Origin of the sequence: Leptospira sanjuanensis (assembly GCF_022267375.1) — a bacterium.
In the GTDB taxonomy this organism is placed as follows: Bacteria; Spirochaetota; Leptospiria; order Leptospirales; family Leptospiraceae; genus Leptospira; species Leptospira sanjuanensis.
Genome location: NZ_JAIZBH010000001.1, coordinates 1,735,948 through 1,835,000 on the forward strand (window position 1 = coordinate 1,735,948; position 99,053 = coordinate 1,835,000).

The 99,053-nt window shown below is 46.2% G+C and carries 87 protein-coding genes and 4 tRNA genes (2 of these 91 only partly in view); 44 read left to right on the top strand and 47 right to left on the bottom strand.

Annotation, left to right across the window (positions count from 1 at the left end; translation table 11 throughout):
- From LFX17_RS07760 to LFX17_RS07780, 5 genes are all read left to right on the top strand, one after another.
- A protein-coding gene (locus LFX17_RS07760) for an adenylate/guanylate cyclase domain-containing protein (protein ID WP_238729758.1) crosses the window boundary here: on the top strand, positions 1-296 show its final stretch. The gene continues 1,183 nt to the left of window position 1, outside the view; the window shows 296 of its 1,479 coding nt (coding positions 1,184-1,479); its start codon lies beyond the left edge, outside the window; it ends in the stop codon at positions 294-296.
- 63 nt (positions 297-359) lie between these two features.
- Entirely contained in the window at positions 360-893 is a 534-nt protein-coding gene (locus LFX17_RS07765; RefSeq protein WP_238729759.1) for an ATP-binding protein, read from the top strand.
- 1 nt (position 894) lies between these two features.
- Positions 895-1,266: a hypothetical protein gene (locus LFX17_RS07770; RefSeq protein WP_238729760.1), complete on the top strand. Its 372-nt coding sequence runs from the start codon at positions 895-897 to the stop codon at positions 1,264-1,266.
- Between the two features lie 4 nt (positions 1,267-1,270).
- The gene (locus LFX17_RS07775; protein ID WP_238729761.1) at positions 1,271-2,653 is read left to right on the top strand and encodes a class I SAM-dependent methyltransferase; all 1,383 of its coding nucleotides are present in this window, start codon (positions 1,271-1,273) and stop codon (positions 2,651-2,653) included.
- 14 nt (positions 2,654-2,667) lie between these two features.
- Complete coding sequence (locus LFX17_RS07780; RefSeq protein WP_238729762.1) at positions 2,668-4,062, top strand: PP2C family protein-serine/threonine phosphatase; 1,395 nt, start codon at positions 2,668-2,670, stop codon at positions 4,060-4,062.
- Between the two features lie 8 nt (positions 4,063-4,070).
- On the opposite strand, the gene LFX17_RS07785 is transcribed toward LFX17_RS07780, so the two are convergent.
- From LFX17_RS07785 to LFX17_RS07795, 3 genes are all read right to left on the bottom strand, one after another.
- On the bottom strand, positions 4,071-4,373 hold the full coding sequence (locus LFX17_RS07785; protein WP_238729763.1) for a hypothetical protein: 303 nt from the start codon (positions 4,371-4,373) through the stop codon (positions 4,071-4,073).
- 75 nt (positions 4,374-4,448) lie between these two features.
- Positions 4,449-4,787 carry a hypothetical protein gene (locus tag LFX17_RS07790; protein ID WP_238745952.1) on the bottom strand — a complete coding sequence of 113 codons (339 nt, stop codon included), beginning with the start codon at positions 4,785-4,787 and terminating at the stop codon, positions 4,449-4,451.
- Positions 4,788-4,917: 130 nt separating this feature from the next.
- Positions 4,918-5,538, bottom strand: a complete 621-nt coding sequence (locus tag LFX17_RS07795; RefSeq protein ID WP_238745954.1) for an adenylate/guanylate cyclase domain-containing protein — start codon at positions 5,536-5,538, stop codon at positions 4,918-4,920.
- Between the two features lie 168 nt (positions 5,539-5,706).
- Here LFX17_RS07795 and LFX17_RS07800 point away from each other — a divergent pair, with 168 nt between their 5' ends.
- From LFX17_RS07800 to lsa20, 3 genes are all read left to right on the top strand, one after another.
- On the top strand, positions 5,707-7,149 hold the full coding sequence (locus LFX17_RS07800; protein ID WP_238745957.1) for a M20/M25/M40 family metallo-hydrolase: 1,443 nt from the start codon (positions 5,707-5,709) through the stop codon (positions 7,147-7,149).
- Positions 7,150-7,379: 230 nt separating this feature from the next.
- Positions 7,380-8,945: an NADase-type glycan-binding domain-containing protein gene (locus LFX17_RS07805; protein ID WP_238745958.1), complete on the top strand. Its 1,566-nt coding sequence runs from the start codon at positions 7,380-7,382 to the stop codon at positions 8,943-8,945.
- 13 nt (positions 8,946-8,958) lie between these two features.
- Positions 8,959-9,642, top strand: a complete 684-nt coding sequence (gene lsa20 / locus LFX17_RS07810) for an LIC11469 family lipoprotein adhesin Lsa20 (protein WP_406600667.1) — start codon at positions 8,959-8,961, stop codon at positions 9,640-9,642.
- 100 nt (positions 9,643-9,742) lie between these two features.
- On the opposite strand, the gene LFX17_RS07815 is transcribed toward lsa20, so the two are convergent.
- From LFX17_RS07815 to LFX17_RS07840, 6 genes are all read right to left on the bottom strand, one after another.
- Positions 9,743-10,462 carry an MORN repeat-containing protein gene (locus LFX17_RS07815; RefSeq protein WP_238729768.1) on the bottom strand — a complete coding sequence of 240 codons (720 nt, stop codon included), beginning with the start codon at positions 10,460-10,462 and terminating at the stop codon, positions 9,743-9,745.
- Positions 10,463-10,507: 45 nt separating this feature from the next.
- Positions 10,508-12,217, bottom strand: a complete 1,710-nt coding sequence (locus LFX17_RS07820; RefSeq protein ID WP_238745959.1) for a glycosyl hydrolase family 67 — start codon at positions 12,215-12,217, stop codon at positions 10,508-10,510.
- Positions 12,218-12,220: 3 nt separating this feature from the next.
- The gene (locus LFX17_RS07825) at positions 12,221-13,087 is read right to left on the bottom strand and encodes a DMT family transporter (protein WP_238729770.1); all 867 of its coding nucleotides are present in this window, start codon (positions 13,085-13,087) and stop codon (positions 12,221-12,223) included.
- 206 nt (positions 13,088-13,293) lie between these two features.
- Positions 13,294-14,376: a fatty acid desaturase gene (locus LFX17_RS07830; RefSeq protein ID WP_238745960.1), complete on the bottom strand. Its 1,083-nt coding sequence runs from the start codon at positions 14,374-14,376 to the stop codon at positions 13,294-13,296.
- A 67-nt stretch (positions 14,377-14,443) separates the two neighbouring features.
- A complete protein-coding gene (locus LFX17_RS07835) occupies positions 14,444-15,577 on the bottom strand; it encodes a helix-turn-helix domain-containing protein (protein ID WP_238745961.1) in 1,134 nt (377 codons plus the stop codon).
- A gap of 127 nt (positions 15,578-15,704) precedes the next feature.
- A complete protein-coding gene (locus tag LFX17_RS07840; RefSeq protein WP_118956799.1) occupies positions 15,705-15,980 on the bottom strand; it encodes an RNA recognition motif domain-containing protein in 276 nt (91 codons plus the stop codon).
- 558 nt (positions 15,981-16,538) lie between these two features.
- On the opposite strand from LFX17_RS07840, the gene LFX17_RS07845 reads away from it, so the two are divergent.
- The 6 genes from LFX17_RS07845 to LFX17_RS07870 all read left to right on the top strand — a co-directional run bounded on the left by LFX17_RS07845 (position 16,539) and on the right by LFX17_RS07870 (position 30,019).
- Positions 16,539-20,087 (top strand): hypothetical protein, encoded by a 3,549-nt coding sequence (locus LFX17_RS07845; protein ID WP_238745963.1) that lies wholly within the window; start codon positions 16,539-16,541, stop codon positions 20,085-20,087.
- 348 nt (positions 20,088-20,435) lie between these two features.
- The gene (locus LFX17_RS07850; RefSeq protein ID WP_238745965.1) at positions 20,436-23,798 is read left to right on the top strand and encodes an Ig-like domain-containing protein; all 3,363 of its coding nucleotides are present in this window, start codon (positions 20,436-20,438) and stop codon (positions 23,796-23,798) included.
- A gap of 254 nt (positions 23,799-24,052) precedes the next feature.
- Positions 24,053-25,645, top strand: coding sequence for a BTAD domain-containing putative transcriptional regulator (locus tag LFX17_RS07855; RefSeq protein ID WP_238745968.1), 1,593 nt, complete (start codon positions 24,053-24,055; stop codon positions 25,643-25,645).
- Positions 25,646-26,088: 443 nt separating this feature from the next.
- A complete protein-coding gene (locus LFX17_RS07860; RefSeq protein ID WP_238729776.1) occupies positions 26,089-26,964 on the top strand; it encodes a hypothetical protein in 876 nt (291 codons plus the stop codon).
- Positions 26,965-27,009: 45 nt separating this feature from the next.
- On the top strand, positions 27,010-28,011 hold the full coding sequence (locus tag LFX17_RS07865) for a putative solute-binding protein (RefSeq protein WP_238729777.1): 1,002 nt from the start codon (positions 27,010-27,012) through the stop codon (positions 28,009-28,011).
- A gap of 19 nt (positions 28,012-28,030) precedes the next feature.
- The gene (locus tag LFX17_RS07870; RefSeq protein ID WP_238745970.1) at positions 28,031-30,019 is read left to right on the top strand and encodes a TRAP transporter large permease subunit; all 1,989 of its coding nucleotides are present in this window, start codon (positions 28,031-28,033) and stop codon (positions 30,017-30,019) included.
- 396 nt (positions 30,020-30,415) lie between these two features.
- Here the strand turns inward: LFX17_RS07870 and rktP are convergent, their stop codons facing one another.
- From rktP to LFX17_RS07885, 3 genes are read right to left on the bottom strand one after another with little or no spacing between them, the layout of a single operon-like run.
- Positions 30,416-31,507 (bottom strand): Arg-Lys translocation region protein phosphatase RktP, encoded by a 1,092-nt coding sequence (gene rktP, locus LFX17_RS07875; RefSeq protein ID WP_238729779.1) that lies wholly within the window; start codon positions 31,505-31,507, stop codon positions 30,416-30,418.
- A 1-nt stretch (position 31,508) separates the two neighbouring features.
- Positions 31,509-32,303 (bottom strand): twin-arginine translocase subunit TatC, encoded by a 795-nt coding sequence (gene tatC, locus LFX17_RS07880; protein ID WP_238747713.1) that lies wholly within the window; start codon positions 32,301-32,303, stop codon positions 31,509-31,511.
- Between the two features lie 14 nt (positions 32,304-32,317).
- Positions 32,318-32,569, bottom strand: a complete 252-nt coding sequence (locus LFX17_RS07885) for a Sec-independent protein translocase subunit TatA/TatB (RefSeq protein WP_238729780.1) — start codon at positions 32,567-32,569, stop codon at positions 32,318-32,320.
- Positions 32,570-32,732: 163 nt separating this feature from the next.
- Between LFX17_RS07885 and LFX17_RS07890 the strand changes: the two genes are divergently transcribed.
- The 7 genes from LFX17_RS07890 to LFX17_RS07920 all read left to right on the top strand — a co-directional run bounded on the left by LFX17_RS07890 (position 32,733) and on the right by LFX17_RS07920 (position 39,459).
- Positions 32,733-32,906, top strand: coding sequence for a hypothetical protein (locus LFX17_RS07890; protein WP_238745972.1), 174 nt, complete (start codon positions 32,733-32,735; stop codon positions 32,904-32,906).
- Positions 32,907-33,024: 118 nt separating this feature from the next.
- On the top strand, positions 33,025-33,840 hold the full coding sequence (locus tag LFX17_RS07895; RefSeq protein ID WP_118956786.1) for a hypothetical protein: 816 nt from the start codon (positions 33,025-33,027) through the stop codon (positions 33,838-33,840).
- Between the two features lie 50 nt (positions 33,841-33,890).
- On the top strand, positions 33,891-34,205 hold the full coding sequence (gene trxA / locus LFX17_RS07900; RefSeq protein ID WP_118956785.1) for a thioredoxin: 315 nt from the start codon (positions 33,891-33,893) through the stop codon (positions 34,203-34,205).
- 25 nt (positions 34,206-34,230) lie between these two features.
- Positions 34,231-36,384, top strand: coding sequence for a cAMP/cGMP-dependent 3',5'-cyclic-AMP/GMP phosphodiesterase (locus tag LFX17_RS07905; protein ID WP_238729782.1), 2,154 nt, complete (start codon positions 34,231-34,233; stop codon positions 36,382-36,384).
- A gap of 18 nt (positions 36,385-36,402) precedes the next feature.
- The gene (locus LFX17_RS07910; RefSeq protein ID WP_238729783.1) at positions 36,403-37,533 is read left to right on the top strand and encodes an acyl-CoA dehydrogenase family protein; all 1,131 of its coding nucleotides are present in this window, start codon (positions 36,403-36,405) and stop codon (positions 37,531-37,533) included.
- 42 nt (positions 37,534-37,575) lie between these two features.
- Complete coding sequence (locus LFX17_RS07915) at positions 37,576-38,730, top strand: Lsa36 family surface (lipo)protein (protein ID WP_238729784.1); 1,155 nt, start codon at positions 37,576-37,578, stop codon at positions 38,728-38,730.
- A gap of 117 nt (positions 38,731-38,847) precedes the next feature.
- Positions 38,848-39,459 (top strand): hypothetical protein, encoded by a 612-nt coding sequence (locus LFX17_RS07920; protein ID WP_238729785.1) that lies wholly within the window; start codon positions 38,848-38,850, stop codon positions 39,457-39,459.
- Positions 39,460-39,593: 134 nt separating this feature from the next.
- Here LFX17_RS07920 and LFX17_RS07925 read toward each other — a convergent pair whose 3' ends face one another.
- From LFX17_RS07925 to LFX17_RS07985, 13 genes are all read right to left on the bottom strand, one after another.
- Positions 39,594-40,889, bottom strand: a complete 1,296-nt coding sequence (locus tag LFX17_RS07925; protein WP_238729786.1) for an MFS transporter — start codon at positions 40,887-40,889, stop codon at positions 39,594-39,596.
- A gap of 76 nt (positions 40,890-40,965) precedes the next feature.
- Entirely contained in the window at positions 40,966-41,325 is a 360-nt protein-coding gene (locus tag LFX17_RS07930; RefSeq protein WP_406600485.1) for a phasin-related domain-containing protein, read from the bottom strand.
- Between the two features lie 37 nt (positions 41,326-41,362).
- Positions 41,363-41,935 (bottom strand): bifunctional nuclease family protein, encoded by a 573-nt coding sequence (locus LFX17_RS07935; protein ID WP_238729787.1) that lies wholly within the window; start codon positions 41,933-41,935, stop codon positions 41,363-41,365.
- A 55-nt stretch (positions 41,936-41,990) separates the two neighbouring features.
- Positions 41,991-43,862 (bottom strand): alpha/beta hydrolase, encoded by a 1,872-nt coding sequence (locus LFX17_RS07940; RefSeq protein ID WP_238745974.1) that lies wholly within the window; start codon positions 43,860-43,862, stop codon positions 41,991-41,993.
- Between the two features lie 279 nt (positions 43,863-44,141).
- Positions 44,142-44,444, bottom strand: a complete 303-nt coding sequence (locus LFX17_RS07945; protein WP_238745976.1) for a DUF6968 family protein — start codon at positions 44,442-44,444, stop codon at positions 44,142-44,144.
- Positions 44,445-44,575: 131 nt separating this feature from the next.
- Positions 44,576-44,649 (bottom strand) — tRNA-Ile (locus tag LFX17_RS07950).
- A 103-nt stretch (positions 44,650-44,752) separates the two neighbouring features.
- Positions 44,753-44,862, bottom strand: a tRNA-Met gene (locus LFX17_RS07955).
- A 58-nt stretch (positions 44,863-44,920) separates the two neighbouring features.
- Positions 44,921-45,526: an acyltransferase gene (locus LFX17_RS07960; RefSeq protein ID WP_238745978.1), complete on the bottom strand. Its 606-nt coding sequence runs from the start codon at positions 45,524-45,526 to the stop codon at positions 44,921-44,923.
- Positions 45,510-46,037, bottom strand: a complete 528-nt coding sequence (locus LFX17_RS07965) for an LIC_11959 family protein (RefSeq protein ID WP_238745980.1) — start codon at positions 46,035-46,037, stop codon at positions 45,510-45,512. The genes LFX17_RS07960 and LFX17_RS07965 overlap by 17 nt, the downstream gene beginning before the upstream one ends.
- 3 nt (positions 46,038-46,040) lie before the next feature.
- The gene (locus tag LFX17_RS07970) at positions 46,041-47,372 is read right to left on the bottom strand and encodes a HEAT repeat domain-containing protein (RefSeq protein WP_238745982.1); all 1,332 of its coding nucleotides are present in this window, start codon (positions 47,370-47,372) and stop codon (positions 46,041-46,043) included.
- The gene (locus LFX17_RS07975) at positions 47,308-47,796 is read right to left on the bottom strand and encodes a response regulator (RefSeq protein ID WP_118956773.1); all 489 of its coding nucleotides are present in this window, start codon (positions 47,794-47,796) and stop codon (positions 47,308-47,310) included. The genes LFX17_RS07970 and LFX17_RS07975 overlap by 65 nt, the downstream gene beginning before the upstream one ends.
- 116 nt (positions 47,797-47,912) lie before the next feature.
- Positions 47,913-49,157, bottom strand: a complete 1,245-nt coding sequence (locus LFX17_RS07980; protein WP_238747715.1) for a 6-hydroxymethylpterin diphosphokinase MptE-like protein — start codon at positions 49,155-49,157, stop codon at positions 47,913-47,915.
- Between the two features lie 165 nt (positions 49,158-49,322).
- Positions 49,323-49,832 (bottom strand): DNA primase, encoded by a 510-nt coding sequence (locus LFX17_RS07985; RefSeq protein WP_406600668.1) that lies wholly within the window; start codon positions 49,830-49,832, stop codon positions 49,323-49,325.
- Between the two features lie 445 nt (positions 49,833-50,277).
- Here LFX17_RS07985 and LFX17_RS07990 point away from each other — a divergent pair, with 445 nt between their 5' ends.
- From LFX17_RS07990 to LFX17_RS08030, 9 genes are all read left to right on the top strand, one after another.
- On the top strand, positions 50,278-50,853 hold the full coding sequence (locus LFX17_RS07990) for a TlpA family protein disulfide reductase (RefSeq protein ID WP_406600669.1): 576 nt from the start codon (positions 50,278-50,280) through the stop codon (positions 50,851-50,853).
- Positions 50,850-51,533, top strand: coding sequence for a type 1 glutamine amidotransferase (locus LFX17_RS07995; RefSeq protein ID WP_238745988.1), 684 nt, complete (start codon positions 50,850-50,852; stop codon positions 51,531-51,533). Before LFX17_RS07990 ends, LFX17_RS07995 begins: the two co-directional genes overlap by 4 nt.
- Before the next feature lie 51 nt (positions 51,534-51,584).
- Positions 51,585-54,305, top strand: a complete 2,721-nt coding sequence (gene secA, locus LFX17_RS08000) for a preprotein translocase subunit SecA (RefSeq protein WP_238745990.1) — start codon at positions 51,585-51,587, stop codon at positions 54,303-54,305.
- A gap of 56 nt (positions 54,306-54,361) precedes the next feature.
- Entirely contained in the window at positions 54,362-54,802 is a 441-nt protein-coding gene (locus tag LFX17_RS08005) for a hypothetical protein (RefSeq protein ID WP_238731546.1), read from the top strand.
- Between the two features lie 102 nt (positions 54,803-54,904).
- Positions 54,905-55,282, top strand: coding sequence for a hypothetical protein (locus LFX17_RS08010; RefSeq protein ID WP_238745992.1), 378 nt, complete (start codon positions 54,905-54,907; stop codon positions 55,280-55,282).
- Between the two features lie 156 nt (positions 55,283-55,438).
- Positions 55,439-56,848, top strand: a complete 1,410-nt coding sequence (locus LFX17_RS08015) for a TolC family protein (RefSeq protein ID WP_238745994.1) — start codon at positions 55,439-55,441, stop codon at positions 56,846-56,848.
- Positions 56,849-56,858: 10 nt separating this feature from the next.
- On the top strand, positions 56,859-57,857 hold the full coding sequence (locus LFX17_RS08020) for an efflux RND transporter periplasmic adaptor subunit (protein WP_238745996.1): 999 nt from the start codon (positions 56,859-56,861) through the stop codon (positions 57,855-57,857).
- 97 nt (positions 57,858-57,954) lie between these two features.
- Positions 57,955-58,692, top strand: a complete 738-nt coding sequence (locus tag LFX17_RS08025) for a hypothetical protein (protein ID WP_238747717.1) — start codon at positions 57,955-57,957, stop codon at positions 58,690-58,692.
- Positions 58,689-62,051, top strand: a complete 3,363-nt coding sequence (locus tag LFX17_RS08030) for an efflux RND transporter permease subunit (RefSeq protein ID WP_238745998.1) — start codon at positions 58,689-58,691, stop codon at positions 62,049-62,051. Before LFX17_RS08025 ends, LFX17_RS08030 begins: the two co-directional genes overlap by 4 nt.
- Before the next feature lie 284 nt (positions 62,052-62,335).
- Here the strand turns inward: LFX17_RS08030 and LFX17_RS08035 are convergent, their stop codons facing one another.
- The 6 genes from LFX17_RS08035 to LFX17_RS08060 form a co-directional block, all read right to left on the bottom strand.
- Positions 62,336-62,521 (bottom strand): hypothetical protein, encoded by a 186-nt coding sequence (locus tag LFX17_RS08035; RefSeq protein ID WP_218741119.1) that lies wholly within the window; start codon positions 62,519-62,521, stop codon positions 62,336-62,338.
- 72 nt (positions 62,522-62,593) lie between these two features.
- On the bottom strand, positions 62,594-64,249 hold the full coding sequence (locus tag LFX17_RS08040; RefSeq protein ID WP_238747719.1) for an outer membrane beta-barrel protein: 1,656 nt from the start codon (positions 64,247-64,249) through the stop codon (positions 62,594-62,596).
- 193 nt (positions 64,250-64,442) lie between these two features.
- Positions 64,443-65,741, bottom strand: coding sequence for a CCA tRNA nucleotidyltransferase (locus tag LFX17_RS08045; protein ID WP_238746000.1), 1,299 nt, complete (start codon positions 65,739-65,741; stop codon positions 64,443-64,445).
- Positions 65,734-66,084, bottom strand: a complete 351-nt coding sequence (locus LFX17_RS08050) for a hypothetical protein (RefSeq protein WP_406600488.1) — start codon at positions 66,082-66,084, stop codon at positions 65,734-65,736. The genes LFX17_RS08045 and LFX17_RS08050 overlap by 8 nt, the downstream gene beginning before the upstream one ends.
- 79 nt (positions 66,085-66,163) lie before the next feature.
- On the bottom strand, positions 66,164-66,553 hold the full coding sequence (locus LFX17_RS08055; protein WP_238729800.1) for a ribonuclease HI family protein: 390 nt from the start codon (positions 66,551-66,553) through the stop codon (positions 66,164-66,166).
- Positions 66,550-66,867 carry a hypothetical protein gene (locus LFX17_RS08060; RefSeq protein ID WP_238747721.1) on the bottom strand — a complete coding sequence of 106 codons (318 nt, stop codon included), beginning with the start codon at positions 66,865-66,867 and terminating at the stop codon, positions 66,550-66,552. Before LFX17_RS08060 ends, LFX17_RS08055 begins: the two co-directional genes overlap by 4 nt.
- 124 nt (positions 66,868-66,991) lie before the next feature.
- Between LFX17_RS08060 and LFX17_RS08065 the strand changes: the two genes are divergently transcribed.
- The 5 genes from LFX17_RS08065 to LFX17_RS08085 are packed head-to-tail and all read left to right on the top strand — an operon-like array spanning position 66,992 to position 72,717.
- The gene (locus LFX17_RS08065) at positions 66,992-67,759 is read left to right on the top strand and encodes an arginyltransferase (protein WP_238746002.1); all 768 of its coding nucleotides are present in this window, start codon (positions 66,992-66,994) and stop codon (positions 67,757-67,759) included.
- A 59-nt stretch (positions 67,760-67,818) separates the two neighbouring features.
- The gene (locus LFX17_RS08070; protein ID WP_238746004.1) at positions 67,819-68,547 is read left to right on the top strand and encodes an SDR family NAD(P)-dependent oxidoreductase; all 729 of its coding nucleotides are present in this window, start codon (positions 67,819-67,821) and stop codon (positions 68,545-68,547) included.
- A gap of 26 nt (positions 68,548-68,573) precedes the next feature.
- The gene (locus LFX17_RS08075; RefSeq protein WP_238746007.1) at positions 68,574-70,079 is read left to right on the top strand and encodes an FAD-binding oxidoreductase; all 1,506 of its coding nucleotides are present in this window, start codon (positions 68,574-68,576) and stop codon (positions 70,077-70,079) included.
- Between the two features lie 6 nt (positions 70,080-70,085).
- A complete protein-coding gene (locus LFX17_RS08080; protein WP_238746009.1) occupies positions 70,086-71,561 on the top strand; it encodes a glycosyltransferase family 39 protein in 1,476 nt (491 codons plus the stop codon).
- Positions 71,562-71,583: 22 nt separating this feature from the next.
- Positions 71,584-72,717, top strand: coding sequence for a glycosyltransferase family 2 protein (locus tag LFX17_RS08085; RefSeq protein WP_238746011.1), 1,134 nt, complete (start codon positions 71,584-71,586; stop codon positions 72,715-72,717).
- Between the two features lie 355 nt (positions 72,718-73,072).
- On the opposite strand, the gene LFX17_RS08090 is transcribed toward LFX17_RS08085, so the two are convergent.
- The 3 genes from LFX17_RS08090 to LFX17_RS08100 all read right to left on the bottom strand — a co-directional run bounded on the left by LFX17_RS08090 (position 73,073) and on the right by LFX17_RS08100 (position 78,522).
- Positions 73,073-74,695 (bottom strand): LA_3751/LA_3752 family putative glycosyltransferase, encoded by a 1,623-nt coding sequence (locus LFX17_RS08090; RefSeq protein WP_238746013.1) that lies wholly within the window; start codon positions 74,693-74,695, stop codon positions 73,073-73,075.
- A gap of 6 nt (positions 74,696-74,701) precedes the next feature.
- Positions 74,702-76,696 carry an O-antigen ligase family protein gene (locus LFX17_RS08095; RefSeq protein WP_238746015.1) on the bottom strand — a complete coding sequence of 665 codons (1,995 nt, stop codon included), beginning with the start codon at positions 76,694-76,696 and terminating at the stop codon, positions 74,702-74,704.
- Between the two features lie 110 nt (positions 76,697-76,806).
- Complete coding sequence (locus tag LFX17_RS08100) at positions 76,807-78,522, bottom strand: hypothetical protein (protein WP_238746017.1); 1,716 nt, start codon at positions 78,520-78,522, stop codon at positions 76,807-76,809.
- A gap of 105 nt (positions 78,523-78,627) precedes the next feature.
- Between LFX17_RS08100 and LFX17_RS08105 the strand changes: the two genes are divergently transcribed.
- Positions 78,628-79,911, top strand: a complete 1,284-nt coding sequence (locus LFX17_RS08105; protein ID WP_238746019.1) for an EAL domain-containing protein — start codon at positions 78,628-78,630, stop codon at positions 79,909-79,911.
- Between the two features lie 78 nt (positions 79,912-79,989).
- Here the strand turns inward: LFX17_RS08105 and LFX17_RS08110 are convergent, their stop codons facing one another.
- Positions 79,990-81,153 carry a DUF1577 domain-containing protein gene (locus tag LFX17_RS08110; protein WP_238729810.1) on the bottom strand — a complete coding sequence of 388 codons (1,164 nt, stop codon included), beginning with the start codon at positions 81,151-81,153 and terminating at the stop codon, positions 79,990-79,992.
- Positions 81,154-81,233: 80 nt separating this feature from the next.
- Here LFX17_RS08110 and guaB point away from each other — a divergent pair, with 80 nt between their 5' ends.
- Genes guaB through LFX17_RS08125 form a run of 3 tightly spaced genes read left to right on the top strand, consistent with a single transcriptional unit; the run spans position 81,234 to position 84,258 of the window.
- Positions 81,234-82,760: an IMP dehydrogenase gene (gene guaB / locus LFX17_RS08115; RefSeq protein WP_238729811.1), complete on the top strand. Its 1,527-nt coding sequence runs from the start codon at positions 81,234-81,236 to the stop codon at positions 82,758-82,760.
- Between the two features lie 2 nt (positions 82,761-82,762).
- Positions 82,763-83,551, top strand: a complete 789-nt coding sequence (locus LFX17_RS08120) for an outer membrane lipoprotein-sorting protein (protein WP_238729812.1) — start codon at positions 82,763-82,765, stop codon at positions 83,549-83,551.
- Between the two features lie 17 nt (positions 83,552-83,568).
- Positions 83,569-84,258, top strand: coding sequence for a 16S rRNA (uracil(1498)-N(3))-methyltransferase (locus tag LFX17_RS08125; RefSeq protein ID WP_238729813.1), 690 nt, complete (start codon positions 83,569-83,571; stop codon positions 84,256-84,258).
- Here LFX17_RS08125 and LFX17_RS08130 read toward each other — a convergent pair.
- Entirely contained in the window at positions 84,248-84,532 is a 285-nt protein-coding gene (locus tag LFX17_RS08130) for a hypothetical protein (RefSeq protein ID WP_238729814.1), read from the bottom strand. The genes LFX17_RS08125 and LFX17_RS08130 overlap by 11 nt on opposite strands.
- 91 nt (positions 84,533-84,623) lie before the next feature.
- On the opposite strand from LFX17_RS08130, the gene thiS reads away from it, so the two are divergent.
- The 4 genes from thiS (at position 84,624) to LFX17_RS08150 (ending at position 86,832) form a co-directional block, all read left to right on the top strand.
- On the top strand, positions 84,624-84,824 hold the full coding sequence (gene thiS, locus LFX17_RS08135) for a sulfur carrier protein ThiS (protein WP_238729815.1): 201 nt from the start codon (positions 84,624-84,626) through the stop codon (positions 84,822-84,824).
- Entirely contained in the window at positions 84,808-85,467 is a 660-nt protein-coding gene (locus LFX17_RS08140) for a thiamine phosphate synthase (RefSeq protein ID WP_238729816.1), read from the top strand. Before thiS ends, LFX17_RS08140 begins: the two co-directional genes overlap by 17 nt.
- A gap of 44 nt (positions 85,468-85,511) precedes the next feature.
- On the top strand, positions 85,512-86,339 hold the full coding sequence (locus LFX17_RS08145; protein ID WP_238729817.1) for a WecB/TagA/CpsF family glycosyltransferase: 828 nt from the start codon (positions 85,512-85,514) through the stop codon (positions 86,337-86,339).
- Between the two features lie 127 nt (positions 86,340-86,466).
- Complete coding sequence (locus LFX17_RS08150) at positions 86,467-86,832, top strand: hypothetical protein (RefSeq protein ID WP_238746021.1); 366 nt, start codon at positions 86,467-86,469, stop codon at positions 86,830-86,832.
- A 224-nt stretch (positions 86,833-87,056) separates the two neighbouring features.
- Here LFX17_RS08150 and lysS read toward each other — a convergent pair whose 3' ends face one another.
- The 7 genes from lysS to LFX17_RS08185 all read right to left on the bottom strand — a co-directional run bounded on the left by lysS (position 87,057) and on the right by LFX17_RS08185 (position 94,739).
- Positions 87,057-88,553: a lysine--tRNA ligase gene (gene lysS, locus LFX17_RS08155; protein ID WP_238746023.1), complete on the bottom strand. Its 1,497-nt coding sequence runs from the start codon at positions 88,551-88,553 to the stop codon at positions 87,057-87,059.
- Between the two features lie 7 nt (positions 88,554-88,560).
- Positions 88,561-89,211: a hypothetical protein gene (locus tag LFX17_RS08160; protein WP_238746026.1), complete on the bottom strand. Its 651-nt coding sequence runs from the start codon at positions 89,209-89,211 to the stop codon at positions 88,561-88,563.
- A gap of 111 nt (positions 89,212-89,322) precedes the next feature.
- Entirely contained in the window at positions 89,323-91,539 is a 2,217-nt protein-coding gene (locus tag LFX17_RS08165; RefSeq protein WP_238746028.1) for a glycosyltransferase family 2 protein, read from the bottom strand.
- A gap of 103 nt (positions 91,540-91,642) precedes the next feature.
- On the bottom strand, positions 91,643-92,557 hold the full coding sequence (locus LFX17_RS08170; protein ID WP_238729822.1) for a polysaccharide deacetylase family protein: 915 nt from the start codon (positions 92,555-92,557) through the stop codon (positions 91,643-91,645).
- Positions 92,558-92,572: 15 nt separating this feature from the next.
- Complete coding sequence (locus LFX17_RS08175) at positions 92,573-93,082, bottom strand: DUF1993 domain-containing protein (RefSeq protein WP_238729823.1); 510 nt, start codon at positions 93,080-93,082, stop codon at positions 92,573-92,575.
- A gap of 847 nt (positions 93,083-93,929) precedes the next feature.
- Positions 93,930-94,012: transfer RNA gene (locus LFX17_RS08180), tRNA-Leu, on the bottom strand.
- A 52-nt stretch (positions 94,013-94,064) separates the two neighbouring features.
- Positions 94,065-94,739: a CDP-alcohol phosphatidyltransferase family protein gene (locus LFX17_RS08185; protein WP_238729824.1), complete on the bottom strand. Its 675-nt coding sequence runs from the start codon at positions 94,737-94,739 to the stop codon at positions 94,065-94,067.
- Between the two features lie 146 nt (positions 94,740-94,885).
- On the opposite strand from LFX17_RS08185, the gene LFX17_RS08190 reads away from it, so the two are divergent.
- Positions 94,886-94,959 (top strand) — tRNA-Asp (locus LFX17_RS08190).
- A 268-nt stretch (positions 94,960-95,227) separates the two neighbouring features.
- On the opposite strand, the gene fliG is transcribed toward LFX17_RS08190, so the two are convergent.
- The 4 genes in view from fliG to pdhA are tightly spaced (at most 21 nt apart) and all read right to left on the bottom strand, a layout consistent with a single transcriptional unit that may run on beyond the window.
- Positions 95,228-96,247 carry a flagellar motor switch protein FliG gene (fliG, locus tag LFX17_RS08195; protein ID WP_238729825.1) on the bottom strand — a complete coding sequence of 340 codons (1,020 nt, stop codon included), beginning with the start codon at positions 96,245-96,247 and terminating at the stop codon, positions 95,228-95,230.
- A 13-nt stretch (positions 96,248-96,260) separates the two neighbouring features.
- Positions 96,261-97,697, bottom strand: coding sequence for a dihydrolipoamide acetyltransferase family protein (locus LFX17_RS08200; RefSeq protein WP_238746030.1), 1,437 nt, complete (start codon positions 97,695-97,697; stop codon positions 96,261-96,263).
- Positions 97,698-97,718: 21 nt separating this feature from the next.
- A complete protein-coding gene (locus LFX17_RS08205) occupies positions 97,719-98,693 on the bottom strand; it encodes a pyruvate dehydrogenase complex E1 component subunit beta (RefSeq protein ID WP_238729827.1) in 975 nt (324 codons plus the stop codon).
- A protein-coding gene (pdhA, locus tag LFX17_RS08210) for a pyruvate dehydrogenase (acetyl-transferring) E1 component subunit alpha (protein WP_238729828.1) crosses the window boundary here: on the bottom strand, positions 98,693-99,053 show its 3' end. 623 nt of this gene lie beyond the right edge of the window; the window shows 361 of its 984 coding nt (coding positions 624-984); the start codon falls outside the window, past its right edge; it ends in the stop codon at positions 98,693-98,695. Before pdhA ends, LFX17_RS08205 begins: the two co-directional genes overlap by 1 nt.

The window sequence follows — 99,053 nt, forward strand, 5'->3', positions numbered from 1 at the left end:
GCAGAAATCCGAAATTAAAAACGCCGGTCGCCATGGGAATCGGTATCTCCACGGGGAACGTATTCGCCGGAAATATCGGTTCCTCGCGTCACATGGAATACACCGTGTTAGGCGATGCAGTGAACACTGCGAGCAGACTCGAGGCATTGACCAAAACGACGGGTCATGATATACTGATCGATTCGCTCACGTACGAATCGATCCGTCACGAAATCAACGTCGAAGCAGTGGGAATGTTTCAGCTTCGGGGAAAAAAGGAACCGCAGGAAGTATTTTTCCCGGTCGGTATGTTATGAAGATTCCAGCGTCTCATCCAACGTTGGAGAGGATGTGCGGCCGTAAAAAGCCCGGAGGCTCGGATGGAAAATAGTCAAAAAAATAACGAAGGCAAATTGCTTGAAATGAAACTTCGCCCGGTTTGGGCGGAAATCGAAAGGGCTCGGGAAAGCTGCCGCAGCTTTTTAGAAGAGTTGGGTTCGTCCGATGAGACGAGAGACGCCCTTTGTATGATCGCATCGGAGATTCTCGAAAACGCGATCAAATACGGACACTTTACGAGCGAAACGCAGGAGTTCACGTTCAAACTCGAATCCGGCAAAGACGGAATGCTCGTTCAGGCTTGGAGTCCTCTTCCATCCGCGGGAATTGTCGAAAATTTAAGACGACTTGATTCCATCATTCAATGGATCCGAAGTTATCAATCTCCGTTTCAAGCTTATTTGGAAAGGTTAAAACTCGTAGCGGGACAACCTTTGGAGGACAACGAAAGCGGTCTCGGGTTGATCCGAATCGCATACGAGGGAGAAGCCATTCTGGATTTTTACGTGAACGAAGACGATATCCTCTATGTCTCGGCGCTACAACCGAAATTGGACAGGGAACAGGTGGTTTGACATGAGCTTAAACAATCAGATTTTTTCGGAAGACCAGCTTCAGTTAGAGGTTGTTGACGGGGACGAGATCGAAATTCGTTGGCTCGGCAAAAGCGTTCAGAGAAACCCGAGTCAATTCATCATACCGACGTTGGCCGATGTCATGAAACGAGGAGCGATGCAGAATAAGGCCGTCATCTGGGACTTTAGACAATTGGAATATATGAATTCTTCCACGATCACTCCGGTGATCAAAACTCTGGAGACGGTCAAGAAGGGAACCGGTAAGGTGAAACTCATCTACAACAAAGCCAAAAAATGGCAGGATCTGAGTTTTTCGGCTCTTCGAATTTTCGAGACTAAGGACGGAAGGATTCAAGTAGTAGGGCAATGAGTTTATGATTGTGGAACATACAATCTCGGGGGAACTGCGGACGAATGGAAGCGCCATCGGCGTGGAAATATGCGGTCATACGCGTTATTCGTTTCAGATACGTCTTCCCCAACCGCCTTCCTATTTCGTACCGTTCAACGCGGACGGATTCGTTATCGAGTTGGACGGAAAAAAAATCGAATTGGGCCGATGCAGAATGATTCCGGTCAAGGACGCATCCACTCCTCAATACATCGTCCTTCTTCTCGACGACACGATCGACGTGTCCGATCTGATCGGCAAAAAAAGATTCACGGTTTACGATACGGGGCTTTTTAATCTTCAGCTCATTCTCAATCAAAAAGAAAAAGTAACGCAGCACTTTAAGGAATACAGTTCCAATCTTACCTTCGAGCTGAACGTATATAAACAATTCTTCGACGAATTGGATCGTAAATTTTTAAAGGAACCGGGTCCGGTTCAGGATCATCTTCATCAGATGATCGTCGAAAGGGAAGGCCAGACGTTTATGGAATTCTTCGAATCGAAGGTTCTCGAACTTGAAGAACACACGAAGGATTTCTCTAAGGACGAAAACGAAGCCCACGGATTCTTTTTTAGAAAACAGGTTTGGGATTTCATTCTTCATTCCGCGTTTATGCTCCGAACCAATTTAAAACCGAGAGGTTACGCGGGCGACTATGAGATGATGAGAATGATCTACGAAAACGATATCATCGGAAAAACGTTGTTCGCGCGTTTGCTTCACAGTTATCCGATTCAAATTCCCGCCGCAAACGCGGTTCGCAATCGACGCAGGATGATTGCCGATCAAATACGAGCGGCGGTGGAAAATCACAACAGTTCCGATTTTAGGGCGATGTCCGTTGCGTGCGGTCCCGCCGAGGAAATCGGAGACGCTTTCAGCGATATAGAGACCAATAAGAAGATTCATTTTACTCTTCTCGATCAGGATATGGAAGCGCTTCGAGTCGCGATGAACACCGTCAATCAGCTCGAATTGGAAAAGGGAATTTCCATTCACGTAAAATACGTCAACGATTCGGTTCGATCCATGCTTCGCATTCGGGATCTTCCCGGAGCCTGGGGAAGATTCGATTTTATCTATTCGATGGGGCTCTTCGACTATCTGACTCCGCCCGTGGCAAGGGCCGTACTGGCTCGGCTCTTCGAAATGTTGCGGCCGGGTGGAAAGCTGGTCGTTGGAAATTTTCACGTCAGCAATCCGAATAAGGCGTTTATGGAGTATTGGTTGGATTGGGTTTTGTATCACAGAACGGAGGAAGAGATGCTCGAACTTGCTTCGAATCTTCCGGGACACAGTCGTATTTTTTTCGAGGAGACCGGCTGCCAGATGTTTCTCGAAATACGCGTATCGAACGGTTAAAACGGTCAAGAGAAATGACGTTTAGAGCAAAAGAACACAGTATCGTCGATTCGAAAGTAAATCATGATTTCGAAATATACCTTCAGGGTATCGTGCGAGAATGGATGCAGGTTCTTACCATGCTCTGTATCGTTCTGATTCCTTTCTTTCTTTTATTGGACTATTACACTCAGCCACCGCATTTGCATCTGCGGTTTGCGATCTATCGTGGAGCGACGACTGTTTTAGTCATCATAGAATATCTTCTCATCCGTTTTACGCATCCGAATCGTTCGTATCCGGTACACGGTTATATCATATCATCCATCGTAAGTCTGATGATCGTTCTCATGACGGTGGACTTGGGAGGATTCAATTCGAGTTATTACGCCGGGTTGATGCTCGTGTTGATGGCGGTGAATATTCTTCTTTCTTGGAGACCGATTCACTCCGTAGTCAACGGATTTTTAACGTTGTCGATTTATCTCGGATTCAACGCCTGGGAGGATCAACCGTTCGATCCGAGAATTCTCGTGAACAATCTTTTCTTTTTGGGTTCCACGATCATCATCACCGCCGCGATCTCCTGGGTTCGGTTTAAACTGGTTCGTTCCGAATATCTATTGCGAGCCGAATTGGTTGGAGCGAATCAGAATCTGGACAAGTCCCGTGCGGATTTGCTGCGGGCCCGCGACGCTCTTTGGGGAGAAATGCAACTCGCAAAGATGATCCAAACCGCGCTTCTTCCGAGGAGAACGAACATAGGACGTTACGAAGTGGCGGCATTGATGGTTCCCACCGATTCGGTGGGAGGAGATTATTACGACATCATCGATGCGCCTAACGGCAAAAAGTGGGTCGGCATCGGAGACGTTTCGGGTCACGGAGTGGAATCGGGTCTTATTATGATGATGGCGCAGACCGCGATTCAGGCGATCGTTCAGCAGCACGCGATGCTCAGCCCTTCCGAAGTGTTAATCGAAACCAACCGAGTTATCAAGGAAAACATCGCGCGTCTCGGAACGGATCGATATATGACGATGATGCTCTTTCGATTGGAGGACGATCATCTTCTCGTGGCCGGAAAACATCTGGATCTGATGATTTACCGCGCACAGGAGAAGAAGGTCGAAGTCGTACCGACCAACGGATCTTGGCTCGGAATCGTGGACGATCTGGGAGAAGTCCTGGAGGATCACAGGATTCCCATGTCTCCGGGAGACATCGTACTTTTATATACGGACGGAATCACGGAAGCCCGAAATCAAAACGAGGATTTGTTCGGAGAGGAACGATTGATGAAGTTGTTGGAATCCAACGCGAAACTTCCGTTGCGGCAGCTCGGAACGGAGATATTTTCCACGGTCACAACGTTCGAAGAGATTCAGAGCGACGATATGACCTTGGTGCTTTTGAAAAACCGGGGATAGTTTCGCTTTTAAAACAGAAACTCGTGTCCCGAAAACCTTCCCTCATGAAACACATAACGTTCCCAGGTTCCGTTTTCAAACCGAACGATCACGTGATGTCTGTTTCGCTCGGTGATTCTTCCCTGTAAACGTTTCGGCGGAGAATCTGCCTTGTTCGGATTTTTATATTCTAAGCTGACCCGGATCAAATCCTCTTCCTGTTCGATGCGAATCGTCGCGGAAACCGCGAGAACCGAAGTTTCCGTAATGGTGATTTGATACGAACCCGAAAGGTCGGGGAAGGGGCCTTGTGTGTGAATGGATTGTTTCATGAAATCGCGGAACCCGTATACGAATGATTAAACGAACGTTTCTGAATTTCTTGCGCGGGAATTCGTTCTAAGGACTTAGCGCAGGCAATTTTTGGCATAGGATTTTTGGACGACGAGTTCGCTTTGTTTCGCGGTTTCCGGAAATTTCCGAACATAGACCCCGTATTTTCTTTGGGTTTCTTCCAAAAGACGAAGACAGATCGCGAGTTCTTCGGAATCGATCCCTTCTTTTCGTTCAATCTTTTCGCAGCTGCATTTTGTTTCGCCTAGGAGGGAAGCGGATTGAAGAAGAATCTGCAATTCGCCGTCGGTCTTCGCTTTACAGGTTCCAAACGTCGAAAACAAAAAAAGAAGGAAGAATCCCGTCTTGAATGATTGCGCTTTGGGAAACACCCCCTTGATTGAATCCTTCATTGTCCGGCCGGTCAAGGAAAGAATCTTCCGAAATCTTTGCGGAACATCCCGGACCCATAGGGTGATTTGCCCTATGGGATCGGTGACTCGTTTTTCGATCTGATTTAGAATATTCTAATATTAGAATGGATCAGTAGAGGAGTTTGTATGCTTTCTGAGTTCCGGCGGGCGCTTCTTTTAATTCCTCGAAACGAAGGTCTTTGACCACGACTTGTTCGAAAACGGAATGGGTGACGAGAATTTCGCCCGCTTCTGCGGTGTCTTCTCCGAGTTTGCTCGCGGTGTTGACTTCGGAACCGAACACGTCCGAATCTCCGATCTTCAACACTTTACCGTACCCGAGTCCTACGCAGAGAAGGATTTTTTCTTCGGGAATTTTGTCTTGGTTGTACGTTACGAGTTCCTGCTGCATCTTGATCGCAGATTCGATCCCTTTGCCCACGTTTCGAAAGATGACCAAGAAACTGTCTCCTTCCGATTTCAAAAGGATTCCGTCGTGATCTTCTATGATCGGGATAAGAATTCGTTCCGATTCGTGAATCGTTTGCAGGAAGTGGATGATTCCGAACTTTTCGACTCCTCTGGAAAAACCGGAAAGGTCCGTAAACATCACGCACCAATCCTCTCCGAAAAGATCCCAGATCCTTTGATCGATTTTCGTTTTATCCGCTCCGGGTTTCAATCGATCCTGAATCAACTTTTCCAGTCTGTCTTCGGATGCGCTCGCTCCGATCGTTCTACGAAATGCCATAGTGCCTCTTGAATCCGAACTTTGTAACGGGAATTCTTTTTTTCGTCAACGAATCTTGTTTTTGTCGGATAAAAATCCTCCGGAAATTCGAGACGCGCGCATCGAAGTAAACGAGATGAAAAAAGTTACTTGTTTCTTTCCAAGAATAAGCGCTTCTTGTTTGGATTTATGGTAAATATTTTAGTTCTTCTTGCGCTTTGTATTTCGTGTTTGAGCGGATGTATTTCTACTTCCCCGATTCGAACGATTTCTCTCAAGCCGATGCCGCAAACAGTCGATTGGGAAGAACGAAATCGGGAAGCCGTAAAAATTCTTCAGGATCTGATTCGAATTCGCACAGAACGTTCCAACGAACTCGAAGCCGTTTTATACATTCAGAAACTTCTTCAAAAGGAAGGAATCGCTTCTAAGATTTATGCGTCCAAGGAAAATCGCCAACGCGCGAACTTGGTTGCGGTGCTGGAACCTTCGAAGCCGAGTTCTTTGAAGGGAATCATTTTGGGAAATCATATGGACGTTGTGGAAGCGGATTCCAACGAATGGACCGTGCCTCCGTTCAGCGGCAACATCGTGGACGGAAAAATATACGGAAGAGGAGCCTTGGATATGAAGGGGCTCGCCGTGATGCAGTTGATGGCGTTTTTGGAATTGAAACGATCCAAGATCGAACTCAATCGAAAGGTGATGTTTTTGGCGCTTGCGGACGAAGAGAGCGGGAGCTTTTTAGGAGCGCGTTATATGGCGGAGAATCATCCCGACGTATTTCGCGGTTTCGATACGATGTTAAACGAAGGCGGTGTCGCGACCAAAGACGTGGGAATTCAAGGAGCCACGATTTTCAACATTCAATACGCCGAAAAGGGAAACATCTGGCTGAAACTCAAAGCCAAAGGAGAAAGCGGACACGGAAGCGCGCCTAACGCGGAATATGCGACCTTGAATTTGATCCGGTTTTACGAAGAGATTCTTTCCTTCGATTCGGGAATTCACATCACGGATGAAACGAAGGCTTATTTTTATCAACTCGGATCGGTCGCTTCTTTTCCCACTTCCTTCTTTTTAAAGAACGCTTCCAATCCTTTGATCAAACCGTTGCTTACGGGCACTTTAAAAAAGAACAAACATCTTTCCGCGATGACTCGAAATACGAAAGCGATCACGGGAATTCAAACTCTCGAAGGAGAAGGATACAACGTTCTTTCGGGAGATGCGTTCGGAAAACTGGACGTTCGCATTCTTCCCGGAGTCGATTCGAAGGAATACATCGAAAGGATTCGAGCCATCGCGAACAAATTTAAAATTGCGGTCGAGGTTTTCGACGAGATCGGACCGGACGATTCCCCTCTGGACGACGATCTGTTTCAGATTCTTGCGAACGTATCCACGTCGAAAGTTCCGGGAAGCGTGGCCGCTCCGTTTATGTCCGCGGGAAAAACGGATAACGCGCGCTTTCGCAGAATCGGGATCAAATGTTACGGTTTAAATCCCGCGATTCTTTCCGCAAAAGATACGGAAAGTCTGCACGGGAAAGACGAGAACATCAGTCTGGAAAATCTAAAACTCGGCTCCACGATCCTTTTCGAGACGCTGATTCAATACGCAGGCCCGTGAACCGCGGATTTTAGTTTCATGATTTTCTCTCCGTTTGTGTAGATTGATAACAAAAAAATTCTCATTGTCAATCGAGCCAACCAAAAGAAACCGCATGGAACGTCAAGAATTTCCCGTTCCCATCAAAACTTCCTGGGAGGGATAAACCCGATCCGTTTCCTGCTCTTTGCATTTGACAGAGATCGATTCATAGGAAGAATCGTGAAAATTCTTTCCTGGAGAATTCCTCAATGAACCGTATCCAACGTTGGTCCCATCGTATTTCTTTGTTAAACAGTAAATTCCCATTTCGTAAATCCTTGTCGAAACGCCGAATCCTGAGCCGTAGAGCGGCTGCGCTTTTGTCCGTCCTTTTGTTCGCCTTAGGAATCGCGGATTGCAAAAAGGAGCTCAGCGTTTCCATGGCGACTTCGACTTCCTTGAGCGATAAGCTCGCCTTCGCGGCGTTAGGCGGTGGAAGTTGGAAACCGGAAGACGGAGCCGAATTCGTAAAACTTCATTTTTATCCGGACGAAGGGTTTCAACTGAGAAGGGTGGAAGTCGATTCCTGCAAGGGAGAATTCACCGATGCGGTTACGGCGTACATCAACTTCGACGAACTGAGCGCCGCAGCCGAGCTGGCAGGTAAAAAGGCGCTGGTTCGTTTTGAGAACGCGGTCTTTGCCCGTTCGGTTACGATCAACTTTCGTAAGAACAAGGAACTTTGTATCGGTGAAATCCGTTTCTACGACGAAAAGGAAAAACAATTCTCCTTAAAACTTCCGAAGATCGTGGAAGGTTCGGCGGTCGCCTCCGAAACCGCAAACCCCGCTCAGTCGTACGATGTGATGAATCTTTTCGACTCCCGTTACGAATACGCTTGGGCTTCGGATAAAAAAGGGAAGGGTGTGACTTTGGATTTTAAATTCAAGGAATCGCAAAAGTTCGATACGATCAAAATCTGGAACGGATATCAGAGATCGGATCAACACTGTTATTCCAACGGAAGGCTGAAGACGGCGACTCTTACGGGTGCCAACGGGTATTCCCAAAGGATTCAATTGCAGGACGTTCTCGGTCCGCAAGAGATCGCTCTCGATAAAACGTTCGAGGGAACTTCGCTTCGTCTTACCGTGGACGATATCTACGCGGGAAAGATGTATAAGGGTTTTGTGTTAAGCGAAATCCGTTTCGGGTTGGATAAGAATTGGGTTCTCATCAATCCGATCCACAGATCGCAGAGCATCGCGAGATCCAATCACCTTCAATTCACTCCGCCCGATCTGGACGGAATTTTAAATCACGGTTTGAGAGGAATGGAAGTCAGCGAATTGCCCGCCGAAATCCAAAGCACGGAATCCATCGCTTCTTCCGAAACCGCGCCTACAACGACGGAAGAATCCGATCAACAACGAGTGGAATCGAATTGGTCTCTCCGGATGCGTTCGGACGGTTCGTTTTTTATGGAAGGGGACACGCGCGACTTAAGCGACGGAGGTTCGGGAACGCTTCATAAAACGAGCAAGTTCTACGCGATCGGCAACTACGAAGTCAAAGAATCCTCCGTGGATTCGCTTAAACTGAGAGTATTCGGGTATATGCGAAAATACTCATCTTCTTACGTGGAAGAACACGGGGATATGGACTGCAACGGTTGCGGAAGGGACTGCAATATGGCGGACAAAGATCCCGATAAAAAGGAGATCATCTTCCAGGATTTCGTGACGATCAAAAAGTTGAACGGAAACGTGTATGTTCAAAACACCAGCCCGAGCAGAAAGCTCGACTTTAAGACATTGGAAATGTCTCTGGAATAAGAATATTCAAAAAATGAAATCTACTTTGTATCCTTGGAAAACGAATTTTTTGAAACTCGTTCCTTGCACGTGTTCGGTCGGGAACAACGCGATTAAAAACCGGCGGAAGTCGAGGCTCGGTAAAATCGCGATTCTTCTTTTGCTGATTGTTTGTATGACTTGCAAAAAGGACGGTTCCGATGCGACACAAGCGGAGAATCTCGCTTCCGATCCTCAGCGTCAGATCCAAGTTCAAATTCTCTGGGAGAAAAAAAGTTTTCCGTTGGAAATGGAACTGTATGAAGGAGCTTCGCAAAGACCCGTGGATCTCTGGGCCACGGGCAGCGTGAAAACCTTATCGGAGGCTCCCGTCTCCGAAAAGATTTCCGGGAACGATCTCTATCTAAAACCCGGTTCGAAAAAACGTTTCGTATTGGTCGTAAAGAATACGTCCGATCGGGATTTTTATTTTTTTGCGGCCCCGCATTCGATGGTTCCCGCGGAAGCTTCCCTCGGGTTTAAGTTCAAATGTTTGTGCGTGAACCACGCATTCTACGTTCCCGCGAAAGAGATTTGGTATCGCGTCGTCGAATTACGGACCGGAGGAGAAACCCTCGGCAAAGAGATGAGGATTACTCATACGTTAGTCGGCATGGACGAAGATCGGATTCGACTCTATCAAAAACGGATCGGAACCGGAGGATCGACGGAAGACTGATCGGAAAAACAAAAGCGCACACGAAGAACGAATCTTGTGTGCGCTTTCGGATGGAACGTTCAAAAAATCGAATTCTTTTGGAACGTTGAAATCCGTGCTTTTAGTGCAGAGGTTTGATATCGCTCGATTCCGCAACGGGACCGCCGCAGAGAACGACCTTATTTTCGATTCTACAGTGTTTTCGGGAATGATCGAAAGCCGAATATAAGATCCCCTCGGAAGAATTCTTTTCGTCCTGAAATTCTCCCTCATAGATGCTCGTATCGGGGAAGCGCACCTTGCCCGGACCGATCATCTTTCCCGCTTGGAAATTGCCCTCCAACATCGCTCCGTTTTTAAAGATATAAGTGCCTTTTCCGTCCTTCACGTCGTCCTTGAACGTCCCGTCAAAACGGTCTCCGTTTTTATATTTGATTCTTCCCGAACCGTTTCTTAGATCGTTTGTGAACGAACCGCGGTATTCGTCGTCGTTGTCGTAGACGTAGGTTCCGGTTCCGTTCGTACAATCCCCTTGGATGCAACCTCTTGTGGGAGAAGGCGGTTCGTTTTCGGGAGTTACGGATCGGTTGGATGCAGAAGAGGGTTGGTCTTCTTCGCTCGGTCTTTCGTCCTCGTAGTATGCGGAACGTCCTGCGCCGCTTGCCGATTCGTTAGGCGCCATCTTTTTGTCCCCGTAAGAACAATGTACGGTGGTGATAAGGAACATAACTCCCAAACAGAGAGTTTTAGAGTCAAAGTTCCCTACGGAGAAGGATTGCAAAGATCTCAAGAGAATCATATTTTTTGAATACGAAATAAAACCGTTTTCACTTACACTCATAGGTCAAAATTTTATTTATCGCGGCGGAATCTGTCAAACTCTATTCTATTTTAGGAGCTCGGAGACGGGCATAGCCTGCTGATTGATAAACGAAGGAAGTTTTGCACGGATTCGTTGGTATAAGAAAAGATAAAAACGTCGCATAAGCGGATGAAACAAAATCCGATCCAGAAGTCTTGTGTTCTTTCTCTTTCGGACGAACATCTTTAGCAACGCTTCGGACATAAGTCCCGGGATTCTTTTTCGAGGGAGAATCCGAAACCGATAGGCATCGGGATAATTTTCGGAATATAATTTCCACAGATGAATCGTTTCTTCCAAAAGATATTGTTCCCGTTCCGGATCGGGAAGATAAATCAGCTCTCTGCAAAAGGCGAATAACTGAAAGGTCTCGTAGTGAAACCGAAAATCGTAGGGAAGTCCGATTCGTTTCGCGATTCTTCCCATCTCTTTGAGGCTTTCGATCGCCCCGTATCCCTTCCGGACCGATTCCTCCGGGTTCTTGCAAAAAGCGGAATATAGAATTCGGAAATGATCGCTGACCGTTACCCGATCCCAAGTTATGTGCAGCAGCGGAGGAATCCGAACCCGATGGATATAAAGCGGAAGCGGGCTGAATTCGGGATCGTACAAAAGGTTCAGGATCACCGTATCGGAAAGACGCAGAAACCGAACGAACTCTTTGAGATTCTTTTTTCCGTAGAACTTACGGAGACTTTTTTTCACTCCCCAATTTTTGCGGAAAAGACCCGCGCAGACGAACGTGTTGAGTTCGTTCCAATAAGAAGTATTCTTTAAAAACGTAATATTCCGAAACGAGGACCATCCTCCCGTTTGACACCAAACGCTGAAGCCGACGAGGTTCTTGGCTTTTTCGAGTTCTTTTTTGTAGGAAAGATATTGCCATCCGACAAAGGAAGGAACTTCGCCGAAACCTTCGTACTCGCGCCGCGCTTGAAATTCTACGAGTTTGGGAAGCGAATCCTCGAAAAAGAGGGAATTGATCGAAAGATAACGGAAAAAATCGCCTTCTCCGTATTTCATAGATACGATCAGATTTTCCGCGGGAATTCCGTCGAATACCGTTTTATAGGTCACCGGATTCCAGATCAGATCCCCGATCGGATACGCTCCGATCGTCCAGGTTCTAAATATTAGAGTTTTAGAATGTTTTTTGAAGATCGGAAGAATTATTCTCAATAACCGGTTCGCGTCCTCGGGGGTTTTGAGCAAAAGTCTGCTTTTAAAATCCCCATCCACGTCGACTCCGTCCGATTCTCCGATCCTCAATACGATTCCGTCCACGGTTTCGAACTCGGAAAAGAGACGTTCCAGACAGGAAACAAAAAGTTCCGCGACGGAATCGAATTCTCCCTTGGTTTGATCTTCGAGATATGAATTGAAAAACAAAAAGTCGCTCGTGAGAAAAACCTTCAGGCCGTTCTTCTTTGCGGTTCGAAAAAGTTTTTGATAGGATTTTTGATAAGATCGGATTTTATTTCGAAGAAGTTCGGGATAAAAGGGAAAGTCCGCGAGGTAGGAAAGTTCGTCGATCGTGATCGCGTTGTAGCCGAAGGAGCGCACGCGTTTCACATACGAATCGAAATTCTCCCGTATCTTTTTATGAGTTTTCTTTTTGAATTTCCGATTCTTTTCAAGAAGCGCAATCGGAGCCTTGGACCAATTCTGGGATTTTCCCGGAGCCTTTACGAAAAACGGAGCGCTCGAATCGATAAGGGCTAAATCCAATTTCATACGTTATTCTTCCTTTCCGAAACGAATCGTCTCCAAGGTTCCCGCGACGAGGATCAAGGCTCCGCCGATCATCTCTCGATAACCGGGAATATCTCCCAAGAGAAGCCACGCGAGAAGGATCGAATAGACCGGTTGAATGCTGGAAAGAATTCCCGCCGTTTTGAGTTTGAGCTGAAACATCGATTTAACGTAAAGCGTATGAGCGAACGCGGTAAAAAAACTTCCGAGTAAAAAGATCAGACCGAGGGATCGTAACGAAGTGGGAATCGTTTCGAAATAACAAACCGGAGCCAAAACGAAAACCGCGGCAAAGGATTGAAGACACATCACCTGTGCGCTTCCGTGATGCGATAAAAACTTTTTTGTCAATAAATTGCGGAACGAAAACGAAAGCGCGGATATAAGACCGGCGATGATTCCCCAGTGAAGATCGTTTCCGGATTTGAGTTCGGGGATGAGAATTCCGACTCCTAGTAAAACCAAAAGAGCAAGAAGAACGTCTCTGCCTTTCGGTTTTACGGGATAATAAAGAGGTTCGATAAAAACGGTGATGACCGGATGTGTAAAGAGCGTAAGAACCGCGATCGCGGGAGAAGCGAGCCTTGCGGAAGCGAAGAATAGAACCCAGTGAATCGCAAGAAGGATTCCTCCACCCAAGGCCGCTTTGTTTTCGATCGCGCTCGGAAAAAAAAGGGGTTTGTCCCTCCATTTTAAAAAGAGATACAAACCGGCGCTTGCGAACACGGTTCTTCCGAAGGTGATCATCCAAACGCTTTCGTCGATGAGTTTGGCAAAAAGAATATTTCCGCTGATGAGGATCATCGCGAACTGGAATTCAAGGAATATCTTGGTTTTCGAATCGGAGGACATGAGGCTTCTCTCCAACCAAAAGACGATAAACCCCGTTCTTGGAAAACAAAATCGGATTTTTTACGAGGAGCAAAACTCGAAAAAGGGAAACTCCGCGGATTGGAACAAAACCGTCCCGAACTCTTTTGAAAGGAATTTTTTACGAAACTGTAAACTGTCTTCTCTTCTTCGAAATGAAAAAGAAAGAGAAGACAGCCTCAAAAAAATCAGGCGACTTGCGACTCGGCCGGGTTGTAGCGGTTGGCGCGCAACATACTTTCAAAATCGTTAAAACGAATTCCGTATCGTTTCATCGCGGGATGAACGAAGGGCGCCACCATCTGACGGATATAAAACGGTTGATTGACGACGAAGTGATGGATTCCGTGCGTGCTTCCGAAGTTGAAACAGAAAAGATGAAGAGGCGCAAGCAACCAAGAGTTCAACACCTGCGTTTGTTCGTGAATTCCTTTCACGTCTCCGTAGTAGTGCATGTTGGACGAAACGATCTGGATGCTCGATTGACGGATCCAATTCGGAATTAGATACACGACCGCGGCCGTGTTTAAAAACGCACGTACCGATTCCGGAAGTTCGGAAAAAGTGAGTTCGATCGGAGAACCAAGAAACAGATTTCCGTAATGGAACAGATTCAGCCCGAGAAAGTTGTACCAAAGAGTGTAATAGACTACGAGCCAAGGCCAGCTTTCGCGAACGATTTCGTTTCGTTTGAACTTCGGCGCGTCTTTGACGAGCTTTCTAAAATTAAGAATGGCGGAAACGTTTCCGTCGATCATCGCAAAGAAGCGAACGATTCCGGCCTTCATCCCGTTGCCGATCAGTCTTTCTTCTATATCGTCCTTATGACCGGAAACTTTGTGATGCAGAGTGTGAATCATTCTGCGGTACCAAGGACTGACCGTGTTTCCCCGGAAAATCCAGACGGTCCAAAAAAGAAGATCCTGCATTCTTTCGTTGTCTTTGAAATACAGATTGTGGATCGTATCGTGTTCGATCTCGTGCAAAAGGGAAGCGAAGATCGCGTTCGCAACGATTGCAAGCCACGCAGGGATTACGTCCGCGATATAAAGTCCGGCGGTTGCTATCATCATCGCGGCCGAACAGAACGTGATCGTCGCGCCTAAAAAGTTCTGATGATTTAAGACGGAAAACTTTTTACGAAGATTGCGTTCTCTAAATCGGATCCAACGCATGATCTTTACGTTTCGCTCTCGTGTTGCGAGGGTTTGCCATTTTTTGGGTTTTCTTTCGGGAAGAATTTCGTTTTTCGCCAATGTCAGAGTGCTCATTGTGACTCCTTTTCAATTCTTAGGATGACCGAATGATAGGCTCTTTTTCGGATTCGGTCGTCCTATTCTATCGATTCCGACGGTGCGTTTCGACCGAATCGATAAATTGCGCCGCGCTTTGCGATCGATATTCGCTCGGAGTCAAACCGGTATGTTTTTGAAAGACGCGGTTGAACGAAGACTTGGTCCGAAAGCCGACGGAATACGCGATGTCCAAAATGCTTTTGTCCGGTTCGGCGGTCAAAAGTCGGCAGGCTTCGGAGACTCGGTAGTCGTTGACAAAGACGGAAAAATTCTTTCCTAATTCTTGGTTTAAGAATTCGGAAACCTGGTGCGTGGAAAGCGCGAGTTCGTCCGCAAGATCCCCGAGTCCGAGATCCTCTTCCCGATAGAGAAAATCCTTTTCCATGAGATGAAGCAGATTCTCTCTTAAGATCGCGCGATCGATTCCCACCAAAAGAGAACGCGCGTATTTTTCCCGCGTGGCTTGTGTGACTTCCTGCAACTTTTGAAAGAAGCCGGGATATCGATGTCCGATCACATAAGCCGCGCACAGAGCGATGCCCATTCCCCCCGACGTGAATACGAGAAAGTCCGGCGTTTTGGTAATGAAAAAGAGCGCCCCCAGCGTTAGATGAAACAAAGACATGACCACCAAAAAGGAAAGAATTCTCGCAGTCGGTTCCGATTTCCAAATCTCCCATCTCCAAAGATCTCGGGAACTTTTGAGAACGAGAAAAACGTAAAAGCCGATTCCGATCACCGCGGGCAAAAGAATCCAATCCAACCGGCCGGGAAATACCGCTTCCGTAAACGATCTGCGGATGGTTTCGGAAAGATTCTCCATCCCGAAAAGAACGACAAAGTAAAGAAGAACTCCTGACACGGGAAAGACGGAATGAAGCAACAGGTCTTGTATCGAATCGAGGAAGGATTCTCCCGTGCTGGATTTATAAATTCCGTATAAAACAGGGCCGACACCGTACAACGCGGGAATATGAAGCAGAATCAACCAGACAAAGGAAGGATCGGAAGAGGAAAGGATCGCGATGGAACTTCCTTGGAGGACGGACATCCCGAGAAATAAAGCTCCCAGAAGATAATTGAGTCGGTTTTTATTCGGAAGAACGATCTGACCGAAAAACATCAGACAACCCAAAGCCGTACCGAAAAGTCCGAATCCGTAAAAGAGAGAAATCAACCATTGGGGAAAATAGAAGGAGGAGGGAAAAGGAAGAAGCGCAAGCTCAAACACAATAGCGAACGCTACAGAGTCGAAGAAGTTCTGTCAAGGGAGAAAAGCGGATGCCTTTCTCCCTTGTCAAAGATCAATATCTGGATCTGGATTTTTCCGGGAAAGGTTTTTTAGGAAGCGCTTCGTTGACTTTGATTTCTCTTCCACGGATTTGTGTTCCGTTTAAGCCGTCAATTGCAGCGGTTCCTTCGTCTTTGTTCGCCATTTCCACAAATGCTAATCCCCGGGATTTGCCGGAAAGTTTATCGGTGATGATGCGTACAGAGGTTACTTCTCCAAAAGACTCGAAAGCTTTACGGAGATCGTCTTCGGTTGCCTGATAGGCGAGGTTGCCTATATAAATGTTCATGAGAAAGGGTCCTTACAAAAAATTACTGGCTTCTAAAACCGAATAGAAGCTAAGGCGAGACCAATCCATCATCGGTGTATGGGAGAGAGAAAGGACCTTTCCTGGTTGCTCTATTGTTCAAAAGTTCTCAACTGACCCGGGAAAAGGCAGCTAAAGATTCCAGTCGCGCTTAGGGTATTCATAGTCAAAAAATTGTCAAGAAAAACTCATATTTTGCGAAATCACTCTTAGAAAAACCGAATCGAGATACGATTTTTGCGTAGTAACGTGGCAAAATTGTTCTATGTCTCTTGTATACGTGAGTAAAAGCTCTCTTTTGAAATATAAGGATTCTTTGATCTTTCAAAACGAATGCCGATTTATCATTCGAATTCTTTGGAAAACAAAGAAATCGCCTGCGAAATTTTAAATATCAATTGATATATTTAAAATTTAGAAAAACCTCTTTCTTCTTTTTTGAATTTTTTTACCGATTCAGACGGAATATAAGCCCGAAATAAGGGAACTATATCTGTTGGCCTTATTCTTTCCTTTCGGATTTGAAATGGAGAATTGGAAATGAAAGGCTTCGTTTGGAAATGGATGACGGTTTTAGCGATCGGGTTCGAACTTCTTTCCTGCAAACCGGATGAGAAAAAATTCGACGCTCTTACGTTCTATGATAATATCACGAGCGACGGCGGGCTGCGTTTGTTCAATCTGTTGGACGACTATCCTTCCTTGAAGGCGGGATTTCAAAGTCTCCAACCGGAACAGTTCAACCTCCGTTTGGACAGTTCGATGCGCAAACCCTCGCGCAAGGACATCACCGGTTTCTTGCGGGTATCTTCGGACATGTTCTTAAAACCCGAGGCTCGGGTCCGCGAATCCCTTCTCAAAGCGAACACACTCATTCATCGTTTGAAAGAAGCTCCTTCCGGCGCTTTCGAAGGAGTTCTTCCTTGGCTGGAACGAATCCGAAAATATCCGGGAAAGGTGGTTCGGAATCTTTCGCCGATCAGCCAAGCCGCGCTCATCTATCTCTACAAAACATACAACGCTTCGGAAACGGAAATCAAATACAGAGAGTTAGCAAACGCCCTGAAAGATCCGGATATGATCGAGTTGTTTCAAGATTTGGAAACCGTTCTTCATAAGTCTTTGGTTTTAAATGCGAACGCTAGATCCGGAGTGGAATCCATTCTCAAAGGAATGATCGATCCAACTTTGAGCGGGGACAGAGTTCTCAAAACACAGATGATCAATCTCATCGCCGAAGTGGGAAACTCGTTTCAGCAAAGAGCGGGTTTCAGCGATTTCAAATCCTCCGATACGGCTCTTAAGGATCTCATCGTTAATTTAGAAAAGTATTATACACCCGGAGGAAGCGTTCACGATTCTTCCGGAATCGACGATTACCGGGACGCGAACTATCCTTCCGATTTTTCCGTCGTGATGACGGAAGCGTTTCGATATCTTCGGCCCATGCTCGGAGCCGGAGGAGCCTATACGAAAAATCCAAACGTGTTTTTAGGGAAGGAACTGAGTAAAAACCTTTTTAACCTGGGCTTTCCCACGGAAGCGGAGAATGTCGATTTTTCTCTGAGAGAATTGATCCGTCTGGATTATCTGGGAAGAGACCGCGCGTATGGAGGATTCGAATACAAAATCTCGGCGCTGGAACAGTTGATGTTTCTCCTAACGCTTGCGGATACGTACGGCTTTCGCTGGGAGAACCCAAGCGATAGCACGATCATGAGTTTGGAACCGAACGGTTCGGTGAACGGCGGCCCGATGACCGACGGAGTTTTGACCGTAGGCGACAGCATCTATGCGCTCGGCTCCGCGATGACCGGAAACTTAGGAGTCAAAGCTTTCTTAAACCAGAGCGCGAACGACGGAGCCGTCTATCGGAACGGAGACGCGACAACTCCGATTCCGTTTACGATGGGAATCAACACTCCTACCTTGGCTCTTCTCGAATCTCCCGATCCGTCCGTGGTTCCCGCCGCGAACGATCCCGTGTTTACCAAAACGATACCGTTTATGATGAAGCTCATCGTGAACGTAGTTCTTTCCGGCGGCGGTCCTTACTACAATAAGAACCGAAGAGACGAAGCGGGAAATATTTACACGATCGACGGTAAACCGTACATCGATTCCAACGGAAACGATCTCATCTATAAATCTTCCTGGTCCAGTTCCGATTATCGAATCAAGGTTTCGGACACGGGAAGCGGAACTTGCACCGCGGGAAGTCTTTGTCGCTGGGTGGGACCGGGTGGAAGAGAGTCTAACGCGAGTTATCTGAACAATCAATTTACGCAGGTCGCGTCCGGCGTGAACGCAAGCGGAACGAAAGGATGGAGCATTCCGATTTGGGAAATCGCGAAAACTTCCAGCGAGCGCGCTCTGGAAACGGACGAAGAAGTTCTTTATAAGAATTTTCAGTGGCTTCTTTCCGAAAAAAGAATGGTCGCGGTGATTCCTTTGCGCGCTTCTCTCGGACCGGGAGTTCCTTATAAGATGGCCGCGTTTGTTACCGTGATCGCGAACGGACTCAAAGGATTGATGGGAGCCAAACCTCAGTTTCAAGACGGAAGCGGCTGTGCGAGTAAACAAAACGGAAAGTGGAACGTTCTCGGTTCGTTGTGGAAACCGGGCTGCGCTACTTCAACGCAGCCGAACTTTCGCGTTGCGGGGACGCAGGTGTTGGAGGAGAATTTTTCCTCTCTTCCGGGAGACAGTATGTTCTTTCTCGAAGCCTGGGATTACGGAACGAGCGGAACGAGTTCGATCACGTTCAACAGTCTCGGAGATTCCAACGTTTACAATATCTTTTATCCGCCGAGTTCCCAATACGGGGTTCTGCCTCCGGTATTCGCATTCAATTTTCCTGTTATGGAACGCCTTTCGTTTTTAACGGCGGATGCGGTATCGCCTTCTCAAGTGAATGCTTACTGGGACAAACGAAACAAACTTCTTCCCTTGATCGTATCCCTTGCAAAAACTCTAACGGATCAATCCGATTCGGCGAACAATAAGAATCCGTTTCAACTTTTGACCGGACTCAGCGCTGCGTTGACGCGACCGCTCTTGACACAAACCACCGATCTCGAAACGAATTCGGGAGGAAGAACGATCACGGTCGTTAAGACCGCGCTTCCCAACGGAAAATTCAGGAACCGTTTTGCGGGACCGGAAGAATATCTCTTTCGTCAAAGCGATCCGATCACGGAAGAACCCATTCGCAGTCCTTTGTCCGTGTTGATCGAAAAGGAAAGGGGATTTCAAGACGGACTTTTGAACCTTGTGTCCAAGACAAAACTTTTGACTCATCTGGTTCACATGCTTGCGGAAATGGGAAGACCGAGCCGCCAACCGGGGGCGGATCTTTTCTTTGCGGGTCTTGCTTCCGTTGCGGGTGAAATCAAACTTACATCGGAAACTCCGACCTCCGTTCAGTTCAACCTGCAGACGTATTTGGAAAAACTCGGAACCGATCTCGCTGCGTATCCCGATACAAGACCGGCGAACGTGTATGATCCTCTTTGGGACGATATGGGAGTGGTCGCGGTTCGATTGAGGGATTATCTTTCCCGTGATTCGGTGTATTCCTTGATTCCGATGTTCGACTTTTCAATGGATTTGGTTTTGGACGTAACACCGTCTCAGACGGAGATCGTACATGTTCTCAACTTGCTCGGATCGATCTTTCAAAATTCGTCCGGCAATCGAGACTATCTCGTAACGAATCTTTTGACTTCCGACACGCCCGCGTTGATCGAAGTCTCCGCCGTTTACGGAAGGTGCGTCAATGGAGTACTCATGGGACTTTCCTTAACGGGAGAATTCTTCAGTTATCTCGAAGCGGACATGAACACTCCGTATACGATCCGCGAGATCTTCGACGATTTGGATCGATTGACCGTATCGGATATGGTTCAAAGCCGATCGGGAAACCGTTCGCTTCTTTATACTGCGGGAGTTCTGATGAATCTGTTTGCGGACATCACGGAAAAGGGAAGAAAGCCGTTTCCGGACGGAACCGTGTTCTGGGACAGATTCAACAAGAACGAGGATTCGACGACATATTGGGACAATCTCACTTCGATCTTTAGCCGTTAATCGTAACCCTCAAGTCTCTAACTCTAAAAGCCGCTTTGCATCGTTCGATCCAAAACGATGCAAACAATTCGAACGCCGGTTGAAGTTCCAACCGGCTTTTTTTTAATGCGAAGAAGCCCGCGTTTTTTTTGGATCGGAGCCGGAATGGAAGTGTGATTTTTCGGGCAGGAAGATTTGCGGTATTCAGTTTCACTCATCCCTTTTTAAAAAACAATCGCTAGAAAAAGGTTTTTTTATTCGAACATTCGAAAAAAAATCCGGAATATAAGTACGAGATAAGTATGAAATCGGACGGGATTCGTATTCTTACCCCTGTTTTTAAAAAGAAAAAAGTGGAATAGGAAGGGAATGCAGATGCTCAATCAAAGAATCAAATGGATTTCAACCGTATTGTTTCTCTGTTGGCTCACGGTCGATTGCTCGGATAAAAAGAAAGATTCCGGCTTTGATCTGATGGCGTTATTCGACTTAGGAAGTCCGTCCGGCGGAGAAGTTTCGAACAATTCCGTCATTCCTCCCTACAACAACGTGGACAATAACGTCGCCACTCTTCCCGTAAATTTTGGAAACGCGGGACCGCAGGCGCATCTCTTCATCAATTCGTACGAAAACGTAAACCGGTATAAGGATCTGGAAATCCAGTTTTCCAAACCGATGAACCGCGCGCTCACCGAAGCGAGCATAACGTTGACCGGAACTTCCGGACCTTTGGCCGGTCCGGGGATCGGTGTGGAATTTTACTGGGCCAGCGAACAAAGACTGATCCTCAATCCGTACCGCGAACTCAAACCCGGAGAAAAATACACGCTTAACATCAGTCAAGACGCGCTCACGGTTTCGAATAAACCGCTTCTTCCTTACAGCCAGGAATTTAAAACGACATTGAATTACTCTCTGAACAACTCGATCGTGCAGGGTGCGATGAACAAGGCGCTCAACGGGACCGACGATATTTCTCTGGATACGTCCGCGAACGTCACCGTCAATTCAGCGTTTCAAAATCCGGTCGCGGGGGAGAATTACATCGATTCGATTTATCTCCGAAAAAGCGGAAGCGGATCTTCGGTAAAACTTTGTCCGAGCGCTCTTCCCGGATCGACTTGTACGATGAACGCGATCAGCGTGAATCTTTCGACTTCTTCCGTGCCGCCTACGATCGGCGGAAACACGTATTATTATGAGATTCAGACCAAGTTCGGTCCGACGTATAAAAAATACTTCAGCTTCAATTACGGAAATCTAAACAACGCGAACAATCTTCTTGCAAACATTTCGAACGGAGTGATGGACGAGGCACAGATGCTTCCGTTTTTGGGGAAGGTGATTCAGAAGTTTACCACCGGAGCGTTCAAGGTGCAGGACGTAAACGGGACTCCGAGAACGTTTCAAGAATTCCTAATAGGATTACCCGATCATTCCAAAAAGAAATTTTACGATAACGGTCAGTGGAACATCGGAGAAGCTTGTATTCGTCCGGGACAATCCGGTTCTCCTGGAACGAACAAGTTCGACGATTTCAAGAATCAACAATTTATATCCGTGTTGGGCGCAAAGCCCGGCGCGGAAGGAAGAGGGTATTGTTGGGTTCCTTCTTCCGCATATCCGACGTATCCGACTTCGGTAGTGGAGCCGAAAGGAGCGGAAGATCAGGGAGAATGGGCGTTCGACAAATGGCCGAAAGCAGCCGCGCCTTTCAGCCGTTATAACGCTCCTCTGGAGGATTCGCTCGGCGCGGCGAGTATGACGATGGACGTATATGTAACCGATATGCGTCTTCCCGCATTTGTGAAGAATGCCTCCGGCACGCAGCTTGGAAACGTAGCCGCCGACTTGCGGGTCAATCCGGGAACAGCGAACACCGCGCCCGGACTCGGGCTCGATCTAAGTTCGCGTTATGTGGAAGTGGATCTTTTTATCGTTTCCCGTTATGAAGACTGGTATACGATCTTTATTTCGCCGGGAACATTGATGTATTTCAAGACGACCGCGCGTTTGAATTGGGATCCGAATGTGGACCCCGGTTTGAACGGAGGCAACAATCAGCTTCCGAATATTTACTTAACCACTCCTTCTTTGAGAATGGCAAGAGCGAGAAACGTTTTATCGGTCGATGGAACGGGAACCGTTTCGATGGCGGTGCGAAGCCCGTTTGCAGTGAACAATACGGTGTTCCCTCTCAATCCGAGCAACGCGGACATCGATTCCGTAACGAATAACTTCTTCGTATTGCCTTGGTCCAATCCGACCTTTCTTCCGATGGGAATTTATTCCGGTGCGGAAGATACGAAAGACTTTATGTATACCGCTCCGATGGAATATTCCGGATCCAACGAAGGCGGGGTGGATAACATTCTTGTTCCTTTGATCGGAAGAGGAACGGTTCAGAATCTAGCGGGCGGAACGGTGCCTTACGTAAAAGGGATCATCACCCAGTACATGCTAAAAGACATCGTACAAAGAATCGCGCCGAACGTGTTGAATTCCGTGGTCGGCGCGCTTCGGGACGACGGGGTTACGATTCAATTGCCGAGTTATCTTCCCGAACCGCTCCGTAATTTTCCTTTGACTGTAAAGATGAAGCTCAGAACGGACAGCGTGATCAAACACGACGGAGTGAATAAAGGACTCGTGAGCAATTTGGATCTTTCCTTTTCGAGCAACTACGTGGACCCGCAGGGAAGAGGACTCAGAAATCAGGCCGCCAAAACGGGAATGATCATCACGAGAAACCCCGCGACACCGTTCCCTTCTTCGTATCAGTTTACGCAGAGCAATGCGAATCCGGGATTTCTGTTGTCGCTTCATTCGGATACGATTTCTCAAGCTGCGTTTCATCTCTGGCAAAGAAGAGGATTGGACATCACGATGAATAAATCCTTCATCGAAACGATCAACAGCTATTCGGGAGGAAATCCTCTCTTTCAATTGACCACTACTTTGCTCAAAGCCTCTCCGATCATTACGATCTTAGCGCCGGGGAGAGAAAAACTGCAGGGGTTAAACGGATCGAACGCACTCGCACCGGCCGCAAAACCTTATGACGATATCGAGATGGTGATGGAACCGGTGCTGGCTCCGAGCGTAAAATTCAAACCGATGACGGGACCGGGAATTCCGAAACTGCGTTTGTATTTTACCGAGATGCAGTTGAAGATCGTCGCGAAAAAACCGGCGAGCTGCACGGGACTCACCGGAGCAGAGTTGACGGATTGCGGAGCGGATACGAGGCCGAACGGATACACATACACGTTAGGCGCGGTTCGGATCAGTTTGGCCGCGGACGCGGAATTCAAATTCATCACTTTCTCCAATCCGAACAACGATCCTAATTTACAAAACTTGAATGCTCTTCAGGTGATTCTTTCCACGAATAATTTGGATTATACGGTTGAAGTTTTGGAAGGAATCGCAAACAATCCTTTCGGACTCGATCCGGACGGAATCAACAGTGTGATCGAACCGTTAGTCACTTCGCTCGTGGTGCCTCTTGTCAATAGTATTCTGAAGGAGGTTCCCCTTCCTCCGCAGATCAACTTTCCGAAACTGAGACATCCGACGAATAACACCGCGTGTGCGATCAACGCGAGAAGCAACGTGATTCAGTTCTTTACTCTCGCCACGGAGAATACGTCGGATCCGTATATGTTAGGCGGAATGAGATTCATAGGAGCGGCTGCAAGCGATCCAAGTTCGCTGATCATTTGCCCTTAAAAAATCATAGCGAATCAAGTTCGTTACGAGGCCTGCAAAATCGCAGGCCGTTCTAGTTTCAGGTCATGCCATAAAATAAGTTTTTGTCTTCTTCTTGTCTTAAAAAAACTCTCTCTTCTCTAAAAAACTAATTTCAAAATCGTGATTCTCTGCATTCTAATACGTGCGAAAGAATTTTGATTGATAAAAAATCATGAGCTTTTATTCACAATTTAACTGAACGGTTGTAAGATAAAAAAGGTATTTGAAAATCAATGAATATAACGCTCTATCAGATTTCTTGCTATTTAGTCGCGACTATCCTCGCTTATAGAACGCTCCATAATCTATTTCTATATTATAAGAACAGAAAGCAGGTGTATCTCCTACATTTCGCTTTTTTACAGGTTTCTTACGGCTTTTATCTCTTGTTTTTTACAAAAACGATCAATACGGCTAACGCACAAGAGGCCTTGATTTGGGAAAGGCTTGAAAACGCGTTCATTCCTATTTTTGGAATGACGATGATTCTTTTTGTAAATAGCTATCGCAGAATTTTCAGTAAGGATTTCGTTTATCTCTACATTCTTCTCAATGTTCTCTTGTCCGCGGTCATCCTCGTGGATCCGAATTCGTATCATATCGGGCTCGCGCACCAGAGAGCCTTTCCCGCGCTGGGAATCGTGATCTACGAAACGGACCAGCCTTTGCTCGTTCAGTATTTTTATCTGTCCGGAATTTTGATGATTATCTGGACTCTCTTTAAGGTGATCACTCAGTTCGTGCGGAACCTGTTTCGAAATTTATTTCTGCTCGTCGGTTTGATCGTATTTTGCACGAACGTGTTTCTCGATATTCTCGTCGCGATGGATATCGTTCCGTTTCCGTATACGTCCCATTTTAGCTTTTTGATTTTGATGTTTTCCGTGGATTCGTTTCTCACTTTGAACAAATCGGGAAGAGAAATTCGAGAGGAATTGAAACACGCTTTGACTTCTCCCGAAGAATTCGGGCTCGCTTCCGAAAAACAAACGGAAGGAAACAAAACGAAGGAGGAGGAAGTTCACGCCGCCTATTCCAAGATCGGTTCTCCTCATTCCGAAAAAGATCAGATCTTTATCCGAGCGCTCGGCGGCTTGGAATTGGAACGGGGGGGAGTTCGAATTCCTCAAACGGAAATCTCGAGCAAAAAGAAGATGTTGAAGCTCGTCAAAATTCTTCTCATTCGTTTCGAGAAAGGAATTCATCGAGAGGAGCTGCTCGAACTTCTTTGGCCGGGAATGACGGACAAGAACGGGCTCAACAGTTTGCACGCACTTTGTTTTCGTTTGCGGAGAATCATCGGAAATCCGGAGGCGCTTGTCTTTTCCGAAGATCGTCTTTTTTTCAGACAGGATTTGGTGCAGACCGATTTTCAGTTATTCGAAAAACACTACGAGGGCGGGGCAAAGGCGCTTCGCAAAGGCGACACCGAACTTGCGATTCAGGAATTTCGTTTTGCAAGAGCGTTTTATCGCGGAGACTTTTTCGAGTTCGATTTGTATTTTCCCGAATCGGAAATTCGAAGAGAATACATTCGCAAGAGTTTGATCGAAATCTTCCGTTTCTTGTGCGAGAAAGACGGGGAACGAAAGGAGATGGAGGGCCTTCTGGAAGATTCCGCGAGCTGGATTCGTTTGGATGATTTGGACGAAAGAGCGTGGAGATTTCATTTCGAGGCGCTTTTGCAGTTGGATCGGAAAAACGAGGCGCTTCGCAAATACGAAGAATTCAAAAAGTCCTTAAGAAAGGAACTCGGAGTCGATCCGGAACCGGAAACTCTCGGTTTGATCGAACGAATTCGTTCCGGCGCTGTGAGTCGGGCGTAGGACGGTTGGGACGGGAAGTTTTTGATCTGTTGTACATCCTACAAAGTTTGATTCACGGAAAATTGGAGGGACTTCTACCGAGCGGAATTTGCTTTGAATCACAAATGACGTGGGAACTACCACGAAAAACTTCCCGGAACTACGAAAGAATGTAGGAACTACCACAGATTCCACTTTTACAATCGACCTTCTCTATAGTACGCGACTCGCCCAAAATAAAACGAGCATTCTAAAAAAAATCATGGACGGATCTGAAGCCGCGATTAACTTTCATCAAAATCTCTTAAGCGATAAATGTACCTGAAATGAGAAATCGAAAGTCGAAGTTTGGTTTACTTTTATTTGTAACGATTGTTACAATAAACTCTCTCTCTTGTTCCCTCGTTTATAACGTCACCGGAAGAACGATTTCTTCCTATGCAGAAGATCACCTAATCCCGTTTATGCTCCAGTCCAAGGATTTGGACTCGGTTTGCAACGCCGGTGTGAGCTTGGCGCCCTTGATCGGTTCGTTCGAGCGCGTTGCCCCACGTCCCGATCTTCCGATTTTGGTCGCGATGTTAGGTGCCGGAATGTGCGCGGAACGAGAAGCTCAGGAAGCGGAACTTCGCTATCTCTCCGCAGTCCGCAGAGGGAAGGGCGAAGAAGCGACCGATCATCAAGCGGTCGAAATCCGCAACCACGGTCTTGCCGCAAAACGATACGGCGAAGCCTACAAACGTTTTAATCTGTATTTCGGAGAATGGAACGGTAAATGTCCTTCTCTTTCCAAAGAAGATCAGTTCTACTATTTGATCGGTCTTTCCGCGAGTCTACTTGCGATTCTTCATGACCGAGCCGCGCAAGGTGTTGCAAACGTTCCCACCGACATCCCATCGATCGTGTCTAACGCGTCCAAATGCTTAAATGCGGAAGAATGGTGGGGAGTTCCCCTTGCTCTCGAAGCGATCATCTGGCTTTCGATTCCGGGCGCGACTCCTGCCGGCAAGGATCCGTTTCAGCAGCTGGATCGTGCGGTCGCGTTAGGCGATAAAGCGGGCGTCAGTCTTTCCCGCGCGTTTCATATCCAAGCGTTAGCCGGAAGAGGAAATCAGGACGCGATCAAAAAGGCCGTAAAGGAACACGCGAAAATTTTAGAGAAAGGTCAGGGGAATCCTGAGTTTCAACTTCTTGAATCGTATGCGGAACAACTTTCCAGACACGAGTCCGATAAAATCTGGATCAAAGAAAAAGGCCATCGTGGTCCTTTGCTTCTCGGAAGTTTTCCGCAAGGCAAACGCGATCTGAAAGAAGACGACGATCTTCTCAAAGGTCTTTGATCCAAAGTCATTCTAACTGAGAATTCAATAGTAAGGAGAATATCCATGATCCGTTTCCAAATTCTAACCGTTCTTGCGTTGGCTCTTGCGTCTTCGCTTTCGGCGGCAGATCCGATCAATAAGACGATCTGCGTCTTCGATCCGTCCGGAACGCACGGTGATATCTATAAGTCCGCTCTTCGTTATCAGGCACAGGCTCTGAACTGGGGAATCCGTCTCGAACCGAAGGCTTACACGGACGAAGTCGTTGCGAACTCCGATTTCAAGGCAGGCAAGTGCAATCTCGCATTTTTGACGAGCCTTCGCGTCCGCGGTTACGTTCCTCAATCCGGTTCTCTTGAAGCGATCGGCGCTCTTCCTTCGTATGATCTTCTGAAAAGAACGATCGACGTTCTTGCTAATCCGAAAGCGAGACAGTTGAACGTTGCGGGAGAATACGAAACGATGGCGATGTTTCCCGGAGGCGCGGTTTATCTTCTTTTGAGAGACAAGAATCTCCGTTCCATTAAAGATCTCGCGGGAAAGAAGATCGCTACTTTGACGTACGATCAAGCGGCGACTACGATGGTCGACGTTGTGGGTTCTTCCATGGTTCCCGCGGAGATCGCTACCTTTGCGGGAATTTTCAACAACGGACGTGCGGATGCTTGTTATTCTCCCGCGGTCGGTTTTAAACCTCTCGAATTGATGAAAGGTGTTATGCCGAACGGCGGAATCGTAAAGTTTCCGATCGGACAACTTACGTTTCAAATCGTTGGAAAGACCGCGGATTTTCCCGCGGATTACGGAAATCAATCCAGACAATGGGCGGCGACTCAGTTTGATACGATGCTTGAATTGACCAGAAAGGCGGAAAGAGAAGTTCCCGCCAAGTATTGGCTCGAAGTTCCCAAAGAAGAAGTCAAAGGTTACTTCGAGAAATTCAGGGAAGTTCGCATTAAATTGAGAGACAAAGGCGTATATCACGCTTCCATTCTCAAGCTGATGAAAGGGGTTCGTTGTAAAGCGGACGCCGGTGCGGAAGAATGTTCCGATTCCTTAGAATAACCGGATAGAACGAGAACGCATGGCAAAAAAAATCGTATCTTGGGCAGTACTGCTCTTTCTTTTTGTTCCTTTGATTCAAAGTTTCGGTCAGTTGGTCCAGGCTCGAATGCTCGAGCTTGGAGAATCCATCTGGCCGCGTTATGCGGAGATTCGGATTCACTGCATCGCGTCCGAAATCAATTCTTTGGAGAAGGTGGAAGTCAGCGCTTCCGATTCCGCCCTTTTGGAAGAATTGGATTTAGGAACCGATTCTGCTTCTAAAGCTCCTCCGAAAAAGGAAGGTGCGGCTACGACGGCGGCTTCTTCCGTTCTCCCTCCGATGGAACTCAGCTTCGGACAAAAACTCTATTGCGGAACGGAACGAAAACTTTCTTCGATCACGATCTTTGCCATCGATTATATTCCGATGACGATGGTGATTCTTCTTCTCGTCGCCGGGATCGTCTCGACTACGAGACGTTATCATATCGCTCTCAAAAACCCCGAAAATAAAAAGGAAGAACTCGCTTCGGAGTTAAGTCAGATTCTCGCGAATGCGATTCTTGTCTTTTCCGCGGCCTCCATGCTTCCGTTCAGCAAGGGAGTGGACGCGCAGATCCAGGTTTTGTGGATCGTGGGACTCGTCTTTCTGAGCGCATTGAACGTTTATAATATTCGAAATTCTGAATTTAACAATGTCCCGGCCGACCGGCAAAAAAGCAGGGTTTCCGAGATTCTTCTCTCGATCCCATTGTATTGCTGGATGGCGGCGGTTTGCGGAGTTTATTTTACTCTGATCGAATATCATCCCGCCGGTCTCGCGATTTATTTGCAGAAATTGACCGCGCATGCGACTCTGTATATCCAGATCGGTTTGTATGTTTGGACCGGGATTTTACTCCGAGACACTTCTCTCGGAAGAAGATTTTTCGATCTTCTGAAACCTTGGAAACTTCCCGCGGAACTTTTAGCGGTGATCGTCGTAATTGCGGCCGCGCTTCCGACCGCCTACAGCGGCGCCTCGGGGATCGTCGTATTGGCGTTAGGTGCGACGATCTTCGTCGAACTCAGAAGGGCCGGCGCCTCCCAAGAAAGAGCGTTAGCCGCAACCGCGATGAGCGGAAGTTTGGGAGTGGTCCTTCCTCCTTGTCTTTTGGTGGTGATCGTAGCTTCTTTGAATTTGGACGTGACCACGGACGAACTCTTTCACTGGGGCTGGAGAGTATTCGCGGTTTCTACGACCTTGTTCTTGGTCGTAAGCTGGTTTTTACGCAAAGAATCCTGGAAGATTCAGCCCGAATCCGGCGCGATAAAAACGACCTGGTCCGTTTTTAAACCGTTTAGTTTGTATATTCTGCTCGCGGTTGTGATCGTATTCGTGCTTGTGTTCGGTCTGAATACTCATTTCGACGAACATACGGCTCCGTATATGTTACCGATCGCGATGCTTGCTTTGATTTACTGGGATCACAAACAGAGTCGGAAAGAGCATCACCCGGCTTCGAACGCGCGGGATGTCGTGAAGATTTCTAGAACCTCGTATGACACGGGTTCTCACCTCGGAGCCCTTTTGATGCTCATGGGGCTTTCGGCTTGTATGGGAGGGGTGTTTGAACGTTCCAACGTGATCAATCTCTTTCCGACACATTTGGGTTCTCCTTTGTCCGCGATGATCGTTTTGACGATCGTACTCGTAATCATCGGTATGCTGATGGATCCTTACGGTGCGGTGATCTTGGTTTCCGTTACGCTGTATCCGATCGCAAAGGCGAACGGAATTCATCCGTTGAACTTTTGGATGACGGCTCTCGTTTCGTTTGAGTTGGGATATTTGACTCCGCCGGTTGCGCTCAATCACCTTTTGACAAAACACGTCGTGCGCGAGTATTTAGAGAACGAACCGGAAATTCATCACGCAACTTTCTTTTCAAGATACGAGCGTGTGATCGTTCCGATCATCGTTCTTTTTCTGACACTGATCGTAACGGCTTTCGGTCCGATCATAGTTCAGGGCTGGGGCTCCAAGTAAAGAACCGGTAATTCACGGAGATTCTTACGGTGTGACAACGATAAGAAGACCGATGAATCGTTTTTAAAAAATTTAGCGGTCGATCCGTCGTAAAAGGACGCGACGCAGAAATCAAAAGCCCGGGCGGAAACGTTCGGGCTTTTATTTTTATGGGTTTGTTTCTCGGCGTTTGGTTGATTTAGTTTGTTTGAATAGTATGGATTTTGAATTTAATTCTGAGGATTTCCGGATTCAGAGGCTGGTTTCTTGACATCCAATGAGGGCCGTTTGATAGGAATGATCTAAAACGATGAAAGATTGTCTTCCGATTTAAATTGCATCCCAGACATTCCCCGATCGGATATTTTCCGTTCCCATTTTCTTGCAAAGCAAATGCAAGCGCGGACAAACGAACGATCACTTTCGCGCAACGGCTAAAAACGCGGAAGTTTCTAGGACGTCTTTTCCGTATCTGCGTTCGATGATTCTTCCGCAATCCAAAACCAGGTCTCTGGAATTTCCGAAATTCTTACCCGCAAGAGCGGTCTCAAATTGTTTCGTGAACTCTCCGGAAGGAATTCCGATCGCGGAATAGATCCGGTCCGAAACCAAGATCCAATATTCTCCCGCTTTTAAGGTTGTTTTTTTGAGATCCAAATCGACCGCTTTGTAATCGAAGTAACGAACTTTCGTTTTTTCGAATGCGTTTAACGTTTCGTTTTTATACACGAAAGCGGGAAGTTCCTGAAAATGAATCCAACCCAATTCTCCCGTTTTGGCGACTAGATAAAAGAGGGAAAGGTTTAAGAACGGAATCGGCATCTTGGAAAGAATTTTTCCGATCTTTAAAACCATTTCCTCTCCGCGGACGCCGGAGGTTTCGTTGGCTAAGGAGAGAATTCCTTCGAGTCTCGCTTTGAATGCGGATTCTAAAACTCCGGGACTCGGAAATCCCGCGAGAATTCCCACACAACCGTCCGCGCTCGGAATGACGTTCACATAATCGCAGTTAGAGTCTCCGCTCATTCTCGGGAAAAGGGAAACGTCCAAATTGCGGATCTTGGGAAGTTGAATCCGATAAAATGCGCGCTGCACCGAGTCCGCGATCTCCCTCGTTCTTTCATTCATCGCTTCCTGAGCCGGTTCGTCTTCCATTTCCTTTTGTTGAAAAAATTTCAGACGAAACGCGCGAACGAGTTCACCGATTTCATCGTCCCGATCGGCGACTGGATGTTCCTCATAGACGTCGCTTCCCCAGTCTTGAACGAGAGTCACAAGAGAACGCATCGAAGCGTATATTAGTTTTACGGAATAGAATACGAGAGAGGCCAAAAGCATCGAAAAGGAAAGGGCAAATGCGAGACGGATCGAAAGAGAGATTGCCTTGTTTTGACCCAATGGGGATTTCAAAATGATGTCGTCCGCTACCGTATAAATCAAAAAGAACAGAAAGCTGAGAACGAAAACAGCGATGGGAAGTTTGAGTTTGGAAGGAATTTTGTTTAACAAGTTATTCTCTCTCTATCACCTTCATCAAAACGATCGAGACCATAAACAGGATCGTCAAAGGAACGAACAGGAACAACATGGAAATCAAATCCGGACCGGGCGAAAGAACCGCGGCCGCGATGGCCAGAACGATGATCGCTTCCCTCCACTTTGAAAGCAGGAAAGAAGAACGGATGATTCCCAAACTGCCAAGAAGAATGAGTACAATAGGAAGCTGAAAAGATAAACCGAAAATCAAATGGATGTTAAAAAAAATTTCGTAATACTCGTCGATCGGAAGTTTCGCTTCCACGTCGGGAGGGATAAAGTTCACCAAAAAGATTTTTAAAAGGTTTTCAAAGGCTTCCATCCAACAAAGCCAAACTCCGAACCAAAACAGAAGCGTACTGAAAAGAATTAAGAACTTACCGTAACGATCCGTTTTCGGGTCGAGCGCGGGAGAAATAAAACCCCAGAGAAAAAACAGAACGAACGGAAGACCCAAAAGAACCGAGATCATAAACGAACTCTTGAGATAGATCATAAACGGAGCCATCAGTTTGATCTGATAGAAGGTCGCCTGCGGACCTAAAACGTTCTTGTAAGGTTGAACGAGAATTTTATGAATCTCTTCTCCGAAAAAAAGGGAGATTCCCATGATGACGGCGATTACGAGAAGCGATCGAATGAGAACCATCCGGAGTTCTTCCAGATGATCCCCCAAGGTCATATACTTTTCCCGATCTCGAGAGAACGATTCTTTCGAGGGCGTCGGATTGGGGAGAGAGGTCGTTTTGGTTTTTTTCTTTCCGGCCATTCCGCGGATGGTCGTCAAACGGATTTGGATTTTTTGGATTTGGAAGCTTTCGCTTCTTCCTTAGGAACGGATTGTTCTTGGCTGATTTGCTGGGACGGTTCGTCCGATTCTCCCGTTAAGGATTTGCGGAAAGAACGGATTCCGTCTCCGAGATCCTTTGCGAGAGAAGGCAATCTCTTTCCTCCGAAGAGTAGGAGAGCGATAAAAAGAATCAGTAGAATTTCAGTCCAACCGAGTGATCCGAAGACTGCCAGTGGTGCTAACATAAGTAATACCTCAAAAACAGCTTTGAAAGCAAAGCCTGATTGTTAGACTTTCCCTTTGCTTTTATCTGTCAAATAGTAAGTAAGGACAATTGTCAGGTCACGGTTCTCCTTGGAATGCGGAAAACGGTTTCTTTTTTCGAGAATCCGTGAGAAAGCTGATTTTATGGAAATATCTTCGCTCAGTTCCTCCGCAGGCGCCGCTTCTCCCGAAGTCGTTGCAACGCCGGAACCGGTTTCCACCGGATCGGCTTCTTCGATCTTGCCGGAAAAGCAAGAGGGAATTCCCGTTTCCGATCCGATTTCGTCCACGGGCGGAATCGTCGATACGCAGGCGTAGCTTAAGGAAAGAAAATTCCCTGAAAACGGAGGGATTCCCGGCGGTTCTATCCATTGAACTTTGAAAATGGCCGATACTCTGAATAACAAATCCGATTGGGAAAAAAACTGATTTTAGCATGGCACTCACCAAAGAACAAAAGCAGGAATTCGCCGAAAAACTGACGGACTTCAAAGTTTACTTAGACGATCTCAAAAAGGAAAGTAACCTTTTTAAGTCCCAACTAAAGAAGGTTCCCAAACTCGAACCCTATTATCAAATCGCCTTGTCGATCAACGCGATCAAAACGATCAACACCTGCCTTTTGGTCAACGATCTAAGCGTGGCGATTCTCGATATCAAAAGCGATACCTACCTGAATACGGGAAGGAAAGAAATTTACAACGCCATCTCCGTTATGGAGAAGATCGTGGGTGCTGACTATGAAGGAAGTTTGGCCGAAAATAAGGATCTTCTCGCAAAAATTACCGAATTTAGTCCGGTTCAAAGATTGAATTTTATCAAAGCGATCCGTCAGGTAACTAACAAAACGATCGATGCGTTCGGAACCAACAGCAAATGGAAATGGAGCTTTCCCGAGATTCATTTTAAGATCGCGGTTTTGTGTAAGAACGTCTTCGACTTCCGTGCTTTTGAAAAAGAAAGGGATTTGGAAAACCCGCATTATTATATCAGACAGGAACACTTTAATTTGATTCTCGAATTGTGTAACTACGCCGCACAAGAATACCGCGCCAAGTTCGACCTTTCCACCCAAGACGCAGGGGATCTGAAAAAGTCCATCTCGATGCTCGAGGTGAACCGTAAGATTCTTCAGACGACGGGTGACGGAGAAACGGAGGATTTGGAAAAAACAAAAACATTGATCGAATCTCTCAAAGAGAAAGTCGAATCATTAGAAGCGGATAAAGAGAAAAAGAAAAAGAAAAAATAGACCGAACGAGTCTGATATATATTATAGGAAAAAAGGAGACTGAATCAAAGATGGCATTGGCAGAAGTCAACGATTCAAATTTTAAGAGTGAAACATCCGGAGGATTGGTCCTCATCGATTGCTGGGCGGAATGGTGCGGCCCTTGCAGGATGGTTGCTCCCGTTCTTGAAGAACTTTCCAGCGAAATGAACGGAACGGTAAAAATCAAAAAACTCAACGTGGACGATAACCAAGATACGGCACAGAGCTTGGGAATTTCTTCCATCCCGACACTCTTGCTATACAAAGACGGACAACTTGTGGATAAGGTGATCGGAGCGCTTCCGAAAGCTCAAATTAAGAATTTTATCGAAAGACACAAATAATTCTTTTTCCTTTCATGAACGTACTATGCTGAAAGAAACATACAAAGGTTATACGGAATTGCCTAGAGGAGGGTATCTGATCGATACCTCCGAAGGATACCTTCAAATCGGCTCTCCACCGGAAACGATCAAAGACACAATGGGGTTCGAGAAAAAAACCCCGTTGGTTTTTATTCTACCGAACAAATTCTTTCACGTAGAAAAGGGAATCAGTACAGCAGAACTCGAATTCCCCATCTATTATAACTTCTTTTTAAGACAGAAAAAAACTTGTATCGTATGTACGGAAGAACAACGAGTTCAGCTCATCACCGTACTCAGAGAATCGCTCATGGGACCGGACAATATCAACCTCAAGAGCGAATATCTCAACGGGGAAGAATCCTTCGGGTTTCCCGATATGAAGGCGGAGATGGCCTACTTCCGCGGATACAAGGGATTAGAAGACGTCGTAGAATTCAAGGTCTTCGACAACGACAATAAAGTATATTATGGAAACGTAATTCTTTTCAAACTGGAAAGCGGAGACTTTCTCATCGAGGACGGAGAAAGAAAAATCGAAGTTCCCGGTGAAGTAGGATTCAACATCAAATACGATATCGGGGAAAGGCCGACCGAACCGTTTCAAGCTCCGATCATCGGAATCACTTGTCTTGGACCGTCTCACGGATTCGATCCGGAGGACAATACCTCCGGCTTTATCATTTGGTTGAACCATCAGGGAATCATGGTGGACCCTCCGGTCAACTCGACCGAGTGGCTGCGTCAATCGAATGTAAATCCGAAACTCATCAACCACGTCATTTTAACGCACTGCCACGCGGATCACGACGCCGGAACGTTTCAAAAGATTCTCGAAGAAAACAAGATCACGATCCACGCGACCGAAACCGTGATGGACAGCTTCTTGCGAAAGTATTCGGCGCTCACCAAAATTCCTAAAAAGGAACTTCAGGAACTCTTTCACTTCCAGCCGATCATCATCGGAAAAGCGACGATGATCAACGGCGGAGAATTCAACTTTCATTATGCGCTTCATTCGATTCCGTCGGTCGGATTCGAATTCTTCTTCCAGGATCAGTCTTTCATCTACACGTCGGATCATTTGAACGAGCCCGAAATTCACGATAAGATGTATGCGGCCGGAATTCTTCCCGAATCCCGCTGGAAGTTTTTCAAAGAATTTCCTTGGGAACGCAGAATCATCTATCACGAAGCGGGAATTCCTCCGTTGCATACGAGAGTGAGTTACCTCGCGTCCTTGCCTCCGGAAATTCAGGAAAAGATCACAGTATATCATATCGCGAGAAAAGATATGCCCGCGGGAACCAAACTGAAACTGGCTCGTTTCGGAATCGAGAATACGTTGTATCCGGAAATCACTCCGCCGAAACATATCGAGGCGTATAACCTTCTCGACGTGATGACCCAGATCGATATCTTTCACGGATTTCCGATCGAGAAGGCGAAAGAATTTCTTCTGATCGTAAACGAGGAACGATACAAACGAGGAGACCAGATCATCCGCAAAGGAACTCCGGGAGATAAGTTCTACATCATCGCATCCGGGAACGTAAAGTTCGAAGGTTTAAATCAAGACGGAGAAGGGCCGATCAAACGATACGGAACTTATGAATATTTCGGAGAAGCTTCTCTCGTACTGGATCTTCCGAGAGCGGCGGACGTATACGCGGAGACGGACGTTCTGGCTCTCACCATCGAAAAGAATAAGTTTTTACAATTCATTCGTAATTCGGATCTGAAAAATAACCTAACAAGACTAAACGAAATTCGAGATTCCAACTCTTGGAAGGCGCTTGCAGAGTCGAGACACTTCCGCGGATTGACCAGTCACCAGATTACACAACTGGAATTGATCATGACCTTGCATAAAGTGAACGCGGGTTCAATTCTTGTGCGAGAAAAAGAATTTTACGGTGATGCCTATATCATCCGCAATGGAAAAGTAAACGTCTATCAGAACGGAAATTTGTTAGCCGAACTGTCCGACGGGGACTTCGTTGGAGAGATATACAACATCTCCAAAAACTTTGTGTCGAATTATACGTTTAGAGCTGAAGTGGATACGGAATTGTATTCCATTCAGCAGAATGATCTGATCGATTACGTGAAGAAGAATCCCGGCGTTTACATGAGAATGAACACAGTCTATTCGTAGACGCAGGGAGAGATTAGAATGGAAAGAGTCCTTCAATTCACGGAAGAACACGAAGCGTTCCGTGAGATGGCTAAAAAATTTTTCGAGACGGAAGTCGCTCCGCATCATGAAGCTTGGGAAAAAGTAGGAATCGTTCCGAAAGAAGTTTGGAAAAAAGCGGGCGCAAACGGTCTTCTTTGCCCGAACATTCCCTCCGAATACGGCGGATCCGACGCTGATTTTCTATATAACGTAATCATAATAGAGGAATCCGCAAAAGTGGGAAATAGCGGCTTCTTTATTTCCTTACACAACGACGTGATCGCGCCGTACATTTCGTCTTACGCGGACGATTCGCAAAAAAAACGTTGGTTACCCGGATGCGCTTCCGGGGATAGCATTCTTGCAATCGCGATGACCGAGCCGGGTGCCGGTTCGGACCTCAAAGGAATTCGGACTACCGCAGTGGAAAAGAGCGATCACTACGTGGTCAACGGACAAAAAACCTTCATTTCCAACGGACAATTGGCAAATTTAGTGATTACGGCTGTTAAACATGATAATGGCACGATGTCCCTCCTCATGGTGGAAGAGGGGATGAAGGGTTTTGAAAGAGGAAGAAGACTCGAAAAGCTTGGTCTGAAAGCGCAGGATACGTCGGAACTTTACTACAACGATGTGATCGTTCCGAAAGAAAACCTGATCGGCAAACAAGGACAAGGCTTTCGATATTTGATGCAGAAGTTGGCTACGGAACGTTTGGTCCTCGGACTGGCTGCCGTGGAAGCGACCGCACTCGTTCAGAAAATAACCCTTCAATACATCAAGGAAAGACAGGCTTTCGGCAAAAAAATCGGCTCCTTCCAGCATATCAAATTTAAGATGGCTGAGATGGCGACGGAACTGGAGATGTGCCGAACTTTCGCAGATAAGGTGACTCTGGATACTATGGCAGGAAAATCGGATACTGCACAAGCTTCGATGGTGAAGTGGTATTCGACCGAGATGCAAAAACGTCATACGGATGAATGTTTGCAGTTCTTCGGCGGTTATGGTTATATGATGGAGTATCCGATTGCCAGAGCGTATCTGGACGCGAGAATCCAGACAATTTACGCGGGGACGACGGAAATCATGAAGGAGATCATAGGCAGAAGCCTGGGACTCTGAAATAAATTTCCTGATGTTCCCGTCGAATCAAACGGGATAAAAATGAATACCTGCCGTAACTTTAGCGTAGGAAGAATTCTTCCTATTTTAATTCTATCCTTTGCCGGAATGGTTCCGGCGGGTTCCTTAACCGCACAAGTCACCTGTACTGGACAGGCTTGTACGATCATACCGAGCAGCATTTCTTCCCAGTTCAACGGACTGGAAAATGAAATTCGGACCAAGTATCTGAACGAAGTCGTGAAGTCCATGGCCGACGCTGCTTTATTGACAACGATCAATTCCTCGATGATGGGGCCCGGAACCATCAACCGATTCCAAATCGGTGGCGGGATTTCCGCTGCGGGCGTTAAAAACGAAGACATTCAAATCCAATATGCGGGAGTGACTCTCCCGAATCTTCCGAATGGCGGAGCTTCCTTAAGCCCGACTCTGATGGCGGGAGTCAACCTGGGTTGGCTGACCGGAAACGGTCCTTCCGATCAGGAAGAGGAGAAACGTTCCTTTCTTCATAGAATCAATATCTACGTTCACGGATTTCAAGGCAAACTCGATCAAGGCGATTTGAGAAATCTCAACAATCAAACGGACCAATATAGAATTTCCGGAAATTATAATTCCTTCGGTGCTACGGTTCGTTTTCAACTGATCAAAGAACGTTATACACGTTTGGATTTTTTCGGTTTTACCGGGTTGAGTCTCGGACTTGGATTCCATCGTAAGACCGAAGAAATGAGTTTGGGTTATTCTCCGACTTCGATTCCGAAAGTATCTTTCGGTCCTGCGAGCGGACGTTGGGACGCCGACTTTACGATGGATTATAGGGCGAAATCCGAATCCTTGCCGATCGATATCCGAACCGGCGTCCGTTTGTTTTACTTTCTTACGATCTTTGCCGGAGCGGGAATCAGTCAGAATAGCGGAAGTTCCAATTTGAGTTTGGCCGTGAGCGGACCGCTTACTTTGACTTTGGATGCGGCCGCGGCCGGTTTGCCGATGCAATTCTTACAGGGATATTCCGCTTCTTCGACCGGAAATCTTTCGATCCGAACTCAAGGGGATGCAAGAGCAAAGGACAGTCTGAACTATCTCATAGGCGGTGTTGAAATCAACCTTCTTACCTTTAAGGTTTTGGTGGAAGGAATGGTTGCGGAAAAAATTTATTCCGCCAACGTCGGCGTGAAGTTCGCCCTCTAAAACGAAGCGGCACGTTTCTTGCATTCTGATCTATATCTTCCGATTTTCATTCCATAGATTCTAGATTTATGGGATGATTGCTTTAGAAATAAACAGAATGTATTCGAGGGAACCGCAATGATACAAACATCTACAGAATCTTCCGTTCATATTTCCTGCATCCCTAGAGACGATTCGTACGCTCTGAAGGTCAATATCTCGAACAACGAGATCGGAATCATCTACCGAGTGACCGCGGCGCTTTTCGTGAGAGGCTGGAATATCGGAGAAGCCGTCGCGGAAACGTCGCAGGACGGATATATCAGCGATATTTTTATCATTAAGAATGTGGATCTTCTTCCGATGACGGACGAGATGCTACAGACGATTCATTCCGATCTCAAGGAAATGTTTTTTCAAGGCGTTTCGGTTATGAGTTATTTGGAACGGTTTCCCGAAAAAGCCGAATATCTGAAAAACAAGGATCGATCCAATATCGAATTGTTCTTATTCAATTCCCACGGAAGCGATTGCACCGTTATGGATCTCCGTATGAAGGACAGACCGGGGATTATTTTTGAAATTTCCCAGCTTCTGTTTTTATATGGAATCGATATTCTTTCGTTTAAGGCGGTTACCGACTCCGGTTCCGTGCGTGATACGTTTTTACTGAGACTCGAAAACGGAAACAAACTCGAAGAAACGCTTCACTTTGAAAGATTGTCCACCGCTTTGAGAACGATTCTTTAATTCCAACGTTAAAACGGCTTTTTTTGTCGTTATTAAGCCGAAGTCAAAAATCGGATCTCGAAGAAAACACGACTCAACATTATTCGGACGTTCGAAGCCTTTTCGTCGAAGTGCGTCGTTATGAAACTTTCGAATCAGGGATGTCCGTGACCGGGTTGTTTCAACTTCCAGATAAACGCTAAGAACGCCGCGCAGATAATTCCCGAGGTTAGAAAGGAGAGAGCCGGACCGTAACTGAAATAGATCAGACAAAACGCGAACGGAGCCAAACCTCTTCCCAAAGAAGCGAGGCTTCGAAACATTCCTAAATTTGTGCCTTGTTCCTCTTTTCCGGACACAAGAGAGACTAACGTGGAAAGGGAAGGATGAAGCAGTGCGCTTCCCGAAGCCAAAAAAGTGAGCGATATAAAAAGCTGATACGAGTTCGATACGAAATAGAGAAGGGAAAATCCGACGATCAGGAAGAGGGCGCCCGCTCGTACGAGTCTTGTTTCCTTTACCTTGCCGGAAAGTCTTCGAAAGACTCCGCCTTGGATCAAAACGATGATCAGTCCAATATACACGAAGGTCAAACCGATCGCGATCGGACTGTAATTCAAAAATTGACTCAGATAAAAGTTGATCGAAAACTCGAAACCAGAAAACGCGAACACGAATACGAAGTAAAGAAGGGAATACAAGACCACTTCTCTGTTGTTCGAAGTGAATACTCCGATGATCGGATGGATCTTTTTCTTTTCCTGAACTCCCCGATCTACGTTTAAGGTTTCCTTAAACCAGAAAACGATCATGAGCAAATTGATCAATGCGATCGTAGCTGCGGCGAGAGCGGAGGCGGGAAATACGGTGAACGGAATGTCCGGAAACGCGAGTTCCAAAAAGCTCAGATCGACTTTTGAAAACAATCCCCCCGTCGGCGGGCCCGCTATAAAACCTAAGCCCACTCCCGCTCCGATCAACCCCATTCCTTTGGCACGATCCTTTTCGCTCGTGATGTCGGCCATCGCCGCGGAAGCAACGGAAATATTCCCTCCCATCATTCCGGTGATCACTCTGGAAAAAACGAAGAGGGAAAAACTTCCCGAAAAAAACCAAACCGCGTATCCGAAAAAACTTCCGAGACTTGTAAATACGAGCACCGGTTTTCTTCCTACACGGTCCGAGATTCTTCCCCAGATCGGAGCGAACGCAAACTGAAGCAGAGAATAAAGACTAGCGACGATTCCACCGAAGAGAGCGACGAATAAGGACCAATCTCCCGACGAGGCTTCCATTAAAATTCTTGTCAGATCGGTGAACTTATCCAGGACCGGATCGCCGGACTTAGCGAGAAAGATTTTGAGCGTTTCGGGAAAAATGGGAAAGATCACGGAAAATCCCATCATATCGATAAAGACGGTAAAGAAAAGGACGAAGGATAATTTATTCATGCTAGGTAGAATGGCCCGAAGACAATAGTCTTCCAAGCCATCCGCCTTGTCTCAACATTTTCGAAAAAAGAATCGGTTATTGGTTTTTACTTAAGAGACGTTTGAGTTCGTCCAAAGTGTTTTTTGCGGTAGCCTTGAATTGATCCGGAATCGACGCTTCGATTTCCGCGGAAAGACGGATGAAATTCTCCTGAAGTTTTGCGAGCGCTTGTTGTCTGCCTTCTCCGCCTTTGGAAAGAATGTCGGTCGCGTCCTGAACCGTTTTATTGAGAAGCTCGCGAACCTGATTGGCCTTTAGACTTTGATTCGCTTCTCCCTTTTCCCTGAGTTCTTGGTAGATCACATCCAATTCGGAAAGGGATTGTTTGAGTTTTCCTTCTCCGTTTTGAAACAGGGCGATTCCCGCGTTTAAAATGTCCATCAGTAGCTTTTCCAATCTAATTCTCCTCTATTTCTAAACTGTATCAGGTAAATTAGGAATTCTCGATTAACTTTTTGATCTGATCCCGGATTCTCGCGGCGGTTTCGTAGTCTTCGGTTTTCAACGCGTTGTTCAGGGATTCTTGCAGGATTTCCAATTGGGTTTTCGGAAGTTGGGAAATCTTTTCGCGGGCGATGGATTCGCCCGGAATCTCCTCGTCCTTCATTTCGATTCCCGCCTCTTCGATCACTTTTTTGGCGAGATAGATCGGAGCGTTCGCTCTAAGTGCGAGGGCGATGGAGTCGCTCGGTCTTGCATCTAATATGATTACGTCTTCGTCTTTGCGGAGGGTGATTTTCGCGTAGAATGTGTTATCGATGATTTCTTCGATCGAGATTTTCAGAATGCTTACGTTGAGAGTGGTGAGAAGCACGGTCATCAAATCGTGAGTCATCGGTCTCGGCGGTTTGGTTCCGTCCAAAACGGAAGTGATGGAATGGGTTTCCAGCGGGCCGATAAAAATCGGAACCACTCTGGAATCGGAATCGTCCTTTGTTTTGAGAAAAACCGCGAACCCAACGTTTGTCAAAGAAATGTCTGAAATTTTTGCTTCTACAAGATCCATTCCCTTTGGAGGCTATCTTTGTACACCTTTGGTGTCAAATGCTTTACCGCGGAAATCAATCCAGTTTCTGAATCCAGTCGTGAAAACCGGAGCACATTTCCCGAACCGTAGGCATGTGAAATAGAATTCCCAAATGTCCCTGATCGAATTTTACGATTTGATTGTTCGGAGATGGGAGCGCTTTCAATTCTTCCTCCACCGAATCGACCGGAACGATTTTGTCCAAGGTTCCTAAGACGGAATAGATCGGAAGCTGAAAGTTTTTCTGAAGCTCGGTGTAATTGATTGAACCGTCGAAGGAGAAAAACGCGTGGTCCTTGCTCAGCTGAGAACGAATAAACTGAAGAATCACTTTCGTCGATTCTTCGCAGAAAATATCCTCGATTAGAAAATACCATTCCGGAGGAGAAATTTGTCTGTAACCGACGAAGTCCCTCAGGTTCACCACCTTCGTGCTGAGTTCGAAAGAAACGGTTCTTAACGAAGAATGAAGTCCCAATAAGAACTTAAAAAATTTATTGAGGTCCACGGTCGGAAGAGTGGATTGAAGGGAAAAGGTCGTAAGGTCGAAGATAAAATCGCTGATCGACTTTGCGGGCAAAAGGCTGAGTCCCGTTTTGATCGCGTTCATCCCGGGGATGTTCGTTCCCACGGAAACGAAGTTCGGAGAAGTAACGGAGATGATTCCGGAAATCGCTTCCTTCGGATCGGGAAGAGGAACCTTGCTTTGAGGATATTTTGCGACGAAGGTTTCGTAAGCCGCGGTGTAATAACGGGGGATCATTCCGCCCATACTGTGACCCATGACTACGATCTTTTCCTTGGGAAAACTTTCCCGAATCCAATTGAGAACGGCGGGAAAATCCTCTTGGATAAAATCGTCGATGGTCCAGCCTTCCTTGATTCCGTTGTAAGGAAGGGTTTGTCTCGATCGGCCCCGCATATCCATGGAGAATACTCGGTAGCCGTATTTGAGCGCCATTTCCCGTGCGACCTTGTCCATCACCGAGCGGCGACAGAAAAAACCCGGGATCAAAAGAAGAATCTTGCCCGTGTCGTTCGTCTTTTCCGGCTCGAAACGTTTTAAGCTGACCGAAAAACCGTTGTTAGACGGGATAATGTAACTCGCGTCCAAACGGTACGAACAGTTGTACGTATGACAGTCGAAGATGATCGAAGTGACCGGATGCTGTTGTCCTCCGGTTCTCGTATAGTAAAGATGTTTTGCGTAGGAATGAAGATCCGCTTTTTCGATATTCTTTCTTGCGATGTAAGGATCGGCTTTGTTGTCCATCTCGCGCGCTATGACGAAGTCGACTACGTCGTAAAAAGAACTCAGCTGCTCGCGGACTTCTTCCCGTTGTTCGTCGGTCATTCTGTCTCTGCGGATTCCCCAGATCATACCGATCGGATTTCCTTTTACGAAGAGAGGAATTCCCGCCGCATAGTTCATCGTTCCGGAAAGAAGATGTCTTAAGTTCGGGTGAATCTTTTCGTCCTTGAGACTGCTGAAGACTACTTCGGGACGTTTTTTGGTTTCGACGGAGATGATCGCTTCGCGGATGAAATTCGCGGAGAGATTGTCCGAATCTTGAATGGAAACGGGAAGAGTTCGGTTAATAAATTCTTGAATATCTTTGAGTCCGATCCGGGTCGCGACCTCTTTCATTTTAAAGTGAGTGGAGGAGGTTACGATTTTGAGATTCTTGTCTTGGATCGCTTCGAAGACCGCATAGTTGAACATGGGCTGGTTGTTCGTAAACGTCAGAGCTACGATCTTGTTCACGAACGAAGACCATACCTTTTCCAAAAACTTATACGTGTAGTCCGGAATCGGAAAAATGAAGATGTCGTCAGCCGCTACGTTAAGTCCGCTTTTTCCCCGCCGCTTGCGGGTCGCCGGTTTTTTTTCCAAGAGTTCAGCCATACTGATGCCAGAATTGTTGGGAAAATCTCCTCTGCCAACCTGGATTTAAGCCGTTTTGAACCTTTTTTAAGCCGAATATTTTGAGAAAATGATTCAAATATTCGAAGCTCAGTTGAAATTTGCGTCTTTAGTCTCGACTGCGTTTCGAAGTCGTTTTAAATTCTTTTTGTTTCCGCCTGATCGTGTTTGGCGGGAATTCTCGTTTTACGAAAAAACGTTTTGCCTCATTTCTTGAGTGCTGTGTAACGAACGATTGTTAAGCGAAGTCAGTTGTATAAGTCATTCATATCGAATTTGAATATTTAATTTCTCTAAAGTGGCGATTTGAATGAAGTGTTCATTCGAATCGGTTTCGGGATATAGATCCGGAAAGTCGAAGTGTTTCGCTTTCAAAAATTTCAGTCGTTCCGGGTCGATTTTCCGTAAAGGGAGAATTATAAATTGTCCGATCATCCCAAACGCGTTTTGGATCGCACTTACGGAATCGAAATCCCCAGCTGTATAATTCTTTTTGGATTCGGTTGTTTCGATTTGAACCGGACAGTAAAAACCGATGTCTTTTTCGTGCTCTTCGCCATCCATGGCTCGAGTCGCATTTGCGACGCTCTCTAGGGATCGCTGCAAATGCTTTCACGAAAAAGGTTCAAGTCCTTCTGGGCGACTTTAGTTTAAGTTTAAAGATTGAGTTTGAAGAGAGCAAAGTTTTTCTCCATTGGGCCCAGAAGGACTTGAACCTTCGACCCGCAGATTATGAGTCTGCCGCTCTAACCAACTGAGCTATAGGCCCGGAGAGTTTCCAGTTTTTCTGGGAAGTCTTGTTCTTCAAGTGAATTTCTGCAAGAAGTTGCATTCAGAGGTTTGAATTTAAAAAGAGGAAAGTTTTTCTCCTTTGGGCCCAGAAGATGGATGCCGATCCGTAGAGAGGCATCCGCTGAGTTTTTTTGAACCTTCGACCCGCAGATTATGAGTCTGCCGCTCTAACCAACTGAGCTATAGGCCCGGAGAGTTTCCAGTTTTTCTGGGAAGTCTTGTTCTTCAAGTGAATTTCTCGGTAAGGATCAAAAAGAATCCGAGAGAGTGCGGAGAAAGTTTTTCGGAGTTTGGAAGTAATCCGAAATCGTTTTATTGTCGGAATCGAATCCGAGATAGATGGAAACGGTTTTTCCTTTTTGTTCCAAAAGATAATAACGAACCGTGAGAGGATTGCCCGATACGATTTCTTTTCTTTCACCCGCGACGATTTTGATTCCTCGTAAATCGGGAACGGGTATATCCTTCGATTCGGGAAATAATTCTTTGAGTAAAGCGGAAAGAGTTTCTTCCTTGGAAATCACACCTTCCCATTCGCGGAGAATCATCATCCAAGCTCTTCCTTGTCTCGGGATTATTTTCCAATGATTCTGCGTTCCCAACCGTCTGACTTCCGCCTTTTCCGGGAAGCGAATCTTGACGAGATCCGTAACGAACGGAGTCGATTCCGATTGATAGGAAAGATCGGAGTCAAGCGGATCTACTGCAAACAATTCCGCGTACGGACTTGGGACGAGAACGAGCAGCAAGAGAAAAATAGAAAGTGCAAACGTAAAGGTGAAATGAAAAACGAACGGAACCGATTTCAATCGGAGTCGATCCGCGTTCACAAACGAATCAGTAAATGATTTCATCCAGAGCGAGTTCCCTGAATTCCACAAGATCATAGACCGGAATCGAGAACCGATCCTTTTTTTCCTCTAAGCTGACCGCATTCGCTTTTTTGAATAGGGGAATCGTCGAAACTTGAAACACGATCAATCCTTCCCATTTGCCGCGCACTTCGTAGGCGGCACCTTCCGCGAGTTTACGAACTTGCCGTAATCTTGATTTGTCGAATTTATTGATTCGATATTTGTAATATACCGTTTCTCCGTTCCAATCGTAAAAGACTGCGTAATTCCCTTTGAGTTCCTGAAAGAAAAGCTTGAACGATTCCGGAAATTCGGGCGAGGAAGAGGATAGGGATTCTTTAACGTCGGCGACGCGCGGTGTCGAGTAGGAGATCGAGCCTCGATACGTCGCCGCGGCGCGATGCACTTCCTGCGCGAAAAGCGTTTTTCCGGGAACCGGAACGTCGACGATCAGTCCCAAAAACGGAATGAACATCCACAAAGCTTTTTGAATATTCAGAAAGTTGCACAAATTTTAGTCCTCTAAGTCTTCGGATTCCGACTTGCCTCCGCTCGTTCCCGAAGAAGGCGGGTTTCCGCCTCCGCCTCCGGAAGAAGGGGAGGTTCCGCTTTCAGGAGCGGAGTTCGAGGTTCCGGGTAACGGAGAAGAATCTCCCGAACGAATCGGTCTTTCCTTGTTTCCCGGTTTGAACTTCGGAGAATCGGATTCTTTCAAATCGACGTCGCCTCCCGATTCTCCTTTTTTCAGCTTTTCGATCGCGGCTTTGGCGGCTTTTTTGACCTTTTCGCTCGGATCTCGTTGCGCCTTATATTCTAAAATTTCCAGAACGGACATGTCTCCCGTGTCCGTTAGATGTTTGATCGCCCTGAGACGGACGACCGGATCGTCGTCTCTGGCATACGCATACAATTCTTCTAATATATCTTTGTCGCCCATGGAGACGAGAGCCGTGACGGAATGGATCTTCAACGGTTGAAAGTCCTTAACGTCGTTCTTACTTTTCAGGTTTCGAATCTTTTCCAACTCTTCCTTAATGGCGGGCATGGAAGAAATCGATTTCATTTTTCCTAATGAACTTACGGAAAAGCTGCGGAGAGTGATCGGCTCCTTCGAATCCTTATAAATCTCGAGAAGTTGTCCTTCCGCTTTTTTATCCTTGCTCTTTCCGAAAAAGAGGGCGATCTGCGCGCGGATTTCCGGATCGTTAAAACTTTCGCCCAATCGTGCAAGCAAAAAGGAAGAAGCATCGTCTTGCGGAGGAAATTCTCCGAGAGTGTCCAAAAGTCCCACGGTAAGATTGGAGTTTTTGGTAAAGTCTTGGGTTTTCAGGATTTCAAAAAGGATCGGGGCGGCCTTTTCGAGTTTCAATTTTTTAGTCGCGTAGATCGATTCGCGCTGAACGTCCGCTTGTTCGCTTTTTAACAGTTTGAGAATCGATTCTCCGTATTGTGTGAGTTTCAGTTCGGCGACGGTTCGAATCGCGTAGACCCTCATCATCCAATCCGGGTCCTTGTCCAGAATTTTACCGAGCTGATCGATCAAGGCGCCTGAATGTTCGGGCGGAAAATCCTCGAGTTCCCGAAGAGCCATGGCCCTTTCTTTCGTGGTTCCGAATTTCAAAACCTGAAGAAGAATTTCCTTCTTCTTTACGAGCTGTTCTTCGGTGAGCTTTTGGGGTTTGGTCTGTTGAGGAGCGGAAACGACTGCGGTTCCCGAACAGATAATAAGAATCGAATATGCAAAAAATAAAATGTATTTCACGAAGATACGGGTCGTTGTTTCAGGTTTCGTGCTGGAGTTTTTGGTTTTGTTCTTCCAGCTCTTTGATTTTTCTGTTGAGTTCATTGATTAAGTGTTGATTCTCTAAATTTTGGCGGAACTTTTCGATTAAAAACCGAATGTCTCCCGTGAGTTCTTCGATGTTCCAAGGTTTTTCCACATAACGGCTTAAACCTCCGTAGTTGATCGCGTGGATCGCGGAATCGAGACCGGCTTGACCGGTGAGCATGATTTTGATCGAATCGGGAAGCCGTTTGTGGACTTCTTCCAAAAACTGGGAACCTTTCATGCCGGGCATCACCTGATCGGCGATCACCACTTCGATCACGTAACCGGAATTTTGGATTTCCTCCATCAAAGCCAAACCGTCTTCCGCGCTGCTTGCGGTTTCGATTTCGTGGCTGTCTCCGAATTCGTTTCGAAGTTGCTGCTGGATCGTTTCCAAAACCGATACTTCATCATCGACACAAATGATATAACCTTTATTCATAATCCCCGTTCCCGAATCGGAAAGTCTCTTCAGAAAGAGAATTGCGTCGGTTTCCGCGGAAATGTCAAGAGGTTATATCGATTTCGAGAGAATAACTCTTCCCGTAAAACCGGGATTCATACGAACGGAATGCCGAGAATCCGGGTCGAGAAATAGTTCTTTCCGCCTAAATCCGGCTGTGCGATGCAAAATCGAATCCACTGATCCGAGTCGATCTTTTTCGGGTCCACCGCAATCAAACCGTCCGCAATCGATGCGCTTTCCCTTGCCGAAGAATCAGACACGAAATCGGACTGAAAAAGTTCCGGGGATTCTTTCTTTAGCAGTTCTAAAATGGAGAATCTTCGTTCCCAGGATTTCGTTTTTTGAAAACGAAGACGAGGCAAACTTACCTTACGCGAAAGAAAGAACCGGTCGAACGCTTCGTATCCGCTCGCACGGCAATGCGTACGTCCGCCGCTTCGCGAAAAGTCCACGCCTTTGAGAAGAATTCTTCCGTAGGAAAGCCGTTTGGCGAACGAGACGGCGATCCCCGCCATGTTCAGAGACGGGTTTTCCAACAAAGGAGCCTCCGGGAAAAAGAGAGAACGGAGAATTTGGTCGAGTGGATGTGTGGAAAAATAAATCCATTTCGGATTGGGAAGATCGAACAAATACGAAGAACCTCCTAACCAAGTCAGGATCGGAATTTCGGGAGGAAGAATATTCCGAAAATGGAATATGGTTCCGCGCGAGGAATCGATGCTGAGCACTGCGTCCGGAAAAATTCCAGAACTCAAAAGCCAACCGACGGACGTGTCACTCGCGAGAAGATGAAATCGATTTCGGTGTTCGCGGATCCATTCGGTTTCGTCTTCCAGGGAAGGGCTCGCTCCTGTGAACAAAAGGGTTTTATCCCGGAAGAAATCCTTCTTAGCTCCCGCGACGATCGAAGAAGAATTCGAATTCTTGAATATACTGGAAAGATTCCGCACAAAGTTGCGGGTCCAGATTTTTTGGAAGTAATCCTTGGCAGCCTGGTTCTGTGAAATCCGGCTTTGGGAAGTTTGTTTGAGAGAATCCAGAAAACCCAGCGCCAAATCCTGAAACTTACGCGAATAAGCAGGGTGTAAGAACGGAGTCACTTTGTCGACGCCTTCGAAAAGCCAAGAGGACAAGGGTTTGGATAAGAATTCTTCGAGTCCGAAGATCATCCGAATTTTGTGTCCTTCCGTTTCGTAGGACTTGGAGATCCGTTCCGAGAATTTTTCTGCGATCGGTTTTAATGCGACAATGGGTTCCAGGATCAGAACGTTTACGGGTTCGGAAACTTTTTTGAGAAAGGATTCCACGTGATAGCCCAAACCGAATCCGAAGATCAGGATCGTTTCCCGTTGTGAGGCGGGAATCGGAATTTGTTCGGAGATTCTTTCTCCTTCGGAAACGGGGTTGAAGCGGGAATGAAAAAGGAAACCCGATTGGGTTTCCTCTAAGTTTAAGGTGCCGTTTGGATTGGATACGAGACGGTAGATAGGCGAAGGAACCTCTTAGTCCTCTTCCTTTTCGGATTCTTCTTCCTCTTCTTCGTCCTCGTCGTCTTCGAGGTCGTCATCATCGTCCTCGTCTTCTTCATCCTCGTCGTCATCATCATCTTCGTCCTCATCGTCGTCGCCGTCGAGAGAGTCTTCGTCTTCATCTCCGTCGAGGATCGGACGGGGCGCTTCTTCCGGAATGAAATCCTCTTCGGTGTCTTCTTCCGCGATCGGCGCTTGCGGAGCTTCGAAAAGTCCGTTGAATTTAGAGTAGGATGCGTTGCTGAGATTGGCTTCTTGATCGAGCTGAATTCTTTCTTCTCTGGTGAAGTATTGGTATTGCACTTCTTCGCTTGCAAGTGCGAACATCGCCTGAACGGCTAATTTTCTAGCTTTGATTTTTTTAGGCAGTTCGAGCCTTTCGATTCGGTCCAACGTATGGAATCCGGCAACTGCTCTTTCATATTTGTTACGTTTTGCTAATTCGATAAGAGTTACGATGTCAAATTCAGGATTTTGGTTCATTCGGATTCCCTGGATAGATTGGAAAGAAGCTTCAAAATACCATGAAATCAGGGGAGTGAGAGATGTCAACCGCTTATCCTCTCGATTCCGAGGAAACTTCTTTTTTTGAATCCTAGAAAAATTCTTTAGGAATTGTGTAGATTATGTCTCATAAGGGGCTTACGGAGCAAGTTGTAAAAGCTCGGATGGATTTCCGAAGAAGGAGGAGTTCCCACATTTTCATGGGGGATAAACCGAAGTTCGGGAATCGTATGAGTTCCTACAAAACTTGGGATCACGAATAATCAGGGACGTTTTTAGAAAAAGCCCCCTGATTTGCGGATTCCTGATTCTTTTTTATTCCTTGAATTTAGGAACCGAAGGCTTTCCTTTGGTATTATCCATGAATTCGGAACCCGTTTTCCGTCCCGTTTTTTCTCGTTTCACCGGAAGTTATGTATCATTGATGAATCGCAGTTTCCTTTTTGTACTTTTAACCCTTTTTGTCAACGTCTGCGCCCCTTCGGAACAACCGAATCTCGGAGTTCAGGACTTCCAGGGAGTTACCCTGGACGGAAAATCCGTCCGACTTTCCGAAGTCGCCGCTCCGCGTTTGGTCGTAAATGTCTACGGTCCGAACTGCGTGCCTTGTATCAAAGAAATTCCCGCGTTGAATTATCTGTATCAGGAAATGCAAAAGGATCCGAAGATCCAATTTTATATGGCCGTCGATCCGGCTCTCTTTTTCGACGAACCGGAAACCATGTCGGAAGAGGAACTTTTAACCAAAGCTCTTCCTCTCGTGAAGGAAGAAATCCAAAAATACGGAATTCAAGTCCCGACACTTTTGATGAAGAAGCCCTTTCGCGTAAGCAGAACCGGTTCCATCGTAACGGGAACTCCCGAAACGCTTCTCTTTAAAACAAAACCATTCGTTCTCTATTATAACTTTATCGGACCGATCAGCGAAGAGGCGAATCCTCAAAGACTTTCCGTCGATCAGAAACTGCTCTTTTTCAAAAGGATGGCCGGATCTTCATGAGAAGTTTAATCGTACGTTTCAAGGACTGCGAAGGCCCGGGGATCATTCTCGATTCTTTAAAGAAAAGAAATTATAGAATCACCTATCACAACGCATACGACACGAGGGTTCAACCTCTTCCTGACGCGCATCTCGTGTTCGACGTGATCGTTTTGTTAGGCGGTCCTCAATCCGTCGCCGATCCGGAACTCGCTCCCTTCTTCGAACCTTGGTTCAATCTGGTGCGTTATGCGGCATCGATGCCGAATCGAAAGGTCATCGGAATCTGTCTCGGATCGCAGATTATTTCCCGGGCGCTCGGCGGAGAAGTAAAACGCGGAGAGAAAGGACCGGAGATCGGTTTTTACGACGTTCAAATTCAAGAATCGCATTCCGTTTTAAACGGAACTTCTTCCTTCCCCGCGTTTCATCTGCACGAGGACGTGTTTTCGATTCCTCCGGGAGCGAAACATCTTCTGAGGAGCGATATGTATGCGAACCAGATGTTCTCTTACAGGGATCGGATCTTCGGGATTCAATGTCACTTGGAAGTGACGGCTCCGATGCTCAAGGTATGGCAAGGGGTTCATGCGGATTTTATCCGCTCGGCGGGCTGGGTGCCAGGACCGGAAACGGAACATCTGAGGTCTCAGATGGAAACGTCCGGTCGCAAGATTTTCGACGCGATTCTGGATCTGTGAAACCGGAATCGGCAACGCCATTTTTAAATACGACTCAAACGGAAAATTGATATGATTCAAAGTATTCTCCGAATTATTCTTGGAAGCAAATTCGAAAGAGATTTAAAAAAACTCATCCCGATCGTTTCGGAAATCAATTCTTTGGAAGAAAGAATGAAGGGGATGAACGACTCGGAACTTTCCTCTCAAACGGTCCGTTTTCGGGACCGAATTTCCAAGGGAGAATCCTTGGACTCCATTCTTCCCGAAGCGTTTGCTACGGTTCGAGAAGCTTCTCTGCGCACGATGGGTATGAGACACTTCGACGTTCAGATGATGGGCGGGATCGCTCTGCACGGAGGCAACATCGCGGAGATGAAAACGGGAGAAGGGAAGACCCTAACTTCGACGCTCGCGGTTTATCTCAACGCACTTGCGGGTAAAGGAGTTCACGTGGTTACCGTGAACGACTATCTCGCAAAGCGGGACGCGAACTGGATGAAGCCGATTTACGACTTCCTCGGTATTTCCGTCGGCGTGATTCAGCACGATATGGATCACGAACAGAGAAAGGTCGCGTATTCCGCGGACATTACCTACGGAACCAACAACGAATTCGGTTTCGATTATCTGAGAGACAACATGGTTTCTCACAAGGATCACAAAGTACAACGTTCCCATTTCTTTGCGATCGTGGACGAGGTCGACTCGATCCTGATCGACGAAGCGAGAACACCGCTCATCATTTCCGGTTCTTCGGACGAAACCACGGACAAATACGTTCGCATCAATAAAATCATTCCTAAGCTGATCGAAGGAGAGGATTTCGAAGTCGACGAAAAGGCGCGTAACGTGCTTCTTTCGGAAAAGGGAGTTTCCCATGTCGAAGAGATTCTCGGGATCGAAAACCTCTACGCTCCCGAAAACGTCGACCTCGTACATCACGTTCACCAGGCTTTGAAGGCGCACAAGATCTTTCAAAAGGACGTGGACTACGTCGTTCAAGGCGGAGAAGTCATCATCGTGGACGAGTTCACGGGTCGTTTGATGGCGGGACGCCGTTATTCGGACGGTCTTCACCAAGCGCTCGAAGCGAAAGAAAACGTAACCATCGCGAAAGAATCGCAGACTCTCGCTTCGATCACATTCCAGAACTATTTTAGAATGTACGACAAACTCGCGGGTATGACTGGAACGGCAGATACCGAAGCCGAGGAATTCAGAAAGATCTACAACCTCGACGTCATCGTGATTCCGCCTAACGTGACCGTGCAAAGAAAGGATTCTCCCGATCGCGTTTACAGAACCGAAAAGGAAAAGTTCGACGCGATTCTCGCAGAGATCCGCGATCTCCGCGAGAAAAAACAACCGGTTCTTGTGGGAACGATTTCCATCGAGAAGTCCGAAGTCCTTTCGAGAATGCTCTCCGCCGCGGGAATCCAGCACAACGTCTTAAACGCAAAGTTTCACGAACGCGAAGCCGAAATCGTTGCGAACGCCGGAAAGCCCGGCGCCGTTACGATCGCGACCAACATGGCTGGTAGAGGAACGGACATCGTTCTCGGCGGTGCGCAGCTTTATAAAGAAAGTTTGGAATCTTGGAAGGACGACGACGATCTCGTGCGCCAATTCAAGGAAGCGGTCCTCAAACAGGACTTGAGCAGGGCGGACGATCTTGCACAGAAAATGGATTCTTCCGCAAAACAAAAACGCGCGTCCGAGATTTTACAATCGGTGAAGATCTGGAAAGCCAATCACGAAGAAGTTTTGGCCGCGGGCGGTCTTCACATTCTCGGAACCGAAAGACACGAAGCGAGACGGATCGACAATCAGCTCCGGGGACGTTCGGGTCGTCAGGGTGATCCGGGTTCCAGCCGTTTTTATCTTTCTTTGCAGGACGATCTCATGCGGATCTTCGGATCCGATCGGATTTCGGGTTTAATGAAATGGGCGAACATGCCCGAAGGTCAAGAAATCGAAAGCAAGATGGTGAGTAACGCGATCGCAAGAGCGCAGAAGAGGGTGGAAGGTCACAACTTCGACATTCGAAAACACCTTCTCGAATACGACGACGTGATGAACCGTCAGAGAATCGTGATCTACAAAATGAGAAACGAGGTTCTCGAAAACGAGGATATCTCCGGTCTGCTTCTTACGTTTATCGAAGAAGCGGTGGAGAATCAAATCGTAACTCACTGCGACGGAAACAATCCTTCCGCCTGGAATCTCGATTCGTTGAAAGAATGGCTCGAAGGTTTGGATTTGGAAGTTGCGATCAGCGAAGACGATTTTAAGAAGACCAAAAATCCTCAGCTCGCGTTGTTTGAAAAAGTGAACACGGCCGCAAAGGCGCGTTACGAAGCAAGAGCGCAGTCGATCGGACCGGATATTTGGAAACTCTTGGAAAGAAATATTTTCCTGGATATTCTCGATCACCGTTGGAAGGAACATCTCTATTCCATGGATCATCTCCGAGAAGGAATTTGGACCGTAGGTTACAGCGAAAGAAATCCTCTCGTGGAATACAAACTTCAAGGTTTTAGAATGTTCGACGTTGCGATCGAGAATCTCAAAAACGAAGTAGTGAACTTTCTCTTCCGCGTGGAAGTTTCCGAAAATTCCAAACCGCCGGAAGAAAGAAAGGAATATAAGAAAGTCGGTCAAGAAATTACCGGAGGGTTTGAAGAACTTTCCGGAGGAAAAACCGTTCGTTCCAATGGCGCAGGGGTAACCGTAACGACCAGCTCGGGCGGCGGCACCGAAAGAAAGACAAGCCGGAGAAGAAAGCGGTGAAATTCCGTTGTCTCGGCTCCGCACGGAAGGCCGGAACATTCCTGCTCGTTATCGGAATGTTCGCTTTCTGTGTGACAACTCCTCCGCCGAAGGGCTCCGCAAAGCAGATTTATGCGGATTGTATGGAAACCTTCGGCGATAAGGAAAAATGCGAGAAGCTCGTTCTCAAACAACTTCTCGGCTCCGGTCAAACGGCGGATTCTTCCGCAAACGCAACGGAACAAAACCAAACTTCGGAACCTTCGCTCGATCCGGAAATGGAAAAGAATCTTCGTCTTCGTTCCGAGATCAAAGACACGTTACAAGGACAGAATAGGATCTTTGTAAAAGAATTCTTAGGAAATCCGGATCAGGTTCAGTTTCGTACCAACAGCATCGAGGCCTTTATTTATACAAGACCGATCAGCCGGTTTAAGCCGGGCGCAAAACCGGATCAGGAAATTCGGGTTTTGTTACGCAATGGAACGGTGGTTCGTGTAGAACACGTTGCACCGTAAGTTCGTTTAGACCCCAAAAGAATCAATCGGTGCCCTTTTTTTAGGCATAGAACCCCGAAAAACGTTTGTAAGGGCGCTGCATCCTTTCAATCGTGGACTCAAATGAAGGTCCATTGGATCAGTCGGATTTTAATTCTGCTTTTGACCGCGGTGATCGTATTGCCGTGCGAAGAAGATGGAACCTTTGACCTTGCCTTTCTAGACGTGCAGAGTGGGGAAATCCATTCTTCCTTTGCCAAAAAGATTCACACACAGTCTCGTCACAAAGCTCACACCGAGTTTCAATCGGGGATCGAAGCGAAAGATCTCGCGATTTGTCTCAGAGGACGTTATGACTTCTTGGATCTCGTTTTTTCCGGCTCTTTCGAACTTTCCAAAAGCGAAGTTTATTACGTTTCTCGTAAGTTCAACGCTACTAAAAATCACTTTAGCTATTTATTATCTTCTTTACTTCTAAACTTACCCCCTCCCGTCGTTTAATCGAATTCAACTGAGCACGGTTTTAAGCTAAAAAGCTAGGACCGTATTTTGTCGTTTTGTCGTTTTGGCGTTTTGCGCCAATTCCAAACGAAAAACAAAGAAAACGATCGCGGAGAACCGTACACCGATACGCAAACAAATAAACCTGGAAACCCTATGAGAAAGATTTTCACGTTTTTACTTTTTTTATGGATGGTTCCGATTCTGTCCGAAGGCACAACGCCTCTACCGATCGGATCAGAGTCCGGATTAGGTATTCCCGAATCGCCGGGCCAATCTTCAAATCCGATCCAGCGAGATCTTCCCGAGGTTCTACCCGACAAAGAAAGAACCTTGGATTTGAAAACCGCGGAGGAAAAACTCTGGAGAAACAACTTACTCCTGCTTGCCTCGCGTTTTAACATCGACGCGCGTAAAGCCGGGATCGAACAAGCCGGACTTTATGCGAACCCGAACATCTTTATCGATCAGAGTATCTTTGCGGAACCTACGCAGCGTTATTTCGACTTTACCCGTTCCGGACAAACCGTCGTCCAGATTCAACAGTTGTTTTTGCTCGGCGGTAAAATCGGCAAACGGGTGCGTGTGGCCGAACTCAATGCGAGAATGGGAGAGCAGGAATTTTACGATCTCGCGCGCGAACTCGTAAGCAAGCTGAGAAAACAATTCTACGCGATCTACTATTACAGACAGGCGATTTCCTTTTACGATCAAAGCCTGGAAGCGTTGGGAAGAACGGTCACTTCCGCGGAAATGGGTTATAAAAGAAGGGCGATTTTGCAGGCGGAAGTGCTTCGTTTAAAGGCTCTTTATTTCTTTCTCAAAAAAGAAAGAGAAGAATTGAATATTCGAATTTTGGAAAAAGAAGCGGACCTGCGAGTTTTGTTAAACGACGATTCGTTCCGAAGCACGGACGTTAAAATCGTTCCGATGATCGCTGACAATCAACTCGATAACCTCGAACCGGGCAAACTCAAAAAAGAAGAACTTTTGGAAGTGGCGCGGAACAAAAGACCGGATCTGAAGAAGGCGATCCAAGCGCTTCGTTTCGAAGAGGCGAATTTGGAGCTGCAGCACGCGAACGCGATTCCCGATCTCGCCTTCGGTCCGATGTACAACAGAGGGGGAACCGCCTTTCAGAACTATTGGGGGATCACCGCTCAGTTGAACATTCCTATCTTCGATAGAAATCAGGGAAACATCAAAGCCTCCGAAAAAGCCATTCTTTCCAGAAAACAGGAACTTAAAAACACGTTGTTGGAAGTGGAAAACGACGTCGCCGTTTCGATCGAAACGGCGAGACTCAAAGACGAACTTTATAAGAAGTTCAGAAACACGTATACGCGGGAATACACGGATCTTTCCAAGGACATGATTCTCAGTTACGAAAAACGTTATATTACGATTTTGGAATTTACGGATTTTTTCGAAACCTATCGTTCCAGCGTCGTGGAAATGCTGAAACTGCAGACCGATCGAATGGATGCGATCGAAGGAGTAAATTTCTCCGTGGGGCAGGGAATTCTCATCCCGAAACTCAACCAACCGGCCGCGGAAGAAAAGTGAGGAAACAGACATGAAGATACATTTTACTAGAAGAACACTTTTAATTTCCGGAGCGGCCGCCCTCATCGCAATCGTTTCCATCGCGATTTTAGCCCTTTCCAAAAAAAATAAACAATCGATTTTGCCGCCGAGCAAAGCGATCGTTCATGACAAAGGGGAATGGATCGAGTTTAAGGAAAACAGTCCCGGTCTCGAAATCATCAAAACGTCTCTAATCGGAAAAGAAGGAGAGTTCGTAGAGGTGGAAGCTCCCGCACGTCTGATCGCTTCGACTTCTCCTTCTATGTCGGGCAATGAAAAAATCATACTTTTTGAATCCGCGGATCTGAACGATCTCTATGTCGGCTACATACATTCGAAGAACAGTTTGAATCGTTCGAGAAAAAATCTCGAACGTATCAAGGATATGTTCAAACATAGAGTCGCCACGGAAAAGGATTTGATCGAAGCCGAAACCAACGCCGAAAACGACGCGGCGGAACTCGCCGAGTTCGAAGGAAAACTTAGAGCGGTCGGTTTAAATCCGAACGAACTCAGAGGAGCCGGCGCTCAGAGCGCTTGGATCATCTGCGACGTTCCCGAATCGCAACTTCAAAGTTTGAAAAAAGGAAAAAAAGTAAAACTCAAATTCTCAAGTTTTCCCGAGGCGAACTGGGTTGGAACCGCAGAGGCTCTAGGCGATAACGTGGATCCTATGACCAGAACGGTTAAAGTAAGAATTCTCATCCGAAACGAAAATTACGTTTTAAAACCCGGTATGTTTGCAACGGTCCGTTTTCCGGAAGACCGTAAAGGCGACACGGTCATCGTTCCGTTCACTTCCATCATTACCGTGGAAGGTAAAAATTACGTTTTTGTGGAAGAATCTCCGAGAGAGTTTTATAAGCGGGAAGTCGTTCTCGGAACTTCGGGCGAAGATCGAGTTACCGTGGTAGAAGGATTGACAAAGGGGGATAAGATCGTCGTCGAAGGAACCATTTTACTCAAGGGGCTTAGTTTCGGTTTTTAATATGAATCCATTGAAATACTTAGTCCTACTTACGGCTCGTCTTAAAAATTCATTTTGTTATCTCAAAAAGATCAAGCTGCAAAAGTCCGTCCGGCTTTTGGGGCAGACTTTTATCCTATTAGGATTTTTGAATGTTGCAATCTTTGCACAGAGTCCAAATTCTAAAAACGATTCCAGCTTCAAGAATGATCCTTCTCCGGATTGGACCGAAGATCCGGACCGAAAGACTAAAATCGGCAAGGAAGAAGAGGGTGGCGACGTTCTCAAGGGTAAACCGCTTCCGAAATCGACGAACTTTTTGGTTTACGGAGCGAGCATCGGTTCTCCGGGAAGCGTCAACCTCAATCTTGGTTATTATTATAGGGACGTGGTCGTGCGCGTTTCCGGCGGGAAATGGAATCCTCATTGGTGGGGAGGTCAGGTGGACATCGGTTATAGTTTCTGGAAAACTCCGGTGATCGCACATAGCGTTTCTCTTGTATTCGGAAAGTTTGAAGTAGATCCGTTTCAACCGGAAATCGGCCGGGGAGGACAGAATTCTTATCCTTCCGGTTCTTCTTTTCCGGGTTATTCGCATCGTGATCCTACCTACGAGGATTTGATCATTCGCTCCTACGTTACGGAACAAAATCCTACTTTGGCTTTATATCTTGAACACGAAAGCCGTGATCGCCAAAAAGTGCATTTGAATCAGCAATACGTGGGTTTGACCTACGACTTTTTACTCGGTAATTTCTTCCTCCAAGTCGGAGGAGGGATCGGCAAAGGGGATTATAAGAATCCTCAGTTGCTCATTCAGCTCGGTTACTTATTCGATACGAGGTCTGCGGAATGATTCGAGGTTTGATTGAAGGAGTTTTACGTTTTCGTCTTGCGACCCTGATCGCATCCGCGGCGGCTATCGTTTTCGGAATTTGGGCTTGGATCGATATTCGGAAAGAAGCATATTCCGACATAGCGGATACGCAGGTTCGCTTGATCGCAAAATTTCCCGGAAAAGCCGCTGTGGAAGTGGAGGAACGCGTTACGATTCCCATCGAACGGGTCTTGAATGCGATTCCGAAAGTTTCGGTTCGAAGGTCGAGAACGATCAACGGTCTCGTCGTATTTCAGTTCGTATTTGAAGATGGAACGGACGATTATTTTGCGAGAACCCGTCTTTTAGAACGAGTTCGCGACGCGGATATTCCGGTGGAAGTTCAGCCTGCACTCGGGCCTATGAGTTCTCCCGTCGGCGAAATTTTTCGCTATGTCGTGGAAACGAAAGCGAATCATACGCCGATGGAGCTTCGAACCATTCAGGATTGGGTTATTATGCCCAAGATGCTCGGTATTCCGGGGATCGCGGACGTAGTCACGTTCGGAGGTCTCCCGAAACAATATCATGTAGTGACGACCCCCGACAAATTGATTCGGTATAAGCTCACGATCGACGACGTAATCAAAGCGATTCAGCAAAACAACCTGAATACGGGGGGAAATCTACTTTTACAGGGAGAACAAGGTTTTCCGATCCGTTCTTTAGGAGCGATTCGAGATCCGGTACATATCGAAAACATCGTCGTTAAAACGGTGAACGGTGTGCCCGTTTTTATCCGCGATTTAGGAACGGTGGAGATTTCGCATCCGATTCCGAGCGGGGTTTTAGGTTATACGATCCAAAACGATCAGGAAGGATTGATCGACGTCGATTCTTCCGTTCAAGGTCTGGTTGCGATCCGCCGTTGGGGAGATCCGAATGTCATGGGCGATCGGATCCGCGCGAAAGTTAAGGAGATCAACGAGAATTATTTACCGGACGGGGTTCAGATTCGAACCACGTACGATCGAACCGATCTAGTCAATTATACGTTACGCACCATAGGTAAAACCCTCGTGGAAGGAGTCGTAGTCGTCAGCTTAGTGTTGATCTTTTTTATCGGAAGCGTAAAAGCCTCGATGGTCGTCGTTGCCACGATTCCTTTCGCGATGTTGTTCGCGTTTTTATTGATGGATATCACAGGTATTCCGGCCAGCTTATTGTCGTTAGGCGCTATCGACTTCGGGATCATCGTGGACGGCGCGGTCGTAATGGTGGAAAATATCATGCGCCGCTACCGGGACGCTTCTCCAACCGATAAGAAAAAAGGAATCATCCGTTTTACTGTGGACGCGGCTTCCGAGGTCGGTACGGAAATTATCTTTTCCATTTTAATCATCGTCCTTGCTTATCTTCCGATCTTTTCCTTTGAAAGAATCGAAGGAAGATTGTTCAAGCCGATGGCGTTCACGATCTCCTTTGCGATCCTGGGTGCGTTGATCTTTTCGATGACCGCGATTCCCGTGATGATGTCCTATATCTACCGAAATTATTTCGAATCGCCGAATCCGGGTCCGATCGAATGGCACAATCCGTTTTACGAATGGTTGGAAAAGAAATACGAAAGATTGATCGAGTGGTTGGTCGACCGATCCAAACGCGTCGTTACGATCTGCTTTTCCGTCGTTGGGAGTTTGCTCGTGGTTGGCGGTCTTTCTCTCGGAACCGAATTTCTTCCCGAAATGGACGAGGGGGGATTTAACCTGAGAATTTTCTTTCCGGTCGGAATCTCACTTCCGGAATCCAGAAAATTCATTCCAAAGATTCGACAAATCATCTATAAGAACGAACAGGTAAACGTGGTTCTTTCTCAGTTGGGAAGGAACGACGACGGAACCGATCCGCTTCCTCCGAACCGTTTGGAAGTTCTTGTCGGTTTGAAAGATTACGACGATTGGAAGGAAAAGATCACGAAGACCGAACTTCTTCTTCGAATGAGAAACGATTTGGAAGCGGGGCTGCCCGGAGCCAGGGTGAGTTTTTCTCAGCCGATCATGGATAACCTCTCCGAAGCGATTATGGGTACGATCGCGGATTTGGCGGTCTTCGTTTCCGGAAACGACCTGAAAGTGATGCGACAGATCTCGACAGAAATTCTAGATATCGTCAAAGAAATGAAAGGTGCGAGCGAATTTGGGATCGAACAGGAGGCGGATAGTCCGCAACTTACGGTACGTATCGATCGGGAGGCGGCAGCCCGTTACGGAATCAACGTGAGCGATATACAGCAAATGGTGGAAGCGGCGATCGGGATGCAAAGAATCGACACTCTCTATGAAGGTCCTTCCGACATTCCTCCGAAAACTCCTGCACGATTCGGAATTGTCGTACGTTTTTCCAAAGACTACCGAACCTCTCAACGAGCGATCGAAAATATGCCTATCATATCTCCGAAAGGAGAAAGAATCCCTTTGTCCGAATTGGCAAAGGTGACTTTGGAAGACGGGCCGACAATGATCTTTCGTCAGGAAGGAAGAAGGACGGTAACGGTTCGTACGAACATACGCGGACGGGATCAGGGAGGTTTCGTTGCGGAACTTCGCAAGATCGTCGAAAAGAAGGTCAAACTTCCGGAAGGTTACGAGATTCGTTACGGAGGACAGTATGAAAACCTTGCCAGGGTAGGAACGCGTCTCGCGATGGTGATTCCTCTTACGATCGCGATCATTTTCGGCGTATTGTACTTACTTTATAAAAACCTAAAGTACGTCTACGTCGCTCTCGCTTGTATTCCGCTTTCCCTCGTGGGTGGAATTTATGCTCTTTTGATGCGAGGGTATTACTTCAACGTATCGGGCGGGGTGGGATTTATTTCCTTGTTTGGAATCGCCACGATGGCCGGGGTTCTTTTCGTCTCCCGTACCAATCACTTGTTGCACGAGGATGACGAGATCAGCGTGAAAGAAGCAGTAAAAAAAGCCGCGGTGATTCAGCTTCGTCCGATGCTGATGACGATGCTTTTGGCCTTGCTCGGTTTGATTCCCGCTACGTTGGCCTCCGGAGTCGGCTCGGACGTCCAAAGACCTCTTGCGACCGTGATCGTGGGCGGTTTATTTTCCGCGTTGCTTCTCGTGTTGACCGTACTTCCTTCTCTTTATTTGATTCTTGTCGGCGAGCGAGAATACAGCAAACTCAAGAAACCGAAGGATTCTTCTTTGGAGCCGTTTACGTATTTGGATCAGCTTTCTCTGGAAGAATATGAGGAAGAATTCGATAAACCTCAGAGTGAAACGGTGGAAAAGTCGAGGAAGGTCGGTAAAAAAGGTTCTTCGACGGCCGAGTCCACAAAAGGAAAATCTTCTACGGGTTCCGCAGCGAAGAAGAAAAAGAAATAGGATTTGTCCGAAAATATAAAAACTGTGGGAACTCCACGACGGAAGCGGTCTTTGAAAAGCCGATGAGATCGAGAAATACGGTCTCTTGTGGGAGCTATTACGATTTAGTTTCCGGTTCTAGGTTGAGCTGTAAACCTTGTTAGGCGCTTCCATACGAGCACTCGACAACTTACAACTTTCGTTATAAACAGAAACGGAGTGTAAGATCTTATCTTGGCTATTACAAAAGGATTTGTTCGAAAACATCGGACAAATCCTTTTTTGTATACGGTTTTTGAAAGTGATTATCGAGCGGCGAGATAGTATTCCGAAATGTATAGAAGCTGTTGTTCGGTAAGACGATTGTCCGCCGATTTTCCGTTTCTATAGGTCGTTTGTTTCGAATCTTCCAACACACTCAGACCGGTTTGAAACGTGGAGTTTCCGATTTCCGATCTTTTTGTTCTTTGTAAAAATTCTCTCAATCTCATGCTGCTTTCTCTTTTAAAAAAAAGGCGCCCGATGAAGAGCGCCCTTTGATACATAGGATTCTCGCTTTCGTATTAAAACTTAGCGACAACCCCTAAGGTCAGACCGTATTGGTGATCTTGTTTTTCACCTTTTTGGTCAACGAATTGTTTGCCGGTTGCCCAGTCTCTACGAAGGTCGAGTTTGATCAACAGGTTCTCGGTGAAGTTCCAAACCGGAGTAACGGTAAAGGTTTTGTACTGTCCCGCGTTTCTGGTTCCACCGTAGTTTTTGTAGTCGTCGCTCATCGCTTCGAGAACTTGCTCTTTCGTGATTCCCAAAGATCCGAAATTTGCATCCGCCGCAAGAGCAGTGGCTAACGCCTCTGCAACCGCTAAGTCGGTGGCTTTCTTATATTCACTGACGTATGCATTTACGCCCATGAAAGGGTTGAAGGTAGTCAACGCGCCGTTGTTGTGTTTGTCGTCGATGTATTCCGCACGAACGTTCACACCCCAAGCTTCGTTGATTTTAAACTTCGCGAAGATACCGTACGCTTTGTAGGTCGTCTTAGCGTCGCGTTTGTTGTTCAAGCCCCAGAAAAGAGTGTCTTTGTTGAAAACTTCCGCTCCGGTCGCATCCACGTTGTAGCGTTTTTGATCCAAGCTGTTGTTTGCCAATGCGCCGGATTTTTCGCTCCAAGTGTAATCCAAATCGATCGTGATCTTGTCCGTCGGAGTGATGGAAAGGATCGCGTGGTTCATGAACCAGTAGTCCTTGTTGTACTGCGCTCTGTTCGGGTTCGCAACGTTATACTTTCCGATGTTCGCATCGCCAAGAGCGGTTGCAAGTTCGGTAGCAAGAGCCGCTTTTGCAGGATCGACACGAGAGACAGCACCGTCGCTCGAGTAAAGTGTGTTCCAAGTGATGGAGAGCTTATCCTCGATCAGTTGACCTTTAATCTGAGTTCCGACCGCTTTTCTTTCGGTTTGACCTTCTACGAAGTAGCTTTTTCCGGCTGCAGGACCGCTGTAATTCAGATCCGTAATGATCTGCGTTGGAGCCGTCGTCGTATTCGCGGGAGAGTTATAACCGGTACCAGCGCCACTGTTGTAAACGTAGAAAGTTCCGGCCCATTTGTCCGTGAACTGAGTGGTCAAGCGAGCACCGGTGTGAATAAAGGGGATCGTATTTTGGAAGATCGCACCAATCGAATAGTTCGGGTTGCTCATCGATTCGAGAACCTCGTACCCGATATGGGTTGCCATCTTACCGACATCCAGAGTCATCCCTTTTAAAACCGGGAAATACAAACTTACGTATGCCTGTTTCAGCATGTTGTAGTTGTAGATGCTGTTGCTTGCGGAGTACGGAGCTTCCTGAAACGCGTTGTTCTGGCCGTTTTGGAAGTCGACTCTGAAACCCCAAGGAGAACTTTTTTCAGCGGCTTTTTGGATCGTAAGGGCGACCGCGTTTACCGCAAAGTTCTTGTTGCTGGTTTCGAAAGCGCGGGTAGCATCAACGTCGTTTCCTTGTTTCGGGTTGAGATTGTACATGTAATACACATCTGCGAATCCGGAAAATTCAACCTGATCATACCATTTCTTATCTTCGGGCTCTGCCGCTTTGGGAGCCGGCGCGGGTGCAACCGTCGCGTCTGCCGCTGGTTTCTTTCCGGTCTGGGCAAAGACCTGAGAGGAAGCAACGAGGCAGAGAACGGAAGCAACGAGGCTCAATGTTTTTGTTCTCATCATTCTCCTAAATCTCCTATGCCCATCTTATGCAAAATGTATGCCAACGCTTAAAAAATGGAAATTAGCTAAAAAACGAGCATTTAACCTATAGAGAGAAGGGTGTAGGCTGCTTATAGAATAGAAGCAAGGTGAATAACGGAGCTTTTTATTGGGACAAATGTCTAAAAATTAGGCACGATCTGAAAAGGATTTAGCGAGGCAAAAGGGCGATCAAAGAAGCTTTTGTGTTTTCGTTCGGGTATTCCAGGACATGAGACAGAAGTTTTCCGAGGATCGATCCGATTTCTTTCGGAGGTAATTTCGGACATTCACGGAGAATGTCTTCCCCGCGAAGTGCAAGTTCGGTGACGAGAAGCGCTTCTTTCTTAGCGATCAGAGCGAGTAGGCGCCCAAGATCGAAAACTTCTTTCAAAGAAGGCTCGTAAGTAGTTGCAAGATTTAGAATGTGTTCGGTCACAATTTTCAGATGTTCCCTTCCCGCGTGAACGCAGATCGGATGCAGGATCGTTTTGCGGATTTCCGAGTCGCTCACGGAAGAATTCTCCCGCGGCGAAAGAAGAACGGAAAGCATCGAGGAAAAAAACAAGGAATCCTTCGTATTCTGATTCGAATAACGAAGATCTTTCATGAATTGTTTTGCGGAAGGGATTTCAGAAAAACTTCCGAACAACCAAGCGTGCAGAAACGAAATCCGCAAACTCGGAGGAAAAGCGGGGACTTTCGAAATCGTCTCGATCACGGTTTTGTTATTCGTAGGATAGAGTTTTACGTTCGTAAACAATTCTAAGATTTGGAATTTTTGAAAGAGGAGCAGGGAATCGCTCGGATCGTTACTCCGCAACGTCTTACCCAGTTCGTCGTGAACTCGTTCCCTGGAAACCTTGGCGGTGATATTTCGACAGGAGACGATCGCCTTTTCGGTTTCTTCTTCGAGGGTAAAACCCAAACTGCTGACGAATCGGATCGCGCGGATCGGACGCAAGCCGTCTTCGGTGAATCTTCCGATCGGATCTCCGATCGTTCGTATGATTCGATTCCGTATGTCTTCCAGTCCATTGTGTTCGTCCACGAGACGTTTTTCTTCGAGGTCAAGCGCGAGCGCGTTCATCGTAAAGTCGCGCCGTTTTAGATCTTCGCTTAACGAAACTCCGAACTCCACTGTCTCGGGCCTTCTTCCATCCAGGTAATCCGCGTCCTTTCGAAACGTAGTGATCTCGTAAGCCCGATCTTGAAGCAGAACCGTTACGGTTCCGTGTTTGATTCCCGTGGGAACGGTCCGTTTGAACAACGTTACGATCGTTTCGGGCAATAGGGAAGTTGTGAGGTCGAATTCATCCGGAATTTTGGATAAAACCAAATCGCGCACGCTACCGCCGACCAGATAACATTCTCCGCCTGCCGATCGAATACTTTGTGTTAGGTGAAGCATGTCTTCCCGATAGACTTCGGGAATCCGAGAAATCAATTCTCCCGCGTCTACGTCAGTCATTTTGAATCAGTTTTTTCCAGAGATTTCCGTAGCGATTGCGAAGCGTTTCGTTGTTCTGAAGAATCTTGTCGATCTTTTGTTTCCATTCGGAATCGACGGTGATTTGGCTGAACGGCAATTCCGTTTTTTCGGATAGGATTCGATCGATTCCCGCCGCCGTTTTTTCCGTCGCGAAGTCGCAGAGTTCTTTTGCGTCCGGTGTTTCCTTTTCGGACAAACAAAGAAGAAGCATTTCCTCGTATTTTTCTTTCGTTTGCAGATCGACGAGTTTGTCTTTGAGGGATCGGCCGCAGTAGACGAAAACGAAAAGTAACAAAACGAACGGAAGAATTCTCCCGCTCAAAAACAAGATTCGGCCGAATGATTGAATCCGAGGAAACGAAAACGTATTTTTCGCCGCGGGAAACGACGGAGATGAATTTTCAGGATTTGAACGCTTCGTTGGCGAGTTTGTCTGCGACTGAATTTTTTTCACGGGGAACATGCGTTATCTGGAAAGTATGCAAGGACGAAACGAGTTTGTCCACTTCCTTTTTGTATTCGATAAGATTGGGATGTTTCACCTTGTATCTTCCCGTGACCTGACGAACCACGAGTTCCGAATCCATGTGCGCGTGAACGGAATCGAACTTCCGGCGGATACATTCTTCCAGACCTTTTTTTAAAGCGGTCCATTCCGCGACGTTGTTGGTCGTGTCTCCGATTCGTTCGGAAATTCTGAATTCCTCCCGATCGCCTTCGTAGGCAACAATACCGATGGACGAAGGGCCGGGATTTCCTTTGGAGGCCCCGTCGCAAAAGATCGTAATCAAGAATTTTTTTCCTTTCGCAATAGATCGATTCCGAATCGGATCGGTTTCCAGACGATCACGTAAAACAAAAGCAGTCCGCCCTTTACGATTCCGCTCAAAAACGTGAGAACGAATTCCAAGATCAAGTTCGTGACGGAATAGAACGCTTCCGGGTTGAAAAGAGTAAAGAGAAAGGAAACGAGCCCCAATCCCAAAAGAACGAATTGTAAAACCGCGTTTCCGATTAAAAAAGAAAGAAGACTAACGATCGTGAAAAATAAGGCTAAGCGGAGTCCGCGTTTTTTGACTTCGAAGTTCATAAAGAGTTCGTGCATCTGTAAATTCTTTGATCCTTGCACTTGGGTTTCGTTTACGGCCATACTGAAAACAACCGCCTCTTTCGTCGAGTTTTCCCTAAAAAACTTTACGAGTCCGCCGCGATATGTCATCCTTTCCTAGATGATCCGGCAAAAACTGCAAGACTTGGTCGATTCTCTTCCGATTAGTCCGGAAAGAAGTTGTTCGTATTATCCGGATCGCCTCAGTCAGATTCAATACCTTCCGTTTCAAGGGGAGATCGCAAAGGAAGCTCTTCAGTTTTTTTTCGATTCCGGTTTTCGTAGAACCGGCAACATTCTGTATCGGGCGTCTTGCAACGGGTGCAAGGATTGTCTGAGTTATCGGATTCCTCTGGATCAATTCACTCCGAGCCGGAACCGCAGGCGTCTTTTAAAAAAGAATTCCGATCTTACGATTCGGTTTGCGCCTCCTTCTCTCACAACAGATAAGGAACGTCTTTATTTGCGTTATCAAAGGTTGCGCTACGAGAGTTTCGTAAGCGGAGAATCGGATCAGGAACTTCTGGAAGGAATGCGTTGGAATCTTTTCGGCACTCCGGAGAATTCTCTCGAAATGACTTTGTGGCTGGGAGAAAAACTTCTCGGCTTTATGATCTTGGACTACGCTGCGGATTCTCTCTCAGCCGTTTATTCCGTGTATGATCCGGAATATCCCGATCGAAGTCTGGGCAGCTTCGCGATTCTCTGTTCGATTTTATACGCCAAGGAATCGGGAATGAAATTTTATCATTTGGGATATTTCCTTCCCGGTCATCCCGATATGGATTATAAAAAGTTTTGGGGACCGTCCGAGATCCGCGAACCGGACGGAACGGATTGGACGTCGTTCGAGGAATTTCAAAAAAGCCACGCGGACTTTTCCTGGTAGAGGATTCTCCCTTTAAATCATACTTGTCAGTTCCGTTTCTTTTCTTAAAACGGATGAATATGGCAAAAAAAATCATCGTCGTGGGTGCATCTAGCGGTATCGGAAAAGAATTGGCTCTTCTTCTTTTGGAGCGGGGAAATACGGTCACTCTCGTGGCTCGTCGCGATAAGGAACTGAAAACGATCGCCGCTCCTTACAAATCAAACGCATTCATCATCAAACACGACGTTACGAACTTCGATCAGGCGGACTCCGTTTTTCAGAAGGCGGTCAAGTCGATGAAGGGACTCGACGAAATCTATTACGCTTCCGGAATCATGTACGACATCAAACCGGAAGAGTTCGACACGTCAAAGGACATCGCCATGTTGAACACGAATCTTTTGGGTTGTGTGGCTTGGCTCAATCCCGCGGCGGCGCTGTTTCAAAAACAGAAAAGCGGAAAGATCATCGGAATCTCCTCCATCGCGGGCGACCGCGGAAGAAGAGGAAATCCGGTCTACAACACATCCAAGGCCGGAATGAACACGTATCTCGAAGCGCTTCGCAATCGTCTTGCGGTTTTAGGCGTTCAAGTTCTCACCGTAAAACCGGGGTTTATCGATACGGCGATGACGCAGGGGATGAAAGGTCTTTTTTGGCTCATCTCCGCGAAAGAAGCCGCTTCGATTATTTTGAAGGCGACCGATTCCGGAAAAGAAAACATCTACGTTCCCGCGCGCTGGGGACTTGTTGGATTGATCATCCGTTGTATTCCTTCCTTTATCTTCAGACGTCTTTCCATTTGATCTTTCAGGATTAAAGGGGGTAACACATGGCAACCGCATCCAAAGCAAAGACTTCTTCCCCGAAGAAGAAGTCTTCCGCAAAAACTTCGAAACCATCTAAGACGAAAAAATCGTCGATCGACATCGCGCTTCCCGCTCCGAGTAAGGTGGAAGCGTGGGGAATGAATCATCATTCGATGTCTCCCGTCGTATTTCCCGAAACGGAAGAGGACTTCCGCGATCTCTTTTCCTATGCAAGTTCGAAAGGGATAAAACTTACCTTCCGCGGAGGAGGCTGCAGCTACGGAGACGCGGCGACCAACACGAAGGGAATCGTCATCAATATCTCGAAATACAATCGAATCTTAGAATTCAACGCGAAGACAGGAGTTCTCAAAGCGGAATCCGGAGTAACGATCAAACAACTCTGGGAATTCGGAATCGAAAAAGGATTTTGGCCTCCCGTCGTAAGCGGAACCATGTTTCCGACGCTCGGCGGCGCTTTATCCATGAATATCCACGGAAAGAACAACTTCGCCGTGGGACCGATCGGGGATCATATTCTCGAGTTCACCTTTATGACGCCCGACGGAAAGGTTCTTACCTGTTCCCGTAAGAAGAATCAGGAACTGTTCTTCGGAGCCATTTCCGGCTTTGGGATGTTAGGCGCTTTTTTGACCGTGACGATTCAGATGAAACCTATCTACGCCGGAAAGATGAAGGTATGGCCGGTCGTAAGTAAAAATCTGCAGGATATGTTCGACTACTTCGAACGGGAATACAAACATTCCGATTACCTCGTGGGTTGGGTGGACGCGTTCGCATCGGGAAATTCTCTCGGAAGAGGACAGATCCACAAAGCGGTTCATTTAAAAAAGGGAGAAGATCCCGATTTTCCGGAAAACTGTAAATTAGAAAAACAGAATTTACCCGGCACCTTTCTCGGAGTGATTCCCAAGGCTTGGATGTGGATGTTTATGCTTCCTTTCTCCAACAACCTCGGAATGAGACTCGTGAACTTCGCGAAGTTTATCTCCGGTTATCTGACCAACAACAAACCCTATATGCAAGGGCACGCGGAGTATGCGTTCTTGTTGGATTACGTTCCGAACTGGAAGTTTATGTATAAACCCGGCTCGATGATCCAATACCAGAGTTTTATACCCAAGGAGAACGCGGTCGACGGCTTTTCGGAAATTTTAAGAATCTGTCAGAAGAGGGGAATCGTCACTTGGCTCGCTGTATTCAAAAAACATAAACCGGATCCATTTCTTCTCACGCACGCGCTCGACGGATATTCGATGGCGATGGATTTTCCCGTTACTTCCGGAAACAAAAAAAGACTTTGGGAACTTGCGGGAGAATTGGACGAGATCGTGTTGAAGTACGGCGGCAAATTCTACTTTGCCAAAGACAGCACGCTCCGACCGGAAATCGTTCAACGTGCGTTTCCCAAAAAAAATCTCGAAACCTTTCATTCCCTCAAAAAGAAATACGATCCGAAAGGAATTTTGGAAACGGATCTGTATAGAAGGATTATGGGAATCTGGTAAAATCGTATGGGCCGATGGAACGCGTTTGTAACTTCATTTAAAAAGAATAAGGATATAAAAGTATTCCTCGTTCTTTTTGCTGCGGGCGCTTTTATCCGGCTTTTCCGACTGGATCTGCAAAGTCCCTGGGAAGACGAGCTCTTTTCGATCCGTGCGTCCTCCGAGACTTCGCTTAACAATCTTTGGGATTGGATGAAGAACGATCCACATCCTCCCTTGTATCAAACCGTATTGTATTTTTGGTTTCAGCTTTTCGGTCCCACGGTTTTTGTCGGGAGAATGCTCAGTGCAATCGCGGGATTGTCGGTTCCGCTCGCGTTTTACGCGTTTTCTCCCGCGGCTCTCAGCGGACGAATTCGAGTGAGCGTCGCGGCGCTTTTGAGTTTATCGACCGGGTTGATTTATTATTCGCAGGAACTTCGTTCTTACAGTCTATTGATTTTGTTTTGCACGATTCAGTTGACGGTTCTTTTAAAACTAGTCTACGAAGAGGACAATAAGTCATCTCTTACATGGAGTTTATTAGGAATTTCTTTAGTAGCGTCTTATACTCACTTTTTCGGATTTATCTGGTCCGCCTCCTCGTTTCTTGGAATCTTTTTGTACGAATGGATTCTTTCTAAAAAATTTCCCAAGAGAGAATTCTTTTTCGGGATAGGATTTGCGATTTTGTTTCTTCCCGCCTTATATCTTTTATTCAATTCGGATAAGATCGGGATCGCATCTTGGATTCCGGAAGCGGGATTGACCGCGTTTCTCGTCTTCTTCGATCTGATGTTTCATTCCGGAATTTTAAAGAAGTTTATACCGGGAATCGTCGCTTCCTTAGCTTTATTTGCCGGGTTTGCCTCTTTGTATTTTCAAAGGAATCAAAACGATTCCGAGTCGGTGAATTTGGAACAAGCTCATAAAAAGGCTTCTATTTTGCTTCTTTTGATCCTACTGATTTTTTCCGTTGTCCTGGGGATCTTATCCGCGATTCAGCCGTTGATCACCGCGAGAAATCTTTTAGTTACGGCTCCCGCTTTGTATTTTTTGGTCGCAACGGGTTTTTCTCTTTTTCCTATCTACAAAGGAAGAAGATTGGAATCCGTTTTGATTTTGATTTCAATCGTTTCGCTCTATTATTTTACCCGATATTATTATAAACCGTATAAGGAACAGTGGAGAGAAAGCTCCCAATACATCATTTCCGAAATAAAGGAACATCCGGAAGAGTTTACGATATTATGTTCTTCTCATGCGTATAACATGGAATATTTCCTAAAAACCGCGGGAATTCAAGGGGTCGTTCCTAAAATTTACAGCAAGGAAGAAGCGGATCTTTTTATAAAAGACCCCGCCCGCAGAAAACTCGTGATCCTCGAAACTTCGTGGAAATATCTCGATGCGGAACAAGTGGACGTTTTGTTCAGTCGCAAAGTATTCGATCGGAATGATCGGTTGTTTTACGGAATGCGCGTCATCTCCATTCGCAAATAGCATCACGGAATCGTAATCAATTATGAAGAAAAAGAATATCACTTATGTCATCCCCTGTTTGAACGAGGAAAAAACGCTTCCTCTCGTTTTGGAAAAGCTCGTTCGACTCAAGAAAGAATTGAAACAATACAACGTTGAAATTCTCGTTTCCGACAACGGAAGCGAAGATAAATCGGTATCGATCGCAAAGAAGTTCGGCGCGAAAGTCGTACATTGCAAAGAAAGAGGATACGGGGCCGCGCTCAACTTCGGAATTATCAACGCCGGCGGAGAAGTAGTTCTTTTTGCGGACGCTGATGATACGTATGACTTTCTGGAATCGCCCGCACTGCTTGCGGAGATCGAAAAAGGTGCGGAGTTCGTGATCGGCTCCCGGTTGGACGGAACGATTCATAAAGGTGCGATGCCGTTTTTGCATCGTTATTTGGGGACGCCGGTCATAAACTGGATTATCAATGTATTATATTCAAAAAAAGGAAATCGTGTAAAGGACGCGAACTCAGGCTTTCGTTGTTTCTTAAAAAAGAAATATCTGGAATGGGAGATCGAAAGTACGGGAATGGAATTCGCTTCCGAGATGCTCGTTAAAGCGCTGAGAAGCGGAGTGAAACTTTCACACGTTCCGATCAGTCTTCATCCTGATGTTGCGGGAAGGGTTCCTCATTTAAGAACTTGGAGGGACGGGATGAGACATCTTTTACAGATTCTAATCCATTCTCAGCAGCTTTTTTATTATACTGGTTTTGCACTGTTTTTTACGGGATGGGCGATTACGATCGCGGGTTATTTTACGGGAATCATTCAAGTGGGACCGTTTCATATCTTCGGAATTCATTCGCTTACCGTTTCCCTTCTCGTTGCGACTCTAGGACAGACGGTCTGGGCGATCGGTCTGTTTTTGGCGGCTCGTAAGATTCCGGAACTCGGTTTGTATTCCAAGCTGAGTCTTCTTTCCGAAGATTTGCTTTTCTGGTACTCCGCGAGAATGATTCTTTTCGTGGTTCTTCTTTTTGCTTTTATCGTGTTTCGCTGGTGGCGAAATGCCTTTCAGGTTCTCGATTTGGAAAAGGAGATTCTGATGATCAGCTTTTTGAGCGTTCAGATTCTAAATTTAATCGGACAAACGATTACCGCTCATCTTCTAAAAAGAACATAACGAGCGATCCTTAGAGAGCGAGTTAGACAAATTTTCGCGGAGCGATAAAAATTTGTCTATCAACGGAGTTGATAAATAGAGCGTTCGAACCGCTTCCCTGAGTTTATATTGGAGACTGAATCGAACGACGCAATGCGGAGCGATAAAAATTTGTCTATCAACGGAGTTGATAACTAGAGCGTTCGAACCGCTTCCCTGAATTTATATTAGAGACTGAATCGAACGACGCAATGCGGAGCGATAAAAATTTGTCTATCAACGGAGTTGATAACTAGAGCGTTCGAACCGCTTCCCTGAATTTATATTAGAGACTGAATCGAACGACGCAATGCGCGGAGCGATAAAAATTTGTCTATCAACGGCGTTGATACGTTCTGAGCGTGAAATCCAAAATCTTTTTTGAATCCTTTAATCTGTAAAAACGGCTCGGATCTGCAAAACGAACCGCGATCTTTTCCTTGTATTGTTGTTCCGGAAGATTCGGGTCGCGGGGCGGTTCCAGATCGTATTCTAAAATCGAGTAGGACGGAACTTGATTCTTTTTTAATGTTTCTTCGAGCGCAAGAGCGTCCCTCTCGTTAATAACCGCAAAGTGCATGGAAGTGAGATAAGAAGAACCTATCAAGTAATTCGTAAATTGTCCTTTGTGAACGATAATCTTTCTGGATTGAAACTCGTTTTGAATTTCGGTATAGGGAGTGATTGCGCCGAATAAAATTTTAAAACCCTCTCGCGTAAACTTGTAGTTATAATACAAACTCAATAAGACGACGAGGACCAAAACGTTTCCGGCTTTCGGAAACGTTACGCATCTTTGATACAGAAAAACAGAAATTCCTAATGACAAGAATAGGAAGCCTGATTCCAAATATCGCAAGCCGAAATGATGAACGCCCGCCGTGTAAGGACTAAAAAAAGCGATCGCGAAAACCGTTCCGATTCCCACCAAGCCGAAAACGGATTCTTCAGATAGTTTCTTTTTGCGAAATAGATTGGAAAGAATTCCCAAAATTAAAACCGCATAGGGAGCCGCCTTTAGAAAGCCGGACTTCGTCGCGTCTCCGAAAAGATATCCTTGAAAGATCACGATTTGTTTCGAGATCGAAAATTGACTCATCGCATCGCCGGAGCTGACAAGAAAGCGGATTCCCATCGGATGTCCGGAATAGAAATAATTCAAACCTCCGATTAGCAAAAACGATACTGCGGCTCCTAATACGGAAAAAGGGAGATATTCTTTCAGTTTGTTTCTGGATTCTTGAGTGAAAAAGGAAAGGAAGCCGAATAGGAAAACGGGAAAGGCGGACTCGGTTCTTAAAAAGAACGCGGTGACAGCCAAAAAACCGGAAAGAAAAGAAAATATTCTAAAATTTGAATGTTCTTTCTCACCGGAGTTTGACGACAAGTCCGCAAACAAAGAGCGAAATAGATACAACGCAAAGAATAATAGAAGAAAATTGTTCAACGGAACTTCGGAGAATTCGACCGCGGAAAGCACGGGAAAACTGAGAACGAAAGGAATCGACGTCGCGAGCAAAATCGCCCAGCCGACCGGAATAAAAAAAGATAGGATGCGGTCAAAGATCAGTAAAGAACCGAGCAGAAACAAAAGCGGTAGAAACGTGATTATTTTCGTTCCAAACGCGTACGCGGGAAGTCCGTTTAACAAAGCGAAAACGGGAGGGTATTGGAAAAGACAGTTTCGAGTTTCCTGATTCTTTAAAAAAGCCCAAGGATAATCGAAGGGGAAAAATCGATATTCAGGATCGTAGGTCTTACCCGGATAAATACATTCAGAATCCGTAAATCCTTCGAATCCCCTTTCGGCAAACATAATCGTTTGATAATATTTGATTTCCGAGTCGCTGGAAACGAACGGAAGTTTCTGATCCAACATGGATCGATTGAATCCTAAGAACAGAACAACGAGTATATAAAGGCCCGCGCGGACAGAAGGATGGGTAAGTCGGTTTAACATGGAGATTTATTCCGTAAATATAATATGAAACGGATCGGTTTTTTTGCCTTCCTCCCAATCGGTTCGAAAGTCGGAATTCGGATTTTTTTTCCGCAGAACCTCCGCTCTTTCCCTTCGACAAATGGAAGAATAAGGATATTTCTGAACGCATTGATCCAAAAGGGATTCGCCTATGTTTTGATACTTTGGATCTTTTCGAAGAACCAAGGACGCGAGAACCAAGTTTTCCTCGGACCGGATCCAAATCCGATTCTTTACGATTTCTTCGGTAGGATAAGAAATTTTTTTTCTTTTACCGATCGTTTGTTTTTCTTTATAGATCAGAAAGTTATCGAGTTCGATCTCGTTTTGTGTGGAGACAAGAATCAAATTTCTAAGTCTTTGTTCCCAAGTCAGTTGAAAACAAAGAAATCCTAAAAGTATAAGAATACATCCGTACATGATCTTAGATGCAGTCGTGTTCGCCCGAATCGTCCCCAATTTAGAACTCAGTTTTACTCGGATCAAGGACATACAAAGCGCAGCGGGAATAAAAAAATGCTGCTCGCCCAAATTGAAGTCGAAAAACTCGTGAACCGCGATAAAAACAAGAATTCCCGAAGTGAAAATTCCCAACCGTACCGTTTCTTTGCTTTGTGAAATTAACATACGATACGTGACGAACGAAAGACTTCCCGCGACGGTGAGAAAAACGAAAAAACCGAGAATTCCAAAACTTGTAAAAGCTTCCACATAGAGATTATGCGCCTGCGGATAGGAACGAAAGGAATGAAGAAAACGATAGAATTCTTCGTAACCAACCACGCCCGGATGTGATCCCGGAAGATGTGCGAGCAACGAATCTGCGTCCAATCCGATTCCGAAAACGGGGGAGTTTTCCAAAACCGATTGAAAATGAAATTTCCAGAGCGAAAAACGAATGAATAAGGTTTCCGGACTGAAATAGCGCGCTACGATTTCTTCCGGCAAAAGCAAAATCAAACCGAACGCGACGGATAGAACAATCAGCGAAGACACGATCAGGGTCCGAAAGAAAAACCGTTTCGGACTCAATCGAAATACGATCATGCAAAGAGCGCCTAACGTGAAAGCCAATAAGCTCGCTCTCGATTGGTTGAAAAACGCGAGGTAAAGGGAAAGAAATCCGCTCGGAATTAAATACCACGCATGATTTCGATATTGGATCGCCGTATAAAACGCGACGAGGGCACAAAGCGCGGAAATTACTCCGATTGCCGAAACCGGAAAACCGGCGTACGTCAAAAACATAGGCGGTTTCCAAAAATCAAACGGCCAAATCAAATGAACGGCTGAAAGCAGATTGATCGTATTCAGCAGAAGATCGATGCAAAGAATAAGCAACAATCCTTTCTTGATAAAGCGACTTGGATAGGAAGAAATCAGGAAAAAAACGAGAATTCCGGACAACAAAAGGCAAAGCTGCATAAGCGCCGCTTGCGATTTGTAGGAAATTAACGAGGATATCGTTATCAAAACGAAGAACAAGAGAACGATTCCGTGCATTCTGGAAAATACGATTCTTCTCGGAGATAAATAGAAAAACGAAGCGATGATAAACAGAAGGAGCGGGATGGTTTTGATGCTGGAAAAAAGAGGAGTCGAACAGGCAAACGCAACCGTATGAATGAACAAGAAGATCGGATGAACGTTCTTAAAATACAAAATCAGAGTAATACAAAGCGCGGCTACATACAAAAGTTTTATATTTACCTTTTGCGGAAAATAGACGACAGGAGCACGGTTGATCCCGTTGATCGTGGAAAGTCCGATTAACAGAAGACAGGCTAACAGAAACAAAGGATGAATCCGATGATTCTTTTTCTTAAAAGAAATTCCCGCGCAGATTACCCAGACAAAAAAAGCGAATACGACCGAATCCCTGGAAAGAGCGGGATTGGAAGGATCGAAAAAAAACAGCAAAGATAAAGCGAAGGCAAGTAAGGGAAGAGGTAGAATTTTAATATTGAAAACTTGGCTCATCTAAGTTTTTGCAGTTCGTCCGAAACGAGAATAGTAGCAGGGTATTTGGCTCCCCGATTTTAGCAATCAAGATTCTCCCGACAAGAGATCCGTTCTTTTTTTGAAAAAACTTATCGATTTTTTCGAAACCATTCTTCCCGTTTCGGATCTTGTCCGTTTCGAAAATAGTAAGAATCGAATTCCGAAAATTTTTCTTTCCGTTGTGGCGCAGTGAGATTTAAATATTCGTATTTATAGGAATCCAAATACGACGGAAAATCGACGGCTTGGAACGAAGAAATTTTCAGCAGTTCGCTCATTACGCTCTGTGAGTAAAACAGAATTCTCCACGGAGATGAAAAATCCCCCGTCAGAAATTCGTCGTATTCTTTTTTAATCGGAAGGCCGTTCGAGTAGAGCAAAATATGAACGCCTCTTTCTCGAAGGTAATCGAGAGGCGCGGATTTTCCGTGGCCGATTCTTTTTCGTTCTTTGAATTCCATTCGAGCGATCACTGGATCGGTAAGTCCCGCTTCGGTTTCGATCGCAACAATCGGATTTAAGTAATAGATCAAGATACATCCCGCTCCCGCAAAAGCGACTCGAACCTTCGAATCCTCGAAATGTTTTCTCCAAGGAAGAAGTCGGTCTCTGACGCGCTCCGTCGTTTCCCGCTTGTAAATTTGATTTTCATCGCTGATTCCGTTGATGATCGGGAACGCGGAACCTTTATAGAGATCCCATCTCAATCCGAGTAGAATCGGCATTGCACAAACGATGGTAAGAATAACTTTCTCTTTTCTTTGATAAGAATCGCGAAGGAATTGAATTTTTTGTTCGGTCCAAATAAAAACCAAAGGAAGAATCGGAAGATAAAACCGGGAAAACATAAAGTCTCCTCCGATCCCGGTATAATAACCCGCGTATAAAATCGGAAAAAATATGAGTAGAATCCAACGGAAATCTCGATTTGCGATCGGCTTTAACGCTTGTTCGCGAAGCGTTCGGGTGAAAGAAAAAAGAGCGAACAGAACGATCGGAATCATCGCGTAATACATCTTCAAAAAAATCCAGAGATACGAAAGTCCTTGCGATAGATGAAAGCTTCCTCCCGACTTGGCATAAAACGTATTGGGAAGTAGGTTTCCATAATATTCCAATTTCCAAATATAGAAAAGAACCGGAGATAAATAGAAAAGAACACAAAGAAGCGCGAATTCGGAACGGAATACGATGGATTTTAGATCATTCTTCCTCTCGTGAAACTCTTGAAAGACGCGAAGTGAAACGTAAATTCCCGCGAGGCCGTGAAACAAAAGTCCGTCCGGACGATTGAGGCAGCTCAAGGCGGAAAGTCCGATTCCGAGAATCGTTCTATAAGAAATGATTCTTTGAGAATGTATCAAATGATAAGAAGACGCTATGAATATAAATCCGTGGAGAGATGTTTCCAATCCTCCCGTTGCAAAAACCCGGTTGTGGTGCAGGAGAACAAAACAAGAAAGTGCGAATGGAATCGGAAGATTGTCCTTCGAAATTCTCCTCGAAAAAAAAAGAAGATAAATACAAGTTCCCAAAAAGGATGCGATTCCGAAACAGTACGTCGCGTCCACGGGATGGATCCATTCTTTCCAATGAAACGGAATCAAAAGAACGGTCCAAAGAAAGTTCGTATAACCTTCGACATATTCTCCCGCGTTAAAAACAAGCCCTTTGCCGTCCGCAAAATTCTTCGCATAACGCAGGCTAATGAAAGCATCGTCTGCAATCCAGCGCATTTGAAACGCGGAAATGACACCGAATAAAATCAGCAGAATGCTAAAAGTGAAATACAAATTGCGCCTCAAATTCGCAGTCCTTTTACGGTAAGTAATACGAAGATTCGTATCCGTTTTTTTACGTTGTGCGGAATTTCCTTGTAGGATTGAGACAGTCCAAAATCGTGTAACTGAATGATAAAGCCTTCCGGCACGTTTCCGAAAACGAAATCAGAATGGGATAATTGGTTCCAGGCTGGGGAAATCATTCCTTTTTTTCAACCGATCCTTTCCGTGGAAAGGGATTCCATTTTCGGTTATGAAACCTTGGGAAGGTTCCGAGATCAATCCGGAAAAATTCATTCTCTCGGTCCTTTCTTTTTGGATGCGGAGTCGGATGTTCTGGATCATGCCGAGCGTAAGGAAATTTATCATCTCAAACGAGAGATAGACCGTGATCTCCGCAGAAAAGCGATCCTACATCTTTTGAAAAATCAACATCGCTTTCCTGACGCGAAACTTTTCCTCAATATTTCGCCGGCGTATATGAGAGATCATATCGAAGACGAAGAAAAGGATCCTTACACGATTCGTCTTGTAAAGGAATTGGGACTCAATCCCTCCAAGATCGTGATTGAAATCGTGGAAGAACATTTCGACGGAAGCATTGAATCGCTTCGTCCTTTGATTTCCCGTTATAAGGCGGAAGGGTTTTTAGTCGCGATCGACGATCTCGGCTCCCGTTCCTCCAACTTGGATCGGATCGGAATCTTTCATCCCGATATTCTCAAGGTCGATCTGCAGATGCTGCGGCATTCGGTCACATCCCGCAACTTTCAGGAAATTCTTTTTACGATTTCCCGTCTTTCGGAATCGTTGGGTTGTTCCTTGTTGTTCGAGGGAATCGAAAACGAAGCGGAACTTTTTCAATCCCTCACATACGGCGCGCGTTTCTTACAGGGATTTTATTTTGCGGAGGCTTTGCCCGAGATGATCGGACAGGAAGAGTTGAAGCTTCGCTTTTCCACTTTACACGAACTCTTTTTGAATCACAAGCGTCAACAGCTCCTTCGAAGAATCAAACGAGAGAACGAATTGGAGGAGAAGCTCGATCTTTCCGGAATTCTCGTAAACTCGGAGGAAGAATCCTGTTCGATCCAGATTCAAAATCCTTCCGTTCTCAGCGACTTTGTGTTTCGAATTTACGTCACAAGCCCGACCGGAAGTCAGCTATCCCCCAACTATATGCGGATCGGAGAGGTTTCGATGGATATCGATCTTTCCTTTGTGGGAAGAAACTGGAGTTGGAGGCCGTATTTCCTCGAACAATTCTATAAATCGATGAAGGATTCTCGTGCGGAATGGATCATCAGCAATCCGTATTACGATATCAGCTACGAAATTCTACTGGTAACCTACAGCAAAAAGCTACCGGACGGAAACGTTCTTTTTGTGGACGTGCAAGTTCCTGAATATTAGAAAATTATAAATCTTTAATCGTATTCGACCGTATTCGTCTCTGGATCGGTCCGTTTTGACAGGGATGGGGATCGCCGCCTACGACTGGGCCTGATTCGCTTCCGCGAGAAGGCGGTTGACGTTGTCGATATATTTCTTTCTTTCTCCCGGTCTGGAAGAGTTTCCTTCGATCGAAAGTCCAACGTAAAGATTACCTTCGCTATCCTTGGTCACGGACCGGATGACTCCGAACGCCGTAAGAGGCGCCTGCATCTTAAAAAAGATATCGAATGTGAATCCCGCTCTTTTGGTGAGATCGTGATTCAAATCGGGGTGATTGATCTTTACCTTCAAACCTCCCGTGGAAATATTCACGATCGGAAATCTTTCCTTCACAAGAACCGTGTTGGATTCGCGGATTCGATCCACCATTTCGAACGTAAGCGTTTTGATTTCCATCACCTCGAGAATGTCGATTTCTCTGGTGCGGTTTTGCGCGTGAACGAATCCGATGGGGATGGCTTGTTCTTCGTGGTTGAGATAGATGACGGGAACGATGAGTTCCGATTTGATTTTCTGATTCGCATATTCGATGATCCGTTTGCGAACGTCTTCCGCGTCTCCGAGTTCGGACGCGTAGTCGATAAAACCTTCCTGATCAAAGGCAGTATAACTTTCTTCCTTTTGTGTGTTGGGGATAAAAAGAATCTTACGCGTTTTTTTAACGAGATCGAACTTATCTCCGATCGTGCGGAACACGTCGATTTTCAAAAAATCGTATTTGGATTTCAGTTTCGTTTCGTAGTCGGCAAAGTTCACTTTCACCGAAGTGGGAATGTTGAACAGATTCGCGTCGATCGTCGTTTTGCTCGTGCGTATGTTCGTGATCCATACGGTTCCTTCGGGAGGCGCAATTCTGTTTAAACTTCTTTCCTTGCTTGCGATCGAAATATCGGAAACGGAAAGAATCAACTGGTTGTTCGGTTTTTCATCCAGAACTTCGCAATCGAGTTCCACGTATTTCGCTAGTAGTTTGGTAAGAGTGACTTGGCTGTTCAAAGGAAACGCGTTCGGAGTCTGCGTTTGAATGAGAATTTTCGTCGCGTCTTTGGAAACCTGCAGAATTTTGACGATCTGCTTTAGACCGCCCGAGGCTTGCGCGACAATATCGGTTTTCACGAGAAATTTGGAAATGATGTGAAACTTTTTCGCAGGATCGGAAATCGTTTCCTTGTCTCTTTTTTTTCTTTGAATGGTTTCCATAGTTTTTCAAAGCGAAGGAGGGGAAATTCTCTTGATCTCAGCTCTCTGTTTACCTTTTATGTACTAGGTAAGGAATAAGAATGTCAAACCAAACTTACCGCGACTCCGAATATTTAGACGGACTATCCGGAGACGAACTTTTCAGTCTTCAGATCGGCCTAACTTACAGAGATTTTCTCGTCCTCCCTGGATATATCGACTTCCATCCCTCCGAAGTTGAGCTTGAAACCAGACTGACTCGAAATATAAAACTGAAGAGACCTTTTATAAGTTCACCGATGGACACGGTGACCGAATCCCAGATGGCAATCGCACAAGCTTTGATGGGTGGAATCGGAATCATTCATTACAACAACACGATCGAAGAACAGGTCGCTCTCGTGGAAAAGGTAAAACGTTTCGAAAACGGTTTTATCACCGATCCTGTGATTCTCGGACCAAAGAACGTCATTCGCGATTTGGATTGGATCAAAGAACACAAAGGGTTTACCGGAATTCCCGTCACCGAAGATGGAACCCGAAATTCTAAACTTGTTGGAATCGTAACCAACAGGGATATCGATTTTGAAAAGAATCGCGAGATCACTTTGGATAAAGTGATGACCACAAACATCATCACGGGAAAAGCGGGTATCACTTTACAAGATGCAAACGACATCATTAAGAAATCTAAGATCGGAAAATTACCGATTGTGGATTCTGATGGAAAGTTGGTGTCACTTGTAAGTCGTTCCGACTTAAAGAAGAACAAAGAATTTCCGGACGCCTCCAAAGACGAACGCAAACGACTTCGCTGCGGAGCGGCGGTTTCTACGTTGCTCGAATCTAGAGACAGAGTCGCGGCGCTTTACGAAGCGGGTGTGGACGTAATCATCATCGACTCCGCGCAAGGAAACTCGAACTATCAGATCGAGATGATTCAATTTATCAAAAAAGAATTTAAGAATCTGGAAGTCGTCGGCGGAAACGTAGTAACCCGCGGACAAGCAGAGAATCTAATCCGCGCAGGAGCCGACGGGCTCCGAATCGGAATGGGGCCGGGTTCGATTTGTATCACGCAGGATACGATGGCGGTGGGAAGAGCGCAAGCGACCGCAATCTTTCAGACCGCAAAACACGCCGCAAAATACGATGTTCCCGTGATCGCCGACGGAGGAATTTCCAATATCGGAGATATCGCGAACGCATTGGCGATCGGTGCTTCCACTTGTATGATGGGATTCATGTTCGCCGGAACCAGCGAGGCTCCGGGAGAGTATTTTTACGAGAACGGAATCCGTCTCAAGAAATACAGAGGAATGGCATCCATCGAAGCGATGAAAGCGGGCGGGGACAAACGTTACTTCAACGAAGGTCAAAAGGTAAAAGTGGCTCAAGGAGTCAGCGGATCGGTTGTTGATAGGGGGTCGATCCTGAACTTCATTCCTTACTTATCTCAGGGTCTGCGTCTCTCGTTCCAAGACATGGGTTATAAATCGATACCTGAAATTCATAAAGCGCTCCGAGATGGAAAACTCCGTTTTGAAAGAAGATCCGAGTCCGCACAGGCGCAAGGATCCGTTCACGGATTGTATTCTTTCAGCGCCCCAACGATGAGGGCAGAGTAAGTTTGATTCGGATTCTTGCGATTTCGGTAGGTTTCGTTGCGCTGACTTTTTTCAGCGGAGAAACAAACCCGCAAGGATCCAACAATTCGATCCGAGTCGCACAAGAATTGGTTGCAAGACTCGATCAGGCTCTCCTCAAATCCAATCAGGGATTGATCAAGGCCAATTTGATTCTCATCCGAAGAAGCGGAGAAACCTGGAGTTGGGACGTAAGCATTTTTCGAAAGGAAGAAGACACTCTCTACCTGTTTGAAAGCCGAGGTCGAGGACTGGAATATAAGATTTTAGTCAAAGACGAAGGCGAACAGATCTATGCGTTCAACGTGCTATCCAAAAAGATTTTCCGAAAAGTCGACGAGGAAAAATACGAATCGCATTTAGCGACCGGTTTCAGCTTTATCGATCTTTCCGGGGTCTCGTATCAGGCGAACTACAACCCCATCGTTCAAAGCGATTTGAAAACCGCGGATCATTCCTTCAAACGGGTTTCGTTGAAACCGATCATTCCGTATTTTTATTCGAAGCTGATTTTACTTTTGGATTCCGATTCGTTGCGGCCGACCCGACTCGACTTTCACGACCGGGACGGGGTCTTGTTCAAAACGATGAACATCAAATACGGACCGGTGAAAGTGAAACAAAATCAGAAATTCGTCAAGGAAGAACACGCGAACCGATTGGAAATGCTCGATCTGAACACGGGTTCCATCAGCGTATTAGAATATACTGAAATAGACAAGGAAGTCAAACCCGATCCTTCCCTGTTCGATCTCGCGAACCTGAACCGATAGATAGGAAAAATTCTCCGTTGGAAGAATCGATTCTTTTCAGAAGGGACTGGACGGGGGACGAAACGTTCCCGCTCGATCGGGACGAAATCTCCCATCTCAAAGCGCTTCGTATATTTTCGGAAGATAAGATTCTCCGTGTTTTAAGCGGAACCGGAAGCGAATGGATCTACGAAACGAAGGCGAATTCTTTGCAGGGAATCTTGAAGGAAACGAAACACCATCCGCGAACGGAATCGATTTCCGGAATCGCGACGGCGATTCCGAAGGGAAACCGATTGGAATGGCTTTTGCAAAAAGGAACCGAACTCGGATTAACGCATTTTTATTTTCTCAACTTCGAACAATCCGATCGAAAGGATTTCAATCTCAAACGCGCCGAAAAGATCGCGGAAGAAGCCGCCGCTCAGTCTAAACGGATTTTTTTACCGGAAATTTACGCTCCTGTTTCTCTGAAGGAGTTCCTACATTCTCAAAAAGATACGAAACATTCTCTGTATCAATTCGATCCGAGGGGAGAAGCGGGGTTGCAACCGGAGTTTTTTCGAAATTCGATCTGGATCATCGGACCGGAAGGTGGCTTTCGGGAAAAGGAAAAAAGTCTATTCAAAGAAAGGAATGTGATCGGAGTAAAGGCGGGAGATTCGATATTAAGAATCGAGACCGCCGGAGTTTTCGCGGCCTCTTTGTTTCGTTACTTTACTTATTGAGGGCGCTGTATTGCAGGAATAAGGTCAACACGTTGCAGTTCGTGGAACACGAGCTCGTGCAGGTATTGAGCGCTTGCAAGTTAGTCGCCGTTACTGTGTTTCCGTAAGTCGCGGAACAGCCCGCATTGCAGGATTCGATGGTTCCACCCGGACCGCAGGCAAGGATATAATTGAAAAAGGCCTTATCGGTCGTTTCGTCTTTTCGGGAATGGCAACCTACAAAAACTGTGGAAAGTAAAAGAAGAGAAATCAAGATCGAAAATAATTTCTTCATAAATGTATGATCCTCTATCTCGGAATTTCGCGTAAATCAAAAAAGATTGGACATGTTACAATTCCAAAGCCAAACTTTCTAGGATTACTTTATGAAAGTTAACGGAAAACCGCTTTCCCTTTCCGAACTCGAAGAACCGAGGATTTCATCCTTATTAGAATATTTGAAACTTAGACCGGAAATGGTTGCCATTCAGAAAAACGGAAACATTCTCAAACGGGAATTTTGGAACAAAACCTCTTTGGAAGACGGCGATCAAGTGGAGATTTTAAGATTTGTCGGCGGGGGCTAAGACTTCTTCTTGGCCGGCGCCGGGAATTTATCCGATCCTCGACCGGGATTTTTGTAGTAAAAGAGATCTGGATTTGTTTTCGCTTCCCGAACTTTGGTTGGAAGTTCCGGATCTGGTTCCCTTTGTTCAGATCCGAGCCAAAGGAGTTTCCAATTCGATCTTAGAATCGATCGTAAAGAAGCTGCAGGATCGTTATCCGACCATCCTATGGATTTTGAACGACTATTGGAAACAAGCGAGGGATTGGAATTGTTTCGGAGCTCATGTCGGAAAAGAAGACTATGAGTCGTTGAACGAAGAAGAGAAAAAAAATCTCTCGGAATCCAAACTCTATTTAGGAACTTCGTCTCATACGTTGGAAGAAATCAAGGCCTTGGATTCTTCCCTTTGGAATTACACCGGGCTCGGACCGATTTTTCCGACCGATAACAAAGACGACGCAAAGTCGGCCGTCGGGACAAAGGATTTGAGAAGAATCGCAAACGAAGCTCCGTTGCCCGTAACGTTGATCGGCGGGATTCAGGTCGATAATCTGGATCGAATCTTAGCCCAAGCTCCGTTTCTCCTTTCGAGCATTTCCATGGCTTGTTTAGAAAAGGAATTTCGGGCCGCCGTGAAAAAAATACGCGGGCAAATTCGGTAAGTTTCAATTGACTCTGAACTTATGTCGTATAGGATGCCTTTAGGATGAAAAAGCCGGGTGAAATCATACATCTTTCCGCAAAGGACGATCGGGATTATCTTTTAGATTATCAGGTCATTCAGACGGAAACATTAGGGAAAACGGATATTCTCGGGGTTCCCTTCGATAACGTAACCCAGGACGAATCCGTGGCCAAGATTTATCGACTCTTGGAGGAAAAGGAAAAGTTTCATCACATTCTCTTTTTGGATCCGATCAAAATCATGTCGGTTCGAAAGGGAAAAAAACTCCATCGAATCACGGAAAAGGCGACGATGATCCTCGCGGAAGGCGCGGGACTTCAGTGGGCGGCCGCTCGCCTCGGAAAAGTTCTCAAGGAAAGAATTTCTCCGATCGCCTTGATGATGGACTTGGTCCGTCTTTGTGAACTTAGAAATTATTCCATATTCATGCTCGGCGGAAAAGAAGACGTGATTGAAAAAGTGTATTTCACACTTTCCCGACATTTTCCGGGAGTAAGAATCGTCGGTCGTCACGCGGGTTACATGAATCCGCAACGCGAACTGATGGTAAAAGAATCCATCCGTAAGACGAGCCCGAATATTATCTTTCTTGCAATGGATTTTCCGGAACAGGAAATTTGGATCGAAAACAACACTGCGTTCTTCGGACATTCCGTGATCATCGGAGTTAGCGGATCTTTGGATATTCTTTCCGGCAAGGTAAGAAAGGCGCCTAACTTTTTTAAACTGAGGGGTTTGATTTGGCTCTGGAGAATTTTGAGCAAACCTTGGAGACTCTTCCGTCTTTTTAGAATGTTCCAATTTTTTACGGTTGTTTTCTTTAAATCTCTCTTTAGAAAAAAATCCTAAGAATCGATTTTCATTTTTAGTTTGTCGGGAAAATATTCGAAACGAGTATATCTTTTTTCCTGAATATACCTACGCATTGTAGAAAAAAGAATTGAAATCGCTTTTTGAGTAGGTCGGAATATTGGGTATGACCGAACTTCCGTTCTTAACTCTCTTTCTTACCGTTTTACTGGGTTTCGGATCCTTATTCGGATTTCTTCATCTGATCTGGAAACAGCTTTCTTCCAGCATGGAGGAATTCAAAAAAGAAACGAAGGCGGATCAACAAATCTTACGTATTGAATTTAAGGAAGATTTAAAACATACGGAATCGCGTTTAGTAAAATCGTTTTCCGCTCTCAATATTCGAATGGATCGCATTGACAGTCGAATGGATCGTATCGATAGCAGAATGGATCGCATCGACAGCAGAATCGATTCTTTGATTGAAATGTTTGTGGTTCGATGGGGAGATTCGAAAACCTCTAAAAAGAGAAGAAGATTGCAAGGGTAATTCTTATCTTCGATACTAAGATCTAACTACGAAAACAGACCAAACTTTTTACTACCGTTGTAAAAACCCGATTCATCGTAATAAAGTCGAAGTCGTTCGCTTGCGTTACGAACAAACATCCGATTCATTCCGGATCTTAAATCGAAATCACCTCCGTTGAAATCGCGTTTTCGATACTAAACCGGAATATTCTTTTGGAAAAGCAGAAACTCGAAGACCGAAGTTTATTCCGGTCTCATCAAAGGAAAAAGAATGGTATCTCGGATCGAATGGGAGTTGGTCAATAGCATCACCAAACGATCAATCCCGATTCCAAGTCCTCCCGTAGGAGGCATTCCGTATTCCAACGCCCGGATATAATCTTCGTCCATCATAAACGCTTCGTCGTCGCCGGCTTCTCTTTGTTTTACCTGATCTTCGAATCGTTCCTTTTGATCGAACGGATCGTTTAACTCCGTAAATGCGTTTCCGATTTCTCTTCCCGCAATGTACGGTTCGAAACGTTCCACATAATCCGGTTTATCCGGATTGGATTTTGCAAGAGGAGAGAGTTCTTTCGGATAATCGGTGATGAACACCGGTTGAATCAGATTCGGTTCCGCTTTGTCGGAAAAAACTTCGTCCGCGACTTTCCAGATCGTATTGCACTTAGAAACGTCCACTTTCAATTCGGAAGCTTTTTTCTTCGCTTCTTCCAAAGAAGTGATCCGGCTAAAATCGATTCCGCTGTATTCCTTGATGATATCCACATACGTAACTCTTCTCCAAGGAGAAGAAAGATCGATCAAATCCTTGCCGTATTGGATTTTTAAGGTTCCACAGATCGTCCGGGCCAGATGAATGATCAGTCTTTCGGTCAGATCGAGCATCGAACTCATGTCTCCGAAAGCCATGTAAGCTTCCATCATCGTAAACTCAGGGTTGTGTTTGGTGGAAATCCCTTCGTTTCGGAAGTTGCGGTTCAATTCGAATACACGATCCATTCCGCCTACGATCAAACGTTTGAGATAGAGTTCCGGGGCGATTCTTAAAAACAACTGCATGTCGAGCGTGTTGTGATGGGTCACGAACGGTCTTGCCGCGGCACCGCCCGCAATCGGCTGCATCATCGGAGTTTCCACTTCGAGAAATCCTTCGTTGGTAAGAAAACTTCTGATTTCGGAAACGATTCTGCTTCTCGTAATGAAGGTGTCGCGGACGTGATCGTTCACGACGAGATCCACGTAACGCATTCTGTATCGTTGTTCGACGTCGGCGAACGCGTCGTATACGACCCCGTCCTTTTCTTTTACGACCGGAAGAGGGCGGATGCACTTCGCGAGAAGTTCCACCGAAGTGACGTGCAGAGTGATTTCTCCCTTTTGCGTCGTGAAGAGATATCCTTCTAGTCCGATGATATCTCCGAGATCGAGCGATTTAAAGATGGAATAGGAAGTTTCTCCGAGGTCGTCCCGGGTCGCATAGAGTTGTATGATTCCCGCGCTGTCCTTTAAATGCGCGAAACTCGCTTTTCCCATCACTCGTTTGGAATGAAGTCTTCCGCCTAACTTGAATTTGGTTTCGGGTCCGGTCGGAGTTTTTTCGAATCGTTCGATGATGTCCTTCGATTTTGAATCCGGAAAAAAACGGACCGGGTACGGATTGATCCCTTGTTTCTTTAATTCTTCGATTTTTTGAATTCTTTGCTGAATGAGCTCGTTGGATTCTTTTGCGTCTAACATGCGGATCTTATTTTCCTGGAAGTATTTGATATAACGTTTTTGCCAAATTTACGAATACGATTTCAAATCCTTCTTCCGTTAGGAACCAGTTGCCGAGTCCGATCTTGTCCGAAAGGGGAACGACGTGGATCTTTAAACCCGCTGGGCCTAAGACGGATTCGTATGCCTTTTGTTGAAACGCGGATTCGAATCGTTTGGAAAGAAGGAGAATTGTTTTCAATTGTCGATCGAGACAGATCTTTAAAAGCGATTTGGAAAAATTCTTCGCACCCGTCGGATACGGTTCGAGTTTGTAGATCAGAATTTTGGATTCATCCACTCCAAGAGAAACCAAAGAACTTTGGATATCCGCGGTCAAATCCAGAGGAATTCCCAAGTGGGAGTTTGCGGTCGCGGGAGAATACAAAACGATCAGAATTCCTGCGTATCCTTTTTTAAAACCGTCGGCTGCGTTTTTGAGAATATCTCTGGGAATCGTCTCTTTGGCTTCGAGAACGAGCGCGTCGCTTTTGGGAAAGGGGCGATCTTGGATCAAAAATAAGGGACTTAAAAAAACGAATCCGAGTCCGAGGATCAAACAAAGGAAAAATCCGGAAAAGAATAACCGTGCTTTGTACAAAACTTCCTGTACGGATACCGGTCCTGGATTTGCAGACATATAGAACGAGAGTTTTTCCCAGGAACCAAATTACAAGAGGAATTTACGCCGGAACGTAGCAGTTCCTTTGATGCGGCACGATCGGTCCGTCGTTTACGAAAGGACTTTTGTTTAAGAGGAAATCGGATCTTCTTCCGAAGTTTCGCCGGTATAAATCATCGCGCCTTCGGGATCGATGGCCACTCTCTTTTCGACGAGATGAGCGACCGTTTCGACGATCTCCGGTTGTTTGGATAGGGAGAGAAGAATGTCTTCCCAACACGATTTGAGTCCGATGAATTTTACGATCGCATATCCTAAAAGAATCGCGTTCCCCAAATTGTACATCGAATAAACCCAGTTTCTGTGGATGAAGTTCGTAACGAACCCGAACAACAGCTGCGCCAAAAGAGAATATTCGGCGATGACGTAAAGAGCGGGCATCGCGGTTCTTCCGATTACTTTCGGAGTTCTGCTGAACGGAATCTGTTTTCCGGTGATCGCTTGGTTGATCGACATGAAAACCCCGGCTAAGTTTACCGGAATCAAAAGAAGGTTCAGTGCATACACACGGAAAACGTCGCTCCATTTGTATTCCATTTCGACGAGATCCATTCCGTATAAAAAGAAATACGGAAGCGAAGATACGGCGATCCAATAGGTTTCGATTCCTTCTCCGAGCGGAGTTCCCATAAGAATGACAAGACCGATGTTCACTGCGGCGATCGATCCGAGATAATGAACTCGGAAGAAGGCTTCCGCGAATTTTGCGAATCGCCAGGGCCACTGAAACACGTGACGCAGAAGTTTCGGAAGAATGATGAGTCCTCCGTTGGCCCATCTTCTTCTTTGAATCAAAAGAGAACCGAAGTCGGGAGGAGTCGCGCTGTAAGCGAGTCGTTCCGGATAGTTGTAAAGATTCCAGTTCACATCCAAAAGATCGATGCTCGATTCCGTGTCTTCGATGACGGTATTGTCTTGGATGTATTTGCTGATCGTATAACCGCGTTCTTTGGAAACGGTTTTGATATCGAGAAGGGCTTGATAGCGAAGCATAGCGTTTGCGCCGACCCAAAACGTCGCACGCCAATGCGTAAACCCTTGGTGAATCTGATATTGAATGTCGGTCGTTGCGCCCGCCATTCTTTCCAACACGTTAGGCGCGTCCGGAAAGGAGCTGTACGGAGTTTGAGCCACCGCGACTCTTTTCATGGAAGGAGAAGCCAAAACGTTTGCCAATTTTAGAATATAGTCCGGTAAAAGAACGCTGTCCGCGTCCAAGGTAATCAGCAGATCCGCGGAAGGAACTTCGAAACTGAATTGTTTTCCGTGAACTTCTTCCAGAAGAATTCCGTGCGATTCTTCCCGTTCCTTCCATTTTTTTCCTATGAGATCGATGTAGCTGTTCAAGTTCATCGCCTTATTGGGAAGATGAGAAAGATTCAGATACTTCTTTCTTTCGAACGTGGAAAATTGAACGGAGAATAAGGACGCCAAACGGTTGTATTCGCGTTCGATTCTTTCCGAATCAGCTCCGCCGTCGTTCAAAAGTTCGCGCAGTTCGGACGCTCTTTCGGAATGAAGGTTGGACCATTCTTGGAAGAAACGTTCCTTCATAAAACGGCGCGTATGTTCGGGCAGATCTTTTTTGACGGAAGCATCGTCATAAGAATCGATGCGGTTTTGGAACCAAGAGGAAGCGTTCTCATAGAGTTGAATGAGCCGCTCGGTTTCTGCGAGGGCTTTCGATTGATGAGAATGTTTTCGGTCTAAATATTCTTTTCTTGCATGAAGAAAAGGAGAAGCCGCATCGTTGAATTCTTTTTGAAGAGATCGGGGCAGTTCCCGCATCTTTTGAAGGGCTTCGAAATCCTCATAACGTTTCGGCTGAGGAGGATCGTCGATTAACAATACCACTCTTCGATTCGGATAATCCTGGAGGGCCGCGGAAAGAAGGGTTTCACGGACGATATCCAATTCCTCTTTGTAAGAAGGAACGAGCACGGCGAGAGCCGGAGAATTCTGCGCATAGATCCCTTCCAATTCTTCTCGTTTCGGAGGAGAATGTAGCAGAAGTCTTTTGAAATAACCGAGTCGCGTAAATTGATAAACGAAGTTCCCGTAGGTTAAGAGGACGATGATAATCGTAAAGGCGATTTGACCGATCGCAGCAAAGGGTCTGTGATCGAGCAATTGCTCCCAGAAGACACGAACCATCTCGATGCTCGCAAACGTACACGCGAGAATCGTCAGAAGAAGAAAGAGTCTTGTAATCCAGATCTGGTCCCGATAATACCGGAGGTTTTTCGAATTCTTGGATTCCACGGAAAAAGCTGGATCGTTTCTCATTCAAAGTTACTAAACTTACAATAACAAGATTACGCTTCCCCGAAGAAATCATAATATTCTCCGGAGAAGAAAAATTTATTTTGGAAGCTAAATTTAGAGAATTCTAATAGGAATAGGGGGAATTTCCCTGCGTTGGTCTCTGTCCTTTTTGACACACGATGTATCGTGGATTTTCCAATTGTTCAATAAAGGATGCAAGGTCGCATTTCCCATCGATAAAAACCCGTTTGATTCGCAAGGGATCGTCCCCCGGTAGATTGGCGCCTTCTTGGGTTGTTAAGATTGCCTTATAACCGGCCTTCACCGCTAATTTTATAAGTTTCTCGTTGAACCAACCGCAGGGCCAGGCAAGGAAATCAACAGGAACTCCTAACTTCTTTTCCAAAATACTTTTGGATTCTTTTAGTTCGAAAAGGGCTTCTTTGTCGCCTTTACCGGGAACTTTCCCGTCCACCCAAGTAACGAGGTTATCTTTCGGGTTCCAGGGATGACTGTAGGTATGGGAACCGATTTCGAACTTTGGATTTTTAGCGAGGGTTTGGATCTCGGTCCATTCCATATATTCTCCGTTTCCGATTCCTTTCGGTCCGGCGATGATCCAAAAGGAAGCAGGAAACGAATAACGTTCCAGAATCGGGACGGCGTTGAGCGCGTTTTTCCAGCCGTCGTCGAAGTTCAAAACGATCGAACGATCGGGAAGTTTCTTACCATTGCGCATATAGGCAAGGAGGTCTTTCATTGGAATCGGATTGTAACCCTTGGTGTGCAGATAGCGCATCTGTTCTTCGAATCGTTCCAAAGAAATCACGGTTTCTCCGTATTCTTTTTGTGTGTCGGTTACGATCTCGTGATAGATCAGAACCGGAATTCCTTTCGAATTAGCGGTCGCGGAGGCCGCGGTTGTTTGTTGTTCGCGAGGGCGCGGGGAAAAAGCGGGAGAATTACAAGTTTGGAATGAAACCCAGAAGATTCCGATCCAAAGAATCGGTACTCGAAACAGAAAATCGATTTGTTTCAAAAGATCTTCTCCGTCTTATTCGTTTTTCAACGGCATTTCGCCGAGGTAATTCTTCTTTCCGATGTCGACGCCGTTGTGGCGAAGAATGGAATAGGCGGTTGTTACATGAAAATAGAAGTTCGGGATCGCGTGTTGAATCGCAAACTCCCGGCCGGTAAGAAATTTTCCTTCCCAACGCGGATGAAAGATCTTGCGTTCGTTCGATTCGGAAAAGTCTTTTTCCGTGAACGTTACAAGATAGTCTAACGTGGATTGGATTCTTTCGCGAAGTTCCGCAAGAGTTTTTTCCTGATCGTCGTGTTTCGGAGCTTCTTTACCGGTTAGACGGGCAACGCATAACTTTGCCGTATCGCAAGCGGTTTGAATTTGTTTGATCAAGTGAAACTGATCGGGCGCTAATCTCGAATTTAAAAGAACCTGCACGTCGAATTTTTTGGATTCAGAGTGGGCCGCTCCTTGATTCAGGATGGTGTTTAAGTTTTTCAACATTTTGGAAAACTGGAGAATTGTGATTTCATAAAGCATGATCGGTGCCTTTCGCTCTGTGGGTTTTTCTCAATTTTTTGGGTGGGCTTTTGCGGAGATAGGCTTTTTTGAAACGGAATCGAACGAAGTCTGTCTTCGGAGTTTGTTGTCGTACCTCCGACAAAACAATCTATAGTGATCGATTGGTTTACCGCAATGCTCTTCTACGGGTCGCATTGTGGGGGACTCACCGTTACGCAATCCATCATCCTGCAATAAACTCAGCAGATTCTTCCCTCAAATCAATAGCGCTTTCCTAAGGGGCGCGCTATCGGTAAGAATCTATCACGGCGTCTCGCTTTGGCCTCGGAACATCCTGTTCCTCGGAAGCGTACCTTCGCTTCTTAAGGAAGCTCGTAACGCTTTACCAAAGCTCGCTTCGAGTCCGGATCTTGTTGTAATTGATTCTATGATTGTGTAAAAGAGGGGAGAATTTTTGCTCGAGAGGGGACTCACCGTTACGCAATCCATCATCCTGATGGATTTAGCTCCACGGCGTCTCGCTTTGGCCTCGGAACATCCTGTTCCTCGGAAGCGTACCTTCGCTTCTTAAGGAAGCTCGTAACGCTTTACCAAAGCTCGCTTCGAGTCCGGATCTTGTTGTAATTGATTCTATGATTGTGTAAAAGAGGCGAGAATTTTTGCTCGAGAGGGGACTCGCCGTTACGCAATCCATCATCCTGATGGATTTAGCTCCACGGCGTCTCGCTTTGGCCTCGGAACATCCTGTTCCTCGGAAGCGTACCTTCACTTCTTAAGGAAGCTCGTAACGCTTTACCAAAGCTCGCTTCGAGTCCGGATCTTGTTGTAATTGATTCTATGATTGTGTAAAAGAGGGGAGAATTTTTGCTCGAGAGGGGACTCGAACCCCTACACCTAAACGGCACAAGCACCTCAAGCTTGCGTGTCTACCAATTCCACCACCCGAGCGGGTTGCAATGACAGAATGTGGGAATAGCCTTGGGCGTCAAGGAACTTACGATCAAACCAGCTCGTATTTCTTTCGAGTCTTTTTGTCCTCGGGATCGATCTGAATCTTCTCCGGATGAAAAACGATATTCCAGTAACGCTTCGAATAAGCGAAGATCCCCGCGCAAAGAATCGCGACCAATACGTAACCGGAAATTTCAGGATGTTTGAGAATGGTTTCGCCCGGAATTCTAAATTCGATCAATGGAATGCACATATACCAAAGAACGGCGATCGCAACCAATCCGACTCCGAATTTTCCCCACCAATTCGGTTTCCCCTGAATTCCTCGTTTGAGATAAAGAAAACTACCGAGCCAAATTCCTAAAATTTCTCGGATAATATAAGCGATGAGAATCCAAAGGGGAAAGCGGAAGTAATGAACGATGACCGAAAGTCCTCCGACAGTCACGATCTTGTCGCAGACCGGATCTAAGTATCTCCCGAGAACCGATTCTTGATGAAGAAGTCTTGCAAGAAAGCCGTCAAGATAGTCGGTAAGAACCGCCAAAAGACAAGTGAGTATAGCATAGAAAAGGAATTCGGTCCTTTCCGGCGAAGTCATATAAGTTTTTGTGAAAGTGATGAAAAACGGTAAAAGAAAAACTCGGCTGACGGAAAGAAAGTTTGAGACGGTGAAAACCCTGTCTTCCAAAAGTTCCTGCGGTTTTTTTTCCTGAACGATCATCTGCGGTAAAGTTCCAATATTTTTACGGGAAGAATTCTGTATTCCAGTAAATGAAAGAATTGATTTTCGGAACAGAATTTTTCGAAGTAATTTGAACGAAATCGATTGACCGGGGAAGTTCCTTTGAAAAAGTATCTAAGGAACAAGGAGCTGTAGCTCAGCTGGTTAGAGTGCCTGCCTGTCACGCAGGATGTCGCGGGTTCGAGTCCCGTCAGCTCCGGATTCTTCCTCTTTTCAAACTTTCCTTTTAACTTACAATAAAATGGACTCGAAGCTTTCGAGCGAGAGCGTTTTGCGCTTTCATAAAAAGCGTAAAACGCGATGCGAATCCATGGATGGATGAGCGCGCGAGGAAGACGCCGTGGAGCTTAGTTTCGCACGAAGCGAAACTGCGTAACGGCGAGTCCCGTGAAACGCAAACCCGCCGTAGCAGCGCAATTTCCTGCAATCAACTCAGCAGATTCTTCCCTACGAGTCAGAATCTACCCTTAAATATATTCTTCCCCGTCTTTTTTGACAAAGATGGTTCCTTCTTCTTCCAACTCACGAACCAAATTTAAAATACTATTTCTTGCATCGTTGATCTCGCGTAAGGTGAGTTTACCGCGGATGTCCATCATATCCATGATTTCCGCGGCTCGGTTGCGGGACATCGCGTTCAAGAAATGATTTCTAAGTTCGTCGCCGGCGCCGCGTAAAGCGACACTGAGGCATTCGTCGTCACTCAAGCGATTGATAAGAATCCGCATTTCTTTCTGATCCAAACCCAGAACGTCTTCAAAGGTATATAACTTCTCTTTGACTTGTTTTGCGAGTTCGGGAGAATTCGCTTCCAACTCTTTCAAGATATTCTCTTCCTGAGATTTGTCCATGTGGTTGAGGATGTTCGCAAGAGCTTCCGCGCCGCCGGCTTCGCTGTACTCGGAACGATCCCTTTGTTCGTATTTCTTCTTGAGAACCCTTGCAATTTCTTTGATCGCATCGGGATGCGTTTTGGTCGTATTGGCCAAACGATACGCGACGCTTGCCTGCAATTCTCCGGGAAAGAACTTCAATATATCAGCGGCTTTTTTCGGGCTCATGAATGCGAGAGTTACCGCGACCGTCTGCGGAGATTCGTGTTGAAGCAGACCCGCAAGTACGCCGGGTTCGGCTTCGCTTAAAAAAGAAAAATCGTCTTCGATGTCTTTGCGGGAAAGTTTGCCGAGAATATTCTCGGCTTTTTCTCTTCCTAAGGATTGCTGCAAGATTTCGCGGGCCGCGTCCAAACCGCCCTTGATTTCACCTTCTCCGGGAAGAACCGAATTCTTAAACTCCAAAAGAACGTCTTCTTTTTCCTTTTTAGAGATGGTTTTGATCTGAGCCATTTCCAAAATGATCTCTTCGATCATCGAGTCGTCGAGTTTGGATAAAACCTTGGCTGCGTCTTCTTTGTTTAAAGAGAGAAGGAGGAGTGCCGATTTTCTGATTTTTTCTTTTCGAGCCGCGGACGCTGAATCTTTTTCCACAAAAATAAAATCCTTAGCCTGTAAGCAGGCGAAGGGGATGTTCTATAAAATCACGGAAGATCGAAAGAAATCTTGCTCCCGTCGCTCCGTCGATCACTCTGTGATCGCAGGAAAGAGTGACGTTCAGAATTTTTCCCGGAACGATACTTCCAGCCTTGAGAACCGGCTTTTCAACGAGCGCTCCCACCGCAAGGATGGCGGCTTCGGGTTCGTTGATGACCGCGGTGAAGGATGAAATTCCATACATTCCGAGGTTGGAAACGGTAAACGTTCCGTCCGTGTATTCCCCCGGTTTGAGTTTTCTGTCTCTTGCACGGGAAGCAAGTTCTTTTATTTCAGCGCTGATTGCGAGAACGGTTTTCTGATCCGCATTGCGGATATACGGAGTAATCAAACCTCCTTCGACCGAAACCGCGACTCCCACGTCGATTCTTCCATGCTGGAGAATATGATCCTCTCTCCAGGAGGAATTGACTTCGGGAACTTGCAATAAACTGAATGCACAAGCCTTGAGAATCAGATCGTTTACGCTGACTTTTTCGTGACCCTCGAGCCCCAGATCCTTGTTGAAGGAATTTCTGAGATCGCTGATCGGACCTGCGTCCAATTCCATCGTAAGATAAAAATGAGGGATCGTCGAAGTTGAATGCGCGAGTCTGGAGGCGATCGTCCTACGCATTCCGGTGATTTCAAGTTTGCGGTCTTGTCGCGCTCCAAAAGAACCTTGTTTGCCTCTGCCGGATTCATGATACGAAAGAATGTCGCGTTTGATGATTCTTCCGCCGGGCCCGGAGCCGATCACTTCGCCTAAATCCACTCCCTTTTGAATCGCGAGATTCTTCGCCAACGGAGAAGCCTTGATCGGACGCCCGTCGCGTGCGGTTCGAACGGGAGAATGATCCGATTCTTCCGCGCCGAACGAAGAGGACGTTTTGAATCCGGAAGATCGTTCTTCGTTTGCTGTTATGCCTTTGTTTTCCGCGCCTTGCGAAAGAGAAACGTTCGTTTTCGTTTCGAGATTTTTTCCTGAGCCTGAGCTCGATGTTGCGGATGAGGAGGAGGTTCCGCTTTGCGCTTGTGCGGAAGATGTCGGAGTTGTCGCGGACGACGGGCCCGGTGCAGAGGTCGGGGTTTGGCTGGGCGCAGCCGAACTTTCCTTTTTTACAGGAATGGATTTTTTTGCGGTTTCGACTAACGCGGAAACGTCCTCTCCCGATTTTCCGATGATCGCGACCGGCGCCCCGACCGGTAGAAGACTTCCTTCGGGTGCGAGGACTTCCAGTAAAACACCGGTTTCAAACGCTTCCATTTCCATCACGGCTTTATCGGTTTCCACTTCTGCGATGATTTCTCCGGGAGAAACCGCGTCTCCTTTTTGTTTGAGCCAACGGACGATCTTACCTTCGGACATCGTCGGACTGAGCTGAGTCATCTCTGCAATTTTTGCCATTTTGAATCTTCCTTGCTCTTCTTATTCGAGCATTTCCCGAACCTTCGCGATGATTTTCTCTTCGCTCGGAAGAGAGGCTTTTTCCAAATTCGCGGCATACGGCATCGGAACGTCTTCTTGCGTGATTCGTTCCACGGGCGCGTCCAGATCGTCGAAAGAATTCTTCTGAATGAGATAGGCGACTTGCGATCCGAAACCGGCCACTTCCCAACCTTCCTCTACGATCAAAGCTCGGTTGGTTTTTCGAATCGACGCGTAGATCGCTTCCTCGTCCAAGGGACGGATCGAACGCAGATCCAAAACTTCCACGGAGATTCCTTCCTTTGCCAGTCGTTCGGCGGCGGGTAAAACGTATTGCAGCGCTCTTGACCAACTAACGATCGTTATATCCGATCCTTCGCGTTTGAGATCCGCTTTTCCGAACGGAATCGAATATTCCTGATCCGGAACTTCTCCTCTGGTTCCGTATAACACTTCGCTTTCGATAAAGATCGTAGGGTTGTTGTCCCGGATCGCGGTTTTCAAAAGACCACAAGCGTCCGCGGGAGTATAAGGAGCGATCACTTTCAAACCGGGGATATGCGCGTACCAACTTTCAAACGACTGAGAATGTTGAGCCGCCAATCTTCCTCCCGCGCCGCCCGCGCCTCGGAACACGATCGGAATCGGAAACTGACCCGCGCTCATATAATTCATTTTGGCCGCGGAGTTGATGATCTGATCGATCGCAACGAGCGAAAAGTTCCAGGTCATAAATTCTATGATGGGACGAAGGCCGACCATCGCAGCTCCGATTCCCACTCCCGCAAAACCGTTTTCGGAAATGGGAGTGTCGATGACTCTCTTTTCTCCGTATTTCGCGAGCATTCCTTGGGAAACCTTATACGCTCCGTCGTAGTGGCCGACTTCTTCTCCCATGAGAAAGATGTTCGGGTCCTTGTCCATTTCCTCGCACATGGCTCGGTTCAGAGCTTCTCTGTATGTGAGAATCGCCATCAGACATCCTCCGCATAAACGTGCTTATACAACCAACCCAACGGAGGTTCTTCGCTTGCATCGGCGAACGCGATCGCTTCTTCCACCTGAGCCAATAAATCCGTATCTAGTTTTTCTAATTCTTGTTCGGACCATTCGGAGTGAAGCAGATCCTGTTTAGCCTTGAGCAAAGGATCGCTTTGCTTATAACGATCCAATTCTTCCTTGGTTCTGTATTTCGCGGGATCGGACATCGAATGTCCTCGGAAACGATACGTGGAAATTTCCATGAGAGTTGGGCCTTCTCCTCGGCGCGCTCGTTCGACCGCAACGCTTACGTGGTCTCGGACCTTGCGAACCTCGTCTCCTTCGATATGATCT

What these genes read in the sequence shown, in the direction of transcription:
- LFX17_RS07910 (WP_238729783.1), top strand. Translation starts at nt 36,403, where the DNA reads ATGGAAAGAGTCCTTCAATTCACGGAAGAACACGAAGCGTTCCGTGAG.
- LFX17_RS07775 (WP_238729761.1), top strand. Translation starts at nt 1,271, where the DNA reads ATGATTGTGGAACATACAATCTCGGGGGAACTGCGGACGAATGGAAGC.
- LFX17_RS07855 (WP_238745968.1), top strand. Translation starts at nt 24,053, where the DNA reads ATGAATATAACGCTCTATCAGATTTCTTGCTATTTAGTCGCGACTATC.
- LFX17_RS08095 (WP_238746015.1), bottom strand. Translation starts at nt 76,696, where the DNA reads ATGAGCCAAGTTTTCAATATTAAAATTCTACCTCTTCCCTTACTTGCC.
- LFX17_RS08045 (WP_238746000.1), bottom strand. Translation starts at nt 65,741, where the DNA reads ATGACTGACGTAGACGCGGGAGAATTGATTTCTCGGATTCCCGAAGTC.
- LFX17_RS07940 (WP_238745974.1), bottom strand. Translation starts at nt 43,862, where the DNA reads ATGGCTGAACTCTTGGAAAAAAAACCGGCGACCCGCAAGCGGCGGGGA.
- LFX17_RS07895 (WP_118956786.1), top strand. Translation starts at nt 33,025, where the DNA reads ATGGCACTCACCAAAGAACAAAAGCAGGAATTCGCCGAAAAACTGACG.
- LFX17_RS07780 (WP_238729762.1), top strand. Translation starts at nt 2,668, where the DNA reads ATGACGTTTAGAGCAAAAGAACACAGTATCGTCGATTCGAAAGTAAAT.
- LFX17_RS08015 (WP_238745994.1), top strand. Translation starts at nt 55,439, where the DNA reads ATGAGAAAGATTTTCACGTTTTTACTTTTTTTATGGATGGTTCCGATT.
- LFX17_RS07945 (WP_238745976.1), bottom strand. Translation starts at nt 44,444, where the DNA reads ATGGATGGCGAAGAGCACGAAAAAGACATCGGTTTTTACTGTCCGGTT.
- trxA (WP_118956785.1), top strand. Translation starts at nt 33,891, where the DNA reads ATGGCATTGGCAGAAGTCAACGATTCAAATTTTAAGAGTGAAACATCC.
- LFX17_RS07830 (WP_238745960.1), bottom strand. Translation starts at nt 14,376, where the DNA reads ATGAGCACTCTGACATTGGCGAAAAACGAAATTCTTCCCGAAAGAAAA.
- secA (WP_238745990.1), top strand. Translation starts at nt 51,585, where the DNA reads ATGATTCAAAGTATTCTCCGAATTATTCTTGGAAGCAAATTCGAAAGA.
- LFX17_RS08165 (WP_238746028.1), bottom strand. Translation starts at nt 91,539, where the DNA reads ATGAGAAACGATCCAGCTTTTTCCGTGGAATCCAAGAATTCGAAAAAC.
- LFX17_RS07960 (WP_238745978.1), bottom strand. Translation starts at nt 45,526, where the DNA reads ATGAAATCATTTACTGATTCGTTTGTGAACGCGGATCGACTCCGATTG.
- LFX17_RS07990 (WP_406600669.1), top strand. Translation starts at nt 50,278, where the DNA reads ATGAATCGCAGTTTCCTTTTTGTACTTTTAACCCTTTTTGTCAACGTC.
- LFX17_RS07815 (WP_238729768.1), bottom strand. Translation starts at nt 10,462, where the DNA reads ATGAGTGTAAGTGAAAACGGTTTTATTTCGTATTCAAAAAATATGATT.
- LFX17_RS08145 (WP_238729817.1), top strand. Translation starts at nt 85,512, where the DNA reads ATGAAAAAGCCGGGTGAAATCATACATCTTTCCGCAAAGGACGATCGG.
- LFX17_RS07825 (WP_238729770.1), bottom strand. Translation starts at nt 13,087, where the DNA reads ATGTCCTCCGATTCGAAAACCAAGATATTCCTTGAATTCCAGTTCGCG.
- LFX17_RS07925 (WP_238729786.1), bottom strand. Translation starts at nt 40,889, where the DNA reads ATGAATAAATTATCCTTCGTCCTTTTCTTTACCGTCTTTATCGATATG.
- LFX17_RS07845 (WP_238745963.1), top strand. Translation starts at nt 16,539, where the DNA reads ATGAAAGGCTTCGTTTGGAAATGGATGACGGTTTTAGCGATCGGGTTC.
- LFX17_RS08110 (WP_238729810.1), bottom strand. Translation starts at nt 81,153, where the DNA reads ATGGAAACCATTCAAAGAAAAAAAAGAGACAAGGAAACGATTTCCGAT.
- LFX17_RS08130 (WP_238729814.1), bottom strand. Translation starts at nt 84,532, where the DNA reads ATGAAGAAATTATTTTCGATCTTGATTTCTCTTCTTTTACTTTCCACA.
- tatC (WP_238747713.1), bottom strand. Translation starts at nt 32,303, where the DNA reads ATGGCCGGAAAGAAAAAAACCAAAACGACCTCTCTCCCCAATCCGACG.
- LFX17_RS07885 (WP_238729780.1), bottom strand. Translation starts at nt 32,569, where the DNA reads ATGTTAGCACCACTGGCAGTCTTCGGATCACTCGGTTGGACTGAAATT.
- LFX17_RS08075 (WP_238746007.1), top strand. Translation starts at nt 68,574, where the DNA reads ATGGCAACCGCATCCAAAGCAAAGACTTCTTCCCCGAAGAAGAAGTCT.
- LFX17_RS08020 (WP_238745996.1), top strand. Translation starts at nt 56,859, where the DNA reads ATGAAGATACATTTTACTAGAAGAACACTTTTAATTTCCGGAGCGGCC.
- LFX17_RS08005 (WP_238731546.1), top strand. Translation starts at nt 54,362, where the DNA reads ATGTTCGCTTTCTGTGTGACAACTCCTCCGCCGAAGGGCTCCGCAAAG.
- LFX17_RS07795 (WP_238745954.1), bottom strand. Translation starts at nt 5,538, where the DNA reads ATGGCATTTCGTAGAACGATCGGAGCGAGCGCATCCGAAGACAGACTG.
- LFX17_RS08030 (WP_238745998.1), top strand. Translation starts at nt 58,689, where the DNA reads ATGATTCGAGGTTTGATTGAAGGAGTTTTACGTTTTCGTCTTGCGACC.
- LFX17_RS08105 (WP_238746019.1), top strand. Translation starts at nt 78,628, where the DNA reads ATGATAAAGCCTTCCGGCACGTTTCCGAAAACGAAATCAGAATGGGAT.
- LFX17_RS07920 (WP_238729785.1), top strand. Translation starts at nt 38,848, where the DNA reads ATGATACAAACATCTACAGAATCTTCCGTTCATATTTCCTGCATCCCT.
- LFX17_RS07935 (WP_238729787.1), bottom strand. Translation starts at nt 41,935, where the DNA reads ATGGATCTTGTAGAAGCAAAAATTTCAGACATTTCTTTGACAAACGTT.
- LFX17_RS08070 (WP_238746004.1), top strand. Translation starts at nt 67,819, where the DNA reads ATGGCAAAAAAAATCATCGTCGTGGGTGCATCTAGCGGTATCGGAAAA.
- LFX17_RS07985 (WP_406600668.1), bottom strand. Translation starts at nt 49,832, where the DNA reads ATGAACCAAAATCCTGAATTTGACATCGTAACTCTTATCGAATTAGCA.
- lsa20 (WP_406600667.1), top strand. Translation starts at nt 8,959, where the DNA reads ATGAAATCTACTTTGTATCCTTGGAAAACGAATTTTTTGAAACTCGTT.
- LFX17_RS07840 (WP_118956799.1), bottom strand. Translation starts at nt 15,980, where the DNA reads ATGAACATTTATATAGGCAACCTCGCCTATCAGGCAACCGAAGACGAT.
- lysS (WP_238746023.1), bottom strand. Translation starts at nt 88,553, where the DNA reads ATGTTAGACGCAAAAGAATCCAACGAGCTCATTCAGCAAAGAATTCAA.
- LFX17_RS07890 (WP_238745972.1), top strand. Translation starts at nt 32,733, where the DNA reads ATGGAAATATCTTCGCTCAGTTCCTCCGCAGGCGCCGCTTCTCCCGAA.
- LFX17_RS07860 (WP_238729776.1), top strand. Translation starts at nt 26,089, where the DNA reads ATGCTCCAGTCCAAGGATTTGGACTCGGTTTGCAACGCCGGTGTGAGC.
- LFX17_RS08040 (WP_238747719.1), bottom strand. Translation starts at nt 64,249, where the DNA reads ATGAGAACAAAAACATTGAGCCTCGTTGCTTCCGTTCTCTGCCTCGTT.
- LFX17_RS08200 (WP_238746030.1), bottom strand. Translation starts at nt 97,697, where the DNA reads ATGGCAAAAATTGCAGAGATGACTCAGCTCAGTCCGACGATGTCCGAA.
- LFX17_RS08205 (WP_238729827.1), bottom strand. Translation starts at nt 98,693, where the DNA reads ATGGCGATTCTCACATACAGAGAAGCTCTGAACCGAGCCATGTGCGAG.
- LFX17_RS07800 (WP_238745957.1), top strand. Translation starts at nt 5,707, where the DNA reads ATGGTAAATATTTTAGTTCTTCTTGCGCTTTGTATTTCGTGTTTGAGC.
- LFX17_RS07770 (WP_238729760.1), top strand. Translation starts at nt 895, where the DNA reads ATGAGCTTAAACAATCAGATTTTTTCGGAAGACCAGCTTCAGTTAGAG.
- LFX17_RS07905 (WP_238729782.1), top strand. Translation starts at nt 34,231, where the DNA reads ATGCTGAAAGAAACATACAAAGGTTATACGGAATTGCCTAGAGGAGGG.
- LFX17_RS07870 (WP_238745970.1), top strand. Translation starts at nt 28,031, where the DNA reads ATGGCAAAAAAAATCGTATCTTGGGCAGTACTGCTCTTTCTTTTTGTT.
- LFX17_RS08080 (WP_238746009.1), top strand. Translation starts at nt 70,086, where the DNA reads ATGGGCCGATGGAACGCGTTTGTAACTTCATTTAAAAAGAATAAGGAT.
- LFX17_RS08175 (WP_238729823.1), bottom strand. Translation starts at nt 93,082, where the DNA reads ATGCTTTATGAAATCACAATTCTCCAGTTTTCCAAAATGTTGAAAAAC.
- LFX17_RS08035 (WP_218741119.1), bottom strand. Translation starts at nt 62,521, where the DNA reads ATGAGATTGAGAGAATTTTTACAAAGAACAAAAAGATCGGAAATCGGA.
- thiS (WP_238729815.1), top strand. Translation starts at nt 84,624, where the DNA reads ATGAAAGTTAACGGAAAACCGCTTTCCCTTTCCGAACTCGAAGAACCG.
- LFX17_RS08060 (WP_238747721.1), bottom strand. Translation starts at nt 66,867, where the DNA reads ATGCACGAACTCTTTATGAACTTCGAAGTCAAAAAACGCGGACTCCGC.
- LFX17_RS08085 (WP_238746011.1), top strand. Translation starts at nt 71,584, where the DNA reads ATGAAGAAAAAGAATATCACTTATGTCATCCCCTGTTTGAACGAGGAA.
- LFX17_RS08185 (WP_238729824.1), bottom strand. Translation starts at nt 94,739, where the DNA reads ATGATCGTTCAGGAAAAAAAACCGCAGGAACTTTTGGAAGACAGGGTT.
- LFX17_RS07850 (WP_238745965.1), top strand. Translation starts at nt 20,436, where the DNA reads ATGCAGATGCTCAATCAAAGAATCAAATGGATTTCAACCGTATTGTTT.
- LFX17_RS07820 (WP_238745959.1), bottom strand. Translation starts at nt 12,217, where the DNA reads ATGAAATTGGATTTAGCCCTTATCGATTCGAGCGCTCCGTTTTTCGTA.
- LFX17_RS07785 (WP_238729763.1), bottom strand. Translation starts at nt 4,373, where the DNA reads ATGAAACAATCCATTCACACACAAGGCCCCTTCCCCGACCTTTCGGGT.
- LFX17_RS08150 (WP_238746021.1), top strand. Translation starts at nt 86,467, where the DNA reads ATGACCGAACTTCCGTTCTTAACTCTCTTTCTTACCGTTTTACTGGGT.
- LFX17_RS07970 (WP_238745982.1), bottom strand. Translation starts at nt 47,372, where the DNA reads ATGAACTCAACAGAAAAATCAAAGAGCTGGAAGAACAAAACCAAAAAC.
- LFX17_RS07805 (WP_238745958.1), top strand. Translation starts at nt 7,380, where the DNA reads ATGAACCGTATCCAACGTTGGTCCCATCGTATTTCTTTGTTAAACAGT.
- guaB (WP_238729811.1), top strand. Translation starts at nt 81,234, where the DNA reads ATGTCAAACCAAACTTACCGCGACTCCGAATATTTAGACGGACTATCC.
- LFX17_RS08010 (WP_238745992.1), top strand. Translation starts at nt 54,905, where the DNA reads ATGAAGGTCCATTGGATCAGTCGGATTTTAATTCTGCTTTTGACCGCG.
- LFX17_RS08090 (WP_238746013.1), bottom strand. Translation starts at nt 74,695, where the DNA reads ATGTTAAACCGACTTACCCATCCTTCTGTCCGCGCGGGCCTTTATATA.
- LFX17_RS07975 (WP_118956773.1), bottom strand. Translation starts at nt 47,796, where the DNA reads ATGAATAAAGGTTATATCATTTGTGTCGATGATGAAGTATCGGTTTTG.
- LFX17_RS07765 (WP_238729759.1), top strand. Translation starts at nt 360, where the DNA reads ATGGAAAATAGTCAAAAAAATAACGAAGGCAAATTGCTTGAAATGAAA.
- LFX17_RS07915 (WP_238729784.1), top strand. Translation starts at nt 37,576, where the DNA reads ATGAATACCTGCCGTAACTTTAGCGTAGGAAGAATTCTTCCTATTTTA.
- LFX17_RS08065 (WP_238746002.1), top strand. Translation starts at nt 66,992, where the DNA reads ATGATCCGGCAAAAACTGCAAGACTTGGTCGATTCTCTTCCGATTAGT.
- LFX17_RS07995 (WP_238745988.1), top strand. Translation starts at nt 50,850, where the DNA reads ATGAGAAGTTTAATCGTACGTTTCAAGGACTGCGAAGGCCCGGGGATC.
- LFX17_RS07865 (WP_238729777.1), top strand. Translation starts at nt 27,010, where the DNA reads ATGATCCGTTTCCAAATTCTAACCGTTCTTGCGTTGGCTCTTGCGTCT.
- LFX17_RS07790 (WP_238745952.1), bottom strand. Translation starts at nt 4,787, where the DNA reads ATGAAGGATTCAATCAAGGGGGTGTTTCCCAAAGCGCAATCATTCAAG.
- LFX17_RS08160 (WP_238746026.1), bottom strand. Translation starts at nt 89,211, where the DNA reads ATGTCTGCAAATCCAGGACCGGTATCCGTACAGGAAGTTTTGTACAAA.